This window comes from Delftia tsuruhatensis NBRC 16741 (genome assembly GCF_001571325.1).
Taxonomy (GTDB): domain Bacteria; phylum Pseudomonadota; class Gammaproteobacteria; order Burkholderiales; family Burkholderiaceae_C; genus Comamonas; species Comamonas tsuruhatensis.
Genome location: NZ_BCTO01000032.1, coordinates 109,629 through 198,778 on the forward strand (window position 1 = coordinate 109,629; position 89,150 = coordinate 198,778).

At 68.2% G+C, this 89,150-nt stretch carries 77 protein-coding genes, 1 tRNA gene and 2 pseudogenes; 31 read left to right on the forward strand and 49 right to left on the reverse strand.

Annotation, left to right across the window (positions count from 1 at the left end; genetic code table 11):
• The first annotated feature begins 153 nt into the window (after window positions 1-153).
• Window positions 154-660 carry a hypothetical protein gene (locus tag DTS01S_RS16585; protein WP_026061999.1) on the forward strand — a complete coding sequence of 169 codons (507 nt, stop codon included), beginning with the start codon at window positions 154-156 and terminating at the stop codon, window positions 658-660.
• Between the two features lie 128 nt (window positions 661-788).
• A complete protein-coding gene (locus DTS01S_RS16590; protein ID WP_016446222.1) occupies window positions 789-1,676 on the forward strand; it encodes a class I SAM-dependent methyltransferase in 888 nt (295 codons plus the stop codon).
• A 67-nt stretch (window positions 1,677-1,743) separates the two neighbouring features.
• Here the strand turns inward: DTS01S_RS16590 and DTS01S_RS16595 are convergent, their stop codons facing one another.
• The 8 genes from DTS01S_RS16595 to DTS01S_RS16630 form a co-directional block, all read right to left on the reverse strand.
• Window positions 1,744-2,391 (reverse strand): nitroreductase family protein, encoded by a 648-nt coding sequence (locus tag DTS01S_RS16595; protein ID WP_017403865.1) that lies wholly within the window; start codon window positions 2,389-2,391, stop codon window positions 1,744-1,746.
• Complete coding sequence (gene fur / locus DTS01S_RS16600) at window positions 2,388-2,891, reverse strand: ferric iron uptake transcriptional regulator (RefSeq protein WP_016446224.1); 504 nt, start codon at window positions 2,889-2,891, stop codon at window positions 2,388-2,390. Before fur ends, DTS01S_RS16595 begins: the two co-directional genes overlap by 4 nt.
• A complete protein-coding gene (locus tag DTS01S_RS16605) occupies window positions 2,888-3,508 on the reverse strand; it encodes a DUF2325 domain-containing protein (protein ID WP_016446225.1) in 621 nt (206 codons plus the stop codon). The genes fur and DTS01S_RS16605 overlap by 4 nt, the downstream gene beginning before the upstream one ends.
• 303 nt (window positions 3,509-3,811) lie before the next feature.
• The gene (locus tag DTS01S_RS16610; protein ID WP_026061998.1) at window positions 3,812-4,822 is read right to left on the reverse strand and encodes a c-type cytochrome; all 1,011 of its coding nucleotides are present in this window, start codon (window positions 4,820-4,822) and stop codon (window positions 3,812-3,814) included.
• A 17-nt stretch (window positions 4,823-4,839) separates the two neighbouring features.
• Window positions 4,840-5,577: a c-type cytochrome gene (locus DTS01S_RS16615; protein ID WP_016446227.1), complete on the reverse strand. Its 738-nt coding sequence runs from the start codon at window positions 5,575-5,577 to the stop codon at window positions 4,840-4,842.
• 190 nt (window positions 5,578-5,767) lie between these two features.
• Entirely contained in the window at window positions 5,768-7,291 is a 1,524-nt protein-coding gene (locus tag DTS01S_RS16620; protein ID WP_017403862.1) for an ATP-binding protein, read from the reverse strand.
• On the reverse strand, window positions 7,288-7,950 hold the full coding sequence (locus DTS01S_RS16625; protein ID WP_012206042.1) for a response regulator: 663 nt from the start codon (window positions 7,948-7,950) through the stop codon (window positions 7,288-7,290). The genes DTS01S_RS16620 and DTS01S_RS16625 overlap by 4 nt, the downstream gene beginning before the upstream one ends.
• Window positions 7,951-8,101: 151 nt before the next feature.
• Window positions 8,102-8,689, reverse strand: a complete 588-nt coding sequence (locus tag DTS01S_RS16630; protein WP_017403860.1) for a TetR/AcrR family transcriptional regulator — start codon at window positions 8,687-8,689, stop codon at window positions 8,102-8,104.
• Between the two features lie 144 nt (window positions 8,690-8,833).
• Here DTS01S_RS16630 and DTS01S_RS16635 point away from each other — a divergent pair, with 144 nt between their 5' ends.
• From DTS01S_RS16635 to DTS01S_RS16650, 4 genes are all read left to right on the forward strand, one after another.
• Complete coding sequence (locus DTS01S_RS16635) at window positions 8,834-10,033, forward strand: MFS transporter (protein ID WP_017403859.1); 1,200 nt, start codon at window positions 8,834-8,836, stop codon at window positions 10,031-10,033.
• An 85-nt stretch (window positions 10,034-10,118) separates the two neighbouring features.
• The gene (locus DTS01S_RS16640) at window positions 10,119-11,117 is read left to right on the forward strand and encodes a TlpA family protein disulfide reductase (protein ID WP_026061997.1); all 999 of its coding nucleotides are present in this window, start codon (window positions 10,119-10,121) and stop codon (window positions 11,115-11,117) included.
• Window positions 11,114-11,920 carry a thiol:disulfide interchange protein DsbG gene (dsbG, locus tag DTS01S_RS16645; RefSeq protein ID WP_016451605.1) on the forward strand — a complete coding sequence of 269 codons (807 nt, stop codon included), beginning with the start codon at window positions 11,114-11,116 and terminating at the stop codon, window positions 11,918-11,920. The genes DTS01S_RS16640 and dsbG overlap by 4 nt, the downstream gene beginning before the upstream one ends.
• Before the next feature lie 11 nt (window positions 11,921-11,931).
• Window positions 11,932-12,342 (forward strand): DsrE family protein, encoded by a 411-nt coding sequence (locus DTS01S_RS16650; RefSeq protein ID WP_017403856.1) that lies wholly within the window; start codon window positions 11,932-11,934, stop codon window positions 12,340-12,342.
• Here DTS01S_RS16650 and DTS01S_RS16655 read toward each other — a convergent pair.
• Entirely contained in the window at window positions 12,327-12,791 is a 465-nt protein-coding gene (locus tag DTS01S_RS16655) for a hypothetical protein (protein WP_012206046.1), read from the reverse strand. The two genes, DTS01S_RS16650 and DTS01S_RS16655, sit on opposite strands and share 16 nt — an antisense overlap.
• Before the next feature lie 367 nt (window positions 12,792-13,158).
• Here DTS01S_RS16655 and dsrO point away from each other — a divergent pair, with 367 nt between their 5' ends.
• From dsrO to DTS01S_RS16670, 3 genes are all read left to right on the forward strand, one after another.
• Window positions 13,159-14,004: a sulfate reduction electron transfer complex DsrMKJOP subunit DsrO gene (gene dsrO, locus DTS01S_RS16660; protein WP_017403855.1), complete on the forward strand. Its 846-nt coding sequence runs from the start codon at window positions 13,159-13,161 to the stop codon at window positions 14,002-14,004.
• A 16-nt stretch (window positions 14,005-14,020) separates the two neighbouring features.
• Window positions 14,021-15,064 carry an NrfD/PsrC family molybdoenzyme membrane anchor subunit gene (gene nrfD / locus DTS01S_RS16665; RefSeq protein WP_017403854.1) on the forward strand — a complete coding sequence of 348 codons (1,044 nt, stop codon included), beginning with the start codon at window positions 14,021-14,023 and terminating at the stop codon, window positions 15,062-15,064.
• A gap of 78 nt (window positions 15,065-15,142) precedes the next feature.
• Window positions 15,143-18,343 (forward strand): tetrathionate reductase subunit A, encoded by a 3,201-nt coding sequence (locus tag DTS01S_RS16670; protein ID WP_061288130.1) that lies wholly within the window; start codon window positions 15,143-15,145, stop codon window positions 18,341-18,343.
• Here the strand turns inward: DTS01S_RS16670 and DTS01S_RS16675 are convergent, their stop codons facing one another.
• The 8 genes from DTS01S_RS16675 to DTS01S_RS16710 form a co-directional block, all read right to left on the reverse strand.
• On the reverse strand, window positions 18,344-19,798 hold the full coding sequence (locus DTS01S_RS16675; protein WP_061288132.1) for an efflux transporter outer membrane subunit: 1,455 nt from the start codon (window positions 19,796-19,798) through the stop codon (window positions 18,344-18,346).
• Window positions 19,795-20,964, reverse strand: a complete 1,170-nt coding sequence (locus DTS01S_RS16680) for an HlyD family secretion protein (RefSeq protein ID WP_017403851.1) — start codon at window positions 20,962-20,964, stop codon at window positions 19,795-19,797. Before DTS01S_RS16680 ends, DTS01S_RS16675 begins: the two co-directional genes overlap by 4 nt.
• A 29-nt stretch (window positions 20,965-20,993) precedes the next feature.
• Window positions 20,994-22,769 carry an MFS transporter gene (locus DTS01S_RS16685; protein ID WP_012206052.1) on the reverse strand — a complete coding sequence of 592 codons (1,776 nt, stop codon included), beginning with the start codon at window positions 22,767-22,769 and terminating at the stop codon, window positions 20,994-20,996.
• 1 nt (window position 22,770) lies between these two features.
• Window positions 22,771-23,319 (reverse strand): TetR/AcrR family transcriptional regulator, encoded by a 549-nt coding sequence (locus tag DTS01S_RS16690; RefSeq protein WP_016446240.1) that lies wholly within the window; start codon window positions 23,317-23,319, stop codon window positions 22,771-22,773.
• 106 nt (window positions 23,320-23,425) lie between these two features.
• On the reverse strand, window positions 23,426-24,343 hold the full coding sequence (locus tag DTS01S_RS16695) for a pseudouridine synthase (RefSeq protein WP_017403848.1): 918 nt from the start codon (window positions 24,341-24,343) through the stop codon (window positions 23,426-23,428).
• A 12-nt stretch (window positions 24,344-24,355) separates the two neighbouring features.
• Window positions 24,356-24,772, reverse strand: a complete 417-nt coding sequence (locus DTS01S_RS16700) for a putative toxin-antitoxin system toxin component, PIN family (protein WP_017403847.1) — start codon at window positions 24,770-24,772, stop codon at window positions 24,356-24,358.
• The gene (locus DTS01S_RS16705; protein WP_016451595.1) at window positions 24,769-24,996 is read right to left on the reverse strand and encodes an AbrB/MazE/SpoVT family DNA-binding domain-containing protein; all 228 of its coding nucleotides are present in this window, start codon (window positions 24,994-24,996) and stop codon (window positions 24,769-24,771) included. The genes DTS01S_RS16700 and DTS01S_RS16705 overlap by 4 nt, the downstream gene beginning before the upstream one ends.
• A 64-nt stretch (window positions 24,997-25,060) precedes the next feature.
• Complete coding sequence (locus DTS01S_RS16710) at window positions 25,061-25,816, reverse strand: GntR family transcriptional regulator (protein WP_017403845.1); 756 nt, start codon at window positions 25,814-25,816, stop codon at window positions 25,061-25,063.
• 138 nt (window positions 25,817-25,954) lie between these two features.
• Here DTS01S_RS16710 and DTS01S_RS16715 point away from each other — a divergent pair, with 138 nt between their 5' ends.
• From DTS01S_RS16715 to tsaA, 8 genes are all read left to right on the forward strand, one after another.
• On the forward strand, window positions 25,955-26,749 hold the full coding sequence (locus DTS01S_RS16715; RefSeq protein WP_017403844.1) for an SDR family oxidoreductase: 795 nt from the start codon (window positions 25,955-25,957) through the stop codon (window positions 26,747-26,749).
• Between the two features lie 68 nt (window positions 26,750-26,817).
• Complete coding sequence (locus DTS01S_RS16720; RefSeq protein WP_061288134.1) at window positions 26,818-27,750, forward strand: BKACE family enzyme; 933 nt, start codon at window positions 26,818-26,820, stop codon at window positions 27,748-27,750.
• A gap of 46 nt (window positions 27,751-27,796) precedes the next feature.
• A complete protein-coding gene (locus DTS01S_RS16725) occupies window positions 27,797-28,675 on the forward strand; it encodes an SMP-30/gluconolactonase/LRE family protein (RefSeq protein ID WP_016446247.1) in 879 nt (292 codons plus the stop codon).
• A 121-nt stretch (window positions 28,676-28,796) separates the two neighbouring features.
• Window positions 28,797-30,116 (forward strand): MFS transporter, encoded by a 1,320-nt coding sequence (locus tag DTS01S_RS16730; RefSeq protein WP_016451591.1) that lies wholly within the window; start codon window positions 28,797-28,799, stop codon window positions 30,114-30,116.
• 37 nt (window positions 30,117-30,153) lie between these two features.
• On the forward strand, window positions 30,154-31,500 hold the full coding sequence (locus DTS01S_RS16735; RefSeq protein WP_061288136.1) for an MFS transporter: 1,347 nt from the start codon (window positions 30,154-30,156) through the stop codon (window positions 31,498-31,500).
• Between the two features lie 147 nt (window positions 31,501-31,647).
• The gene (locus tag DTS01S_RS16740; RefSeq protein ID WP_061288138.1) at window positions 31,648-33,906 is read left to right on the forward strand and encodes an AsmA family protein; all 2,259 of its coding nucleotides are present in this window, start codon (window positions 31,648-31,650) and stop codon (window positions 33,904-33,906) included.
• 339 nt (window positions 33,907-34,245) lie between these two features.
• Window positions 34,246-34,611 carry a winged helix-turn-helix domain-containing protein gene (locus tag DTS01S_RS16745; RefSeq protein ID WP_016446251.1) on the forward strand — a complete coding sequence of 122 codons (366 nt, stop codon included), beginning with the start codon at window positions 34,246-34,248 and terminating at the stop codon, window positions 34,609-34,611.
• Window positions 34,608-35,102 (forward strand): tRNA (N6-threonylcarbamoyladenosine(37)-N6)-methyltransferase TrmO, encoded by a 495-nt coding sequence (tsaA, locus tag DTS01S_RS16750; RefSeq protein WP_061288140.1) that lies wholly within the window; start codon window positions 34,608-34,610, stop codon window positions 35,100-35,102. The genes DTS01S_RS16745 and tsaA overlap by 4 nt, the downstream gene beginning before the upstream one ends.
• 35 nt (window positions 35,103-35,137) lie before the next feature.
• Here the strand turns inward: tsaA and dnaE are convergent, their stop codons facing one another.
• The 6 genes from dnaE to DTS01S_RS16780 all read right to left on the reverse strand — a co-directional run bounded on the left by dnaE (window position 35,138) and on the right by DTS01S_RS16780 (window position 43,816).
• Window positions 35,138-38,524, reverse strand: coding sequence for a DNA polymerase III subunit alpha (gene dnaE, locus DTS01S_RS16755; RefSeq protein WP_061288142.1), 3,387 nt, complete (start codon window positions 38,522-38,524; stop codon window positions 35,138-35,140).
• Window positions 38,517-40,025 (reverse strand): Y-family DNA polymerase, encoded by a 1,509-nt coding sequence (locus DTS01S_RS16760; RefSeq protein ID WP_061288144.1) that lies wholly within the window; start codon window positions 40,023-40,025, stop codon window positions 38,517-38,519. The genes dnaE and DTS01S_RS16760 overlap by 8 nt, the downstream gene beginning before the upstream one ends.
• 6 nt (window positions 40,026-40,031) lie before the next feature.
• Complete coding sequence (gene imuA / locus DTS01S_RS16765) at window positions 40,032-40,904, reverse strand: translesion DNA synthesis-associated protein ImuA (protein WP_061288146.1); 873 nt, start codon at window positions 40,902-40,904, stop codon at window positions 40,032-40,034.
• Between the two features lie 90 nt (window positions 40,905-40,994).
• Complete coding sequence (locus DTS01S_RS16770) at window positions 40,995-42,359, reverse strand: HD-GYP domain-containing protein (RefSeq protein WP_061288148.1); 1,365 nt, start codon at window positions 42,357-42,359, stop codon at window positions 40,995-40,997.
• A gap of 108 nt (window positions 42,360-42,467) precedes the next feature.
• Window positions 42,468-43,106, reverse strand: a complete 639-nt coding sequence (locus DTS01S_RS16775; RefSeq protein ID WP_012206068.1) for a 3-oxoacid CoA-transferase subunit B — start codon at window positions 43,104-43,106, stop codon at window positions 42,468-42,470.
• A gap of 2 nt (window positions 43,107-43,108) precedes the next feature.
• Window positions 43,109-43,816 (reverse strand): CoA transferase subunit A, encoded by a 708-nt coding sequence (locus tag DTS01S_RS16780; RefSeq protein ID WP_016446257.1) that lies wholly within the window; start codon window positions 43,814-43,816, stop codon window positions 43,109-43,111.
• 73 nt (window positions 43,817-43,889) lie between these two features.
• On the opposite strand from DTS01S_RS16780, the gene DTS01S_RS16785 reads away from it, so the two are divergent.
• A complete protein-coding gene (locus DTS01S_RS16785; RefSeq protein WP_016446258.1) occupies window positions 43,890-44,432 on the forward strand; it encodes a PAS and helix-turn-helix domain-containing protein in 543 nt (180 codons plus the stop codon).
• 264 nt (window positions 44,433-44,696) lie between these two features.
• The gene (locus tag DTS01S_RS16790) at window positions 44,697-46,148 is read left to right on the forward strand and encodes a catalase (RefSeq protein ID WP_016446259.1); all 1,452 of its coding nucleotides are present in this window, start codon (window positions 44,697-44,699) and stop codon (window positions 46,146-46,148) included.
• Window positions 46,149-46,214: 66 nt separating this feature from the next.
• On the opposite strand, the gene DTS01S_RS16795 is transcribed toward DTS01S_RS16790, so the two are convergent.
• Together DTS01S_RS16795 and DTS01S_RS16800 are read right to left on the reverse strand one after the other, a co-directional pair.
• Complete coding sequence (locus tag DTS01S_RS16795) at window positions 46,215-46,655, reverse strand: nuclear transport factor 2 family protein (protein WP_016446260.1); 441 nt, start codon at window positions 46,653-46,655, stop codon at window positions 46,215-46,217.
• A 47-nt stretch (window positions 46,656-46,702) separates the two neighbouring features.
• On the reverse strand, window positions 46,703-48,724 hold the full coding sequence (locus DTS01S_RS16800; RefSeq protein ID WP_061288150.1) for an NADPH-dependent 2,4-dienoyl-CoA reductase: 2,022 nt from the start codon (window positions 48,722-48,724) through the stop codon (window positions 46,703-46,705).
• A 160-nt stretch (window positions 48,725-48,884) separates the two neighbouring features.
• Here DTS01S_RS16800 and DTS01S_RS16805 point away from each other — a divergent pair, with 160 nt between their 5' ends.
• Window positions 48,885-49,424 (forward strand): PadR family transcriptional regulator, encoded by a 540-nt coding sequence (locus DTS01S_RS16805; RefSeq protein WP_016446262.1) that lies wholly within the window; start codon window positions 48,885-48,887, stop codon window positions 49,422-49,424.
• Window positions 49,425-49,481: 57 nt separating this feature from the next.
• On the opposite strand, the gene DTS01S_RS16810 is transcribed toward DTS01S_RS16805, so the two are convergent.
• From DTS01S_RS16810 to DTS01S_RS16850, 9 genes are all read right to left on the reverse strand, one after another.
• A complete protein-coding gene (locus DTS01S_RS16810) occupies window positions 49,482-50,405 on the reverse strand; it encodes an SMP-30/gluconolactonase/LRE family protein (RefSeq protein WP_061288153.1) in 924 nt (307 codons plus the stop codon).
• Between the two features lie 22 nt (window positions 50,406-50,427).
• Window positions 50,428-51,318 carry an amidohydrolase family protein gene (locus tag DTS01S_RS16815; protein WP_061288155.1) on the reverse strand — a complete coding sequence of 297 codons (891 nt, stop codon included), beginning with the start codon at window positions 51,316-51,318 and terminating at the stop codon, window positions 50,428-50,430.
• 4 nt (window positions 51,319-51,322) lie between these two features.
• Window positions 51,323-52,279, reverse strand: coding sequence for a tripartite tricarboxylate transporter substrate binding protein (locus tag DTS01S_RS16820; protein WP_061288157.1), 957 nt, complete (start codon window positions 52,277-52,279; stop codon window positions 51,323-51,325).
• A gap of 39 nt (window positions 52,280-52,318) precedes the next feature.
• Complete coding sequence (locus tag DTS01S_RS16825) at window positions 52,319-53,323, reverse strand: Bug family tripartite tricarboxylate transporter substrate binding protein (RefSeq protein ID WP_017403832.1); 1,005 nt, start codon at window positions 53,321-53,323, stop codon at window positions 52,319-52,321.
• 70 nt (window positions 53,324-53,393) lie between these two features.
• Window positions 53,394-54,326 carry an NAD(P)-dependent oxidoreductase gene (locus tag DTS01S_RS16830; protein WP_061288159.1) on the reverse strand — a complete coding sequence of 311 codons (933 nt, stop codon included), beginning with the start codon at window positions 54,324-54,326 and terminating at the stop codon, window positions 53,394-53,396.
• Window positions 54,323-55,009, reverse strand: a complete 687-nt coding sequence (locus DTS01S_RS16835; RefSeq protein WP_016446268.1) for an RraA family protein — start codon at window positions 55,007-55,009, stop codon at window positions 54,323-54,325. Before DTS01S_RS16835 ends, DTS01S_RS16830 begins: the two co-directional genes overlap by 4 nt.
• A 48-nt stretch (window positions 55,010-55,057) precedes the next feature.
• Window positions 55,058-56,056: a Bug family tripartite tricarboxylate transporter substrate binding protein gene (locus tag DTS01S_RS16840; protein ID WP_016446269.1), complete on the reverse strand. Its 999-nt coding sequence runs from the start codon at window positions 56,054-56,056 to the stop codon at window positions 55,058-55,060.
• Window positions 56,053-56,988 carry an amidohydrolase family protein gene (locus DTS01S_RS16845; protein ID WP_046987105.1) on the reverse strand — a complete coding sequence of 312 codons (936 nt, stop codon included), beginning with the start codon at window positions 56,986-56,988 and terminating at the stop codon, window positions 56,053-56,055. Before DTS01S_RS16845 ends, DTS01S_RS16840 begins: the two co-directional genes overlap by 4 nt.
• Before the next feature lie 77 nt (window positions 56,989-57,065).
• Window positions 57,066-58,067: a Bug family tripartite tricarboxylate transporter substrate binding protein gene (locus DTS01S_RS16850; RefSeq protein ID WP_061288161.1), complete on the reverse strand. Its 1,002-nt coding sequence runs from the start codon at window positions 58,065-58,067 to the stop codon at window positions 57,066-57,068.
• A 127-nt stretch (window positions 58,068-58,194) separates the two neighbouring features.
• On the opposite strand from DTS01S_RS16850, the gene DTS01S_RS16855 reads away from it, so the two are divergent.
• Complete coding sequence (locus tag DTS01S_RS16855) at window positions 58,195-58,983, forward strand: IclR family transcriptional regulator (protein WP_016451548.1); 789 nt, start codon at window positions 58,195-58,197, stop codon at window positions 58,981-58,983.
• Between the two features lie 40 nt (window positions 58,984-59,023).
• Here the strand turns inward: DTS01S_RS16855 and DTS01S_RS16860 are convergent, their stop codons facing one another.
• Entirely contained in the window at window positions 59,024-60,532 is a 1,509-nt protein-coding gene (locus DTS01S_RS16860; protein WP_061288163.1) for a YdgA family protein, read from the reverse strand.
• A 15-nt stretch (window positions 60,533-60,547) separates the two neighbouring features.
• On the opposite strand from DTS01S_RS16860, the gene DTS01S_RS30515 reads away from it, so the two are divergent.
• Window positions 60,548-60,889 carry a hypothetical protein gene (locus tag DTS01S_RS30515; RefSeq protein ID WP_139223836.1) on the forward strand — a complete coding sequence of 114 codons (342 nt, stop codon included), beginning with the start codon at window positions 60,548-60,550 and terminating at the stop codon, window positions 60,887-60,889.
• Window positions 60,890-60,920: 31 nt separating this feature from the next.
• On the opposite strand, the gene DTS01S_RS16865 is transcribed toward DTS01S_RS30515, so the two are convergent.
• Window positions 60,921-61,823: an alpha/beta fold hydrolase gene (locus DTS01S_RS16865; protein ID WP_016451547.1), complete on the reverse strand. Its 903-nt coding sequence runs from the start codon at window positions 61,821-61,823 to the stop codon at window positions 60,921-60,923.
• 133 nt (window positions 61,824-61,956) lie between these two features.
• On the opposite strand from DTS01S_RS16865, the gene DTS01S_RS16870 reads away from it, so the two are divergent.
• Both DTS01S_RS16870 and DTS01S_RS16875 read left to right on the forward strand, forming a co-directional pair.
• A complete protein-coding gene (locus tag DTS01S_RS16870; protein WP_061288165.1) occupies window positions 61,957-62,883 on the forward strand; it encodes a LysR family transcriptional regulator in 927 nt (308 codons plus the stop codon).
• Window positions 62,884-63,003: 120 nt separating this feature from the next.
• Entirely contained in the window at window positions 63,004-63,585 is a 582-nt protein-coding gene (locus tag DTS01S_RS16875) for a peroxidase-related enzyme (protein ID WP_013801997.1), read from the forward strand.
• Here DTS01S_RS16875 and DTS01S_RS16880 read toward each other — a convergent pair.
• Window positions 63,554-65,047, reverse strand: coding sequence for an aminotransferase-like domain-containing protein (locus tag DTS01S_RS16880; protein WP_061288168.1), 1,494 nt, complete (start codon window positions 65,045-65,047; stop codon window positions 63,554-63,556). The two genes, DTS01S_RS16875 and DTS01S_RS16880, sit on opposite strands and share 32 nt — an antisense overlap.
• A gap of 96 nt (window positions 65,048-65,143) precedes the next feature.
• Between DTS01S_RS16880 and DTS01S_RS16885 the strand changes: the two genes are divergently transcribed.
• Window positions 65,144-65,938 (forward strand): arylamine N-acetyltransferase family protein, encoded by a 795-nt coding sequence (locus tag DTS01S_RS16885; RefSeq protein WP_061288170.1) that lies wholly within the window; start codon window positions 65,144-65,146, stop codon window positions 65,936-65,938.
• Window positions 65,939-65,942: 4 nt separating this feature from the next.
• Here DTS01S_RS16885 and DTS01S_RS16890 read toward each other — a convergent pair whose 3' ends face one another.
• Complete coding sequence (locus DTS01S_RS16890) at window positions 65,943-66,947, reverse strand: LacI family DNA-binding transcriptional regulator (protein ID WP_061288172.1); 1,005 nt, start codon at window positions 66,945-66,947, stop codon at window positions 65,943-65,945.
• Window positions 66,948-67,176: 229 nt separating this feature from the next.
• Between DTS01S_RS16890 and DTS01S_RS16895 the strand changes: the two genes are divergently transcribed.
• The 3 genes and pseudogenes from DTS01S_RS16895 to DTS01S_RS31235 all read left to right on the forward strand — a co-directional run.
• A complete protein-coding gene (locus DTS01S_RS16895; RefSeq protein WP_061288174.1) occupies window positions 67,177-68,145 on the forward strand; it encodes a Bug family tripartite tricarboxylate transporter substrate binding protein in 969 nt (322 codons plus the stop codon).
• Between the two features lie 43 nt (window positions 68,146-68,188).
• A complete protein-coding gene (locus DTS01S_RS16900; RefSeq protein ID WP_061288176.1) occupies window positions 68,189-69,346 on the forward strand; it encodes an L-talarate/galactarate dehydratase in 1,158 nt (385 codons plus the stop codon).
• A 290-nt stretch (window positions 69,347-69,636) separates the two neighbouring features.
• Window positions 69,637-70,191, forward strand: a pseudogene (locus DTS01S_RS31235) (IS3 family transposase); the annotation flags it as partial.
• Between the two features lie 232 nt (window positions 70,192-70,423).
• Here DTS01S_RS31235 and DTS01S_RS30525 read toward each other — a convergent pair.
• Complete coding sequence (locus tag DTS01S_RS30525) at window positions 70,424-70,594, reverse strand: hypothetical protein (RefSeq protein ID WP_017403817.1); 171 nt, start codon at window positions 70,592-70,594, stop codon at window positions 70,424-70,426.
• A gap of 448 nt (window positions 70,595-71,042) precedes the next feature.
• Here DTS01S_RS30525 and DTS01S_RS16910 point away from each other — a divergent pair, with 448 nt between their 5' ends.
• Together DTS01S_RS16910 and DTS01S_RS16915 are read left to right on the forward strand one after the other, a co-directional pair.
• A complete protein-coding gene (locus tag DTS01S_RS16910; protein WP_017403816.1) occupies window positions 71,043-72,026 on the forward strand; it encodes a hypothetical protein in 984 nt (327 codons plus the stop codon).
• Between the two features lie 500 nt (window positions 72,027-72,526).
• Window positions 72,527-72,847, forward strand: a complete 321-nt coding sequence (locus tag DTS01S_RS16915) for a hypothetical protein (protein ID WP_017403815.1) — start codon at window positions 72,527-72,529, stop codon at window positions 72,845-72,847.
• Here DTS01S_RS16915 and DTS01S_RS16920 read toward each other — a convergent pair.
• Window positions 72,844-73,350, reverse strand: a complete 507-nt coding sequence (locus DTS01S_RS16920; protein ID WP_061288177.1) for a hypothetical protein — start codon at window positions 73,348-73,350, stop codon at window positions 72,844-72,846. The two genes, DTS01S_RS16915 and DTS01S_RS16920, sit on opposite strands and share 4 nt — an antisense overlap.
• A 111-nt stretch (window positions 73,351-73,461) precedes the next feature.
• On the opposite strand from DTS01S_RS16920, the gene DTS01S_RS29715 reads away from it, so the two are divergent.
• On the forward strand, window positions 73,462-74,061 hold the full coding sequence (locus DTS01S_RS29715; RefSeq protein ID WP_017407865.1) for a tyrosine-type recombinase/integrase: 600 nt from the start codon (window positions 73,462-73,464) through the stop codon (window positions 74,059-74,061).
• Window positions 74,062-74,133: 72 nt separating this feature from the next.
• Here the strand turns inward: DTS01S_RS29715 and DTS01S_RS30530 are convergent.
• From DTS01S_RS30530 to DTS01S_RS30920, 9 genes and pseudogenes are all read right to left on the reverse strand, one after another.
• A tRNA-Lys gene (locus DTS01S_RS30530) sits at window positions 74,134-74,213 on the reverse strand.
• Window positions 74,214-74,731: 518 nt separating this feature from the next.
• Complete coding sequence (locus DTS01S_RS31415) at window positions 74,732-75,658, reverse strand: BclA C-terminal domain-containing protein (RefSeq protein ID WP_074931758.1); 927 nt, start codon at window positions 75,656-75,658, stop codon at window positions 74,732-74,734.
• A gap of 27 nt (window positions 75,659-75,685) precedes the next feature.
• Window positions 75,686-76,375 carry an IPTL-CTERM sorting domain-containing protein gene (locus DTS01S_RS16930; protein WP_043790551.1) on the reverse strand — a complete coding sequence of 230 codons (690 nt, stop codon included), beginning with the start codon at window positions 76,373-76,375 and terminating at the stop codon, window positions 75,686-75,688.
• A gap of 116 nt (window positions 76,376-76,491) precedes the next feature.
• On the reverse strand, window positions 76,492-85,230 hold the full coding sequence (locus DTS01S_RS31250) for an LPD38 domain-containing protein (protein WP_254787956.1): 8,739 nt from the start codon (window positions 85,228-85,230) through the stop codon (window positions 76,492-76,494).
• A 60-nt stretch (window positions 85,231-85,290) separates the two neighbouring features.
• The gene (locus tag DTS01S_RS16940; protein ID WP_061288179.1) at window positions 85,291-86,835 is read right to left on the reverse strand and encodes a hypothetical protein; all 1,545 of its coding nucleotides are present in this window, start codon (window positions 86,833-86,835) and stop codon (window positions 85,291-85,293) included.
• On the reverse strand, window positions 86,835-87,863 hold the full coding sequence (locus tag DTS01S_RS16945) for a tail fiber domain-containing protein (protein WP_254787957.1): 1,029 nt from the start codon (window positions 87,861-87,863) through the stop codon (window positions 86,835-86,837). Before DTS01S_RS16945 ends, DTS01S_RS16940 begins: the two co-directional genes overlap by 1 nt.
• Before the next feature lie 49 nt (window positions 87,864-87,912).
• Window positions 87,913-88,368: a GNAT family N-acetyltransferase gene (locus DTS01S_RS16950; RefSeq protein ID WP_061288182.1), complete on the reverse strand. Its 456-nt coding sequence runs from the start codon at window positions 88,366-88,368 to the stop codon at window positions 87,913-87,915.
• Window positions 88,368-88,787 carry a tail fiber assembly protein gene (locus tag DTS01S_RS29725; protein WP_082774924.1) on the reverse strand — a complete coding sequence of 140 codons (420 nt, stop codon included), beginning with the start codon at window positions 88,785-88,787 and terminating at the stop codon, window positions 88,368-88,370. The genes DTS01S_RS16950 and DTS01S_RS29725 overlap by 1 nt, the downstream gene beginning before the upstream one ends.
• Window positions 88,784-89,150: pseudogene (locus DTS01S_RS30920) on the reverse strand (phage tail tip fiber protein); the annotation flags it as partial. The pseudogene DTS01S_RS30920 and the gene DTS01S_RS29725, both read right to left, overlap by 4 nt.

Sequence of the window (89,150 nt, forward strand, 5' to 3'; positions counted from 1 at the left end):
GGTCCGGGGATTTTATCCATGCGCCGCACCCGCGGGCAGGCACCGCGCCTGCCCACCGCTGCCTGCCACTGTCCACGGCTGTTCGCCGTTTCCTACAAGCGGCGCGCCGGCGCCGTGGAAACATGCGCCACGGCCCACTCTCCGCCCTTTGCCATGAAAGCACTCCATACCCTTTTCACCGTCGTGCACGCGCTCATTGCCCTGCTGTTTTCGCTGGCGGCCATCGCCCTGCTGTGGATTGCAGGCCTCAAGGGCTGGAACGCCATGGCGCATGGCGTGGATGGCGATTCGGGCCTGCGCATCGTCGAGGCGCTGGGCATTCTGGCCTCGGGCGTGGTCGCGCTGCAGATCGCCCAGACCATCACCGAAGAGGAGGTCATACGCGAGGCCCATATCAGCGGCCCTACGCGCGTGCGCCGGTTTCTCTCGCGCTTTCTGGTGGTGCTGGTCGTGGCCCTGGCCGTCGAAGCCCTGGTCGCTGCCTTCAAGACGCAGGAAGAGCCGGCCCACCTGCTCTATCCCGCCGCCCTGGTCAGCGCCGTGGGTGTCCTGCTGCTGGGCTGGGGTGCCTTCATCCACCTCAACCGCTCCGCCGAGGAGCTGGAGCCCGAGGCCATGGAACAGGCCAAGGGCGAGGACCACAAGGTGAACAAGGATTGATGGCAGGCAGCTTCCCTTCGGGTTGCCTGCATTCGTGCGAACAGGCCCTAATATGGGTATCAGCCCTTGAAGCAATTCATGGAAGGTGGATGCCGCCCGCCCGGGCCGGCAACGCACAGGAGCCCGCCATGCCCGAATCTCTTGCCCCGACGGCCGCGACGGCCTTGCCCGACGCGCAGCCCTCCTCGCCACGCCAGGAAAAACTGTCCGATGTCAGCGAGACCTTGCGCATTCCACTGGCCGCCCGCGCCCTGGGCGAGCGGCTGTTTCCCGGCATGGCCGTCAGCGACGCCCACGCCTTGGACACCCTGACCCAGCTGGGCGACGACGGCAGCCGGTGGCTGCAGGACCGGCAGAGCATCTACGGCGTGCTGGCGCGCACGCACTGCTTTCGCGCGCTGGCGCAGGACTTCTTGCAACGCCAGCCGCAGGGCCATGTGGTGAACCTGGGCTGCGGCCTCAGCGACTATTTCCAATGGCTGGACAACGGGCAGATGCACATGACGGATGCGGACCTGGGACCGGTGACCGCGCTGCGCAGGCAGCTGCTGCCCCGGCAATCGGAGCGCCAGGAGATCCGCGAATTCGACCTGGCCGATGCCGACTGGTGGCAGCGGCTGGGACTGCCGGCCGACAGGTCCGGGCCTGCGGTGTTCATGATGGCCGAGGGCGTTTCCATGTACCTGCAGCCAGAGCAGATGCAGGCGCTGTGGACCACGTTTGCGCAACGCAGCCCGCCGGGCTCGGAGCTGGTGTTCGACGCCATGTGCTGGCTGGCGGCCGGGCGCGCAAGCCAGCACCCTTCGGTCCGGCTCACCCAGGCCCAGTTCCATTGGGGCCTGCGCCGCGAGGCCGATCTGGCGCAAGCCCATCCCCGCCTGCAGCTGGTGGCCGCGCACCAGGTGATGGAAGGCTACGGCCCGCCCTACTCGCTGGTGGGGCCGGCATTCCGCTGGACCTTTGGCGTGCACTTCTATGCCATCTACCAGCTGAAGTCGGTCGAGACGGCGGCTTAGGCCGATTGCGCAGCCGCAACGAAAGATGCCCGGTCAAGCCGGGCATCTTTGCTTCAAGGAAGCAGGATCAGCCTGCGTCGGCCGCGCTGGAAGACAGGGCCAGGGCCAGGCCTTGCACCAGGTCTTGCCCGGGCTGCCATTCGCGCACAAAGCGGTTGCGCGGCGGCCGCAGGGCTTCGCGGCCGGCCGAGACGGGCGTGCCCACATACAGCAGGCCGACGAGCCGGTCATGGGGCTCGAATCCCAGGGCCTCGCGCACGCGCGCATCGTGGCTGTTGGCGCCGCTGGCCCAGAAGCCGCCAAAGCCCAGGATGTGCAGGGCATTGAGCATGTTCATGGCGGCAGCGCCACCAGCCAGCAGTTGCTCGCTCTCTGGCACCTTGTGCTCGGGCTGCAGGTGCACGCCCAGCGCAATGATCAGCGGGGCGGACAAGGCCTTGGCGCGGAATCGCTCGGCGTCGGCCTGCGGGTCGCGCGCCCTGGCGGCCTGCACGAACACCTCGCCCAGCGCATGGCGCGCATCGCCCTGCACCAGCACGAAGCGCCAGGGCCGCAGCTGCCCGTGGTCGGGGGCGCGCAGTGCAGCATCGATGACGGTGTCGATCACGTCTGCGCCCGGCGCCGGGTCCTGCAGCGGCCAGCGCGACTGGCGCGACATCAGCAGGTCCAGGGCGGCGCGCTGCTCGGGGGTCAGGGATCTGTCGTTGGTGCTCATTCGTTGTCCTGCAGCGCAGGCTGTCTTGCCTGCTCGGGCTGTGCCGGTGATTCGGGTGGCAGCTGCGAGCACGCGCCGCAATGGCCGTACAGGGCCAGGCGGTGGTCGGCCAGGCGGTAGCCGTGGGCCTGGGCCACCTGGTGCTGCAGTGCCTCGATGTGGTCGTTGCTGAATTCATCCACGCGTCCGCACTGCAGGCAGATCAGGTGGTCATGGTGCGGGCCCTCGTTGAGCTCGAAGACGGCCTTGCCGCTTTCAAAGGTCTGGCGCAGCAGCAGGCCCGCCGCCTCCAGCTGCGACAGCACGCGGTAGATGGTGGCCAGGCCCACTTCGGCACGCCGCTCGGCCAGCAGGCGGAACACGTCCTCGGCATGCAGGTGGCGCGATGCGCTCTGCCTGAAGATTTCCAGCACCTGCATGCGCGGCAGCGTGGCCTTCAGGCCCACGCTGCGCAGTTCGGGTTCGCCACCCGGGCTCAGGGGCATCTTGCTGCGTGTCATGCGGTCGTGTCTCCGTGGCTCAGCGTCATGGCGGGGTTGTCGCCGCCGTCGGCGCCCCGGTGTATGCGGACGATGCGCAGCGCATCGGGCTGCTCCACCAGCACGCAGGTCTTGCCCGTGCGCTGGCAATGGTCCTGCACGCGCCAGTACTCGCCGTGGCTCAGGCAGCCGGTCTGGCAGATCACCAGGTCGGCCTCGCGCAGGCTGGCCTCGAAGGCCTCGGCGTCCTGTTCGGGCTCCCGCGCATGCGCGCCCGCTGCAGGCACGGCGGGCTGCGCCAGGGGCGCGGCCGATTGGCGCTGCCAGCGTGCGCGCTCGCGCAACAGGTCCTGCACGCGCACCAGCAGCGACTCCACGCGCCGCGCCAGCGTGACGCGGCGCGAGAGGCCGGGAATGGCCTTCTCCAGCGCCTCGCGCTCCTCGCGCGCCCACAGCAGCTGGGTTTCCTTGGCCATCAAGGCCGCGCGCTGGCGGATCACCAGCCTTTGCAGCCTCTCTATTTCCTGGGCTTGAAGGCACAGCAGCTCGCTGCTGCGCAATTGGGCGTGGCCGTAGCCACGCAGCAGCACCTGGTGCTCGTGCGCCAGCTGCTGAATGTCGTCCAAGGTCTGGGTCATGGTTTCCTCGGCAAACCTGAGCATCGCGCGGCGGTCGCGCGAAGGCCTGTGCGCATGGCCGCGTGCGGCACGGGCCGGGCTTGCCGGCAAGGCGGTGTGCTGCGGTGCAAGCCGGATGCGTCGGCAAATCAGTGAGAATGATTCTTATTAAATCATGAAATGCCGGCCGTCAAACCGATGACCGTACGCCGTCTGGTGCAAAGGCCGCACCGGCGCAGATGCGCTTGCAGGGCGGCTGTCAGCGCCCTGTCCCTTGCAGCAACGCAGGCCTGCGCCCGGCCTGCCGTTGCCTGTCCGATCCGCTCAAAGACCCTTGAGTAGCCGCCCGTTGACCTCGGTGCCGTACAGCGAGTACGGGTTGTCGTGGAACTGCTTGCGCGTGTCGGCCACGTTGCCGGTGAAGCGCGGGTCCTGGGGGCGCTCCATGCTGTTGATGTAGGTGGCCACGTCCCAGGCCTCCTGGTCATCCAGCGTGGGGTTGCCGTAGGGCATGTTGCCCTTGATGAAGCTGGCGGCCTTGTCCACTTCGTGCGTGCCCGCGCCCCAGTTGTAGGACTGCTTGCCCCACAGCGGCGGGAACACGGTTACACCGCCTACTTCCTGGCCCTGGCCCTGAGGGCCGTGGCACAGGGCGCACTTGGCCTCGTACACCTTGGCGCCGCGCTCGAAGCTGGGCTCCTGCGCGGCCTTGCCCACCTTGGTGAAGCCCGCGCCGGGCAGCTTCTCGCCCGTGGGCGCCTTCTGCGCCATCCAGTAGGCATAGGCCTCCAGCGCCACGAGGATGTCGTGGCCGTCGTCGGGGGCCTTGCCGTTCATGCTGTACATGAAGCAGCCGCGCACGCGCTCGGCGAAGGTGTCCACGTGGTTGGTCTTCTTGCGGTAGGCCGGGTACAGCGGGTAGGCACCCCACATGGGTGCGGCGCCCTTGAGCCGGCCTGCGTCCAGGTGGCAGTTCACGCAGTTGAGGGTGTTGCCCGAAAAGCCCACGGCGTTGGCCGGCGTGCGCAGGAAGATGGCCTCGCCACGGCGGATCCACTCGCCCATGGGGGTGTCCGGAATGTCGCGGGCACCGGGCGGCGTGAAGGCTGCGCCGTCGGCAGCCCCCTGAACGGGCTGGGCATCGGGCTTTGCGGGGACAGCAGCGGGTGCGGCGGGTGCGGCGGCCACGTTGACCGGCACGTCGGGCCGGGCAGGACGGCTGACGTACATGCCATAGGCGAGTGTGCCCGCCAGACCGGCGAACAGGCAGGCAACGACGATGTATTCGGCGGTGTTGGAACTGCCGGGGGCGGGATTGCGTGGTGTGTCGGACATGATCGGCTCCCGGTCCATCAGGGTTTGGCCGGCGCGGAGGCCGTGGCTGCGGTGGCTGTGCCCGCGCCATGCAGGCGGGCGTAGTAGGACGCCACCGCCTGGATGTCTTCGGGCGTGAGCTTGCGGGCGATCTTGCCCATCAGGCCCAGGGGGCCGGCCTCGCGCTGGCCCTTGTTCCAGGCGGCGACCTGGCTTTGCATGTAGTCGGCCGTCAGGTGGCCGATGGCGGGGAAGTCCGCTCCCACGCCCACGCCGCCAGGGCCATGGCACTGGGCGCAGGCAGGAATGCCGTCGGCCCAGCGGCCACGCTCGACCAGCCAGGCGCCGTCATCGTCCTTGCCCTTGGGCAGCGGGCCGCGCACGGGCTGGATGGGCAGCGGCAGGCTGGCGTAGTAGGCCGAGACGTCGGCACGGTCCTGGGCCGACAGGGCCTTGGCCATGGGCGCCATCACGGGCGCCTGCCGGCTGCCGTCGGCCAGGTGCTGCAGCTGGCGCGCCAGATAGCCGGCGTGCTGGCCGGCCAGGGCCGGAAAGCCCGCCATGCCCTCGCCCTTGGCGCCGTGGCAGGTGGCACAGGCCGCCGCGCCCTGGGGCGTGCCCGCCTGGGCGATCTTCTGGCCAGCGGCAGCGTTGCCTTGCACTGCCGCCTGCGCAGCGGAGGTGTCTTGTGCCCAGGCGCCGCCCATCGGCATGCAGATGCCGACAGCAATGGCGATGCACGACCGGGACAGGGTCTGTTTGTTCATGCGGTTCATCGTGGGAAGAGGCTGTTGCCCTGCCATGCGTGGGCGCCGGCAGGTGCGCGGCAGCGGCGGACAGGGTCAGTTCTGGATACCTGCGGCTGCCCCCGCACGGCGCAATACCTGCGCGGCTGGCCAGCCAGGTCGGCACGATACGCAGCGCAGATTAAGTCGGCGTTAATGCGCCGGCGTCGGTGCGCTCTCGTCAGTGCGTCGGCACCAGTGCGCCGGCGCCCGCCGCCAACGGCAGATAAAGGCGTGCGACCAGCCCGCTCGCATCGCCTTCTTCGGGCCTCCACAGGCTGCGCGGCTGCAGCAGCAGGCAGCCGCCTGCGCATTCGGCGATGCGCTGCACGATGGGCAGTCCCAGGCCGCTGCCATGCTCCTGGGGACGCTTGCGCCAGAAGCGGCGCGTGGCCTCTTCGCATTCCTCGGCGCTGAGCCCCGGGCCATGGTCGGCCACAGTGAACTCCACATAGCCTGATCCCGGCTGCTGCGTCTTGCCCGGCATGGCGCCAATGGGCCGCACCGCCAGTTCCACGGGATGCTGCGGCGCATGGCGCAGGGCGTTTTCCAGCAGATTGCGCAGGGCCGAGACCAGCAGGGGCTCGGAGATGGCCAGAGGCCAGTCCTGCACGGGCTGGCCGTTGTCCAGCCATGTACGAAGCGCGGGCGCTGGGGTCTGGGCGCTCACGGCATTCACCGCCAATTGCCAGGCCTTGTCCAGCGCCTGCAGCGCATCGGCTGGCGCATCGCCGCAGGCCAGCGCATTGGCGGCACCCGGTTCATGCTGCTCCAGCCGCGCCAGCAGCAGCAACTGCTCCAGCGTGTGCTGCAGGTGCTCCACGCCCTCGCCCGCCTGGGCCAGCGAATCGCGGGCCATGGAGCCGGGCGGCGCGGCCAGAAGGCCAGCAGGCATGCCGGGCGCCGCCAGCGCCATCTGCGCCACCTGCACATGGGTCTTGATGGCGGTCAGCGGCGTGCGCAGCTCATGGGCGGCGTCGTCGCTCCAGCGGCGCTCGCGGTCGATGGCCGCGCGCACGCGGTGCAGCAACTGGTTGAGCGTGCCCACCAGCGGCGCCAGCTCGCGCGTCTGCAGGCCCTGGGCCACGGGCGAATCGTCGCCGGGCGGGCGGTGCGCCAGCTCGCGCCGCAGGGCCTCCAGCGGCCTGAGGCCCTGGGTCACGGCCCACCACATCAGCCCCATGCTGGCCAGCAGCGCCAGCACGAAGGGCAGGACGATGGTGTAGGCAAAGCCGTGGACCAGGCCCTCGCGCACATCGATGCGGTCGGCCGTGGCGATGCGCACGCCGTGGTCCTCCAGGACATAGGTGCGCCAGGGCTTGCCCCCCTTGATGATGGTCGAGAAGCCCAGCGGCATGCTCTGCGGGAACACGGGGCTGCCCTCGGTCTTGGCCAGCACCTGCGGCAGGGCCGATTCGGGCCGCACGGGCTGGACCTCGCCGCGCACCAGGCTGACCTCGCAGGCCACGCCGTCGCGCGCGATCACGTTGAGCATGGGGCTCCAGTCCTGCGGCAGCTCCCGGGCAGGCCGGAACTGGTGGACGATGCCTGCCACCATGCGCGCCGAGGCGATCAGCCGGTCATCCAGCACGGTGCGCAGCTCGTTGCGCATGTCCGAGAACATCCAGGCCGCCACCCCGCCCCACAGCGTGCACAGCGCCAGGCACAGACATGCCAGCAGGCGCACGCGCAGGCTGCGCATCATGGGTGCAGGCCCAGGCGGTAGCCCTCGCCGCGCACCGTCTCCACCAGTTCATGGCCCAGCTTGCGGCGCAGGTGGTGCACATGCACGTTGACGGCATTGCTCTCCACGTCCTGGCTGTAGCCGTAGAGGCTGTCGCGCAGTTGCTCGGTACTCAGGATGCGGCCCGGCGACTGCAGCAGCGCGCGCAGCAGCGACCACTCGCGGCGCGACAGCTCCACGGTGCGGCCCTGGCGCTGGATATGGCCGGCAGCGGGGTTGATGCGCACCTCGCCCAGCTCGATCCAGTCCACGCTGCGGCCGGCCGCGCGGCGCAGCAGCGCATGCAGGCGCGCCGCCAGTTCGTGCAGGTCAAAGGGCTTGACCAGGTAATCGTCGGCGCCGGTCTGCAGGCCTTCGATGCGCTGTGACACAGCATCGCGCGCCGTCAGCACCAGCACGGGCACCTGCAGGCCCTGGCCGCGCCAGCGCGCCAGCAGCGAGAGGCCATCCTCGTCGGGCAGGCCCAGGTCCAGCACGCATGCATCGAAATGCGAGGAACGGATGGCCGCATCCGCCTGCCCGGCCGAGGCCACGGTATCCACGCCAAAGCCCTGCAGCTGCAGGCCGGCCCGCACGCCGCTGGCCACCAGCGCGTTGTCTTCCACCAAGAGAACATGCATGTTGTTGTCCGCAGGGCCTGGCTCCAGGCCCCGCCGTCTGTATCCAAGTCGAGAACGAAAAGCGACTGAGCATCGCAGATTTGTAGCGAGGTGTGCGCCAGCTGGCCGAATCTCGCAGGCACGCGCACAAGAATGCGGCCAGGCGGCCCGCTCAGGGCCGGGCCAGCAGCCCGCCCAGCAGCAGGTCCAGCGCCGCCGCGCCGCGCTCCAGCCGCAGGTCGGCGTCCTCGCCCTCGGCAATCCAGAAAGCCGCTTCGGCCAGGCTGCCGTAGATCAGCGATGCCAGCGCCTGCGGATCGGCCCGGGCCACGATGCCCTGCGCCATGAGGTCCGCAATCAGTGCCTGCATGGACGCAATGCAGTGGCGCTGCGATTGCGGCAGCGCTCCGCCCAAAGCCGCGCGCGCATCGCGCAGCACGATGCGCTGGATTTCAGGCTCCAGCGCCATTTCCAGGTAGGCCTGGCAGCGACTGCGAAAGCCCTGCCAGGGATCCCGGGCATGGGCGGTGATGGCCTTCAGGCGTTCATCCACCTCGGCATCGATCTGCTCGACCACGGCCGCCAGCAGGCCCTGCTTGTCGCCGAAATGGTGGTACAGCGCGCCCCGCGTCAGGCCCACCTGCGCGGTGAGATCGTCCATGGAGGCATCGGCGTAGCCCTGCTCTCCAAAGGCCTTGCGGGCCGTGGCCAGCAGCGTGGCGCGGGTTTCTTCCATCTCGGCGCGGGTGCGGCGAACCATGGCCAATCTCCTTACATACGGCGTGCATGATTATTTACATACGCTTCGTATGTATATAGGATTCTATTCATACGCAGCGTATGTATTTTCTCTGTCCCGCGACGGCGGTGCAACACCCCCCACCTGTTTGAAGGGATCTGGACCATGAATTCGTCTTCCTCCACGCGGCCCGAACCCGCCGCGCGCCGCCCGTGGCTGGCCGTGTCCGCCGTGGGCCTGGCCACCTTTTCCGTGGTGACCACGGAAATGCTGCCGGTCGGCCTGCTCACATCCATTGCTGGCAGCCTGGGCACCTCCATGGGCAGGGCCGGCCTGATGCTCTCGCTGCCGGCGCTGCTGGCCGCGCTGTTCGCGCCGCTGGTGGTGATGGCGGCGGGCGGCATGGACCGGCGCCGCATCCTGTGCGGACTGCTGGCCCTGCTCGTGCTGGCCAACCTGGCCTCGGCGCTGGCGCCATCGCTGATCTGGCTGCTGGCCGCGCGCGTCCTGGTGGGCTTTTGCATGGGCGGCATCTGGGCAATCGCGGGCGGGCTGGCGGCACGGCTGGTACCCCAGGCGTCGATGGGCCTGGCAACCTCCATCATCTTTGGCGGCGTGGCGGCGGCCTCGGTGCTGGGCGTGCCGCTGGGCGCGCTGATCGGCGATTTCGCGGGATGGCGCTGGGCATTCGGTGGCATGGCAGGCTTCAGCGCACTGGTGCTGGCGCTGCACATGGCCGTTCTCCCCGCCCTTCCTGCCACAGGCTCGGCCAGCCTGCGCCAATTCAGTCATCAGCTGGCCAACCGCAGGCTGCAGGCCGGGCTGGCACTGACGCTGCTGCTGGTGGCCGGGCATTTCATGTCCTTCACCTTCGTACGCCCGCTGCTGCTGACGGTGTCGGGGTTCGATGCGCAATGGATGAGCGCGCTGCTGCTGGCTTACGGCATCGCGGGCATTGCGGGCAACTTCCTGGCGGGCATCATCGCGGCGCGCCGCACGGTGCCGAGTCTGGCGGCGATCGCCATGGGCCTGCTGCTGGCGCCTGTGCTGTTCCTGTCCGTGGGCGACTCGCCAACCGGTGGGGGCGCCGTGCTGCTGGTCTGGGGCCTGGCCTACGGCGGCGTATCGGTGGGCCTGATGACCTGGATGATGCAGGCTGCGCCACGCGCCGTGGAAATTGCCACGGCGCTGTACGTTGGCGTCTTCAACATCGGTATTGCGCTGGGCTCATGGGCAGGCGGCCAACTGGTCGATGGCTGGGGGCTGCACGCCACGCTCTGGCTGTCAGGCGGCGTGGCCGCTGCGGCCTTGCTGCTGTCTGCGGCCATGGGATTGGTTGGGCGAAATGGACCGGTCGCAGCCTGATGGCCATGAGGCCGTTAACCCCCCGTTAATTCCCCGCTGCCAGCATCCACGGCCTGTCAGCCTGCATGGCTGAAACTCCTTGCCCATGCATCTCCGGTCATCCCCTCTTCTTTCGTCCTTCCTGCCCTTGCTTGCCGGCCTGCTGCTGGCGCCTTCGCCTGTTCTTGCCGGAGCGGCAGAGCCTGGCGGGCCGTCAGCGCTATCGGCGCTGGGCGCCTGGCTGCACCTGCCTGCCAGCCTGGCGCTGGGGCCGCTGGTCCTGCCGACGGGCGTGGTGGTGGCCATGCTGGCCTGGCTGCTGGCGCAGTGGCTGGCGCGCAGGAATGAAAGGCGCACGGGCCAGGCCGTGGATGCGCTGCTTTGGCAAAGCACCCTGGCCGGCCTGCTGGCGGCGCGCCTGGCCTATGTCGCGCAGTGGTGGACAGAGTACGCGCCGGCCCCCTGGGATTGGAGCGGGATGCCGGCCTTCGCAGGCCGCATCATCGATATCCGCGACGGGGGATGGAACCTGTGGGCCGGCCTGCTGGCCGCGCTGCTGTACATGCTGTGGCGCAGCCGCCGCTCCCCGGTGCTGCGCCGCGCCACAGGGCTGGCGCTGGGCGCGGGGGCGGCCCTGCTGGTGCTGGGCAGCCTGCTGCAGGCGCTGCCGTCCGCAGATGCACCGGCCCTGCCGGCCTTCACCCTGGTCAACGGGCAGGCGCAGCCGGTCTCGCTGCAGCAGTTGCAGCAGGCCGATGGCAAGCCCATGGTGATCAACCTCTGGGCCACCTGGTGCCCGCCCTGCCGGCGCGAGATGCCGGTGCTGGCCCAGGCCCAGCAGCAGCGGCCCGATGTGCGCTTCATCTGGATCAACCAGGGCGAGCCAGCCGAGGCCGTGATGGGCTACCTGCGGCGCGAGCAGGCGACGGCCCCGCTGCCGCTGGCCCAGGTGCTGTTCGACCCGCAGCAGCAGGCCGGCCGGCACTGGCGCCAGCGGGGCCTGCCTTCCACCTATTTCTATGGCGCCGACGGCCGGCTGTGCGGCATGCGCATGGGCGAGCTGTCGCGCGCCAGCCTGGCCCAGCATCTGAAGGAATGTTCATGAGCGCTTCCCCCCTGTTCCCCCTGCCTGCACTGGCAGGAGCCCTGGCCCTGTCGGCAGCCTTGGCCCTGCCGGCTGCGGCGTCCGAGCTGCCATCGGAGGATTTCCTGGCCCAGCAGGGACTGACCCTGGTGGGACCGCTGCCGGCCGTGGGCGGACTCAAGGCCTGGGCCGCCTACCGCGACCGCCAGCCCGTGCCCATCTACCGCATGCCTGACGGCAAGCACTGGGTGCTGGGCACGGTGATCGATGCCCAGGGCCGCGACGTGAACGCCCAGGCCCTGCAGGCCGCCGTGCAAAAGCCCATGGGCGAGCAGCTGTGGAGCGATGTGCAGCGCGCCCAGTCCATCCCGGATGGCCGCGCCGACGCGCCGCGCACGGTCTATGTGTTCACCGACCCCAACTGCCCCTATTGCAACCAGCTGTGGAACGATGCCCGGCCCTGGGTGGAGAGTGGCCAGGTGCAGTTGCGCCACATTCTGGTGGGCATCCTCAAGCCCAGCAGCGAGGGCAAGGCCGCCGCCATGCTGACCGCGCGCCAGCCCGAGCAGGCCCTGGCCGAGCACGCACGCGCCTATGCCAAGGCCGGCCGCGCCAGCGCAGAGGGCGCGGGCGCCACTCCGCTGGCCCCGGTGCCGCAGGCCACGCGGCAGGTGCTGGCCAGCCATGCCTCGCTGATGTCCACCTGGGGGCTGCGTGCCACGCCGGCCCTGGTCTGGAAGGATGACAAGGGGCTGGTGCAGGTACGCACCGGCCTGCCGCCGGGCCTGCTGGAAGAGGTCATGGGGCCGCGTGGCAGGAAATGACGAGGACGACCATGAGCACAAGCCGTTCTCCCGCCGCTTCCACCGCTTCCACCGCCTCCAGCGACTGGAGCGACCTGTTCCCCGTCCGGCCGGATGCGCCGCCGCTGCGCATCGTGCTGCATGCGCCCACACCCGGCGCCCTGGCCCGTGCACGCAGCAATCTGGCCAACCTGCGCCAGGACCGGCCCGGTGCCGAAGTCCGCATCGTCATCAACGGCCCGGCCGTCGAGGCGCTGCTGGACGCAGCGCCGGGCACGCCGCAGCATCTGGATGCAAAGGCCCTGGCCCATGCGCTGGTCTGCCCGAACACGCTCAGGAAGCTGGGCCGCGAGGCGCCTGCCGGCATGCGCGTGCTGCCGCAGGGCGGCATCGAGTCACTGGCCCTGCTGCAGCAGTCGGCCTGGTGCTACGTGCGCTGCTGAGCGGCCTGCGCCAGCGAGGCCAGGCAGCGCGCCTGCCATTGGTATTCAGGCTCGAAGGACTCGCGGTCCGTGACGGCGCCGTGGCCGCCCTCGCCATAGACCATGGCATAGGCCGCATAGTCGGCCGCCTGCAGCGCCCGGCCCGCCAGGCCGTGGGCCGTGGCATAGGTGGCGGACACGGCGGCATGGCCGCAGCCGTCGAGGGAGCGTGATCCCTGGTGGTGGTTGGCCAGGCTGGCGGCCTCGCGGGCCAGGCGGTCCAGCTCCTGCCTGTCGATCTGGCCGTCCAGGTAGCGGCGAAGGCCTTGTGCGCAGCGGATGACGTCCGGGTCTTCCAGCAGGTGCGCGATGCGGTCCACGCAGGCCTGTGTGAATTGCAGCCTCAGGTGCTCGCCGGCTTCGGCGGCAAGGTCCAGTTCCGAAGCAAGGCTGTTCAGGGCATGGTTCATGGAGAACTCCTTGGCAGTGGCGACACAAGCAGCGTAGACCGGGGCCGCGCACGGAAACAAGAGGGTGATTTCCGATACGCGCCCTGCATTCCCGAGAAATGCAGTCACCCTGTTAACCCCGTCTTAATCCCTGCGCCACACGCTATGGACTGCCTTGGGCGCCTGTCCATGGCAGGCAGTCGGTGGCGCTTTGCAAGCACTTGGCAGGCACTCGGCAGGCACTTGGAAAGCCCATTGCTTGACTCACATCAAGCCGCCAAGGCCCTGAATTTCATATATTAAATTCAATATAAAAAGCATATTTTTAATGCTTTATTGAGTTTGAGCGACCACCCTCCCGTGGCCGCAGGACGATGAAAGACAGGCCATGCCAAAAACATCCCGCGCCGGCAGCGGCTGCAACGACTGCAGCTGCAAGCCTTCCTCCCAGGACATCCCCGCCCCTACCCTCTCCCATGCGCAGCCCGCCGCCGGCAAGCGCGGCTTCCTGCAGGACCTGCTGGCCGCTGCCATGGCGGCCGTGGCCCTGCCCGTGGCGGCGGCCGCGCCCGGCACCCCGGGTTTTCAACCGCCGCGCCGCCCCGGCGAGGCCGGCAAGCGCTACGGCATGCTGGTGGACCTGCGCCGCTGCATAGGCTGCCAGGCCTGCACGGTGAGCTGCTCCATGGAGAACCTGCCGCCGCTGGGCCAGTTCCGCACCACGGTGCTGCAGTACGAGGTGCAGCACGCGGGCAACGAGGACCTGCCGCCGGCCATGCTCAACCTGCCGCGCCTGTGCAACCACTGCGACAACCCGCCCTGCGTGCCGGTCTGCCCGGTGCAGGCCACCTTCCAGCGCAGCGACGGCATCGTGCTGGTGGACAACGAGCGCTGCGTGGGCTGCGGCTACTGCGTGCAGGCCTGCCCCTATGACGCGCGCTTCATCAACCACGAGACGCAGACCGCCGACAAGTGCACCTTCTGCGAGCACCGCCTGGAAGCCGGCCTGCTGCCGGCCTGCGTGGAAAGCTGCGTGGGCGGCGCCCGCGTGATCGGCGACCTCAACGACGAGGGCAGCGAGATCCGCCAGCGCATGCGCGAGCACGCCAAGGACCTCAAGGTGCTCAAGCCCGCCATGGGCACGGACCCGCATGTGTACTACCTGGGATTGCCCGACGCCTTCGTCGACGGCGTGGACGGGCAGGCCAGCGTGCGGCTGGTCACTTCCCACTGAACGCAAGGAGCACCCCATGCACATCGTCGAACTCCTGACCCCCGCCTACGAATCGGCCTGGCTGCCCTGGGCCGTGCAGTACTTCTTCCTGGCCGGCATTGCCACGGGCGCCGCCCTGCTGGCCGCCGCCTGCGCCTGGGCGCCGCGCGGCAGCGCCATGGCGCGCCTGCTGCCGGCCGCCGTGCTGGTGCTGGCCGTCAGCGCCATCGCCGCGCCCGTGTCGCTGCTGGCCGACCTGCACCAGCCTGCGCGCTTCTGGCATTTCTATGCGCACTTCACGCCGTGGTCGTGGATGTCGGTGGGCGCCCTGCTGCTGCCGGCCTTCGTGGGACTGGCGCTGGCCTTCGTGCTGGCCTGGTGGCTGGGCCGGCCGCAGTGGCTGCGCTGGCTGGCGCCGCTGCTGGCCGTGTCGGCGCTGACCATCACCGCCTATACCGGCGCTGAGCTGATGGCCGTGCGCTCGCGCCCGCTGTGGAACACGCTGTGGGTGCCGCTGAACCTGGCGCTCACGGGCTGGCTGGCCACGGTGGGCTGCATGCTGGTGACGGCGCGCTTTCTGCCCGCCCGCCACCGCCCCGATGCCGGCGCCCTGCAGGCGCTGCGCATGCTGGGCCTGGCGCTGGCGCTGTGCCTGCTGGCCATGGTGGTGGTCTGGGCCGTTGCCGGCTGGCTGGGCCAGGGCCGCTCCTTCCAGGCGGCGCTGCAGCTGTGGCAGCAGTTTCCGGTCTGGCGCCTGAGCATGCTGGGCTCGGCCGTGGCCGGTGCCGCCTTGCTGTGGGCCCTGGTGCGGGGTGGTCAGCGCATGGCCTGCCCGCGCTACACGCTGGCCCTGGGGCTGGGCCTGGCCGCCGCGGCCTGGGCCTTCCGCTGGGCGCTGTTCATGGGCGTGCAAGGCGTGCCCAAGTACGGCGCGGGCCTGTACATCTACCACATGCCGCTGGGCGGCGACGGCCTGCTGGGCATGCTGGGCGTGGCCGGCCTGTGCATTGCACTGGTGACGCTGGCCACCTGGGCGCTGGAGCTGTTTCCCGCGCGCTCGGCCGCGGCCCGCGCCGTCTGACACCGCCGCCCTGACGACCCCTCACCCATTCACGGAGCGCGGCCCGCCACCGGCCGGCCGCGCCACAGAAAGCCTTTCATGACCGACAAGAAGAAACTCCCCCAAGCCCCCGAAGATTCCCTGGATGCCGAGGCCGCCCGCCGCCGCCTGCTGCTGCGCGGCGGACTCACCGCCGGTGGGCTGGCCGCCTTTGCGGCCGGCTACGGCGAGACGCTGGCACGTGGCGCCAAGGGCCTGGTGACAGGCAGCTCGGGCACGCCCACGGCCAGCGCCACGCGCGGCAATTCGCTGACGCCCGAGTTCCGCATCGACCCGGCCACGGGCGCGCTCGCCACCCAGCCCGGCCAGGTGGTCAGCCCCTCCAGCTGCCTGGGCTGCTGGACGCAGTGCGGCGTGCGCGTGCGTGTCGATACCGCCAGCAACCGCATCCTGCGCGTGGCAGGCAACCCCTACCACCCGCTGGCCACCACGCGCCCGGCCGCCATGGAAGAACCCGTGCGCGAGGTCTACGCCAAACTGGGCAAGGAGCTGGGCCTGGAGGGCCGGGCCACGTCCTGCGCGCGCGGCTCGTCCATGCTGGAGCACCAGAGTGCACCGCACCGCGTGCTCACCCCGCTCAAGCGCGTGGGCCCGCGCGGCAGCGGCCGCTGGCAGAGCATTTCCTTCGAGCAGCTGGTGCAGGAAGTCTGCGAGGGCGGCGATCTGTTCGGCGAAGGCCAGGTCGAGGGCCTGCGCGCCATCTGGGACCTCAAGACGCCGCTGGACGCCGACAACCCCGAGTTCGGCCCGCGCTCCAACCAGTTGCTGGTGACCGACGCCTCCAACGAAGGCCGCGCCCAGCTGCTGCGCCGCTTTGCGGGGCCGTCCTTCGGCACCGTGAACGTCAGCAACCACGGCGCCTACTGCGGCCAGAGTTTTCGCGTGGGTGCAGCTGCCGCGCTCGGCGACCTGCCCGGCATGCCGCACGGCAAGCCCGACTGGAGCCATGCCAGCTTCGGCCTGTTCATCGGCGCGGCACCCGCGCAGTCCGGCAACCCCTTCCAGCGCCAGGGCCGCGAACTGGCCGAGGCCCGCTCGCGCGAGGACAACCGTTTCCGCTACGTGGTGGTCTCGCCCGTGCTGCCCACCTCGTCCAGCCTGGCTGCGGGCAGCGGCAACCGATGGCTGGCCGTCAAGCCGGCCAGCGACCTGGCCCTGGCCATGGCGCTGATCCGCGTCATCCTGGACGAGGCGCGCCATGACACGGGCTTTCTCGCCCAGCCCGGCCCGGCCGCCATGCAGGCGGCGGGCGAGGCGTCCTGGAGCAATGCCACGCACCTGCTGGTCAACGAGCCCGGCCACCCGCGCCATGGCAGCTTTCTGCGCGGCGCCGACCTGGGCTGGGCCCTGCCCGCGCCAGCCGAAGACGGCAAGCCGGCCCAGGATGTGTTCGTGGTGCAGCGTGCCGATGGCCGCCTGGCGCCGCACACCCAGGCCGAGCCTGCACAGCTGATGGTGCGCACCCGCGTGGCCGTGCCCGGCCTGAAGGCAGAAGGCGCGGACCAGGCCCCCGAGCTGTCGGTCTGCTCCTCGCTGGCCAAGCTGCATGAGCAGGCCAGCCTCAAGACACTGGACGAATACGCGGCGCTGTGCGGCGTGGCGCGCGGCGAGATCGAGGCGCTGGCGCGCGAGTTCACCAGCCATGGCAAGCGCGCCGTGGCCGATGCGCATGGCGGCACCATGAGCGGCGCGGGCTTCTACACCGCCTACGCCATCAGCATGCTCAACACCCTGGTGGGCAACCTCAACGTGCAGGGCGGCCTGGTGCTGGATGCCGGCCCGTTCGGCCCCTTCGGCCCGGGCCCGCGCTACGACTTCGCCAACTTCGACGGCAAGGTCAAGCCGCGCGGCCTGGCGCTGTCACGCCACCGCCAGCCCTACGAGAAAAGCGCGGAATTCCAGCGCAAGCGCGAGGGCCAGCCCGAGGGCGCGAAGGACTACCCCGCCGCCCAGGCCCCGTGGTACCCGGCCGTGGGCGGCCTGTCCAGCGAGATGCTGGCCAGCGCGCTGGCCGGCTACCCCTACCGCGCCAAGGCCTGGATCAACCACATGAGCAACCCCGTCTACGGCATTGCGGGCTTTCGCAATGCGCTGGTGGACGATCTCAAGGACCCGAAGAAGCTGCCGCTGATCGTCTCCATCGACCCCTTCATCAACGAGACCAGCGCGCTGGCCGATTTCATCGTGCCCGATACCGTGACCTACGAGAGCTGGGGCATCTCGGCGCCCTGGGCCGACGTGGTGGCCAAAAGCTCCACCGTGCGCTGGCCCGTGGTGCAGCCCGCCGTGGCGCGCACGGCCGGCGGCCAGCCCGTGAATGTGGAGAGCTTTCTCTTCGCCGTGGCAGAACGGCTGGGCCTGCCCGGCTTTGGCGAGGCCGCCATCAAGGACGCCCAGGGCCAGCCCCATGCGCTGCGCTCGGCCGAGGACTTCTTCATCCACGCCCTGGCCAACGTGGCCTGGGCAGGTGGCAAGCCCGTGCCGGCGGCCAGCGATGACGACATCGCCATCACCGGCGTGGACAGGCTGGTGCCCGCGCTGCGCCAGCGCCTGAAGGACGATGAATGGCGCCAGGTGGCCATGCTGCTGACGCGCGGCGGGCGCTTCGACCGCATCGAGGACGCCTGGAAGGACGGCCACACCCGCAAGGCCCACGCGCCTGCCCTGCAAGTGTGGAGCGAGGAGCTGGCCCGCATGCGCCACGCCATGACGGGCGAGCGCTACAGCGGCTGCCCCACCTGGTATCCGGCGCGGCTGGCCGACGGCAGCGCCATGCGCACGCATTTCGGCGAGCAGCAATGGCCGCTGCTGCTGACCTCGTACAAGTCCAACCTGATGAGTTCCATGTCGATTGCCGTCTCGCGGCTGCGCCAGGTGCATCCGCACAACCCGGTGTCCCTGCACCGCGATGACGCCGAGCGGCTGGGCATCGCCAACGGCGACACGGTGCGCATCCGCACGCCGGGCGGCGCGGTGACGGCCGTGGCCATGGTGCGCGACGGCGTGATGCCGGGGACCGTGGCCATCGAGCACGGCTACGGCCACCGCGAGCTGGGCGCGGGCCGCCACAGCATCGACGGCCAGCCCATGCCGGTGAACGCCGAGCATGCCAATGGCGTGAACCTCAACGACCTGGGCTTTGCCGATCCCACGCGGCCCGGCTGCAAAAACGTGTGGGTGGACTGGGTGTCGGGCGCCGCGGTGCGCCAGGGGCTGCCTGCGCGCATCGAGAAGGTCTGATCAGCGGGCGGGGCTGGCGACAGGTGCAGCGACGGGTGCGGCCACTGGTGTGGTGGCGGCCTGCCAGCCGCCGCCCAGCGCCTGGTACAGCGCAATGGCGTTTTCCAGCTGGCTCTGGCGCAGGCGTATGACTTCCTGCTGGGCCTGGTAGAGATTGCGCTGGGCGTCCAGCTCTTCCAGGTAGCTGGCGTAGCCGGCCTCGTAGCGGTCCTTGGCAAAGCCCAGGGAGCGCTGCAGCACCGCCTCGCGCTCGCTGGCGTGCTGCCACTGCGACTGCAAGCGCCGGGTGCCGACCAGGGCGTTTTCCACATCGGCCAGGGCCTTGATCACCACGCCCCGATAGGCATAGGCGGCCTGGTCGCGCTGGGCGGTCACGGCGTCGAACTGGCCCTGCAGCCGCCCGCCCGTGAACAGCGGCGCCAGCACGCTGCCGCCCAGGGCCCAGACCGTGGCCGGGTGGTATTGCAGGGCATTGACCAGCAGGCTGCCGGCGCTGGCCGTCAGCGAGACCTGGGGCAGGAAGGCGGTGCGCTGCACGGCCAGGCTTTCGTCGGCGGCCGCCAGCTGCAGCTGCGCCCGTGCAATGTCGGGGCGGCGCTGCAGCAACGCCGAAGGCAGGCCGGCGGCCGGCGCAGGCGGCGGTGCGCCCAGCGCAGCGGACTGGCCGTCGGTTGTTGCCATGAGCGCGGCGGCCTGCTCGTCACCCTCGCCGCCGGCCAGCAGCAGGAGCGCCGTGCGCTGGCGCGCCAGCGACAGCTCCAGCTGCTCCACGGCCTGCTGCACGCCCTGCAGCTCGGCCTGGGCCTGGGTGAGCTGCAGCTGCGAGGTGTAGCCGACGCGCGCCTGCTCGTCGGCCAGGCGCAGGGCCTGTTCGCGCGAGCGGGCCGTGGCCTGGGCCACTTGCAGCTGCGATTGCAGCGAGCGCAGGCCCACATAGGCCTGGGCCGTGGTGGCCGCCACGGCCAGGGCCACGGCGTCGCGGTCGGCCTCGCTGGCCTGCAGGCGCAGGGCGGCGGCCTTTTCCAGATGGGCGATGCGGCCCCACAGATCAGGCTCCCAGCTGGCCTGCAGGCCGGGCTGAACCGAGCGCGTGTGCGCCAAGCCCCGCGCGCCCAGGCTGCGGCCCGTGGAGGCGCCGGCCGTGGCCGAGAGCTGGGGCAGGCCCGCGGCGCCTGCCACATCCAGGTTGGCCCGCGCCTCATCCACGCGCGACAGGGCCAGCAGCACATCGTTGTTGCGGGACTGGGCCAGTTCCACCCAGCGCGTGAGCAGCGGATCGCCAAAGGCCTGCCACCACGATGCCTGGACGGCGGCGGCCGGCTCCTGCCCTGCCCCGCTCCACTGGACGGGCATGGTGGGCCGGGCCGCTTCAGGCGCGGTGCTCAGCGGCGGCACGCTGCAGCCGGCCAGCGCGGCAGCGCAGGCCATGGCCATGGCCAGTGCGCGGGCGGTCATGGGCGGACCTCCGGTTGGGGTGCGGGTTGGGGCTCAGGCTGCGCCGTATCCAGCCGCACCACCACCGACATGCCCGCGCGCAGCCGCGCGGCCAGCTCCTGGTCGGGATCGATTGCAATCTTGACCGGCAGGCGCTGCACGACCTTGGTGAAGTTGCCCGTGGCGTTGTCGGCCTTGAGCACGCTGAATTCCGAGCCCGTGGCAGGCGCGATCTCCAGCACGCGGCCCGTGAGGTGGGCGCCGCCCAGCGCATCCACGCTGAAGCGCACAGCCTGGCCTATGCGCACCCGGGCGGTCTGGGTTTCCTTGAAGTTGGCCACCACCCACAGCGTGTGCGGCACCACGTACATGAGCTGGGAGCCGGCCGTGACGTACTGGCCCCGGCGCACGCCGACTTCGCTGACCTGGCCATCGCCGGGCGCGTGCACCACGGTGTTGTCCAGGTTGATCTGGGCCTGGCGCAGCTGGGCCTCGGCCATCTGGACCTGGGCTTCGAGCGAGGCGCGGTTCACCGTCGTCGCCTTGATCTTCTGGGCGTTGATCTCGATGTCGGCCTGGGCCTTGGCCACGTTGGTGGCCGCCAGGCGCGCGGTGGCACGCACCTTGTCACGCTCGTTGAGCGAGACGGAGCCGCGCTCGGACAGCGCCTGCACGCGCTGCAGCTCGGCTGCGGCGCGGTCGGATTCGGCCTGCGCCGCCGCCAGGCCGGCGCGGCTGGCCCCCAGCGTGGCGCGGTTCTGGGCCTGGGTCTGGTCGGCATTGGCCAGCTGTGCGCGGGCATTGGCCAGTTGGGCCTGCGCCTGGGCCTGGGCGGCTTCGTAGGTGCGGGCGTCGATGCGCACCAGGGGCTGGCCGGCCTTGACGTTCTCGTAGTCCTGCACCAGCACCTCGGTCACATAGCCGCTGACCTGGGGCGCGAGCACGGTGACGGCGCCGCGCACATAGGCGTTGTCGGTGCTGACCACGGTGCCCGCGAAGGGGAACAGGTTCCAGGCACGCAGCACCAGCAGCACGCCGGCCAGTGCGACCACCAGCATCACCAGCACGCTGCGCAGCGAGGGCTTGATGAGCTTGGGCGATGGCGAAGGTGAAGGCGCCGCAGCGGGAGCCGGCGCAGGCGAGGCAGAGGCGGCCGTGCCGCCATTGGAATTTTCGGAGTCACTCATGTTGTTGTCTTTTCTCTGGGCGAACGGTTTCAGGCGCGGGCGACGGGTTGGGTGGGCGGCTGGCCCGGCGCGTCCTGCGGCGCGGCGGCATCGGTGCCGCGCATGGCCGAGGCATCGGCTGCGGCGGCGCGCATGCGCTCCACGAAGGCGCGCTGGCGTGCGCGGCCGGCCAGGGCCAGCATCCACAGCAGGTAGAGCACGGCCACGCCGGCCGTGAGGGCGAACACGTCGTTGTAGGCGCGCACATTGGCCTCGCGGCGTGCGGCCTGCGCCAGCTGGGCCGTGCCCTGGGCCGCACGCAGGGCCGGGTCGGCAATGACGCGGGCCAGGCTTTGCTGCTGCAGGCGCAGGCGGTCGGCCACGATGGGGTCGGTGGGATCGACGTCGGCCACGATGGCGGCCGAATACACCTGCTCGCGGTGCATCTGGTAGGTGCTCAGCAGGGCCGAGCCCATGAGCGCGCCCATGGCCTGCGTCATGGAGATGGTGACGATGGCCGTCAGCATGTAGTGCGCGCCGAACTTCAGGCCCTGCACCACGCCGATCAGCATCAGCGGCCCCATGAACAGGCCCGCGCCCACGGCCATGAGGAACTGGCTGCCGAAGAAGTCCTCGGGCCGGGCCAGGCTGGTGCGGCTGTGGTCCAGCCAGGCCGCCAGCGCGAACAGCACGATGGAGCCCACGATCTGCTTGCCCATGTTCTCCAGCCCGAAGGTCAGCGCCGACACGGCAATGCCCGCGATGGTGCCCAGCAGGATGACGATGAACAGCGGCTGCATCTGGTCCACCGTCATGCCCAGCATGCGCTGCATGCCGATCACGCCATAGGTCTGCTCGGTGGTCAGAAAGCGCAGCAGCAGCGCACCGATCACGAAGCGCACCGTGGGCGCCAGCACGAACCAGCGCGTCTGCAGCATGGGATTGCGGCGGTGGTGCTCGATGTACAGCGCCACGCTCAGCAGGACGATGGAGCCGATCAGCATCCAGGCCAGCCAGGGCGTGTCCAGCCACCAGTGGTTGTAGCCCTGCACCAGCACGGCGATCAGCAGGCCCACGCCGGGCACCATGAGGAAGAAGGTCAGGAAGTCCAGCCGCTCGAAGCTGCGGATGTGCACGCCCGGCGGCAGCTTGAGCACCACCACGCCCGCGAACGAGATCAGGGCCAGGCCGGCCTCGAACAGGTAGAGGTTGTGCCACTCGCTGTTGAACAGCAGGCCCGGCGACAGGATCCAGGCCAGCGGCGTGGCGATCTGCCCCAGCCCCACGCCGATCACCAGCATCTTGAGCACATGCTTGCGCGGCGCGGCCTGCAGCATGTAGAGCGTGCCCAGCGTGCTGCAGGTGGCGCCCGCCAGGCCGCTGGCCGCGCGCAGCATGAGCAGGCTGGTGTAGCTGCCCAGCACCAGGTGCAGCAGCGTCAGCAGCGCATACAGGCCCAGGCCGATCTCGGCGAACAGCCGCATGCCGAACTGCTGGCGGAACTTGTAGACCAGCAGGTTGGCCGTCATGTTGAGCATGACGTAGGCGCCGGTCAGCCAGGCGGCCTCGGAAGACGTCAGCCCCATCTGGCCCTGGATGGTGGGCAGGTTGGCCGTGAACAGTGCATTGCCCAGGCCGCCCGTCAGCGCCACCAGCACGGCGATCAGGCCATAGGCGGCGCGCACGGCCGGCTGGTGCAGCGGCATGGACGGCGAGCCCGGCAGGCTGGGCTTTTCATGCTCTTCCCAGTCCGGCGGGGGCTTGAGGTAGACGACGGGGGGCGACGGGGGCAGCACGGGCCCCGGTGGAGTGGGTGTGGTGGCCATGTCAGGCCTTCAGGCCTTGCCAGACGATCTGCAGCGCCTTGCGCGCCAGGGTGCGGCGCTGCTGCGGCGTCTCGCCGCGCAGCGAGGCGCCCAGCATGCCGAAGACCAGGGACAGCTCGGCCTGCGTCAGCGGCTGGCGGCAATGGCCACAGGCCACGGCCCGGTCCATGGCCGGCCGAAAGATCTGCCACATGGCAACGCGGGCCTGGGCGATGACCTCGTCGCCGCGCTCCACGGTGCGCCAGTAATCGGTGATGGGGGCAGAGACCGCAATGCGCTCGGCCAGGCGCGACAGCAGCTTGTAGAAGGCATCGTCGTCCTCGGCCATGGCTTCGGCCGCGCTGCGCATGCTGTCCAGCGAACGCTCCAGCAGCGCCAGCATCAGCGCACGCCGGTCAGGAAACTGCCGGTACAGCGTGGCGCGGCCGACCTCGGCGCGCTCGACGACCAGGTCCAGCGGCGCGGTCACGCCATGCTCGGAAAACACGGCATCGGCCGCGTCCAGCAACTGGGCGCGGCGGATATCGGCACTGGGTCTTTTGGAAGTCATGCGGACAATTATCGGACAAAGTTGTCCGTTAAATGTCCGCAGCCGGCCTATCCCATGGCGTGGCCATGGGCAAAAAAGCCAGCGGTTTCCGGCAGCGGCAAGGCCTCTACAGGTCGGTCAGCGGCAGCAGCTGGCGGCGGCTGTCAAAGCGCCGCGACTGGCCGTCCAGAGGATCGGTGAAGGACAGGCTGCGCGCCAGCAGCTGCAGCGGGCGCGAGTAATCGCCCTCGGGCATGTCATGCACTTCGGGATAGAAGCCGTCGCCCCACAGCGGCAGGCCCAGGGCGGCCATGTGCACGCGCAGCTGGTGGCGCTTGCCGCTTTCGGGCTCCAGCCGGTAGCGCGCCCAGGGGCCGCGCTGCTCCAGCACCTGCATGTGGGTGCGGGTGTTGGGCGTGCCGGCCACCTCGTGCATACGGAAGAAATGGCCGCTTTCCTCCATGCGGCTTTCATGCGTGCGCGGGAAAACCACGTCCTCGCGCCAGGGGGCCACGGCCTCGTAGGTTTTGTGTATGGCGCGGTCGCGGAACAGCGCCTGGTAGATGCCGCGCGTGGCGCGCTGCACCGAAAACACCACCAGCCCCGCCGTGTCGCGGTCGATGCGGTGGATGGGCGACAGCTCGGGCAGGTCGAACTCGCGCTTGAGCCGCACCAGCAGCGTCTGCTGCAGGTACTTGCCGGCCGGCACCACGGGCAGGAAATGCGGCTTGTCGGCCACCAGCAGATGCGCGTCGCGGTGGAGGACCTCGGCCTCGAAGGGAATGGGCGGCTCGGCCTGCAGCTCGCGGTAGTAGTAGTAGCGCAGGCCCGGCGCAAAGGCCGTGCCTGCATCGGCGGCGCGGCCATGCTCGTCCACCACCTCGCGCAGCGCCAGGCGCCGCAGCCAGTCTTCGCGCGCCACGGCAGGCAGGCGCTCGGCCAGAAAATCGATCAGCAGCCCGCCGCCCTGGCTGGGCAGCACCACGCAGCTGGGGCTGACGCCGTCGCGTATGGGAAGAACCTTGGGGTCGTGGGCGTTGTGCATGGATTCCTGCCCTCAGCGCTTGTGCAGCGCTGCCCACTCATCGGGCGTCACGATCAGGCCGGGAAAGCTGTCACGCAGCGCCAGAAGGTCGCCGTCGCCGGTGATGAGCGCCTGGGCCCGGCCCACATGCGCCAGCACCAGGAACACCTGGTCCTTGTCGTCCCGGCACAACGGCAATGCAGGCCAGGGCTGCGGCAGTGTGACGACATCGGCCCAGGGCAGGAAATCCTCCAGCAAGGCCTGTTGCTCGGCCGTTGACAGCTTGAACTTCGGATAGGCGAGCACACGCAGCAGTTCGCTGGCCGTTTCCCTGCAGACCAGGGGCTGCAACTGCTGTTGCTGCCAGGCCCGGCGTATCCACGCAAAACGGCCGGACGTGAACAGCAATGCCGAGAGCACGACGTTGGTGTCCAGGACGACACGCATCATTTGCGCGCCCAGGAGGTAGCCTCCTGCACATCCTCTTCGGTGATGCCCATCTGCTGCAGCTTGTCGCGGACGGCCTGTGCGCGCTGGACACGCTGCACGTGCACGGGCGTGAGCACGATGCGGCCGTTTTCCACGGCCACCTCGAAATACTCGGTGGCCTCCACCTCGGACACCACGGCCTTGGGCAGGGTGATCTGGTTCTTCGACGTCAATTTGGCAAGCATGGCCGGCTCCTGCAAATCAGAGAAAACATGGAAATCTTACTTCCTTACTTCATTCCTCTGCGGCTCACCGGCTTTCTTCGCCTGGCGAGGCGGGGCCGCTCAGTCCACTCACGCCGTTCAACCCGCTGTCCGCCGTCACCAGCACGCCCGCCGAAACAATGTAGTCGGCCGCGCTTTCGATGTCGCCGCGCAGCGCCTCCTTGGCGGCGGGCGCATCGCCGCGCCGCAGGGCCTCGACCAGGCGCGCATGGTGGCCGACCGCCACCTGTTCGCTCACGCGGCGCGAGCCCGAGCGCATGTCGTGGTTGAGGATGGGGCCTATGCGCAGCCACAGCGCCTCGATCATCTGCAGCAGCATGGGCATGCCGGCCGCGCTGTAGACGGCGAAGTGGAAATCCTTGTTGAAGGCGATGAGCCGCGCGCCGTCCGGCGAGGCGCTGGCCATCTCGGCCGCAAAGCGGTCCTGCAGGGCGGCGATGCGTTCCAGCCCGGCGGCCGGCAGTTGCCGGGCCGCCTGCTCCGTGGCCAGGCCTTCGAGGTTGACGCGGATGCGCGTGATCTCGCGGAAGGCGCTTTCCGTCATCAAGGGCACGCGCAGCGCGCGGTTGGGCGTGAGTTCCAGCGCCTGCTCGGCCACCAGCCGGTGCACGGCCTCGCGCACGGGCATGACGCTGACGCCCAGCGCGCTGGCCGTGGTGCGCAGCGAGATCTGCTCGCCCGGAATCATCTGGCCCGTGATCAGCAATTCCCTGAGCTGTGCATAGACATCGCTGCTGAGGGTCTGCCGTTTGAGTGGGGTGACTAGTTCGTTGATGGCCATGGCGGCGATGGTAGCGCGGCGCCGCCGCTGTCATGCCTCATAGGGTATTTACCATATTTGATCTGTGATCACAGATACAAAATCCAAACCCAACCCGAATCCCTTTCACCTTTGTTTGAGTTCCCAAGGAGTCCCCGCATGTGGAAAAACGATCTTCTGGCCGGCCAGCGCGTCCTGGTGACGGCGGGCGCCGCCGGAATCGGCCTGGAAATCAGCCGCGCCTTTGCCGAGGCCGGCGCGCGCGTCATGGTCTGTGACGTGGCCCAGGCCAGCCTGGATGCGCTGGCTGCCGCCCTGCCCGGCGCCAGCGGCCGTCTGGCCGATGTGTCGGATGCCTTGCAGGTGCAGGGCCTGTTCAAGGCCGTGGACAACGAGTTGGGCGGCCTGGACATCCTCGTCAACAACGCCGGGGTGGCCGGCCCCACGGGCGCGGTGGAGACGCTGGAGCTGGCCGACTGGCAGCGCACGCTGGATGTGAACATCACCGGCGCCTTCCTGTGCACGCGGCTGGCCGTGCCCCGGCTTCGGCAATCGGCACGCGAGGGCCGGCAGGCGGCCATCGTCAACCTGTCTTCGGCGGCAGGCCACCTGGGCATGCCGGGCCGCTCGGCCTATTCGGCGTCCAAGTGGGCGGTGATCGGCCTGACCAAGTCGCTGGCGCTGGAGCTGGGCGCCGACGGCATCCGGGTGAACGCCATCCTGCCGGGCGCCGTGGACGGCCCGCGCATCCGCGATGTGATTGCCGCCAAGGCGCAGGCGCGCGGCCTGCCGCTGGAAGACGTCACGCGCAGCTACACGCACCAGGCCGCGCTGGGCCGCATGGCCACGGCGCGCGACATTGCCAACATGGCCGTGTTTGCCGCCAGCCCGCTGGCCGGCCATGTCACGGGCCAGGAGCTGGCCGTCGATGGCCTGACCCAGGCGCTGAGCTGAGCGCCCTCTCCTCGTCCTCCCCCCACCTCTACTCCTCTCGCCTTTTTCACCGTTCGCAAGGACCTTCCATGGCCACCCGCACCAAAGCCATCATCACCTGCGCGCCCACGGGCGCCATCCACACGCCCAGCATGTCGCCCCACCTGCCCGTGACGGCCGAGCAGATTGCCCGCGCCGCCATCGATGCCGCCGAGGCCGGCGCCGCCATCGTGCACCTGCATGCCCGCGATCCGCGCGACGGGCGCCCTTCGCAGGACCCTGAGCTGTTCCGCCCCTTTCTCAAGGCGATCCGTGCCGAGAGCGATGCCATCGTCAACATCACCACGGGCGGCAGCCCGCACATGACGGTGCCAGAGCGCATGCGGCCCGTGACCGAGTTCCAGCCCGAGCTGGCCTCGCTGAACATGGGCTCGATGAACTTCGGCCTGTTCCCCATGCTGGAGCGCTTCCCGAACCTGGAGCACGGCTGGGAGCGCGAGCACCTGGAAAACAGCCGCAACCTGGTCTTCAAGAACACCTTTGCCGATATCGAAGGCATCCTGCGGCTGGGCCAGGCCCAGGGCACGCGCTTCGAGTTCGAGTGCTACGACATCAGCCACCTGCACAACCTGGCGCATTTCGTGGACCGGGGTCTGGTGCAGGGGCCCGTGTTCGTGCAGTCGGTGTTCGGCATCCTGGGCGGCATCGGCGGCCACCCGGAGGACCTGATGCACATGCGGCGCACGGCCGACCGCCTGCTGGGCAGCAACTACCAGTGGTCCATCCTGGGCGCCGGGCGCAACCAGCTGCCGCTGGCCACCATGGGCGCGGCCATGGGCTCGCATGTGCGCGTGGGGCTGGAAGACTCTCTGTGGATAGGCCCGGGCCAGTTGGCCACCTCCAGCGCCGAGCAGGTGCGCCGCATCCGCACCGTGCTCGAGGCCCTGAATGTCGACGTCGCCACGCCTGACGAGGCGCGCCGGATGCTGGGCCTCAAGGGTGCGGCCAACGTGGCCTTCTGAACCGCCTTCCCGGGCCAGCCCCCATGCCACCGAACAGGAGACTCCCATGCAGATCGATATCGTCGCCGACCTCAAGACCACGCTGGGCGAAGGCCCGCTGTGGGACGTCGGGCAGCAGCGCCTGTACTGGATAGACAGCTTCGACGGCCGCATCTTCCGCTGCACGGCCGACGGGCGGGAACTGCGCGCCTGGGAAGTCGGCCAGAAGATTGGCTCCATGGCACTGCGCCGCGACGGCCGCTCGGCCCTGGTGGCGCTGCACGGCGGCGTGCACACGCTGGACCTGGAAAGCGGCGAGCTGGAGCTGGTCGTCGCCCCCGAGTCCCACCTTCCCGGCAACCGGCTCAACGACGGCAAGGTGGACCGGCAGGGCCGCTTCGTCTTCGGCTCCATGGACACCCTGGAGGAGCAGCCTTCGGCGCGGCTGTACCGGCTGGACACGGACCTGAGCCTGCATGTGCTGGACGAGGGCATCATCTGCTCGAACGGCCCGTGCTGGAGCCCGGACGGCACGACGCTCTATTTCTCGGACACGTGGAGCGGCGAGATCCGCGCCTACGACTACGACACGGCCACGGGCCATGCCAGCGGCCGCCGGACCTTTGCCCCGGTCGACACCAGCGGTGGCGGCGCGGCCGACGGGGCCACGGTCGATGCCGAAGGCTGCCTGTGGCAGGCCCTGGTGTACGCGGGCCAGCTGGTGCGCTACACGCCGGACGGCCGGGTGGACCGGGTGATAGAGATGCCGGTGCGCAAGGTGACCAGCGTGATGTTCGGCGGGCCCGGGCTCGACACGCTGTACGTCACCTCCATGGGCAAGCCGCCGTTGCCGCGTTTCCCGGGCGACGGCCAGTCCCGCGGCGCGCTGTTTGCCGTCAAGGGGCTGGGCGTGCGTGGCCTGCCCGAGCAGCGCTTCGGCGCCTGAGCACGGAGCCGGGCATGCAGGCCCGGAGCCTTCGCACCGCAACGCCGCCCGCCCCGCGAAGCGGCGCCTTCATCCACACAACAATGAAACGGCACCCACCGCTGGTGCCCGGGAGACCGCCATGGCCCAGGCCCCGCGCGCTTCGCTGCGCCAGATCCACCGTTATTCATGGGTATCCCTGCTGGTCTGCTGGCTGATCTGGGTACTGAATGCCTACGACCGCGAGATCGTGCTGCGGCTGGGGCCGACCATCTCCCGGCACTTCGGCCTGTCGGCCGACGAATGGGGCACGGTGGCCACCATCGTGATGCTGGCCCTGGCCGTGCTGGACATTCCCGGCGCGATCTGGAGCGACCGCTACGGCGCGGGCTGGAAGCGCGCACGCTTTCAGGTGCCCCTGGTGCTGGGCTATACGGCGCTGTCGTTCGCCTCGGGCTTCAAGGCGCTGAGCGGCAGCCTGGCGGGCTTCGTGGCGCTGCGCGTCGGCGTCAACCTGGGCGCCGGCTGGGGCGAGCCCGTGGGCGTGAGCAATACCGCCGAGTGGTGGCCGGTGGAGCGGCGCGGCTTCGCGCTGGGCGCCCACCACACGGGCTATCCGGTGGGCGCCATGCTCAGCGGCCTGGTCGCCGGCTTTGTGCTGTACGCCTTCGGCGAGGAGAACTGGCGCTATGTGTTCTTTGTCGCGCTGGTCGTCGCCATCCCGCTGATGTGGTTCTGGGCGCGCTACTCCACGCCGCAGAAGATGGAACTGCTGTATGCCGACATCGCCGCCCGGGGCATGACCCCGCCGCAGGCCAGCGTGGCGGCGCAGGTGGAAAAAGGCCAGGCCTGGCGCACCCTGCGCAGCACGCTGGCCAACCGCAGCATCGCCCTGACGGCTGGAAACACCCTGCTCACGCAGGTGGTCTACATGGGCATCAACGTGGTGCTGCCCGCCTACCTCTACAACATCATGGGCCTGTCGCTGGCCGAATCGGCAGGCATGAGCGTGGTGTTCACGCTCACCGGCATCCTGGGCCAGCTGGTCTGGCCGGCCCTGTCGGACGTGATCGGGCGCCGCGTCACCCTGGTGATCTGCGGCCTGTGGATGGCCGCCAGCGTGGGCGCCTTCTACTTCGCCGACACCATGGCCCTGGTCGTGGTGATGCAGCTGCTGTTCGGCCTGGTCGCCAATGCGGTCTGGCCCATCTATTACGCGGTGGCCTCGGACTGCGCCCAGCCTGCGGCCACCTCCACGGCCAACGGAATCATCACCACCGCCATGTTCGTGGGCGGCGGCATCGCGCCCGTGCTGATGGGCAGCCTGATCTCCCTGGGCGGCGGCTGGACCAGCCCCGGCGGCTATGCCCTGTGCTTCCTGGTCATGGCCGGCTGCGCGCTGGGCGGCGTGGCCCTGCAGCTGGGCACGCGCGGCAACGCCGCCTCCACCGCCACCGCCTGACTCCGCTTTCATCCACCCATCTTTCCAAGGATTTGCCATGGTCCATCACCCATCGCCCTCCACTGTTCACGCGCCGCCCGCAAGGCCGCAGCCTGCCGCCGGCGACAGGCAGTCGCTGCTCAACGCCCGCATCTTCCGCAGGCTGATGCCGCTGCTGGTGCTGTCCTATGTGATCAGCTTCATAGACCGCACCAATATCGCGCTGGCCAAGTCGCACATCGAGGTGGACCTGGGCATCTCGGCGGCCGCCTACGGCCTGGGCGCGGGGCTGTTCTTCCTGAGCTACGCCCTGCTGGAAGTGCCCAGCAACCTCATCATGCACAGGGTGGGCGCGCGCTTTTGGATCACCCGCATCATGGTGACCTGGGGCCTGCTGTCGGCCGGCATGGCCTTCATCACCGGAGAGACCTCGTTCTACGTGATGCGCGTGCTGCTGGGCGCGGCCGAGGCGGGGCTGTTCCCCGGCGTGATGCTCTACCTGACCTACTGGTTCGGCCGCGAGGAACGGGCCCGCGCCATCGGCTACTTCCTGCTGGGCGTGTGCATTGCCAACATCCTCAGCGGCCCCGTGGGCGGCGCGCTGCTGCAGATGGACGGTTTCCTGGGCTGGCACGGCTGGCAATGGATGTTCGTGATCGAGGGCCTGCCCGCCGTGGCCCTGGCCTGGGTGGTCTGGAAGAAGCTGCCCGACGGCCCGGCCAGCGCGCCCTGGCTGACGGCCGCCGAATCGCGCGAGGTACTGCAACGCCTGCAGGCCGAGCAGGACCAGCAGGCCAGCGCCGGCCAGGTGGGCCACTCGCTCCGGGACTGCCTGCGCGACCGCCAGATCTGGCTGGCCATCCTTGTCTACTTCTGCCACCAGATCAGCATCTACACGGTGATCTTCTTCCTGCCCGGCATCATCGGCACCTACGGCCAGCTCTCGCCGCTGCAGATCGGCACGCTCAACTCCGTGCCCTGGATCGCAGCGGCCATCGGTGCGGCCTGGCTGCCGCGCTTTGCCACCCACCCGCAGCGCTGCCGGCGCATGCTGCTGGCGGGCCTGGGCACCATGGCTGCAGGCCTGCTGCTGGCGGCGCTGGCGGGCAAGGCCTCGCCCGCGCTGGGGCTGCTGGGCTTCAGCCTCACAGCGCTGATGTTCTTCGTGGTGCAGTCCGTCGTCTTCCTGTTCCCGGCTTCGCGGCTGGCGGGTGCGGGGCTGGCGGGCGGCATTGCCCTGGTCAATACCTGCGGACTGGTGGGCGGCTTCATCGGCCCCACCGTGATGGGGATGATCGAACAGGCCACGGGCAGCACGCGCAACGGCCTGTTCATCATGGCGGGCCTGCTGGTGGTGGCCGCCCTGGCATCGACCCGCCTGCGGCAGGGCCAGGAGACACGGTGATGACAGCGCTTTTGCCACGGCAGGCCGCGCTGTAGGCCAATCTCCTGTATGCGGGCCTGCCGGCTGCCCGCCAGCGCGTCCCGGACCTTGGCAAGCGGTTTTGCGGCGCTAGGATGGACCGAACTCCATTTAGCGGCCCCCTGCGCCATGACCGACACAGCGACCGACAGCTCCCCCACGCCGGCATCCAAGCCCACACCCCGCCCGCCGCGCCGCCGCTGGCTGCGCATCCTCGTGTGGATGGTCTCGGCCCTGGTGCTGCTGCTGGCGCTGGTCGTGGTCCTGATTGCCACCTATGACTGGAACCGCGCCAGGCCCTGGATCAATGAGCGGGTCAGTGAAAGCACCGGCCGGCATTTCGCGATTGAAGGCGACCTGCGGGTGCAATGGAACTGGCCCCAGCCGCTGGACCAGGGCTGGCGTCACTGGATTCCTGGCGTCACCGTCCAGGCCGAGCAGCTGACGCTGGGCCAGCCCGAAGGCTGGCAGGTGGAGCAGGAGCCGGCCAAGGGCAGTGGCGAGCTGCCTGCCCTGCCTGCGCCGCCCGACCAGTTGAACAAGGGCCGCCTGCCCGAGGAGAAAGCCAAGGAACAGCCCACGGTAAAGGCGAAGGACAAGGACAAGGACTCGCAGGCCAGCCCTTCCGCGCCCAGTATCGACAGCGACAGCATCGTCCTGGCCGACGAAAAAATGGCCCCTCCCCCGCGCGACGCCGCCACCATGGCCACGGCAGCCCGCGCCACGGCCAGCCTGCGGCTGTGGCCGCTGCTGGGCCGGCACGTGCTGCTGGACCATCTGCAGCTCGAAGGGCCTGACCTGGTCTTTGCACGGCGCAAGGACGGCAGCAACAACTGGACTTTCAAGCGCCCCGAGTCCACCGGTCCGCGCTGGCGCTTCCAAGTGACGCAATTGAGCCTGCGCGGCGGCCTGGTGGGCTGGAGCGATGGCGTGCGCCAGATGGCGGTGCGCGCACGCCTGGACAGCCTTGTACGGCCGCCCAGTCCAGACTTTCCGTATGGCATGCGCGTCGGCCTGACCGGCCGCATCGCCAAGGCCACGGTCGAGGCCCAGGGCCTCATCGGCCCCGTGCTGGACCTGCAAAGCGAGCAGGCACGCTTTCCGGTCAAGCTGTGGGCCCATGCGGGCAGCCTGCGCGCACGGGCCGAGGGCATTCTCGACAATCCCAGGGCACTCAAGGGCATGGACCTGCAGGTGCACCTGCGCGGCTCCAGCATGGCCGACCTGTTCCCACTGACCGGCCTGCTGCTGCCACGTACACCGCCTTTCGACACCAACGGCCATCTGGTCGGCAGCCTGCAGCCCGGCCGCGCCGAGTGGGACTACGAAAACTTCGAGGGCCGCGTGGGCCAGAGCGATCTGCGCGGCTCGCTGCATTACGCATCCGGCAAGCCCCGGCCCAAGCTCAGCGGCGAGCTGGCATCGCGCAAGCTGCGCCTGGCCGACCTGGGGCCGGTGGTAGGAGCACCGTCCACCAGGCAGGACCAGAAAAGCCGGCAGGCGGCCAGCGGCAAGACCCTGCCCACGCAGCGCTTCGACACGAGCAAGTGGAATGCCATGGATATGGATGTGCACTTCCAGAGTGACCGCATCGAGCGTCCCCAGGCCCTGCCCATCGAGAACTTCAGCGTACATGCCGTCATGGACAACGGTGTGCTGCGCCTGGCGCCGCTGCGCTTCGGCATGGCCAAGGGCAAGCTGGACCTGCAGGCCATGGTGGACAGCGGCGCCAAGCCGCCCAAGGCCAACCTCCAGGGCAAGGTCCAGGGGCTGCAGCTGTCGGCCCTGTTCCCCGAGATCGAATTGATGAAGAAAAGCCTGGGCAGCATGGATGGCGCCATCGCCCTGGAGGGCCGAGGCCAGTCCATGGCCGAATGGCTGGGCACCAGCTCCGGCGACATGCGCCTGTATGTGCGCGACGGGCGCTTCAGCAAGCAACTGCTGGACCTGGCCGCGCTCAACCTGGGCAGCGTGGTGGTGACCAAGCTGTTCGGTGCCGACAAGGAAGTCCAGCTCAACTGCGCCGTGGCCGACCTGTCCGTGCAGAACGGCCTGGCACGCACGCGCAACGTCAAGTTGGCGACGCCGGAGGCGATCGTGGAGGCCACAGGCCAGATCAGCCTGGCGCAGGAGACCATGGATCTGCACATCAAGCCCGAATCGCTGAAGTGGAAGTTCTTCTCGCTGCGCACGCCCCTGTATGTGCGCGGCAGCTTCGCCAACCCCAAGGTGGGCGTGGAGCCCGGCCCGCTGCTGCTGCGTGCGGGCGCGGCCGTGGCCGCCGCCGTGGTGGCGCCCGCCGCCCTGGCCCTGGTGCCGCTGACGGTGCCGGCTGCCGAGGAAGATGCGCAATGCCAGCGCCTGCTGGCAGACGCCGGCAAGAAGTAGGAAGGCCTGCCCGGCCTTCACCTGCAGCGCGCCCTGGGAACGCCACGAACGGCCGTCCCCAGGCGCTGGCCAGCAAGACCATGATCACCGCGCGCCTATGTGAGCCGGGGCTTGGGCCAGCGTGCAGTCTGGCAAGAGTGGCAACGCCGACCGTGCGAGCCATCAGTACCATGAGGGCCACAGCCGTTGCGAACGGCGGCGGCGCACAGTGCATATGACCCGCCCCGCTGTAGCAGGCCATGCATTGCGTATTTCCCCTTAGCCCCATCGCGGCGCAGACCGTTGATTTCGCTTAACCTTCGCCGTTAACCCGCTTTTGCCGTGCCCAGCCCTTCTCCCATGTCCTCCAAAGTCCAGTTCCGCCTGCGCGTATACAACGACAGCACCATTGCCATCGGACCCGGCAAGGTGCAGTTGCTCGAATCCATCGCCGAGGCGGGCTCCATCTCGGCCGCAGCCCGTTCGCTGGGCATGTCGTACCGGCGCGCCTGGGTGCTCGTGGACGAGATGAACCGCGCGCTGCAGACGCCGGCCGTCAACACCAGCGCAGGCGGCGCCCATGGCGGCGGCGCCTCGCTCACGGCCACGGGCGAGGCCATCGTCAGGCATTACCGCTCCATAGAAACCACGTCGCGCATGGCGGCTGCGGCCGATATCGCAGCGCTGACGCGCCTGCTCAATCCCCAGGGCACCGCCAGCGCATGAGCGATGCCGCCGCGCAAGCCATAGGCTGCCGCCCCATCGGCCATGTGCGCAGCCGCTTCACCGATCCGGTGGGCATGCCCATACAGACGGCAGGCGCGGCCGACGAGGCAGGCCGCGTGGAGCTGCTGCCCGAGTTCGAGGCCGGGCTGCGCGACATCGAAGGCTTTGACTACCTGATCCTCATCACCCACCTGCACCAGGCCGTGGAAAGGCTGGAAGTCGTGCCCTTCATGGACGACCGCAGCCACGGCGTGTTCGCCACGCGCGCCCCGGCGCGGCCCAACCGGCTGGGCCTGTCCATCGTGCGTCTGGTGCGGCGCGAAGGACTGCTGCTGCATTTCCTGGGCAACGACATGCTCGACGGCACGCCCGTGCTCGACATCAAGCCCTACGTGCCCAGGCTGGACGTGCGCCAGACCGAGCGCATAGGCTGGTTCGGCAAGCGTATCGACCAGATGCCGGACATCCGCGCCGACGCCCGCATGGCCTGAGCCTGCTTCGGCAGCCGCAGCAACGGCAACAGCCCTCAGTGGAAATTGCGGCTCGCCACGCCGGCGCCGCCCAGGCGGCCCAGCCAGCGGCTCATGTCGCGGGCGCGGTGCACGATGAGATGGCGCACGGCGGGCACCTCCTGGCTGGCCTGCTCTGCAGGCACTGACTCGCCGCAGTCCTTGCCGCCGCCCCAGTCCGAGCTGCTTTGCCAGATGCCCTCCACCGCCAGCAGCCGCGCGCCCAGCAAGGGCTCGCCCCAGCGCGTGACGGTATCGGGCCAGACCACCAGGTTGACCGTGCCCGTCTCGTCCTCCAGCGTGATGAAGACCGTGCCCTTGGCCGTGGGCGGGCGCTGGCGCACGGTGACGATGCCGCAGGCCCGCACGCGCATGCCCGCCAGCGTGTCGCGCAGCTCCAGCGCCGTGCGCAGCCCGTGGCGGCGCAGGCGGTCACGCAGCAGGGCCAGCGGATGGCGGCGCAGGCTCAGGCCCGTGGCCGCGTAGTCGAACAGGATTTCCTCGCCCTCGGGCGCGGCGGCCAGTTGCACGGGCGCCTCGTGCACGGGCACGCCCGCGAACAGCGGGGGCTGCACCTGCAGGGCCGCGGCATCCCACATCTGCTGGCGGCGGTGGCCTGACAGGCCCTGCAGCGCATCGGCCGCCGCCAGGGCCTGCAGCTCGGCGCGCTGCAGCCGGGCGCGCAGGGCCAGGTCCTCGGTGCTCCTGAACGGCGCCTGCGCGCGGACCTGGGCCACGCGCTCGCCGGAAGTCTTTGGCAGCTGCGCCACCATGCACAGACCCAGGCGCACGGCCGGCTGCGGCAGCTCGACGCCAGCAATGCGCTCGTGCGGTGCCTCCAGCGTGCAGTCCCAGTCGCTGTGGCGCACATCGACGGGCAGCACGCGCACGCCGTGGCGGCGCGCATCCTGGATCAGTTGCGAGGGGGTGTAGAAGCCCATGGGCTGGGCATTGAGCAAGGCCATGAGGAAACAGGCCGGCTCATGGCGCTTGAGCCAGGCGCTGGCATAGGCCAGCATGGCAAAGCTGTAGGCATGGCTTTCTGGGAAGCCGTATTCGCCGAAGCCCTGGATCTGGCGGACGATGGCGTGGGCGAATTCCGGGCTATAGCCCTTGGCCAGCATGCCCTCGATCAGCTTGCGCTCGAAATGGTGTATGCCGCCCTTGCGCCGCCAGGCGGCCATGGAGCGGCGCAGTTCGTCGGCCTCCCCCGCCGAGAAATTCGCCGCGATCATGGCGATTTGCATGACCTGCTCCTGGAAAATGGGCACGCCCAGCGTGCGCTCCAGCGCCTGCTTGAGTTCGGGCTTCTCCAACACCAGTTCCCCTTCCTGGTCCCTGCGCTCGCGCGCCTGCAGATAGGGATGGACCATGCCGCCCTGTATGGGGCCGGGCCGCACGATGGCGACCTCGACCACCAGGTCGTAGAACACGCGCGGCCGCAGCCGGGGCAGCATGCTCATCTGCGCCCGGCTCTCGATCTGGAAGGTACCCACGGTGTCGGCGCGGCAGATCATGTCGTAGGTGGCCGGGTCGTCCTTGGGAATGTCGGCCAGCTCCCAGCGCGGGCCGCGCAGCGCGGCGCGCGCGTGCAGGCTGCCGCGCAGCACGGTGAGCATGCCCAGGGCCAGCACATCGACCTTGAGCAGCTTCATGGTGTCCAGATCGTCCTTGTCCCACTGGATGACCGAGCGGCCCTCCATGGCGGCCGGCTCCACGGGCACCAGCCGCGTCAGCGGCCCGTCGGTCAGCACAAATCCGCCCACATGCTGGCTCAGGTGGCGCGGGCTGTCGCGCAGCTGCAGGGCCAGCTCCAGCCACAGCCGCGCACGCTGGGGCGACAGTTGCGGGCAGTCGTCGCCCAGCCGCTCGCGCAGCCGGGCCAGGCGCAGCAGCTTGGAGCGCACCCAGCCCAGGGCGGGGTCATCGGGTTCGGGCTCCGGCTCGGCCGCCTGGTCCTCGGCATCGCTGAACCAGTGGTGCTGCCGGGCCATGGCGTCGATCAGCACCGCATCCACGCCCAGGGCCTTGCCCGCATCGCGCAGCGCACCGCGCGTGCGCCAGCAGCTGACCACGGCCGTCAGCGCCGCACGGCCGCGGCCGTATTTTTCGTAGATGTACTGGATGACGGTCTCGCGCCGCGCGTGCTCGAAGTCCACGTCGATATCTGGGGGCTCGCTGCGCTCGCGGCTGATGAAGCGCGCCATCAGCAGCGTGGTCTTGTTCGGGTCCACGGCCGTGATGCCCAGGCAATAGCAGACGGCCGAGTTCGCGGCCGAACCGCGCCCCTGGCACAGGATGCCTTCGCTGCGCGCATAGCGCACGATGTCGTGCACGGTGAGAAAGTACATCTCGTAGCGGCATTCGGCGATCAGCTCCAGCTCATCCTTCAATTGCTTGGCGACCGATTCGGGAATGCCTTGCGGATAGCGCCCCGCCGCTCCCTGCCAGGTATGCCAGGCCAGGGTCTGGCGCGCGTCCATGCCGGGAAGCACGCTTTCCTGCGGATAGTGGTAGCTGATCTCACTGAGCTTGAAATCGCAGCGCGCGGCAATCTGCAAGGTTGCATCCAGCATGGCGCGCGGATAGATGCCGCCCAGCCGCAAGCGTGAGCGCAGATGGCGCTCGGCATTGGGATGCAGCTCGAAGCCGCATTCGGCCACCGTGCAGCCCAGGCGCAGCGCCGTCACCAGGTCCTGCAGCGGCTTGCGCGAGCGCGCATGCATGTGCACGTCGCCGCATGCCACGCAGGACAGGCCCAGCAACCCTGCCACGTCCTGCAGGCTTTGCAGCCACAGGCTGTCGTCGGGCGCCAGCAGCAGCTCCACGCCCAGCCAGCAGCCCGGCCCCAGCTGCGCCACGGCGGCCTGCACGGCCTGGGCGATGGCGGGCACATCGCCGGCTGGAAGCAGCGCACGCTGTGGCAGGACGATGCATTCGCAGCCTTCACGCAGCAGATGCCAGGGGCTGTCGGCATCGACCAGGTACCGGCCCTTGTCGGCACGGGCGCGCGCCGCGCTGATGAACTCGCAGAGGTTGCCCCAGCCGTTCAGATCGCGCGCCAGCGCCACCACGCGCAGCGGGCCCCAGGCAAATTCGCTGCCATGGATCAGGGCCATCTCGCAGTCGCGCGCGGCCTCGAAGGCCCGCACGGCGCCGGCCACCGAGCATTCGTCGGTCAGGGCCAGCGCCTGGTAGCCCAGGGCCTTGGCGCGCTGCACCAGTTGGGCCGGCGAAGAGGCGCCGCGCAGAAAGCTGAAGTTCGACAGGCAGTGCAGCTCCGCATAGCCGGGCAGGCCCGGGCCCGATGCCATGCCGGACACCGGCCCGGTGGCCTGGGGCGGGGGCTGCAGTCGCTGCAGCTGCGGGGGCGGCGGCTCCAGCAGGATGTCCTGTTCAGCCATAGATGCCTTGCGCAAACCAGGCGGCGGGCGACAGCAGGGCCGGCATGCCTGGCAGCCGCTCCGATGCAGGCGTGCGCTCGCGGTAGATCCAGACATGGCCGACAGCCGCGTTGCTGGCCACGAAATAGTCACGCACGGCCAGCGCAGCATCGGCCTGCGGCTCTCCCCACCAGCCGGCCTCCAGCCGATAGGGGCCGGCCAGCAATTGCAGCGGCCCCTGCCAGCAAGGGCGGCTGCCCTGCAGGAGCAGGGGCTGGGGCGGATCAAGCAGCCAGGGCGGCAGCAGGCCCTGCCAGGGGTTGGCCGCCTTGCGCGCGTGCGCGGGCCGCCGCGGTGCCTGCGGGGTCTGCAGGGCCTCGCAGGCCGGGGTCCAGCGCTGCATGGCCTCGGGCCGGTGGTCCGATTGCAGCTGCGCCACCCGCACGCCCTGCGCGCCACGGCGGGCCGAGACGCGCTCCACCCATTCATGCCAGGCCATGCCGCTGGCCGCGCCTGCCCCATCTGCCGCGCCTGCCGCCTCGCCCAGCGGCGCCGGACCGGGCGCGGCCGGTGGCAGGCAACTGCCGGCATCGGCCGCGAAAGGCGCGGTGTCCAGCGCCACCAGCTCCAGCATGTCCGCAGGCGCGCGCCAGGGCGTGCGGGCCAGGCGTTCGCGCAGCAGGCGCTCCATGTGCTCCAGCGCCTGGGCGGGCCGGGCCGTGCGGATGTCCAGCGCTTCCCAGGCCGGCAGTTGCGTGCCGTCCACGCGCCGCAGATCGTGGTGCCAGCGCAGTTGCAGGCCCAGCACGCCCTGGTGGCGGGCCTGCAGCCAGGCCTGCAGCGCACGCAGCAGGGGCCGGGCGGCCTGCAGCAGGGCCTGGGCGTCGCTGGCCGGATAGCCCAGGTCGGCACGCAATGCAAAGTGCTCGGGCAGCTCCAGCCAGTCCAGCGCATGGGGGCTGCTGCCATAGGCCTGGTCCAGCGCCAGCAGGGCCGGCAGCCCGATGCGCCGCGCCAGGCCCGCGCGCGGCAGGGCGCGCAGCTCGCCCCAGCGGCGGCAGCCCATGCGCTCCAGGGCCGGCGCATGCGGCTCCAGTGCGGGCAGTGTCCAGATCGGCAGGGCATCGGCAGGCGGCCAGGGCTGGCGCAGGCCGTCGCCCTGCATGCGCCAGCGCAGACGCGCCAGCGCCTGCCAGGCCGTGGCGGCCCGGGCCCAGACCGGCATCTGCGGGCTGCCTGCCTGCCCTGTGTCAGGCTGCTGTTCACGCAGAGCGCGCAGCAGGCCCAGCAGCATGGACTGGCGGCCGCCCCACAGGCGCTCCACGCTGCCCACCTCCATCAGCGCCACGGCCTGCCCTGCGCCCTGCCAGACGGCCACGCGCGGCGTCCAGCGCAGGGCCCACCAGGCCTGCTGCGCGCAGGCACTGCCTTTGCCATCACTGTCGCCGTTGCCCTGACCATCGCCCTGCGCGGCATGCAGCGGCCAGGCAATCCAGTGCAGTGCTTGATTCGGCTGTGCCATGGCATCTCATCCCAGGGTGTGCGCTGCCGCCTGCAAGGCGGGCGCCTCGGCGGGCAGCAGTTGCCCGTGTCCATGAAGCCAGCGCTGCGCCTCGCCCGCCTGCCGGGTGCGCCGCAGGGCCTGGGCCTGCAGCACGTCCTGCCAGGCCCAGTGGTGCAGCGGCAGTTTCAAGGGATGCTCCAGCGCAGGCCCCCGGCGCTTGAGCAACTGCACGCGCAGGCAGGCTGGCGTGCCGCCTTCGCCCGGCTCCCCCAACTCTGTCTCCACGCGCAGCCGCAGCGGCGCGGGCGAGGCCACCGTCTGCAGGGCGGCCGAGGCCTCGCGCCACAGCCACAGAATGCGCCCCTGCGCAGCGGCCGCCCATTGCAGCCGGCGCAGCGTGGCCATGGGCAGACCGGCCGGCAGCCAGGCCAGCACGGCCAGCACGTCGCGGCAGCGCAGTGCCTGCTCACAGACCCAGGCCAGCCCTGCCCCATCGCCTGCCGGGTGGGCGCCGGGGTGGGTATCGGCCTCCACGCAGCACAGCCGGTGCGCCGCCACGCCCGCCGCTTCCAGTCCCGGAGCAAAAGGCCTGCAAGGCGGCGCCACCAACACCACCTGGCCCGCGCTGCGCTGCATCAGGGCCGCCAGACCCGGCAACAGCAGCGGCCATTCGGCATGGCCATGGGCGGGCTGCAGCAGCTCGACCATCGCGCCCAGCGGCCAGCCCCCGCCCGGCAATTGCGCATCCAGCAGCGCATGGCCCGAAGGCTGGACGCGCTGCTGCAGCGCCTGCTGCCAGCCATCGCCACGCCACACGCCCTGCAACTGAGGCAGCACACGCGCCGCGCCCGCCATGGGGGCGGGCTGCGCAGCTTGGGAGGCGTGGGGCGTGGTCATGGGGAAAATCTCAAATACTGTATGAATATACAGCAATCTTGATTTCCGAGAGATCCACGGATGTAAAAAAGCCGGGCAAGCCCGGCTGTCTCAGTGCGCTGGCGCTCTCGCTGCGCCACCCGCTGGGGGTGTGGCGTCGATCTGCATGCAGGCTTCGCACCATTGCGCGACCGCCGTGTCCACGGCGTGGGTGCGGGCGTTGATGGCGGGCCAGCGGCGCAGGCAGGCGTTGACGATGGCCTGCAGCTGCCACAGGGCCTCGCGGCTGAGCAGGGCCAGCTCGCTCATGCCCTGCACGTCGTCCTTGAGGTAGGCCAGCAGGTCGGTCTGCTGGTTCGGGTGCAGGCCGGCCTCGGCCAGCTGCTTTTGCAGGCTGCCGATGCTGGAGTCGATGTAGACGGCCGCCTGGTGGTCGGGCATGGCCTGCCAGCGCTCGGGAAAGGCCTGGCTGAACGTGTCCCACATCTGGAAGGCGGCAGACAGCGCTGCCACGCTGTGCGTGACCTCGGCCTGCAGCGGCGGCAGCGGCGTGCCCGGCGAGATCTCGTCGTACAGCAGCGGCAGCAGGATGCCGACCAGATCGGCCGGATAGCGGCGGTGGTTCATGCGCAGCATCAGCGACAGGCGCTGGCCGGGCAGGTCCTGGAATTTGTCGAAGAAGGCCGAGACCACCTCGGCCAGCAACAGGATACGGCCCATTTTGGAGATGGCTTCGCCATGCACGCCGCGCGGATAGCCCGTGCCGTCCATGCGCTCGTGGTGCTCGAGCACGGCCATTTCCACGTCCTGCGAATACGCGCCCGCGCCCCGCATGATGAGCATGCCCGTGACCGAGTGCGCCACCAGGTGCTTGCGCTCGGCGCCCGTGAGCCGGTAGTTGGGGTCGGTCCAGGCCGGGTCCATGTAGAGCATGCCCACATCGTGCAGCAGGGCCGCCGTGGCCAGCGGACCGCATTCACGCTCGCTCCATTCGCTTTGCAGCGCCAGGTAGACGGCCACCAGCATCATCTGCAGGCTGTGGGCGAACAGCTCGGGCCGCTGCTCGCGCATGACCGTGAGCTTGAAGGCGATCTGCGGCGGCAGCACCATCAGGCGCAGCGGCGCCAGCAGCCGGTCCGTGCCGCCCAGCGACTGCACCAGGCGGCGCATCAGGTCCACGGTTTCGCATTGCACCATGGCCTGGGCCTCGATGGCCAGCACGTCCACGCGGTTGTCCACGCCCAGGTGCTTGTCGATGGGGTCGCGCAGCTTGTGCTTGACCAGGCGCTCGTACATGTTGCTGTCGATGCGCGCGCCCTTGTCCACGAGCTTGACGCCCTTGTCGTTGAAGATGGGCTCGCCGGTCACCACGTTGCAATGCTCGGCCATGTCGGTGACGGCGCGCAGGAAATGCACGCCCTCGTCCTTCCATCCCTGCGCTGTCGGTGGATTGCGCACGGCCGCGACATCCGTCATAGAGGCTCCCATTGGCTCGAAATCTGAAATATAAGCAAAAGAGCCCGCGCAAGGCGGGCTCTCGTTGCGCAGGCCTGCACCAGGCAGGCACTGCACAGCACGGCAACATCAGCGAATCAGCGTCACGCCGGTCTTGGACTGGATGTCCTCGAAGCTCACTTCGGGGGCCAGTTCCACGAGCTTCAGGCCCTGCGGCGTCACGTCCATCACTCCCAGGTCGGTGATGATACGGTCCACCACGCCCACGCCGGTCAAAGGCAGAGTGCAGGCGGGAAGAATTTTGAGGTCGGTCGTGCCGTCCTTCTTCTTTGCCACATGCTCCATGAGCACGATGACGCGCTTGACGCCCGCCACCAGGTCCATGGCGCCGCCCATGCCCTTGACCATCTTGCCGGGGATCATCCAGTTGGCCAGGTCGCCCTTCTCGGACACCTGCATGGCGCCCAGGATGGACAGGTTGATCTTGCCGCCGCGGATCATGGCGAACGACTGGTCGCTGCCGAAGATGGACGAGCCGGCAATCGTCGTCACGGTCTGCTTGCCGGCGTTGATCAGGTCGGCGTCCACGGCATCCTCGGTCGGGAAGGGGCCGATGCCCAGCATGCCGTTCTCGGACTGCAGCCACACTTCCTTGTCACCCGTGTGGTTGGCCACCAGGGTGGGAATGCCGATGCCCAGGTTGACGTAGAAGCCGTCTTCGAGTTCTTGGGCCGCGCGGGCGGCCATCTGGTCTTGGGTCCACGGCATGGTCAGGCTCCTTGTTTTTCTGTGATGGTGCGCTTTTCGATGCGCTTTTCGGGGTTCGGGTTGTGCACGATGCGGTGCACGTAGATGCCGGGCAGGTGGATGTCGTCCGGTGCGATCTCGCCGACCTCGACCACCTCCTCCACTTCCACGATGCAGACCTTGCCGGCCGTGGCGGCGGCAGGGTTGAAGTTGCGCGCCGTCAGGCGGAACTGCAGGTTGCCGCTCTTGTCGGCACGGTGGGCCTTGACCAGGGAGACATCGGGCACGAGCGAGCGCTCCATCACATAGGTCTCGCCGTCGAACTCGCGCAGCTCCTTGCCCTCGGCCACCATGGTGCCCACGCCGGTCTTGGTGAAGAAGGCGGGAATGCCGGCGCCGCCTGCGCGCAGCTTCTCGGCCAGCGTGCCCTGGGGCGTGAATTCCAGCTCCAGCTCGCCGGCCAGGTACTGGCGCTCGAACTCCTTGTTCTCGCCCACATACGACGAGATCATCTTCTTGATCTGGCGCGTCTCCAGCAGCTTGCCCAGGCCAAAGCCGTCCACGCCCGCGTTGTTGGAAATCACCGTCAGGCCCTTGACGCCGCTGTCACGCAGCGCGTCGATCAGGGCCTCGGGAATGCCGCACAGACCGAAGCCTCCCACAGCCAGCAATTGCCCGTCGGCCACGACGCCCTGGAGCGCCTGCTCCGCAGAGGGGTAGAGCTTTTTCACACATGTCTCCTTCAGATTGGATGCGCTACGATACTACGTACTTGCATAGGTAGTTTTTCGTAAAGATTTGCCCATGGATATAGATTACAGGCTGGCGTTCGAGGCCGCCCCCGTCGGTCTCGTGATCTCGCGCAACCGCACCATGATCGACTGCAATCGCCAGGTCTGCGAGATGTTCGAGGCCTCGCGCGAGGTGCTGATCGGCCAGACCTTCCAGATCCTCTACCCCAGCGCCGACGAGTACGAGCGGCTGGGCGCGCGCATCGCGCCCATTCTCAACGCCCGGGGTTTCTACTCGGACAACCGCATCATGAAGCGCGCCAACGGCGAAACGTTCTGGTGCCATGTCACGGGCCGCACGCTGGACCGCAGCGACCCGCATGCCTCGGGCATCTGGAGCTTCGAGGACCTCAGCGCCCAGCGCCCCGTCAAGGCCGAACTCACGGGGCGCGAGCGCGAGGTGGCCGCCCGCCTGCTGGAAGGCCTGACCTCCAAGGAAATCGGCCGCGCCCTGGCCATCAGCCACCGCACGGTGGAGATCTACCGCGCACGGCTGATGCGCAAGTACGGCGCCTCCACGGCCGCCGATCTGGTCCACAAGCTGGTCTCTGGCTGACAGGGCGACGGCCTACACGGGCCGTATCCGCCCGCGCAACACAATGCCTTGGCAAAAAGCATGCCCGGCACGACGCAGGCGGGGTGCGGTGAAATTTTTTGGCTATGGCGCAGTTGAGATTTGCCAATCGCCAAAGCCTTGCCGCATCCATAGAACGAAACAACAATAAAAGCAATTCGATAGCACTCAGCTATTGATTTTCCAAGCGCCGCGCTGCCTGCGTGCAAGCCGGCGCCGCTACCACCCCTCGATCAAGGAGAGACCATGACCCACAAGCTCACCACCGCCGCAGGTGCCCCGGTTGCCAACAACCAGGACTCGCTCACGGCCGGCCCGCGTGGCCCGATGCTGCTGCAGGACCTGTGGCATCTGGAAAAAATGGCCCACTTCAACCGCGAAGTGATTCCCGAGCGCCGCATGCACGCCAAGGGCTCGGGCGCCTTCGGCACCTTCACCGTGACGGGTGACATCACGCGCTATACCCGCGCCAAGGTGTTCTCCGACATCGGCAAGCAGACCGAAGTGTTCGCGCGCTTTTCCACCGTGGCCGGCGAGCGCGGCGCGGCCGACGCCGAGCGCGACATCCGCGGCTTCGCCGTCAAGCTCTATACCGAGGAAGGCAACTGGGACCTGGTGGGCAACAACACGCCGGTGTTCTTCTTCCGCGACCCGCTCAAGTTCCCGGACCTGAACAAGGCCGTCAAGCGCGATCCCTACACCAACCTGCGCTCGCCCGAGAACAACTGGGACTTCTGGACCGGCCTGCCCGAGGCGCTGCACCAGATCACCATCGTCATGAGCGACCGGGGCATTCCGCGCGGCTACCGCCACATGCACGGCTTCGGCTCGCATACCTACAGCTTCATCAACGCCAGCAACGAGCGCCACTGGGTCAAGTTCCACTGGGTCTGCCAGCAGGGCATCGAGAACTTCACCGATTCCGAGGCGGCCTCCGTCGTCGCCTCCGACCGTGAAAGCAGCCAGCGCGACCTGCTCGAGGCCATCGACCGCGGCGAGTTCCCGCGCTGGAAGCTGTGCGTGCAGATCATGCCCGAGCATGAAGCCGAGACCTACCGCTTCCACCCCTTCGACCTGACCAAGGTCTGGAGCAAGAAGGACTACCCGCTGATCGAAGTGGGCGTGATGGAGCTCAACCGCAACCCGCGCAACTACCACGCCGATGTGGAGCAGGCCTCGTTCACGCCGGCCAACCTGGTGCCGGGCATCGGCCCCTCGCCCGACCGCATGCTGCAGTCGCGCCTGTTCTCGTATGGCGATGCCGCGCGCTACCGCCTGGGCGTGAACCACCACCAGATCCCCGTGAACGCGCCGCGCTGCCCCTACCACGCCTACCACCGCGATGGCGCCATGCGCGTGGACGGCAACTACGGCGGCACCATCGCCTACGAGCCCAACACCAAGGGCGAGTGGCAGGAGCAGCCGGCCTTCGCCGAGCCGCCGCTGGCCCTCAACGGCGCGGCCGACCGCTGGAACTACCGCGAGGACGACGCCGACTACTTCACCCAGCCCGGCGACCTGTTCCGCCTGCTCACGCCCGATGCGCAGCAGCGCCTGTTCGAGAACACGGCGCGCAACATCGCCGGTGTGTCCGAGCACATCGTGCAAAAGCACATAGCGCACTGCACCCAGGCCGACCCGGCCTACGGCAAGGGCGTGGCCGATGCCATCGCCCGCCAGAAGGCCGGAACGCTCTGACCGGCTGACGCCCACGGCAAAACGCCCCCGAAACTTCGGGGGCGTTTTTCATGGCGCGCCCTGCCCTCAGGCCACGGCCTTGAAGGCGGGAAGCTTGTCGCCCAGCCGCTTGCCCATCTCCGTGCCCAGGGCCTGCAGGCCGCTCATGGGGCGCACCATGACCTCGAATTCCCGGATCAGCCCCTGCTCGTCGAAGCGGATGAAGTCGATTCCCTTGAGGTTCTTGCCGCCCACGCTGGCGCTGAACTCCAGCACCACGTCCAGGCCGTCATCGCTGGCCATCTGGCGGTGGTAGGTGAAGTTCTCGAAGACCTGGACCACGGTGGACAGCGCCAGCATCAGCGCGGCTGCCGAGGCATAGGGCGTGTTCGCCATGGGCGAGCGGAACACTGCATCGGGATGGACGATGGTGTGCAGCTCGCCCAGGTCGCTGGCGGCAACCATGCGATGCCACAGCTCCAGGGAGCGGGCGACTGCGGGATGGGCGTTCTTCGGGGGCTGGGACATGCTTGTCTCCTGGTGGTTGAGGTGGAAAACGGAATCGGGCGGCGCCCTCAAAGACTGGCCGCCAGCGTGGTGCCTTGCAGGATGGCGCGCTTGGCGTCGAGTTCGGCCGCCACGTCGGCGCCGCCGATCAGGTGCACGCTGCAGCCCGCCGCGCTCAGGGCCGCATGCAGCTCGCGCTGCGGCTCCTGGCCCGCGCAGAGCACGACGTTGTCCACCTCCAGCAGTTGCGGCTGGCCGTCCACGGTGATGTGCAGGCCGGCGTCGTCGATGCGCTCATAGGCCACGCCCGAGCCCATGGCCACGCTGCGTGCCTTCAGCGAGGTACGGTGTATCCAGCCCGTGGTCTTGCCCAGCTGGTCGCCCACCTTGGTGGACTTGCGCTGCAGCAGGTGCACGCGGCGCGGCGAGGGCTGGGCCTGCGGCTGCGCCAGGCCGCCGGCCTGGGCGTAGTCCGTGTCTATGCCCCACTCCGCATAGAACTTGCGGGGCGCCACGGCGCCGCTGTCGCCGGCATGGGTCAGGTACTCGGCCACATCGAAGCCGATGCCGCCCGCGCCGATGATGGCCACGCGCTCGCCCACGGGCCTGTCGCCCTGCAGCACGTCCAGATAGCCGAGCACCTTGGGATGGTCCACGCCGTCGATGGCGGGAAGGCGCGGCCGTATGCCCGTGGCCAGGACGATCTCGTCATAGCCGCCCTCGATGAGCTGGGCAGCCTCCACGCGGTGGCCCAGTCGCAGCGCCACGCCGCCCAGCTCCAGCTGGCGGCGGAAGTAGCGCAGCGTCTCGTGGAACTCCTCCTTGCCGGGCACCTTCTTGGCAATGTTGAACTGCCCGCCGATCTCGCTGGCCGCATCGAACAAGGTCACCGCATGGCCGCGCTGCGCGGCGGTGACGGCAAAGCTCAGGCCCGCCGGGCCGGCGCCCACCACGGCGATGCGCTTGGCGGCGGGCGCGGGCGCAATCACCAGCTCGGTCTCATGGCAGGCGCGCGGGTTGACCAGGCAGGAGGTGATCTTGCCGCCAAAGGTATGGTCCAGGCAGGCCTGGTTGCAGGCAATGCAGGTGTTGATCTCGTCGGCACGGCCCTGGCGTGCCTTGCGCACGAAGTCGCCATCGGCCAGCAGCGGCCGGGCCATGGAGACCATGTCGGCATAGCCCTCGGCCAGCAGGCGCTCGGCCACTTCGGGCGTGTTGATGCGGTTGGAGGTGATCAGCGGGATGCCCACCTGCCCCATCACGCGCTGCGTGACCCAGGCATAGGCGGCGCGCGGCACCTTGGTGGCGATGGTGGGGATGCGCGCCTCGTGCCAGCCTATGCCCGTGTTCAGCAGCGTGGCGCCCGCGGCCTCGATGGCCTGGGCCAGCGCGATCACTTCCTCCAGCGTGGAGCCGCCCTCCACCAAATCCAGCATGGACAGGCGGTAGATGATGATGAAGTCCCGCCCCACGCGCTGGCGCGTGCGCCGCACGATCTCCACCGCAAAGCGCATGCGGCCCGCGTAGCTGCCGCCCCATTCGTCATCGCGGTGGTTGGTGCGTGCAGCGATGAACTCGTTGATCAGGTAGCCCTCCGAGCCCATGATCTCCACGCCGTCGTAGCCCGCATGCCGGGCCAGGGCTGCGCAGCGCACGAAGTCCTCGATGGTCTGCTCCACCTCGTCGCCCGTCAGCGCATGCGGCACGAAGGGGTTGATGGGCGCCTGCAGTGCGCTGGGCGCCACCAGCCCGGGCTGGTAGGCGTAGCGGCCGAAGTGCAGGATCTGCATGGCGATCTTGCCGCCCTCGGCATGGACGGCCTGCGTGACGATGCGGTGCTGGTCCGCCTCGTGTTCGTTGACCATCATGGCGCCGCCCTTCATGGGCCGGCCCCGCTCATTGGGGGCGATGCCGCCCGTGACGATCAAGCCCACCTCGCCACGTGCCCGTTCCGCATAGAAGGCGGCCATGCGCTCGAAACCGTTGGGCGCCTCCTCCAGGCCCACGTGCATGGAGCCCATGAGCACGCGGTTTCTGAGCGTGGTGAAGCCCAGGTCCAGTTCGGCATTCAGGTGGGGGTAGTGGGTCATGCCTGTCTCGCTTTTTTATGCAACTGATTGCATGAATGTAGTCAGCCTCCTTTATTTATGCAACTGGTTGCGCAAAAAATTGCAGAAATGACTGCAGCGCTTGGCCGCACCTCCATGCAGGCCCGTAAGATGGCGCCCAGCGCCAGTCCCTTTGTTGCCGATGTCCCTGCCACACGCCCTTCTCACCGCCTTGGTCGAGCACCCCTGCTCGGGCTCGGAACTTGCCGAGCGCTTCGACCGCTCCATCGGCTACTTCTGGAACGCCACGCACCAGCAGATCTACCGCGAACTCGCCCGGCTGGAAGAGGCGCAATGGATAGAGGCCCTGCCCGCCGAATCCGGCCGGGGCCGCAAGCGCCAGTACCGCATCCTTCCCACGGGCCGCAAGGAGCTCAAGCGCTGGGTGGCCGAGCAGGAAGACCCCAAGCCGCTGCGCGAGGAATGGATGGTCCGCCTGCGTGCCGAGGCGGTGGTGGGGCCCTGCGGACTGCAGGACGAAGTGCAGCGGCTGCTGGCACTGCACCAGGCGCAGCTGGACGTCTACCAGCGCCTGGAGCAGCGCGATTTCCTGGACAAGCCGCCCACGCGCGAGCGGCGGCTGCAGCACCTGGTGCTCAAGGCCGGCATACAGCAGGAGCAGCTGTGGATAGGCCTGCTGCAGGAAGCCCGGGAGATCCTGGACATGCCGGCCAGGCCCTGAGCAACGGTTGCGACGACTGAGACGACTGAGACGGCTGAGACGGTCGCGACGGCCGCCTCAGCCCTTGTTCAAGCCGTGCAGCGCCAGCCCCGGCGCCTCCAGCCGGGCACGCAGAATGCGCCCGTGCGTGGAGTCCGTCACATGCAGCGTGCGGCGGTCCGCGCCGCCAAAGGCCAGGTTGGTGAGCGAGCTTCCCGGCACGCCACGCAGCACCTGCACGGGCTCGGCCCGATGGTTGAGCACCCACACCAGGCCCAGGCCCGGGTTGGCCACCAGCAGCCGGCCCTGGTCATCCACGGCCAGCCCGTCGGGACCGCTGGGGCCGTAGGAGGTGAAGAACTGCCCCACCTTGGCCACGCTGCCATCGGGCAGCAGGGGCACGCGCCAGACGCAGTTGCCGCGCGTCACGGCCAGGTAGAGCACGCGGCCGTCGGGCGACAGCGCCACGCCGTTGGGGCTGGGCACGTTGGCCAGCAGCAGGTCCAGCCGGCCGTCCGGACGCAGGCGGTACAGGCGGCCGCTGGGATCGTGCAGGCCGCTCTGGCCCTGGTCGGTGAAGTAGAGGTTGCCTTCGGCATCGAAGACCAGGTCGTTCACGCCCTTGAAACGCTCGCTGTTGCGCCGCTGCAGATAGGGGCTGACGCGCCCCGTGGCCACCTCCAGGCACATCAGGCCGTTCTTGTAGTCGGTGATCAGCAGCGTGCGCTCGTCAAGGAACTTCATGCCGTTGGGCTCGCCGTCGTACTCGGCCACCAGGGTCCAGGCGCCTTGCGGATCGATGCGGAAGACGCGGCCCCAGGGAATGTCGGCCACGTACAGGTTGCCGGCGCCGTCGAACACCGGCCCCTCGAGGAAGGAGTCGGTCACGGCGCCGCTGCGGTTGGCATCGGCCCAGTCGCTGCGCTCGGGGCGGCGCAGTGCGTCGGGCATGGTGGTGAACGATTCGAGTTCGCAGACCTGGGGGGCTTGCAGCAGGAACATGGTGCTTGTCTTTCTCGGGATTTCAGGGGATGGCGCTGAAACCGTACAGGCGCGCTGGATTGTCGACAAGGATGCGGTCCATGGCCTCGTCCGTGCCCGCCCAGGCCTGCAGCAGATCGACCAGATCGGCATCGTCGACGGAGCCCGGCGCCTCGGTGGTGTGCGGCCAGTCGCTGCCCCAGACCAGGCGCTCGGGTGCGGCGCGCACCAGGTCGCGGCCCAGCGGCAGCGTGTCGGCATAGGAGGGGCCGCCCACCGATGAACGCATATAGGCGCCGGAGAGCTTGACCCAGGTGTTGCCGCCATCGAGCAGCCGGCGCAGCGCGGCATGGGCCGCGCCCTCCATGCCTTCAGCCGGGTCCATGCGGCCCAGGTGGTCCACGACCAGGGGCACGGGCAGCGCGCCCAGCACGGGCTCCAGCGCCACCAGCTGTTCGGGCTGCACGAAGACCTGCACATGCCAGCCCAGCCGTGCGACCCGGTGCGCCAGCGTGACCAGCATGTGGGCCGTGGTCTCGCCCCAGGACTGCGGCGAGACAAAGTTCACGCGCAGCCCGCAGACACGGTGCGTGGCCAGCCGGTCCAGCTCGGCATCGGCCACATCGTGGGCGACCACGGCCACGCCGCGCGCATCATCGCCCAGGCGCTCCAGCGCATCCAGCGTGCAGGCGTTGTCCGTGCCATAGGTCGAGGGCGTGACCACCACGGCGCGCGAGGTGCCCAGGCGCCGCTGCAGTTGACGGTACATGGCCACGTCGGCCTGCGGAGGCGTGCGCGGCCAGTGCGGCGACGGCGCAAAGCGCGCATCGAAGATGTGCATGTGGCTGTCGCAAGCCAGGGGCGGCAGCGTGCGCGCAGGCCTGCTCGTGCCGGCCGAGTGCGGCACGGCCATGGCGATGTCGGTCATGCCCATGCGCTCAGTCCAGCACGATGGCGCCCTTGCGCACCACCTCGCCCCACTTGGCGTCTTCCTTCTGGAGGAAGGCGGCGAACTCGGCCGGCGTCGATGCCATGGGCTGGGCGCCCAGGTCGCTCAGGCGCTGGCGCACCTCGGCTTCCTGCAGCACCTCGGACAGCGCCTGGTGCAGGCGCGCGGCCACGGGCTCGGGCGTGCCCGTGGGCAGGAAGATGCCGTTCCACTCATAGGCCTCGTAGCCGGGAATCACGGTCTCGGACACGGTGGGCACATCGGGCAGGCGCGCCGAGCGCTGGGGCGCCGCCACGGCCAGGGCGCGCAGCTTGCCGCCCGTGACCAGCGGATAGGTGGCCGCCATGGTGCCGAACATGAAGTCCACCTGCCCGCCCATCACATCGGCAATGGCCGGCCCGCCGCTCTTGTAGGGCACATGGACCATGTCCAGCTCCAGCCGCTGGCGGAACAGCTCGGCCGCCAGGCGCTGCACCGTGCCGCTGCCGCCCGAGGCGAAGTTGATCTTGCCCGGCTGCGCCTTGGCCCTGGCCGCCAGGTCGGCCACGCTGCGCACGTGCGAGTCGGCCTTGACCACGACCACATTGGGCATGAGCAGCACCAGCGACAGCGGCTGCAGCGCGCTGCGCGCATAGGGCAGCTTGGCAAACAGATGCGGGTTGATGGAAAACGGCGTGGCGTCGTAGAGCACCGTGTACCCGTCGGCGCGCGCCTTGGCCACCTGGCTGGCGCCAATGGTGCCGCTGGCGCCGGGCCGGTTGTCCACGATGATGCTGGTGCCCAGCCGCGCGCCCATGCGCGTGGCCAGCAGGCGCGCGGCCGCGTCGGCGCCGCCGCCGGGCGCATAGGGCACGACCAGGGTGATGGGACGCTCGGGAAAGGCGGCCTGGGCCACGGCGGCGGCCAGGGCGCAGGCCGCGATCAGGGTTCTGGCAAGGAATTTCATGGCTTGTCTCCACATTTTTTAGAGGGGGCGGCGGCCGAATCAATCCGCCTTCAGGTTCAGTTCGCGGGCGATCTGCGCATAGGAGGCCGCTTCGCTGGCCACGCGCTGCGCGAAGGCGCTGCCGCAGCTGGACTCGGCATCCATGCCCAGGCCGTGCAGCTTTTCCGCGGCCGATGCACTCTTGGCGAACTCCACGGCCACGCGCTCCAGCGCCTGGGCCGCGCCGTCGGGAATGCCGGCCGGCGCGAGCACGCCGTACCAGACATCGGCCGAGTAGTCGCCGCCGCCCGCTTCGGCAAAGGTGGGCACCTGGGGCAGCAGGGACGCGCGTCTGGGCGAAGCCACGGCCAGCGCCGTGAGCTTGCCGCTGCGCACCTGGGGCAGCACCGAGCCCAGCGTGGCGAAGGAGCTGTCGAGCTGGCCGCCCATGAGATCCGTGACCACGGGCGCCGCGCCCTTGTAGGGCACGTGGTTGAGCTTAAGGCTCTTGGCCCGCGCAAACATCTCGGTGGCGAAATGGCCCGAACTGCCCATGCCCGCCGTGCCGGCCGTGACGCTGCCGGGCCGGCTGCGTGCCTGGTCCATGTACTCCTGCAGGTTGCGCGCCGGCATGCCCGGCCCCACGACCAGCACCGTGGGGCTGCTGGCCACCGTGCACAGCGGCCGGAACGAGCGCACCACGTCGAACTTCACGCGGCCCTGGTACAGCGCCGGGATCATGCTGTGGTTGGTGGCGCCGAACAGCAGCGTATAGCCATCGGCCGGCGCGCCAGCCACGGCCTGCGCGGCCAGTATGGTGTTGGCCCCGGGCTTGTTGTCCACCACGAAGGGCTGGCCCAGCGCCTTGCCCGCATGGTCGGCAAAGGCGCGCGCCACCACGTCGGTGGGGCCGCCCGCCGCAAAGCCCACGACCAGCCGCACGGGCTTGGCCGGATAGTCCTTCTGCGCCAGCGCGGGCTGGGCGCCCAGCACGGCCAGCCCCACGGCGGCCAGCAGGCCGCCGCGCAAGGCCAGGCGGCGGACCTCTTGGAAATTCCTCGACATCGCTTGTCTCCTCAAATCACATGCATGCACATGCATGGGCCAAGGGCGCACACGGCGCCCCTGCCCTGGCTCAGGCGCCGGCCACCGCAGGCACGCGGGCCAGCACCTCCAGCACATTGCGGGCCGCGCCCACGCCCATGTTCACGTAGGCATCGCCGGTCACGCCGCCGATATGGGGGCTGAGCACGAAGTTCCTTTCGCCCTGGAACGGGTGGCCGGCCACCATGGGCTCCACCGCAAAGCTGTCCAGCCCTGCGGCCGCCACCTGGCCCGAGCGCACGGCGGCCAGGAGCGCGGCCTCGTCGATCAGGCCGCCGCGTGCGGTGTTGACCACGATCACGCCGCGCTTGCAGGCCGCCAGCGTGGAGGCGCCGAGCATGCCCCGGTTTTCCTCGGTCAGCGGGCAGTGCAGCGAAATCGCGTCGGACTCGCGCCAGATGGTTTCCAGGTCCACGGGCTGCACGTAGGCGGGCAGGTTCTTTGCGAAGGGATCGAAGCCGATCACGCGCATGCCCAGCGCATCGGCCATGCGCGCAAAGCGCAGGCCGATGGCGCCCAGCCCCACCAGGCCCACGGTGCGCCCGCCCAGCTCCAGGCTCTTGTGCGTGGCCTTGTCCCAGTGGCCTGCGTGCATGCGGGCGTCCAGCGCCACCACCGACTTGGCGCAGGCCAGCAGCAGCGCGAGTGCCTGCTCGGCCACGGCCGCCGCATTGGCGCCCGCGGCGGCCACCACGGCAATGCCGCGTTCGGCGGCGGCCGCCTTGTCGATGGTGTCCGTGCCGCTGCCGTGCTTGGAGATCACGCGCAGCGAGGGCGCCGCGTCCATCACGGCCGCGCCCACCTTGCCGTAGCGCACGATGATGGCCACGGGATCATGGGCGCGGCACAGCGCGACCAGGTCCTCTTCGGTGGGCGTCTTGCCCGCATAGACGATGTCGTGCCGGGCCAGCAGGTCCAGGGCCTGTGGCGCCAGATCGGCGCCGGTGACGATGACGGTGCTCACAGCGATTCCCCTTCCTTGAGCACGCCGGCCGCGCGCAGGGCCGCGGGCAGCCACTTCGATGCCGTGTCGCCGCGCGCAATGGCCTCGATGCGGGCGGCCTCGTCGGCCACCTTCTTCACGGCCAGCTCCAGCATGGCGGGTGCCTTGGCGCGCTCGATGACGACCACGCCATCGGCATCGCCCACCACCAGGTCGCCCGGGTGAACCGTCGTGCCACCAGCGGAGATGGCGTGGTTGATGCGGCCCGGCACGAACTTGGTCGGGCCCGCGGGATTGAAGCCTGCGCTGAACACGGGGAAGTCCAGCTCCAGCAGCTCCAGGCGGTCGCGGATGGCGCCGTCCACGATAACGCCGGCCAGGCCCAGCTTCTTGCAGGCGCTGAGCATCAGCGTGCCCATCAGCGCGGCGGTCTGGTCGCCCTTGCCGTCGATGACCAGCACGTCGCCGGGCCGGGCCAGCGCGATGGCGGCGTGGATCATGAGGTTGTCGCCGGGACGCACCTCGACGGTGAAGGCCGGGCCGGCCACTTTCATGCCCTGGTGCACGGGCGCCACGCGCGAATGCATGGTGCCGCGGCGGCCCGCCACGTCGGCCAGGATGGCGGCCTGAAAGCCGGCTGCGCGCTGCACGACTTGGGCGTCCACGCGCTCTATGTCACGGATGATTTCTGGGAGTTGGCTCATGATGGTCCAGTGAGATGAGGTGAAGGAAAACAGAAAGATGTGCGCGCGTCAGTCGGCCTTGATGCCGGCCTCGCGGATGAGTTGGGCCCACTTGGCGGAGTCGGATTTCTGCAGCTCGCCCAATTGCCGTGGCGTGCCGCCGACCAGGGTCACGCCCAGCCGCTCGGCCAGTGCCACGACGGCCGGGTCCCTGAGCGCCTGGCCGATCTCCTGGTTCAGCCGCTGCACGATGGCGGCCGGCGTCCTGGCCGGCGCAAAGACGGCCTGCCACTGCTCGACCACGAAGTCGCCGATGCCGGCCTCGGCCATGGTGGGCACATCAGGCAGGGCCTTCAGGCGCGCCGCCGAGGTCACGGCCAGCGCGCGCAGCTTGCCGCCCTGCACATGGGGCAGCGCGGCGGCCACGGGGGCGAACATGAACTGCACCTGCCCCGCCAGCGTGTCCTGCAGCGCGGGCGTGTCGCCCTTGTAGGGCGCATGGATGAAGCGCACGCCGCCCTTTCTTTGCAGCAGCTCGCCCTGCATCTGCAAGATGGTTCCGCTGCCGCCCGAGGCAAAGGCCAGCTGGCCTGGCTGCGCCTTGGCGGCGGCCAGCAGATCGGCCACCGACTGGAAAGGCTGGGCCGCGCCCACCACCAGCAAATGGGGGATGGTGCCGATGGTGATGACGGGCTCGAAGCCCGCAATCGGGTCATAGGGCAGCTTGCCCATGAGGTGGGGCGCGATCGCCTGAGGGCCGATGGAGGTGCCCAGCAGCGTGTGGCCGTCCGGCGCCGCCTTGGCCACGTAGGCCGCGCCGATGGTGCCCGTGGCGCCCGCGCGGTTGTCCACGATCACGGTGCTGCCCAGGGCCTTGCCCAGGTGCAGTGCCACCTGGCGGCCCAGCACATCGGTGCTGCCGCCGGGCGGATAGGGCACGACCCAGGTGATGAGCTTGCCTGCCGGCCATGCGGGCTGCGCGTGGACGGCGGCGCTGCACAGCGGCCCCAGCAGGGCGGCGCCCCCTGCGGCCAGCAGGGTGCGGCGCGTGGGATGGAAGGTGTTCATGGTTTGTCTCCTGCTTGTGTGCAATGCAATGGCGGCGCTGCGGTCTCGAAGCCGTACAGCGCCCGGGGGTTGTCCACCAGCACGCGCCGCAGCGTGGCGGCACCGCCGGCATGGGCGGTCCAGTCGGCCAGGCGGTCGATCTGGCGGGCGTCATCGGGCAGGGGCTGCATGCCTGCCGAGGCGCTGACATGCGGCCAGTCGCTGCCCCAGAGCACACGCTCGGGCGCGCAGCGCAGATAGCTGGCGGCCAGGGCGTCCAGCGCCGGGTCTTCGACCGACTGCAGCGCGCTGACGATGTAGCCGCCGGACAACTTGACCCAGGCCCTGCCGCCCTCCAGCAGCTCCAGCAGCAGCGCATGGCCCGCATGGCGCCCCGCCTGCTCGGGGGCGATGCGGCCGAAGTGGTCGAACACCAGCGGCACCGGCAATTGCCGCAGCACGCCGGCCAGCGACGCCAGCAGGTCCGGCGCCATCAGCAGTTGCAGATGCCAGCCCAGCGGCGCAATGCGGCGGGCCAGCGGCACCAGCAGCTCGGCCGTGCCCGTCACGCCCAGCGACAGGTTCAGCCGCACGCCGCGCACGCCCAGGCCGTGCAGGCGCTGCAGCTGGTCATCGCTTTCGCTGCCATCGATCACGGCCACGCCCCGCGCCTGCGGGCCGAGGGCGGCCAGCCCGTCCAACATGCAGCGGTTGTCGCTGCCGTAGGTGGACGGCGTGACCAGCACGCAGCGCGAGGTGCCCAGGCGCCGCTGCAGCGCGCGGTAGTCGCCGGCCGAGGCGTCGGGCGGCAGCAGCCGCGCGCCCGGGGTTGCCGGGTAGCGGCCGTCATAGACATGCACATGGCAGTCGCAGGCATCCGGGGGCAGCACGGCACGGGGCCGGGCGCTGCCCTGCGAGAAACGGACGGGCACGGCAAGGCTGTCGCAGTCCATGGCGAGATCTCGATGGAGGAAAGGAAGGGAGGTGGGAGCGAGAAGGAAGCGAAAGGGCTGGCGCCCCTGCCCCGGGCTCAGTCCAGGCTGGCGCCCGAGTCCTTGACGATGCGTGCCCAGCGCGGCACCTCGGCGCGCAGCAGCGCGGCGAACTTCTCGGACGAGCCGCCCAGCACCTCGCCGCCTTCGGAGCGCAGCTTCTCGGCCACCTCGGGCACCAGCAGCGCATCGTTGATGGCCTTGTTCAGCTGCTGCACGATGGCCTGCGGCGTGCCAGCCGGCGCCAGCACCCCGAACCAGGTGACGGCCTCGAAGTCCTGGTAGCCGGACTCGGCCAGCGTGGGCGTCTGCGGCAGCTGGGCGGAGCGCTTGAGCGAGGTGACCATCACCGCGCGCAGCTTGCCGTTGCGCACCTGGCCCAGCAGCGTGGGCACGGCGGACATGTAGAAATCGATCTGCCCGCCCACCAGGTCGGTCATGGCCTGTGCTGCGCCCTTGTAGGGCACATGGCGCAGCTTGATGCCGGCCGCGTTCTCGGCCAGTTCGCCGGCCAGGTGCGCCACCGTGCCGTTGCCCGGGTAGCCCAGCGTGAGGCCGTCGGGCTTGGCCTTGGCGGCCTTGACCAGGTCGGCAAAGGTCTTGTAGGGCGAGTTGGCCGGCGCGGCCATGACGATGGGCGCGGAAGCCACCAGCGCCACGGGCACCAGATCCTTCAGCGGGTCATAGGGCAGCTTGGCGTACAGCGAGGGGTTGATGGCCAGGTTGCTGGTCTGGCCCATGACCAGGGTATGGCCGTCCGGCGCGGCCTTGGCCACGGCGTCCACGCCCAGGTTGCCGCCGGCGCCGGGCCGGTTGTCCACCACCACGGTCCACTTGTTGTGGTCCGCCAGCCGCTGGGCCACGGTGCGCGCGATCATGTCCGTGCCGCCACCGGGCGGAAACGGCACGACCAGGCGGATGGGCTTGCGGGGATAGGCGTCCTGGGCCTGGGCAGCACCCATGGGCACGATGGCGGCAACGCCGACCAGGACGGCAAGAAGGCGTGCGTTGAGGCAACGCGAAAGCGAGGAAATCGGCATGGCGGTTTGTCTCCGTTTGTTGTGTCCAACGCCCGCATGGCTGCGGTGCGTGGGACGAACTTTATGAAAACGTTTCAACCCATACAATGCCGTTTCATACAGCGCAACCAATTGCATGCCTTGCACCATGAACAAGCCCCCCAGCACCCCTTCCCCGGCGCAGCCCCCCGATGACAAGGCCAGCGCGGCCAAGGACGGCGGCGTCATCGCCGTCACGCGTGCCTTGCAGCTGCTTGGCGCCTTCGCCCTCGGGGAGTCGCACCTGTCCCTGGCGGAACTGAGCCGGCGCTGCGCGCTGCACAAGACCACGGTGCTGCGGCTGGCGCGCACGCTGGCGCAGTCGGGCTTCATGGTGCAAAGGGACGATGGGGACTGGCGCCTGGGCCCGGCCGCTGGCTGGCTGGGTGCGCGCTACCAGGCGGGCTTCGATGTGCAGAACGTGCTGGAGCCCGCGCTGCGCGCGCTCACGCAGGCCAGCGGCGAGAGCGCGGCCTTCTATGTGCGCGAAGGCAATGTGCGCACCTGCCTCGTGCGCGTGGAAGGGCCGCAGGCCCTGCGCCACCATGCGCGCATGGGCGAGGGGCTGCCGCTGGACCAGGGCTCGCCGGGGCGCGTGATCCTGGCGTTTTCAGGCGAGCCAGGGCCGGTGTACGAGCAGATCCGCCAGCGCGGCTACCACTGGTCCATCGGCGAGCGCGAACAGGGCGTGGCCACGGTGTCGGCGCCGGTGTTCGGCATGCACTGGCGGCTGATGGGGTCGGTGTGCATCTCCGGGCCGGCATCGCGCCTGCCCGAGGCCCGGCTGGAAGCCATGGCGCAGACGGTGGTGGCGGCGGCCAACCAGCTGTCCTATGCGCTGGCGGGCAGCGCCAGCACACAGGCCCCCGTGGTGCGCGCCAGCCAGTGGCATCCCTGAGAACCCCTTCCGGGGCGACGCCCCGAAGGTGGATGGCCGCTTACTGCAGCGCGCCCATGGGCAGGGCGATGGGCTTGCCGTTGAGCGTGACCTGGCCGGCCTGCATCTTGAGCGCGCTGACCAGCTTGTCGCCTTCCAGGCGGGCATAGCCCGTGGCCTGGGCCATGCCCAGCATGCCTTCCACATCCTCGGCCGAGACATCGGGCTTGCCCGATGCCTTGATCAGCGGCTCCAGCCAGGCCTTGGGCAGGCTGGCATTGGCCTGCAGTGCCGAGGTCTTGAGCAGCGCCGGCATCCAGCCGGCCTGGGCGACCTGCTCCTGCGTGGGCGCGCTTTGCACTTCGGCGCCGTACTCCAGGTGGCCGGTCTGGCCCTGGTAGGTGGCCTGCAGCTTCATGGAGTAGGCCGGCAGGGCCGCCACCAGGCGCGGGGCGTTCTGCATCAGCACGCCCATGCCCTGCTCTTCCAGCGACTCCAGTGCCTTGGCCAGGCCCTCCTTGCGGTAGCCCTCGACCATGACGCGCTGGAAGCCGCGCAGCGCCTCGATGTCCAGGCGCTGGATCTTTTCCTCGTAGCCCACGGACTCGAAATCGATGGGGCCGATACGGCCGGTGCCCTTGACCTGGGTGGTCATGCCCAGCGTGGTCTTGTCGGACTCGATGACCGAGCTGCCGTCCACGTTCTTGAGGTCCAGCAGCGTCTTGGCCTCGCCGCCTTCGGCGGGCGTGCTGCTCATGCCGAAGCGGGCGATGCGCACGCTGGCCTTGCCGGGGCCCAGGCCCCACAGGCCGTCGATGACCTTGTTCTCGAAGCTGCTTTCCAGGCCCGTGAGCACGATGCTGGTGCGCTCCACCGGCGCTGCGGCCGGCTGGGCGGCGATGGCCTCGTCGTTGTCGGATTCCTCCTCCTCGCCCTCATCCTCCTGCGCCTCCATGGACTTGTCGCGGCTGGGCAGGCCCAGCAGGGCCACCTCGGGCCAGCGCCAGGTGCCCTTGACGCTGCCACCGCCCAGGGCCGTGTCCAGCACCATTTCCTGCCAGCGCATGGTGACTTCGTTGTCGCCCATCTCGCCTGCAGGCAGCAGCAGGCGCACATCCTGGCCGCCCGTGAAGTGGTGCACGCTGGTCAGCGTGGGAGCGACAGCCTTGGCCAGGGTCTGGCGGCTCTTTTCGTCCAGGCCGTCGAGCGCAAAGCGCGTCTCCGACACCGCTGCCGCCAGGCGGCCACCGGCCAGCGGGCCGTGGCGCACCGTGGTGTCCACCACCAGGCGCACGGGCTTGGAGGCGGCTTCTGCGCCGGCGTCTGCAGCGGCGGGCGCATCGGCCTCGCCAGCCGCAGGCCACTGCAGCACCAGCTTGGCCTGGGACGACAGGAATCCCTTGTGGTATTCGTCGGTCACGACGGCCTTCTCGCCCAGCACCTTGCGCAATTCGGCCACGGCATCCTTGTAGCCGGACTCGGCCCTTTGGCCCGTATACCAGGTGGTTCCTCCATAGGCCACGACGGCCAATGCCACGGCAGCAGCCACTGCGGTTTTCTTGTTGCTCATTGTGAATATCCCGTGATGAATAAGACCCTCCCCCTCGGGCGGGCCGCGCGACTGTATCAGTTCGGCGTTTCACCATGCATCGGCAATGGGCCGCGCATTGGCCCGCCTGCACCTTGTGCGGTGGTCCCCTATGGGCGCAAGGCGTTGCCCAGCCCTTGCCAGGCCTTGTCTCCAGCGGCTTTCAAGGATTGGGACCTGGGCATTGCATGCGGGCAGCAGGCGTGCGGTTTTTTCAATTGCTTACCTTTTCCGGACACGATTGGCATACCAATTGAATCCATGGAGAACGCTATGTCTCCGCAGATATGGTGCGAATGCACCTTTGCCCTCTTTGCCCTTTTTTGCCGGCTTGCCTGAATGCAGTCCCGAAAGCCAGCAATGACCGCACTCACCCGGCCTGCAACAGAAATGGCAGGGCCGCGTCCAGCAGTGCGTCGGGCGCCTCCTCGGCAATGTAGTGCCCGCAGGCCAGCGGCCGGCCGCGCACATCGTCGGCCACGAGCTGCCACTCGCGCAGCGGATCGAAGCAGCGGTGCACCACGCCCTCCTCGCCCCAGAGCACCAGCAGCGGCATGGACAGCCTGCGCCCCAGCCGGCGGTCCTCGCGGTCATGGTCCAGGTCGATGCCGGCCGAGGCGCGGTAGTCCTCGCACATGCCGTGCGCGCTGCCCGGCAGCGCCAGGCAGCGCTGGTACTCGGCCAGCGCCCGGGGATCGAAGGGCGCCAGGCCGGCGCTGCGCCGGCCCATGATCTCGCGCACATAGGCGGCGGGGTCGGCCTCGATCAGGCGCTCGGGCAGCGGCGCGGGCTGGATCAGGAAGAACCAGTGCCAGTAGGCGCGCGCAAAGGCCTCGCCGGTCTGCTCGTACATGGCCAGCGTGGGCGCAATGTCCAGCAGCACCAGACGCTGCACGCTGGCGGGATAGTCCATGGCCAGCCGGTGCGCCACGCGCGCGCCCCGGTCATGCGCCAGCACGCTGAAATGCTCATGGCCCAGCCGCGCCATCAGCCGCAGCAGGTCGCGGGCCATGGTGCGCTTGCTGTAGTTCACATGCTCGGGATCGCCGGCGGGGCGCGAGGAGTCGCCATAGCCGCGCAGGTCGGCCAGCACCACGGTGAACTGCTGCGCCAGCCGGGGCGCGACGCGGTGCCAGATGGCGCTGGTCTGCGGGTGGCCGTGCACCAGCAGCAGGGCCGGCCCCTGGCCGCCCACCCAGGCGTTGATCTCCACCCCGTCATCGACCGTGATGCGCTGCTGGCGCAGGCCCGGCATCCATGGATCTGTGTGCATCCCGGAGATTCCTTCTACGTTGTTCATGACTGTCAGCCTGCCATGCTAATCAGTAAACCAGGCTGCATAAATAGCAAAATATTGCATTGATCCATCAGTTCAATTTACGAATCAACCATCCACCGCATCCACCATGGACGGCTTTTCCGACCTGCGTTTCTTCTCGCTGCTGATCCGCGAAGGCAGCCTGGCCGCTGCGGCCCAGCAGATGGGCGTGACGCCGCCCGCCGTAAGCCGCCGCCTGTCCTTGCTGGAGCGGCGCCTGGGCGTGCGCCTGCTGCAGCGCACGACACGGCGCATCCACCTGACGCCCGAGGGCGAGGCCTACCTGCTGGACGGCGCGCGCATCCTGGCCGACCTGGAGGCGCTGGAGCGCAGCATCTCGGGCACGCGCGCCACGGCGCGCGGCCCGCTGTCCATTGCCTGCACACTGGGCTTTGGCCGCCAGCGGCTGGCGCCCGCGCTGTCGGCCTTTGCGCGCGCCTATCCCGAGGTGCAAGTGCAGCTGCACCTGACGGACAGGCCCGTCAACCTGGTCGAGCAGGGCTTTGACGCCGTGGTGCGCTTTGGCGCCCTGCCCGACTCCGGCCTCACCGCCCGCCTGCTGCTGCCCAACCGCCGCGTGCTGTGCGCCGCGCCCTCCTACCTCAACGCCCATGGCGAGCCACGCCAGCCTGCGGACCTGCAGGCCCACCGCTGCATCGTGATCCGCGAGAGCGACGAAACCTATGGCAGCTGGCGCCTGAGCCGTCGCACGCGCCAGGGCCTGAGCGAGCACAACATCAAGGTCAACGGCGTGATGAGCACCAACGATGGCGCTGCAGCCCTGACCTGGGCACTGGACGGCCACGGCATCCTGCAGCGCTCGCTGTGGGACGTGGCCGCGCCGCTGGCCGCAGGCGCCCTGCGCGAGGTCCTGCCCCAATGGCAGTTGCCTGCGGCCGACATCTACCTGGTGCACACCACGCGCAGCGAGATGTCGGCCAGGATCCGCGCGCTCACCGGCTTTCTGGGCGACTGGTTTGCACAACGGCCTGAGCCGGACATGACGCCCGCCTGAGCCCGGGCGCAATCTGCAACCTCGGCGGCAGACAGGCTGTCATGCGCGTTCACCCCGCGCAGCGCAGGCCATGCGAACATGGCCCGCAACGACAACCACCACCCCCAGGAGACAAGACACATGGCCACCGCCCGCTACCCCCAGCCCGAACTGTCCAGCCTGCCCGAGGACATCCGCACCCGCATCCTTGAAGTGCAGGAAAAGGCCGGTTTCATCCCCAACGTCTTCCTGGCCTTTGCGCGCCGCCCTGCCGAGTGGCGTGCCTTCTTCGCCTACCACGATGCCCTCATGCTCAAGGAAGAAGGCAGCCTGACCAAGGGCGAGCGCGAGATGATCGTCACCACCACCAGCGCGGCCAACCAGTGCCTGTACTGCGTGGTGGCCCACGGCGCCATCCTGCGCATCTACGAAAAGCAGCCCTACGTGGCCGACCAGGTGGCGGTCAACTACCGCAAAGCCGACATCAGCGCCCGCCAGCGCGCCATGCTGGACTTCGCCATGAAGGTCTGCGAACGCAGCCATGAAATCTGCGAGGCCGACTTCGAGGCGCTGTACCCGCATGGCTTCGACGACGAGGACATCTGGGACATCGCCGCCATCACCGCCTTCTTCGGCCTGTCCAACCGCATGGCCAGCTTTGCCGGCATGCAGCCCAATCCCGAGTTCTTCCTCATGGGGCGCGTGCCGCGCGAGAAGAAGTAGGCTGACCGACCTGTGCCCCCTGGCGCGCCGCAGCACCCTCGACCAAACCCCGGCATATCTCCCCCACCTGCCCCACGGCCCCCAGCAGGCGCGGCGTGGGCTCGTTGGCGCAGTTCAGGCGCAGGTGGTTGGGCAGGTCCGAGCGCGATGAAAACAGCGGGCCGGGGCTGACGCCAATGCCCAGCTCCAGCGCGCGGCGGTGCACCTCCAGTGCATTGACCTGGCGCGGCAACTCCACCCACAGCAGAAAGCCCGCGCGCGGGGCCGAGACGCGGGTGCCGGGCGGAAAGCTGGCCTCGACCCTGGCCGTGACGGCCTGCACCCCGGCCTGCACGCGGGACTTGAGACGGCGCAGGTGCCGGTCGTAGTCGCCGCTGGCCAGCACCTCGCTCACGGCGGCCTCCAGCAGCGGCGCACCGGCCCAGTCGCCCGCCAGGCGCACCTGCAGCACCTGGGCATGGAAGCGGCCCGCCGCAATCCAGCCCACGCGCCAGCCCGGCGCCAGGGTCTTGGACACGGAGCCGCAATACAGCACGTTGCCGCTGCCGTCGAAGGCCTTGCAGGCCGGCGGGCGCTGGCCGTCGCCTGCAAGGTCGCCATAGACATCGTCTTCGATCAAGGGAATGCCTGCCCGCTCCAGCAGCGCCACCAGGGCCTGCTCGCGCTCCACCGGCATGCTGGCGCCCAGCGGGTTCTGCACGGTGGGCGATGCCAGCACGGCAGCCGGCCGGTGGCGGGCAATGGCCTCGGCCAGCGGCTCCAGCAGCAGGCCTTCGCGGGGATCGGTGGCAATCTCCAGCGCCTTCAGGCCCAGGTCCTCCAGCAGCAGCAGGCTGCCGAAATAGGCGGGCCGCTCCACGGCCACGACATCGCCGGGCTTGCACACGGCGCGCAGCGCCAGCCGCACGGCCTGGGTGGCGCCTGCCGTCAGGACCAGGTCGTCGGGGCCGAAGCGCGCACCCCATTGCGCGGCCCGGGCCGCGATCTGGCCGCGCAGGTCGGCGCGGCCCGGCGGCATGCTGTAGGTCTGCCCGTGCGCATCCAGGCGGCGCCCGGCGGTCTGCAGCGCGCGCTGCAGCCGGGCCGTGGGCAGCCAGGCCGGATCGGGCAATGCCGCACCCAGCGGGATCAGGCGCGTGTCGGGACTGCTGAACAGCGAGCGCGCCAGGGCCGACAGGGTCACGGGCACGGGGCGCGACGACGGACGGGACGCCTGCAGCGCCGCGCCGCCGGTTGCCTGCCGCACAAAGTAGCCCGAGCGCGGGCGCGCGACGATCAGGCCCTCGGCCTCCAGGCAGCGCAGCGCCTCCAGCGCGGTGGGCAGGCTGACCTGTTCGCGCTCGGCCAGGCTGCGGGCGGAGATCAGCCTGTCGCCGGGGCGCAGTGCGCCACAGGCCAGCGTCTGGCGCAGGGCCTGGGCAATGCGGCGGTACCGGGGCAAGGGTTCGTTGGTGGCGGGCATGTCAATCTGTACAGGTCAGTTTTCTTGGATTCTGCTTATACAGGCATTGGCTGCCCGGATTTATCGTTGCAGCCATCAAGCAACCCGAGGAAACCCATGCAAGCCAGCAATTTCGATCTCCAGGCCTACTTCCGCCGCATCGGCTTCAGTGCCGGGGACTCCGCCCAGGCAGATGCCGCCACCCTGCATGCGCTGATGCGCCAGCAGCTGTTTTCCGTGCCTTTCGAGAACCTGGACGTGCAGGCCGGCAAGATCGTCTCTCTGGTGTCCGAAGACATTGCGGGCAAGATCCTCGGCGGCGCCCGGGGCGGCTACTGCTACGAGGTGAACGGCCTGTTCGCCATGGCGCTGCAGACCCTGGGCATTGCCTACCGCTTTGTGGCGGCGCGGCCCATGTTCTATCCGGCACGCCGGCCCCGCACCCACATGGCCCTGGTGGCCGAGGTCGAGGGACGGCGCTGGCTGTGCGACCTGGGCTTTGGCAGCTACGGCATACGCGCCCCCATGGCCCTGGACGAGCTGGACACCGAGGTCCGCCAGGACGGCGACACCTTCCGCCTGAGCCTGGACGACCAGGGCGAATACCTGCTGCAGGCCCGCGTGGACGGTGAATGGGCCAACCAGTACGCCTTCAACCTGTCGCCCCAGGAATGGGTGGATTTCGCCCCCGCCAACTACCTGAACTCCACGCACCCGGACGCCATCTTCGTGCAAAAGCGGGTGGTGGTGCTGCACCAGCCGGCCGGCCGCATGATCCTGGTGGGCGACGCGCTCAAGACCATCACGGCCAGCGGCACCGAGACCAGGCAGCTGGCGCCTGATGAGATCCAGCACGTGCTGGGCAGCCTGTTCGGGCTGGCGACCGAGCGCCAGGCGGCTGCCCTGTGCTGAGCCTCTAAGCCAGGCGGGTCGAATCCCGCACGATCAGCTCGAACCCCAGGTCGAACGCCGAGCGCCCGGCGCTGCGGCCCTGGCAGCGTGCCAGCACGAGTTCGGCGGCCAGGCGGCCTATGCCCGGCCCGTCCACATGCACGGTGGTCAGCGACGGCAGCAGATGGGCCGCGAAATCGGCATTGCCGAAGCCCGAGACGGCCAGATCCACGGGCACGCGCAGGCCGCGCGCCTGGGCTTCCACCAAAATGCCGTGGGCCAGCATGTCCGAGCTGCAGACCACGGCCTGCAGATCAGGCTGCTGCGCCAGCAACTGGCCCAGCGCCTGCCGGCCCAGCTCCAGGCTGCCGGGCGCGGACACGGTGACCGTGGGCACCTCGCGGCCCCAGGCTGCAAGAAAGCCCTCGCGCCGCTGCTGGGCCCGGTGGTCGCTGCCCGTGGCCATGCCCACGCGCTGCAGGCCGCGCGAAAGGAAATAGCCGGCCAGCGCGCTGCCCACCTTCAGGTGGGAAAAGCCCACCACCATGTCCAGCGGCCGGTCGCTGAAGTCCCAGGTTTCCACCACGGGAATGCCGGTCCTGCGCAGCCGCTCGCGCGCCTTGCCGGACTGCACCAGGCCCATCATCACAATGCCGTCGGGCTGGCGCCCGATCATGGCGTTGAGCACCTCCTCCTCGCGCTGCTCGTCGTAGAAGGTCTGGCCCAGCAGCAGCTGATAGCCCTCCTGCGCCAGCGTGGCCGTCAATGACTGCACCGTGGGCAGGAATTGCGACACCGAAAGCGCAGGCACCACGCCCGCCACCATGCGGCTGCGCCTGGACTTGAGCCCGCCGGCCAGCAGGTTGGGGATGTAGCCCGTGGCCTCCACGGCCTGGCGCACGCGCTCGCGCGTCTTCTCCGAAACGATGGAAGGATTGCCCAGTGCGCGCGAGGCCGTGATCAGCGAGACGCCGGCCGCCTCGGCCACGTCGTGCAGCGTGGCGGGCCTGGGTGGTGTGGGTGTGTTCATGGGCAAGCGCGATCGCGGGCTGGTATCGGGGACGGGCCTGAAGATAGCAGACCGCCCTCCACGCACGGGCGCCAAGCCTGCCCTGCATCGCAGAAATCGTGATTGACAGCCAAAATGACAACGATATCATTTTGCTGAAAGCGCAAATCCTTGCATCTACAAAATGGCATCGGCGCTTTTTCATTTCCCCGGAAATGACAACGATGTCATCCACAAATCAGGAGACAAGATGAATCACATTCTTCGTGCCATGGCGCTGGCCCTGGCCGCGCTCGCTGCCTTTTCTGCGTCGGCCCAGGCCTGGCCCGACAGGCCCGTCACCCTGGTCGTGCCCTTCCCCGCCGGCGGCTCCACCGACCAGGTCGCGCGCGCCGTGGCGCCCAGGCTGGGCGAAAAGCTCAGGCAGTCCTTCGTGGTGGAAAACAAGGCCGGCGCCACGGGCACCATCGGCGCAGCCTTCGTGCAGCGCGCGGCGGCGGACGGGCAGACCTTTCTCGTCACCTCGCTGGGCCCGCTGGTCATCGTGCCCCACCTGATCAAGCACCTGCCCTACGACGCGCTCAAGGACTTCGACCTGATCACCGTGGCCGTGCAGTCGCCCAACGTGCTGGTCGTGCCTGCCGCCTCGCCGCACAACAGCGTGGCCGACGTGGTCGCCCACCTCAAGGCCCATCCGGGCAAGATGAGCTTTGCCTCGGCCGGCCACGGCTCCAGCGACCACCTGACGGCCGAACTGTTCTGGCAGCAGACGGGCACCCAGGGCGTGCACATCCCCTACAAGGGCGGCGCGCCCGCCCATGCCGACCTGATCGGCGGCCAGGTCGATGCCTCGTTCCAGAACATCAATGCCGTGATCCAGCACATCCGGGCCGGCAAGATGCGCGCCCTGGCCGTGACCAGCCCGCGCCGCTCGCCCGTGCTGCCGGACCTGCCCACGCTGGCCGAGGCCGGGGTGAAGAACGTGGAGGTCGCCTCCTGGCAGGCCATCGTCGCGCCCAAGGGCCTGCCGCCTGCGCTGCGCGACAAGGCGCATGCGGCCTTTGTCGAGGCGCTCAACGATCCCCGGGTGCGCGAGCAGTTCGTCTCCATCGGCTACGAGATGGTGGCCGGCACGCCCCAGCAGTTCGCCGAGTTCCAGCGCCAGGAATACGCGCGCTGGAAGTCGGTCATCGAGGCCGGAAAGATCAGCATCGACTGATGCCTGCCCCTGTCCTTTTCCCAACCACCGCACTCCCGCAGCCATGACCTCTTCCGCGCTCTCCGAAACCACCAGCCAGGACCGCATCCAGTGGATACGCCTGTCGTCCTGCGACCTCCCCCTGGCCCGGCCCATCAGCGATGCCAAGGTGCTCACGGGCCGCCAAAAGCCCATGACCGAGGTAGCCATGCTGTTCGCCGAGATCCAGACCCGCGACGGCCACCGGGGCCTGGGCCTGAGCTACGCCAAGCGCGCAGGCGGCCCCGGCCAGTTCGCCCATGCCAGCGAGATCGCGCCCTCCCTGCTGGGCGAAGACCCCAGCGACATTGCGCGGCTGTGGACGCGCATGTGCTGGGCCGGCGCCTCCGTGGGCCGCAGCGGGCTGGCCGTGCAGGCCATCGCGGCCTTCGACGTGGCGCTGTACGACATCAAGGCGCGCCGCGCGGGCCTGTCGCTGTCCAAGCTGCTGGGCTCGCAGCGCGAATCCGTGCGCTGCTACAACACCTCGGGAGGCTTTTTGCACACGCCGCTCGATGAACTCAAGCGCAACGCCAGCGCCTCGCTGGAGCGCGGCATTGGCGGCATCAAGCTCAAGGTGGGCCAGCCCGACTGCGCGCTGGACATACGGCGTGTGGAGGCCATGCGCGCCCACCTGGGCGATGCCGCGCCCATCATGGTCGATGCCAACCAGCAATGGGACCGCCCCACGGCCCAGCGCATGTGCCGTGTCTTCGAGGAATTCAACCTGGTCTGGATCGAGGAGCCGCTGGACGCCTACGACCACGAAGGCCATGCCGCGCTGGCCGCGCGCTTCGACACGCCGATTGCCACCGGCGAGATGCTGACCAGCGCCGCCGAGCACGGCGATCTCATACGCCACCGCAGCGCCGACTTCCTCATGCCCGACGCGCCGCGCGTGGGCGGCATCACGCCCTTCCTGCAGATCGCCGCCCAGGCCGAACTGGCCCACCTGAGCCTGGCGCCCCACTTCGCCATGGAACTGCACGTGCACCTGGCCGCCACCTGCGCCAACGAGCCCTGGGTGGAACACTTCGACTGGCTGGAGCCGCTGTTCAACGAACGCCTGGAAATCGCCAATGGCCGCATGCTCGTGCCCACGCGCCCCGGCCTGGGACTGAGCCTGAGCGAGCAGGCACGGCGCTGGACGCGCGAAAGCGTGGAGTTCGGGGAGCGTAGGTGAAGGCGTCCGTGCAATGTCTATTGCGGCCCGCTTCTATGCGGCCGGTTTGCCCGCGTCGGTAGGCCGGCCGCTCTTTGCCCCGCCCATAAATACCATTCTCTCGGAAAATTCCTATCCAAACACTTCTCCAAAACAGGAATAGACCTAGAGCGTGTTATGCACTTTGACCTGCCCGCGAAAGCCGGTAAAGGGGCCTGAAACGAGGCGCAGCACGCACCGCGGCTTGGAGTTGGAGTTGGAGTCGACCCGGTTGCGTGGACACAGCATTCTTTGTGTTCAAGGAGCCGCAAATGTCCAAAGTCAGGCCGCAGTATCCGGCGCAGTTCAGGCAGCAGATGGTTGAGTTGGTACGTGCCGGACGCACGCCTGCCGAACTCTCACGCGAATTCAACGTCACCGCGCAGTCCATCACCAACTAGGTCGGTAAAACCGCCATTGATAGCGGCATGCCCGGCAAGGAAGACTTGACCTGCGTCGAGCGCGAGGAGTTGGTAGGGCTGCGCCGTCAACTGCGTCAAGTTCAGCAGGAGCGCGACATCCTGGCCAAGGCTACGGCCTGGTTTGCCGGTCGCAGCGATGCGACTTCGACGAAGTCTTCGGACTCGTGATGGCAAACCAGGCCGAACTTCCCCGGGCGCACCATGTAACGTGTTCTAGGCGTATACGCCAGCGGCTTCTACGCTTGCCGAGAGCAAAGTCCTTCTCAGCGCAGTATCACCAACGCGGTAATGACCGAACGAATACGCCAGATTCACAAGGACCGATACGATTCCTACGGCATGCCGCGCGTGAGGGCCGAGCTCGTCGAGCAAGGCGTCTCCATCAGCCGACAGCGTGTTGCGAAGACCGGTTGAATACGCCCAAATACACCAGTCAGGCCCGCATGGCCGTCTTCACTTGGATTGAAGGTTGGTACAACCCCAGGCGCCGTCACAGCGGTCTGGGCTACCTCTGACCTCTGAACTTTAAAAGGAACCAGCAGGCACGATTCAATGCCTGCAAGAACGGCCCATCGTACGCTGACGAAGCACCCCAGATGGTTTGAGAATCAAACCAGAAACCGTCCATCGGACCGGGTCAACTCCCACTCCACTCCGGTGCAAACAAGTCGCCAGCCTTGAGATCTTGCTGCTTGACCAGTTGTCGAACTGCGGCGATCGCATCGAGCCTCCTGGCACCATAGTACTCGGCGATCTGCGCATCTAATGCGTCCCGGTCCCGCAGCAGGGACTTGTATTTGCTAGTCATGTGTTCGGGCCTGCGGTCAGAAATGTGCAGCGTTCCAGACGTCAATGGCAGAGGTAAATTCTTTCACCCTTCTGAGATACGTGTCTCATTCTGTAGAGGAGAAACCAGCATGCCTAACCTGGGGCTATCTCAGAAGGCCCGCAGGGCCACGATGATGAAACCCAAATAGGCTGGCTAGGGCCCCCGGCGGCAGTGACTGTGTGCATGCCAGAAATCCGGCCAGGAACCGCACCTCGTAGCCTCGGGGCGCTCGATCTCAGCCAACGCCGCGTCCGTATTCGCGAACAAACAGTCAATTTCAGCCAGACCCAGAGTCAATAGCCATGCAATCCCTGCGTCTAGTATTTACTAGCCGCCGTGCAAATGCGCCGCAAGGAATGACTTTCCAGCATGTCTGCGGTCGGCCAGGGATTCTCCTGCATCTTACCCATCATTTCCAGAGAGCTTTATGTCTCAATTGCCACAAGCCACCCCTTGCGCTACGCAGGTCATTAATGTGTACGCGGATGACTCCAACGGAGAGACGCTCTATAAAACATGGCCTGCCAGGAAATACGAAGGGAAATGGCTTCAAGTCACGCTGCTGGACCAGGCCAAGCGAGACGCCGGCTACGTGCCAAATTGCAGAATCAATGCCAGCATCGATGTCTATCGCAGCACGACGCTGAACAAGTGCTTCGTCCTCGTGAACATGGACGGCAGCCACGCTGCCGCATCGAAGAACGGCAAGATGTTCACCGATAGCTATGTGAGCACCCTCTCGCTGCATGAGGACACCAGGGTGAAGGGGCTGTTCCTTCGCGAGGTTCAGGTAGAAATCGATGTGGAAGGTATTTCGCACAGCGAGTATGCAAAGGCGCTTCAGGGCCAGCCGGCAAAGGGGGTCCGGTTCGACATCTGTAAGGACATCCCGGGGTCTACGCTTGAGGACGGCACCGTCAGCAGCTCCATTGCCTACAACATCAATCCGGGCGTGGGTGCTTCGGGGCCGTCGCTCAGTGGCGGCGTCAGCATCACTAGCAGCTTCTCCAAGAACATCAAGGATATTTCCATCAACAATCTCAGCGATGGAAAATTCGTGAGGCATGTCTATCGGTTGACCAAGACGGACTCAGCAGTTTTCAACAAGGATGACGATCTTGTGGACAAGGGCCCCGATGCCATGGCAAGAGGTTTTCCGATCCGCGACTTCTCATCGGTAGCCTCTGCCAACTGGGACATCCTGTCGCAGGCGCTTTTCGTATGCGATACAAGTGATATCTACCAGGTCGGCGTTGGATTGAGGATAACAAGCAAGTCCGGCCTGGTCATTTCACACACCAATCTGTTTGATGCCGATTGCAAGGTCCATGACTTCGACTTCGGTGTATACCAGGGCGTCAGTGTGCGCCTTTCCCAGGACACGGAACTCGATGCGGCAGTGCGAAAGTGAAAGAAGACGTCAGGGGAACTCCGGAAATCGTTTACCCAGGACGACATCCAGCCGAGGTGATCAGACATCTATTTTTCGAGGTGACCGCGGCCAAAGGCGCGCAGATTGAAGCTGCGAAAAACCCGATGACTCAAGGCACAAGGCAAGAGACCTGAGCTCCGCTCAAGAGCGTACTGCGGAGGTGCTCGAATACCTGCAGCGCAAGCACTCCCTGCAGTGAGCCTGCGCCGAAGCGACATCGCGCGACCGGTCGCGTCTGCTATCAGCGCACCACCCGGGGCCAAGCATTCCGCATCAACGCTGCATCAGCAGCGTGGCCATCAGCCGCTCGCGTGATGTCCGCAACGCACTCTGCCATACGTGCACCTGGGTCCGCTAGATTCCCGAGCCAGGACGTCATCTTCCTTGGCTTCGGACCGGTCTGTGGAATCCGCTCGCAAGCGCCGTTTTGACGCACGAGCACAATGCATAAGCATTCAAACTCAGGAACAGCGCACGTCATGACGGATCCAGTAAAGCAATTCGACAGCAGGCAAAGCACCACCAGCGAAGGCGACTACTTGGCCTGGCGTTTGAAGCACCCAACCGGGTTTGTTGTGAACATCGACAAGAGGCACAACATGAAGCAGTACCCGATGGTGCATCAGGTCAAAGACAGACAACTCTCTGCAGAAAAGAACAAGAACTTTACGACTGGCGCCTACTACAAGCTGTGCGCCAGCGAACTGAGAGATCTCGAGCAATACTGCCAAGCTGAATTCAAGCGACCACTTACCTACTGCCGCCGATGCAAGCCGGCCGGAGACGGCCTAGAGGCTTAGAACTGGCGGGTGGTACTGGCATCCTGACGGCTCGGGATCACGGGCCAAGCGGCACCGAGGGCCTGGACATCAGCTGCGTGCCCTGCAGCCTTTGCTGCCATGTCCCCATACGCTGCGCGGCAGTCTTCAAATACGACTCCGAGGGCAGTGGCGTACTCAATGGCGGCAGCGGGTGGCGCGCTGGCAAGTCGGCGGGCGGCATCTGTGGATTGCTCGCGCAGGCCGTCAGAGACAACCCGCAACCGGTCAAGATCACGGCGCAGCAGCGCCTCGCGGTCACGGGCGGCATTGAGCGCTCCTTGGTATTTGGTGGTCATGGCCTGCTCGGCAATGCGCGCGCGGGCGTCAGCCGCGCGCTGGGCCGTGCTGGTGGCCAGCTGCTGGGTGGAGGTTTCCAGCCGGGCCTCGGCCAGCTCGGCGCCCAGGCGCGCGCCCTGGAACTGCCAGTCCAGCGCGGCGGACACGGCTGCGGCTGCCACATGGGTGTAAAGCGCGGGGATCACGACAGCCCCCTCTCGCAGAGGTGCCGCTCGGCCGCGCACTGGTGGACCAGGCCCGGCAGTTGCTTGCCTCCGGCATAGGTCCAGCGGCTCAACTCGACGCAGGTGCCAAGCATGATCGACGCCAACCCATGCACGCAGGTCAAGAAGAACAGCGAGCGGGCCCGGACGGAGGCGCCGGAGCCGGCCGAGTTGCAAGCCTTCCTGGACTGGCTGGAGGCCAGCAGTCCTGCGCACAAGACCCTGGCCCTGATGGCCGAGTTTGCCACCCTGGCTGACTCGCACCGCGTGGAGTTCCTGGCCCTTCAGGTGCCGCAGATCGACATGCAGGCCGGCGAGATCCGGCTGATGCGCGCCAAGCAGCACGGCGGCACCAAGCGGGCGGAGAACATCGCCATGGGTCCGGCCATGCTGGACCTGGCCAAGAGGCTGCTGCAGCTGCCACGCCCTGAGACATCGCTGCATGTCTTCATCAACCAGCACGGCAGCCCGCTCACGGAATCGGGCTTCACCACGGGCTGGCAGCGGGCCATGGTCGAGGCCCTGGAGACGAAGGTGATCAGCCGGCGGTTCACCTTCCACGACCTGCGGGCGTACTACACGACCCAGCACAAGGCACGGTATGGCGCCCTGCCCGAACTTCACGCCAGCTCGGCCACCACGGCCCGGGTCTACGACCGCTCGAAGGTCTCGAAACGGCAGTCACTGGTCTGACCTCTATTCCCAAATTGGGAATAAAACAAAAGCCGCGCTACCTTTACGATAGCGCGGCTTCCGCGTGTTTGTTGGTGGGTCCTGCGAGATTCGAACTCGCGACCAACGGATTAAAAGTCCGATCCGCCGAAATAGGAATAATAGAAAAGCCCTTTTTTATCAACAACTTGCAGCGATGGCCACGCTTCTGGTTTTTTCAAAGTTATGCCTTTTTCACAATATTTCAGCCTACTTTGGGCAGGTTTTGGTCATAGCAATGAGCTGTATGGCTAGTCAGCTGTTTGCTCTGGGCTCGGCCAGTAATCCCGCCGTTGCCTCGTAGCAACGATGTGTGGAGGCTTCCAGCTCCGCGCTGATCAGCCTAAGCACCTTCCGTGCTGTAAGGAGCATCGTGGGCCTATGTAGGTGGCTACATCTTTCCTACGTCTTCCCCTCCGCAGGACAACATCCCAGCCTTCGGATCAACTTACACAACACCCTTCCAAAGGGTTAATCATGTGTAGGCCCGAACCCCAGCCACATCGACTTCACCCCTCCATCTTCCCTCAGACACACGCAGACCATTTGAAGACCTCGAGACTCTCCTTTATCAAAAATACGATTCTTTAGGCTACAGTCACGTAACAAAAAAAGCGAGCCTGACGCTCGCTTTTATGATAATTCAAATACACTAATCGCTTAACTTTTCCACGATTAGAGCAGCGCCGCTACCTGACTGCAAAGTCACCGCCCCAAGCATTCCAAAGAATTGAACATTCAGTATATCGCCGGCACTCAAAGTGATAATTGATTCACCATCGAATCTTGAGACGCTGGTCGCTGTATTCTCTGTAAGCGCATCAACTGCTGCACCATTCAACAGAACCCTTGCCGAAACAAGCATATTGTTAGTAATTTTAATAGAATATTTAACTCTATACCTACCGCTCGAAGCAACCGTAAATATCGTATTTGAACCATTGACCACAAAACCAGAAAGATTCTGCGAGTTAGGTAATGGAATATCGGTCCCACCGAGAACCACAGCTATTACAGAACCGCTAGTGTTGTGAGCAGCCATTGAGGTGGCAGTAGTTCCTCCAGCCCCTGCTGGTCCGGTGGGGCCCGTTGGGCCAGGCAAGCCAATATCACCCTGCGCCCCCGTGGGACCTTGAAGGCCCGTGGCACCAATGGGGCCTTGAGCGCCTGTCTGGCCCGCTGGACCTTGAAGGCCAATCGGACCTGTGGGTCCCGCCGGGCCTGCCTGGCCAGTGGCGCCAGTCGCGCCTGCCGGTCCTGTGGCCCCGGTCGCTCCGGTGGCTCCTGTCGGGCCCGGGTTCCCCACAATCGCGCCTGCCGCGCACTTACCCAGTCGTCCCGACGCGTCGTCATAGCAGGCCACGCTGCCAGCCTCCGTTGTATTGGACAGGTTGGGCAGATATACATCGCCTGTTTCCATCACCCGGAGCCGCTCTGCATTGCCTGCATTGTTCTTGATGACGAATCCACCATTGGCCGGTGGTGTGATGGTGATGTCGGCACCGCCAGGAGCCGCCATTGCAGCGCCGCTCAAGGCGATGGCCGCAGCGAAAGAGACAGAGCGCAGCGTGAATTTCATGGTTTTCATGGTCTGGAAGTGGTGTAATCAACGTTGTGCAGTGCGGCGCTGACGCCAGAGCGTCAGTCCCATCAGCAGAGAAAGAAGTACCAACCCGTATTCGCTCAATGTGGGAATGGCCGCTGCCGATGGGCCGGGACCTGCACCGATCTGCACAGTGGGCGGAACCGTCGCATTGGTGCGTACCACCGTCGCACCGGGACCCAGGTTGATGACCGCAGTGCCGCTGGCAGCCTGCAGCACCACAGGCTGACCCGGCACTCCCTCGACGGTCAGCGTCCCGAGCACGGTGATATTTGCCCCGACAGGCAGCACAAAGGTGCGGCCCGTGCTGCTCTTGATGGTCAGGTTCTGCACGACCAGGGTGCCGCTGAGCTGGCTGGTGTTGCCCGGATCGCAGCCATCGCGCAGCTCGATCGTGTTGTTGCCGGCATTCAGTGATCCGTTGATCTGCAGGTCCCCGCCCACCGACAGCGTTCCGCCACTGTTCGTGATGGCAGCGGTATTGGAGAACGTAGCCGACGAATCGACGGTCAGCGCGCCGCCCAGATCCAAGGTTCCCTGCATGTCCAGAGAAGAGCAGGACAGGTCCACCGCCCCGCCGGGCGGGACAACCAGAGAGCTGCCCGGCGGGTAGGACCACTGGGCAGCGGCATTGGAGGAGAGTAGGAAAGCAAAGCCGACCCCTGCCAGCCATCGCGAAAGAGAAAACGTCATCAAGCAAGCTCCGCTGGGCATCAGGACCGCAGGGCACGGTCACAGTTATGCGTTAAAAGTGTCAAGCATTGTCAACTGAAACAATATGCAAAACATTGAACTCTTTAATCAAGAAGTCATTCGCGTTTGCCTTCCCACGATTGAGATACTTTCGCTGACCCTAGCGTTCGGTGTACTTCGTGATTCAGCAGACGCATGGACAGCTCAATCTCCTGATTGATAGCCCTGACCTGATCGCGCTTGTCCGCAGCCTCGCTCGCCTGTACGCTGCGGCGGAACTTGCGGAGATCCGAAATCTTCTTGTCCAGTGCCTTGGCTGCGTCATGGGCCCTGGCCAGAGGAACGTCAGCCAGCACCGCATCTGCATCCTCGCCGCGCTGAACGCGGGCCTTGAACTCGTTCTCGCTGACATTGATTCGCTTGAGGTTCTCGTAATAGGCGTTGCTCTGGCCGTTGGCGCCGCGCGTGTTCCCATAGAGCCGGCCTGCCAGAACAACCTGGTGCGGCGCCAGTTCCTCGCCAGTGAAAGCGGACGTGGCCATGGCCACGGCCTTGTTCAACTCGCGGCCCACGCCGCCAGTGATCTGTTCCACCAAGTACTCGATGGCCTCTGGCGTCGGGCTGGCAGCGCCGGGCCGCCATTCGTTGCCGCCCGTCACGGCATTGGCAAAGGTGGCCATCCAGCGGTAAGGCTCCGCAGTCGAATCCTTCACCCGGCTCGCGCCCGGCGTCGGGTCGTTTGAATTCCGGTCCTCTCGGTAGATCTCCCGTCCTGTCCAGTCCTTGTTGCGAGCCAGGGCCAGCGCGGGATCAAACCAGGTGGGCGACGCCATCTGCCCCAGATCAGCAGACCCGCCCAGCGGGTTGTAGGCATCGAGGGCCAGCACGGCCATGTCCAGGACGTGCCCCATTCGGCTCTTGGTCGGGTCGTCATGCACAGCCATCTCCACAATGGTGCGGCCGATGTTGGGGAACACATGGAACCCCAGCGGCAGCGGGATTGCTACATAGTCCTGCCTGCCCAGCGGGATGATGATCGCCCGCTCCTTCACAAACTCGGGGATCTTCTTCCATTCGTCGTCGGCACCATCGCCGCCGCCCATCATCAAGTACCCCGCCATGGCCGACGCCATGCCCAGGGCCACGCCACCCATCATGATCTTGCGCCCGGCAGGCCCCGCCAGCGTCTCCAGCATGCGCTTGTTGCCCTGGATTGCCGCGTTGAGGAACGCAAAGTGCGCCCCCACCACCGAGGTGTTGCGGCCCTTGCGGTTGAAGTTCACCGTGATGTTCTTGGCGATGCTGGCAGCTTCTTGGCGGCTGATGCCCTGGTCCAGCGCGGCCTTGTAGACACCGAGGCGCGTGGTCGCCTCCAGCGTTTCGTTGAAGTCGGACAGCCAGCCCAGCAGGGCCCGGCCGCCGGCGGCAGCTGACGTGCTCTGGCCAGCTTGGTCCAGCGCCTTTTGCAGTGCCTTGGCGCGGTCTTTGGGATCGGCATACAGGTCGCGGTAGCCTGTCGTGCCGCCATCGAGCTGCAGTTGCTCCCACAGCTGCGCCCATTGGCCAGTGGGTGCGCCCTCTTCCTTGCGCTCGCGGCGCAGTTCCTTGTAGATGGCGCGCGTGTTCCGGCGGATGTTGCGAAACACCTCGGCCTGCTTGCCGGCCAGTGGCGTAGTGGACAACTGCAGCATGGCGCCCTGTAGATCGCGCGCCAGGTTCATGACACCGAACACAGGGTTGTACTGGGTATTCACAGATGCGAACCAGCGCGTGATCCAGGCTGCAATCCGAGTGAAGCGGTCCAGTTCCATGGCGTCCAGGTTCTTCATGGCCACGGCCAACCGCACGGCCTTCTCGTTGCGCTCGTTGAAGACGATGTACCGATCCTTGCCGCCAATGCGCACCGTCACCACGTTGTCGCGCGCCTTGGCGCCCTGATCCACCATGGTCTTGACCAGGCCCGTATCCGGGTCCAGCGCCTTCTTCTTGGGCAGTTCCAGACTCCAAAGCTCTTTGTCAGGGTTCTGCGCTGCCAGCAGGTACATGCGCTTGACCACGTTGTTCTTTTCGCCGCGCGTCAGCGCCGCCTCGCGCTGCATGACGATGTGGCTCAGGATGTTGGTCACGCGCTCGTTCGAGCCCGTGCGCCTCTTCGATGCATCTCCCTTGGTGCTGAAACCCTGGCCGATGGGATGGGCCTTACTGTCCGGGTGGGCTTCGTCGCGGTGCAGAGGCACATAGTGCTGGTAGGTCTTGCGCCAGGCCGACAGCGTGTCCTGGTCCATGAGCCCGTAGCTCTCCAGAGTCTTCAGGGTGCCCTCGTTCATCCTGTCCACGCGCGCGGCTAACTCGTCCAGTACCCGGCGCTGCTCCGGGCTGTAGCCGGCCATCACCGCCGCCGCCTCGGCGTCGCTCATGCCTGACAGGGACAGGCGTTCCTCCTCGGTGCCATCGAAGGCCTCGGCGCTGTTCCAGCGGTCTTGGTCAATGAGGGCCTGGCCCAGCGCCTTCTGCACCGGGCCGGTGGCCATGCCCCGGGCCTGGGCGCGCTGCAGCTGGCGGCGTAGATCTTCCACCGTCTTGCCAGCGGCATCGCGCTGGGCCTGCAACTGCTGGGAGCCGGGGTTGCGCTCGGCCATGACGCGGTTGGCCTCGGGCGCGTGCCTGGCGTGCAGAAAGCGCTCCAGCTCCTCGATGGCCACCTTGGCCTCATTCATGCGCTTGAGCAGTGGTCGCACCTCATCGCGCAAGAAGTTGCCGGCGCGCTTGGCCACGCGCTTGTGGTACAGCTCCTCGCCCCGGTAGGCGTCGTTCGTCTCGGTGACGGTACCGTTCAGGGCCTTGATGTGTTCCTGGATGCGCTTGAGATCGATGAACTTGTCCTGCCAGGAATACAGGAAGTCATCCACCGAGCGGTAGCCGGTGAGGTCCGCCACCTTGTCCTGCAGACGGCCCAGCCTGCCCTTGGAGGGTTCCGGCGTGGCCGCGCCGGCAGCGGGGCCGCGGCTGTAGAAAACGCGCAGCTTGGGGCTGGGGTCGCCTAGAACTTGTGCGTGCCGCTCAGCAAACCTTCCCAGTACAGCGCCTCGTCCCCGTCGATTGCCTTCACCCGAGCTGCCCTCTCCGCGTAGAAGGGCACGCCAGACAGCCGCTCGCGCAACTGTTCGCCAGCCAGCTTCCGCTTCTGCCGGTCCGCTTCCAGCCACTGCACGTCTTGCTCGGATGGATTGTCCAACCAAGCCAGCCAGTTGCTGTCTTGATAGTTGCTTCCCGGAATTGGAAAGTCGGAACGATCCACTGTCTGCGTCATATTCAATCTGGTTGGAGGTTGGGAACGCATTATCCGTGGCAGCCACGCTCGCCGCAATCATGCGCTCCACATTGCCGACGTCATCCCCGTAGATCCAGCGCAGGCCCGGCACTCCGTGACCACCGCGCACCTGGTCAGGGTGTGGCGCCAGGTGGCGCGTGGTGCCGAACTTCAAGGCGCTGGACAGCATCTGCTCCAGCCGGCGACGCAGCGCGGTCTTGCTCAGCCCGTGAGGATCGCCGATGAAGATGCTGTCCGTGTTGTGCGCGAAGGTGGCGGCGATGCTGTACGCCATGGCACCCGAGTCCCCCTGGGACAGCTTGGACACATCCAGCCACACGTCCGTGGTAGGAGGCACATCCTCCGGGTTCTCGCCTGGCCGGCCGGCCACGGCCTCCATGCCCTCCGCCGTGTAGAGCATGTCGTAGACCTGCTCTCCGTAGGGATTGGGCTGGCGCACCGACAGCGTGGCCTTCTTGCCATCCGGCATCTTCAACGTGTATTCCTGCCGACCGGCAATGCTCACCGGCCTGCTCACCTCGATGTCCGGAGCGTGCTCCTTGGCGATGGCCTTCAGATCCGTTTGCTTCGACTTTGGCAAGGTGAACAAGTCGTCCAGCTGGGACAGCTCCTGCAGCGCCCGCCGGCCAGCGCCGCTGTCCAGGCTGTACTTGGGCCGTGCCGACACCGCCGATGCAACGGCCGCCGCACCACGCTCCACCCAGCGGCGCGCAGGCAGGATGAAGTCGCGGATGATCTCCGCGTCCGTCATGGCCAGGTCGCGCAGCGCGGGCACATGGGTGCGCAGCCAGGCGCGGATGGCGGCGACGGCGCGGCGGACAAAGCCGAGCTGCGGCTGTGTCTCGGCCATCTCGGCCAGCACCTCCTCGGCCGCGTAGCGCCGGCCCACCAGGTCGTCCAGCTCGCCATACTCCTGCAGTTTGGCGCGCACCTCGCGGGGGCGGGCCACGATGAGCTGGTCCAGCACCGCATCCAGCTTCTCGCCGAAGGCGCCGCGCAGGCCGTGGTGGCCCAGCGCCTCGTGGTACAGCACGCGAGCCGCTTCCTCCGGCGTGGCCAGCTGGCTCGCAACCAGGTAGACCTCGCCATCGAAGTAGAAGCCCTTGGGCACGCCCTCCGCGCCCTCGGCCGCCTGCAGTCGCTCCGTGTCGCGCGCCTCCTGGGGCACGCGCGGATCCTGCAGGTCGAACACCACGTTGATGCGCGGCGCATTGGCCCAGGCCTGGCGCACTTCGTCCACGACCTTCTGCACGCGCGCCATGGGCGCCTGGGGCGCACGGCGCGCGCCCGCCGGCACCGAGCCACCAGCGATGCGCAGCAGTTCCTGGGCCAGGTCGGCCGTCATGGTGGGCGCCACGGAACTCTCCGCGCGCTTGAACGGCACGCCCGCCGGCTGCTGAGCCCCTTCCTCAAAGCGGGACAGCTCGCTGCGCGTGACGGACAGATCATCCTCGGGATACCAATAGATGTTCACCTTGTGGGCCTGGCTGCCGGTTTTTCCTCCGCCCACATGCGCAAACCCGCGATAGCCCATGTCCTCCAAGTTGTAGCGAATGCCGTCGAACCGCTCCTGCAGCTCGTCCGCACTCACGCCTTCGTAGCGAGACTCGGCGCGCGCCTCGTCGAACAGCTGGGCCAGCGTGGTGATGCGCTCGCCCGTCTCCGTGTTCTCATCGCGGGCCAGGCCGTCCAGAACGCGCTTGGCCATGGACTGCACTTCTGGCTCCATCGGAGCATCCATGTCATACAGGCGGACAGGAGAGTGCTCGGCAATCTCATACAGCGTGGGCTCGCCGCCCTGCCCTTTGCGGGTGTAGCCGGCGGCGATGTCGGCGGCGTCTGTGGTGTAGAAGCCCTGGCCGTAGATGTTGAGGACGTTGCCGCGGTAGACGCCATCGTTGGTAGGGCCGCCTTCGGGCAGCGGGCGGCTGGTGCCATGCAGGCGAACGCCTGTGCCGCGCGTGTCACGCAGCTTGGGCCGCAGGCTCGCTACAGGTGCTACAGGTGCTGCAGGTGCTGCAGGTGCTGCAGGTGCTGCAGGTGCTGCAGCAGTGTCTGGCCGCGCTGGCCCGGCGGCGGCCGGTTTGTCGAATACTCCCTGCTGGCCGCTCAGGGCATCCTTCGCGTCTTGGCCCAACTGGAAGTTTTCAGCGCTGGCGGCCTGGCGCTCGCCTACTTCCTTGCGCTCGCGCTCGGCCCGCGCCTGGGCTTCGGCCTGGGCATCCTCCCGTGCACGGCGCTGCTCGGCCTCTTGCTGCTGGGCCTGCTGGGCCTGGATTTCTTCGGGGGTGTAGCTGGAAAGCTCCAGCGCGGGCGCTACGGCGCCGCTGTCGGTGTCGGCTTCTTGCCCTGGGCGTTCTGCGCGATCTCCAGCAGCTGCTTGCCCTGCTCCGTCTGGCTCTTGTCGCCGTGCTTCTGGCCCTGCTGCATCAGCACGCTCCCCAGCAGCATCGCTGCCAGGGGGTTCTCGGCTGCCTTGCGGGGCTGTGGCTTGCTGGGAGTCGGTGCTTGTGTCATTGGTCTGTTGTCGCTGTGGGACGGGTTGGCCGCTCAGTGCGGCAAGGATCGCGGCAGGGCCAACCTGCTCGCCGAACATATCACCGCTGGCCGATGTCGCCAAGGCTGCGCCCATGTATGCGCGCAGCGACTCCACCAGGCGGTCGCGGCCCACGGGCCGGGTCAGGTAGTGGCCGCTGTACAGCAGGCGCAGCATGCCCACCGTCAGGGCATCGGGCACGTCGCCCGTCAGCATGTCCACCTGCTGCACGGCATCGTGCAGGGCCGCGCGCTCGCGCCGGGCCTTCTGCACAAGGCGGATGGCCTGCAGCAGGTTCTCGGTCACGTCCACCTCGGCGTTGATGGCGCCGCGCTCGGCCGCAAGGCGCAGGTTGGCCCACTCTCCAGCTACGGTTTTGAGGGATTCGCCGATGGCGCGGATGTCGTTGTCGGTGGAGCCGAACAGCGATTCAACAAGGTCACCATCGCCGTAGGCCTTGTGCACCAGAGCCGCCTGCAGGCGGGTGACGCCGGCCGGTGAGAGCGCGCCGCTCGCATCCATCATGCCGGCCACGTCCTGGCCCTGCTCCTGCAGCTTGCCGATGAACGCGCGGGCAAAGTCCCGGTTTGCCGCACTGTCCAGGGCGCCGCTGTCGAACACATCCAGCACGCCGCCGTCCACCAGGGCGGCGTCCGTGGCGGCCTGCTCCGTGGCGGACAGGCCCAGGGCCTGGCTCTGGCTCTTGGCGCCCATGTTGATCTGGTTGTCCTTCTCGGAATACAGGCGCACCAGCACAGGGGCTTGCATGTTCCCAATGGAGACAGGATCGATGCCGTGCATGTCGCTGTCGGCGGCCAGCTCCTGCCGGTAGGCGTCGGCAGTGCCGCGCTCGTAGGCAGCGCGCAGGCCTGCCACGCGGCCGTTGTTCAAGGCCTTGACCGTGCCCGGGTGCGCTGCGTCGAACAGCGGATTGACGGCGCCGTCCGCGAAGTTGGACGGCTGCACATCGGCCGCCTCCATCACGCCGTAGCGGAACGGCACGCGCTGGCCATCGCTCATCACGGCCACGTCGGCCCGGCCCAGCGCCTGCACGGCGTCGGCCTGGTCGCCCACGGCGAACACCATGGGCGCGCCAGATTCGGGGCTGCGCGAGACGCCCAGCCGCAGGTAGTCGGGGTTCTGGGCCATGCCCTGCATCTGCACCACGCTGGCCGGCCGGCTGCGGTCGCGGTTCTGGATCTCCTGCACGGGCGTGCCGGCGGCGCCCGTGCCCTCGGGGTTGGCGCCGGCGCGGCGTGTCTTCACTGCGGCCCATTCGTGCTGCAGCTGGTCCCAGATGGGCGTGCCCCGGCGCAGGGTGGCCACCTTCTCCCCGCGCTCGTGCACGAACTGGGGCCAGGTCTTGGACCGCACTGCACCAGGATCAAACGCCGGGGCTTGTTCGGCCGCAGCACCTTCGGCGGCCACGGCCTGGGGCTCATCGCCCAGGGCTTCCAGCTCGGCCTCGCGCGCAGCATCCTGATCCAGGCGCTGGGCCAGTGCTGCACGCTCCTCCTGCTGCACCGGGTTCAGGCCCGTGGTGCTGTCGATCACCTCCAGCTCAGCCAGGCGCGTGGCAGCCGTGGTGCTGTCCATGGATTCGGGCGTGCCATCGGGCTGCTGCACACGCTGCTGCTCGGCGTGCTGCTCCGTCTGTGCCGGTGCCGGTGCCGGGGCAGGCGCAGCTGCAGCGCCGTCGCGCTGGCCAGCATCTGCGGTCGTGGCCACGTCCGTGACCGTGTTGCCTTCGGCATCCTTGTAGGTCACGTCGATGACCGTGTTGCGCCCGCCAGCATCCGCCTGGCCGCCCCTACGATCCTTCACGCCGGCCACCACGCCCCGGGCAGCACCTGGTGCAGATCCGCCCAGCGCGCCAAGCACGAAGTTGGCGGCCGAGTCCTCGCCGATTTCCTTGCCGCTGGCCACACTCTTGGTGCCCAGGTCCGAGGCTACGCCTTCCGCCAGCTCCTGCGTGCCTTCCTCCAGCGCCGAGATACCCGCGCCGGCCGCCGTCTTGCCCAGCACCGAGCGGCCGGCCACGCGGGCCAGCAGCGGGTCGAGCCCGCCGGTCACCAGCTTGCCGGTGAAGCGGTCGCCGAACGTGGCCACAGCGCCCTGCAGCAACGCCGAGGCGTCCTCGGCCTTGGCGCTGGTGATGCGCCGCGCCTCGTCGGGCGCCGCGCCGGCATCGATCATGCGGCGGTACAGCGGGCTGGTGTCCAGCAGCTGCTCGTGCGACTGCTTGGCGATGAACTCCCGCGCGTTCTGCACGCCCTCGCCCGCCGCCATGGCCCCACCCACCGCGCCGGCTGCGCCCGGGCTGCGCGTGGCCAGCGCCGTGGCCACCACCGGGAACATCGAACCGAACACGTCGGCGCCCTGCATCAGGAAGCCGCGCACGGATGGGTCTTTGCCGAAGTGGATCTCGCCCTTGAGCAGGTTGCCCGTGATCTGGGAGTTGGCCACGGCGTCCTGCGTGACCTGGCTGGTCGTGTCGTTGATGGCCTTCTGCGCATCCCGGCCGGCTCGGGCCAGCGTCTCGGCGCCCGGCAGGCGCACGCCCACGGCCGCACGCTCGGCCTGCAGCTCGCGCCGGTCGCGCTGCTGCTGCGTCATGGGGCCGTTGATGGCCTCGTCGGTGTCGAGCCCCGGCATGAACACGCCGCCGGGCATGACCGTGGCAGGGTCGCCGCCGGCGCCGCTGCGCACCGAGGCGCGCAGGCCCGACTGCGCAGCCTCTGGCGCAGAGGCCACGCCGGAGAGTGCCGCGCCGCCCGCGCGCTTGAACACGTCGGTGATGGCGTCTGCCACGTAGCCGCCAATGCCCTGCGGCTTTGATTTGGGCACGTCGATGGAAATGCCGCCCAGCTCGAACAGGTCAACGTCGCCGGCCGGGGCCTGGGCCGCCTTCTTGGGCGCCGGATCGATGCCGGCAATCTCGAACAAGTCAACGCCGCCATCGGCAGCGCTTCGGGGGGTCTGGGGCATGCATTACCTCGCGGATTGAACTCCGTCGAGGCTGTCAGGCTTGGTACGCCCCTGGCCCGCCTACTTGATGAGGCCCTTCGCGCGCAACATGTTCTGAACCTGTTCCTCCGACATGCTGTGCTTTTTGGCCGTCGCGGCAATCGCTTCCGGCGTCATGGCAGCCTGCACAGCCGAGGCCCGCCCAGCTTTCTCGCTCCGGGTACGCTTCACTTCGGACGCATTGAACTTCACCAGTCCTTCGTCCACGTCCCGGATGTTGGGGTTGTCGGCCATGAACTCCCGAAACCGGCGCTCTTCGTCCTGGTTGCGCTTCACAGTTTCCTTTTGGGTCAAAGGGTCCACTTCCGTAGTGCCGAACGCCTTCTGCACCTTCACCGGGTCGTAGTCGTACTTCGCCTTGGGGTTGTCGGCCCCTGGGGGCCGCATGATGCCGGCGCGCACCGCCCGGATCTGGGTGTCCGACATGCTGGGGTTTGACTCCCGCGCCATGGCCTCGCGGACCTCTCGCAGTTCGCGCTTCTCGTTCAGCCGTTCCCGGCGGTCCTCCATTGCAATGCTGTGCGCGGCTGCAGCGCGGGCATCTGCATTGCCGCCCCGCCGGTCTGCGTTGTCGGAGCGGCGGTCCTGATTCAGCTGCAGCTGCCGCTGGAAATTGTCGTGGTTCAGCTGGTAGATAGCCGCCGGGTTCACGGTTGAGCGCAGCATGGCGTCGGCCTGCTCGGCTGTGGTGCGGACGGGCTCCATGGCCTTGCCATCCACGCCCACCATGTTCATGACGATGCCGCCGTCCTTGCCGCGCTCGATGCCTGTGACCTTGGACGCCCCGCCCAGGCCGAACCGGTTCAAGTACTCCATGGCCGGGGCATAGTTGCCCGAAGCAAAGGCCGCGACGGCCGGGCCCAGGGCCTGCTTGCGCTCCTCGGTTTCGAGCTGGGCCTTGGAGTAGCTGGTGGCCAGGGCCTTCTGCGCGGCCTCGTTGGCCTCTTTCGCATAGCCGGCCTGGCTCAGCATGAAGGCCCGCTTTTCCTGGTTGCCGAGGAAGTCCGAGAAGGTGGGCTTGCGGCGCTGTCCGTCCGCTCCCATCAGGCCCGTCTCGAATTCTTCGCCCAACTGCTTATCCAATGCCTCGATTCCGTCCTCGCGTGCCCACGCCTTTTCCGAGCGCGCCTGCTCCTTCGCCTTGAATGCCCGGTCTTCGACCTGGCCGCGTATCCGCATGCCGGCCTCGGGGTCATGCTTGGCGATGGCGTCTGCCACGGACATGGAGCGCATCCGGTCAATCTCGCCCTTGTTGGCATCGACCCCGCCCGTGAGCTGCTTGCCCATGAAGTTCGTGGTCAGCCCCTGCATAGCCATCGTCTTGGCGTCACCGGCCTCGTTGCTGGCGACATAGGCATTCTTGGCCTGGTCGAAGTCGATCTTGTAGCCCTGCGCGGCCAGCCCCTCCAGTTCCTTGCCCTGCTCCTCTGTGTACGCCTGGGACTCCGTGGGCTTTGCGTTTACAGCATTGCCCACCTCGATGTCCCGGCCTACCTGCTTTGTCAGGCTGTAGGCCGCGTTGAAGTTGTTGAAAAAGTCCGAGAGAGAAGAACGTCCGCCGCGCATCACACGACCTCCTTGAATTCCATACCCAATGCCGCGTAGTCCACGCGCATGAAGCCCGACTTGTCCACCATCACTGCCTCGGGGAATCGCTGCTGCACCTCATCGGCCATGACGCCGATATAGCGCCTGCCGGGTTCGGCCTTGTAGGCGAACTCATAGAGGCTCAACCCCGTGGACTCATCCACCCCAACCGGCCTCACCTCCTCTTTCAGGCGTGGATCCGAAGCCTTCCACAATTGCGCCAGGCCAACGGCTGTGCCGCCCAGGCCGCCCAGCAGGCCTCCCGTCGAATCGTTGGACCGCATATTGGCCTGGTGGTTTGCCTGGGCACCCCACATGCTGGTGGCGTTCGACCCCATCTGCCCGGCAGCACCGGCTGCCTGGCCGTAGCCGGAATTCAGGCCAGCCAGCCCGGTGTTTGCCGCCATTTGGGCCGCCGTGCCAAAGCCCGCACCCTGTCCTGTGGTCTGCATGCCCATGGCCGGGTAGCCCGCCAATGCGGTTTGCGCGCGGTCGGTGAGCGCCCTGCCCTCGGCACGCGCCGCCGTGCGGGCTGAGTTCTTGCCGGTGGCCATGGCCAGGGCCTCGCCAGCTGCGAGCGCGTTGGAGGCGGCGCCATATTTGCCGTCCGCAGGGTTGATGCCCATGCGCGCCATTTCCGCGTTTTGGGTGCGCTTGGAGCTTTCGTAGGCCTGGGAGACATCGGCGGCCGCCTGGCCGGCCAGCTCCTCGCGCTTGGCCTCGGTGTCGAAGGTGCGCGCATCCTCGACCATCTTGTCCTGCAGGCCCGTCAACTGGTCACGGCGCCCCAGCGCATATTCGCGGTCCTGCTGCGACTGTTCCCAGGCCTGCCGCTGGGTGTCCAGCGCGAACTGCGTCTGCTCTTTCTGCAGCGGCGCTATCTCATCCGACTGGCTCAGGATCTTCTGAATGGCAGCGTCCTGAATTCCCATGGACTTGACCTGTGCCTCGACCAGGCGCGGGTCGGGCGCGGGCGCGCTGCTGCCCTTTCCACCCTCCAGTGTCATGCGGCCGCCAGGTCGTGGGCAGAACGCCCGTTCGGGCAGAAGATCAAATTCAGTCGTGTGCCAGCGCATGCCTGCACTCCTTTTTCCACATCACAAAAATAAGCACGTCGCCGCCGTCCGGCGCCGCGCCGTGTAGCCGGGCCTCCTCACGAAACCCCAGGTGCTGGTTGAAGCGCCGCGCCAGGGCGTTGCTCTCGTTCACGTAGCCGCTGACGCGCTCCACGCCGCACACCAGAAACGGATAGGCAAAGCAGGCGCGCAGATAGTCGCGCACGAGCCAGCGCGCGCCGGGCTCGGCCGCGACGTGCATCCAGAGGTTGCGGCCGTTGAAGCCTTCGTAGAGCACTCCAGCCACCAGCTGGCCACCACGGCGCAGGCCAATGGCGCGCATGTCCTGGGATCGGGCCAAGCCCGGCACCAGGCCCTGCATGAAGGGCAGCACCGCGTCGAGTTCATATTCGAGGGAATGGGGCATGCCGAGCACGGTGGCAGGCTTGGCACGCATCAGGCGGGTGCCGTGGGCCACACGATGGCCAGCGGGTCGGGCTGGTCGGTGATGTCACGCAGGGCCTGCCGGTAGGTCATCCACGGTGCAGGCACGGGCTCACCTGTCTCCTGGGCGCGCAGCGTCACCCAATCGCATGCGGCAAGGCGTGCATCGCGTTGGCCACGTACAGCGCTCCATGCCAGGCCATCGTCCAGTTTCCACGCACGCTCCTGGGGATCGAAGCGGTGGAACTGGGAAGGCCTGGGTGGTTTTTCGACAAGTCCCCCGCTCCAGTAATAAGCGCCGGGATCGCCCAGCGGTCCAGGGATGCGACGGTATGAGGCATCCGCGCCGGGCATCTCACCCAATGATTTGAAAGGCGCATTGCCGCAACGCAGTATGTTGCCCGCGCTATCGATCTGAATGAAATGGATCATCGACGGCCCCCTGTTCCGACCAGGTTGGCACTGAATACCTGCAATGTGCTTCCCTCAAGGTTCTGTATCTGGAGCGAATAAACGGTGACGCCGGGTGGCGGTCCTGCGTCAAATCCTGAAATCAGTGCGGATTGCTGGAAGCCTGCCGCAGCCGAAGTGCCGGCGAAGCGCAAGGCATTGCCGCCGCGCGAAATCGTCAGCCCGATGGCTCCCGCGCCGCCATTCGGCATGAAATGGGCCATGCCGATCAGCACCACGCCCGAGGCACCACTGGCGGGGTTGTCGATCCAGATGTTGCAGATGGTTCTTGTCTCCCCTGGGGCCAGCGTGAAGGGGCTGGTCACAAGATCGCTGGTCATAGAC

Bases quoted from the DNA above. Each gene is read 5' to 3' on its own strand.
- DTS01S_RS29715 (WP_017407865.1), top strand. From the start codon at position 73,462: ATGATCGACGCCAACCCATGCACGCAGGTCAAGAAGAACAGCGAGCGG.
- DTS01S_RS16805 (WP_016446262.1), top strand. From the start codon at position 48,885: ATGTCCCTGCCACACGCCCTTCTCACCGCCTTGGTCGAGCACCCCTGC.
- DTS01S_RS16795 (WP_016446260.1), bottom strand. From the start codon at position 46,655: ATGTCCCAGCCCCCGAAGAACGCCCATCCCGCAGTCGCCCGCTCCCTG.
- DTS01S_RS16870 (WP_061288165.1), top strand. From the start codon at position 61,957: ATGGACGGCTTTTCCGACCTGCGTTTCTTCTCGCTGCTGATCCGCGAA.
- DTS01S_RS16680 (WP_017403851.1), bottom strand. From the start codon at position 20,964: ATGAGTGACTCCGAAAATTCCAATGGCGGCACGGCCGCCTCTGCCTCG.
- dsbG (WP_016451605.1), top strand. From the start codon at position 11,114: ATGAGCGCTTCCCCCCTGTTCCCCCTGCCTGCACTGGCAGGAGCCCTG.
- DTS01S_RS16700 (WP_017403847.1), bottom strand. From the start codon at position 24,772: ATGATGCGTGTCGTCCTGGACACCAACGTCGTGCTCTCGGCATTGCTG.
- DTS01S_RS30515 (WP_139223836.1), top strand. From the start codon at position 60,548: ATGAATAAGACCCTCCCCCTCGGGCGGGCCGCGCGACTGTATCAGTTC.
- DTS01S_RS16790 (WP_016446259.1), top strand. From the start codon at position 44,697: ATGACCCACAAGCTCACCACCGCCGCAGGTGCCCCGGTTGCCAACAAC.
- dsrO (WP_017403855.1), top strand. From the start codon at position 13,159: ATGCCAAAAACATCCCGCGCCGGCAGCGGCTGCAACGACTGCAGCTGC.
- DTS01S_RS16635 (WP_017403859.1), top strand. From the start codon at position 8,834: ATGAATTCGTCTTCCTCCACGCGGCCCGAACCCGCCGCGCGCCGCCCG.
- DTS01S_RS16875 (WP_013801997.1), top strand. From the start codon at position 63,004: ATGGCCACCGCCCGCTACCCCCAGCCCGAACTGTCCAGCCTGCCCGAG.
- DTS01S_RS16940 (WP_061288179.1), bottom strand. From the start codon at position 86,835: ATGCGCGGCGGACGTTCTTCTCTCTCGGACTTTTTCAACAACTTCAAC.
- DTS01S_RS16810 (WP_061288153.1), bottom strand. From the start codon at position 50,405: ATGTTCCTGCTGCAAGCCCCCCAGGTCTGCGAACTCGAATCGTTCACC.
- DTS01S_RS16670 (WP_061288130.1), top strand. From the start codon at position 15,143: ATGACCGACAAGAAGAAACTCCCCCAAGCCCCCGAAGATTCCCTGGAT.
- DTS01S_RS16895 (WP_061288174.1), top strand. From the start codon at position 67,177: ATGAATCACATTCTTCGTGCCATGGCGCTGGCCCTGGCCGCGCTCGCT.
- DTS01S_RS16860 (WP_061288163.1), bottom strand. From the start codon at position 60,532: ATGAGCAACAAGAAAACCGCAGTGGCTGCTGCCGTGGCATTGGCCGTC.
- dnaE (WP_061288142.1), bottom strand. From the start codon at position 38,524: ATGGCTGAACAGGACATCCTGCTGGAGCCGCCGCCCCCGCAGCTGCAG.
- DTS01S_RS16730 (WP_016451591.1), top strand. From the start codon at position 28,797: ATGGCCCAGGCCCCGCGCGCTTCGCTGCGCCAGATCCACCGTTATTCA.
- DTS01S_RS16825 (WP_017403832.1), bottom strand. From the start codon at position 53,323: ATGTCGAGGAATTTCCAAGAGGTCCGCCGCCTGGCCTTGCGCGGCGGC.
- DTS01S_RS16710 (WP_017403845.1), bottom strand. From the start codon at position 25,816: ATGGCCATCAACGAACTAGTCACCCCACTCAAACGGCAGACCCTCAGC.
- DTS01S_RS16745 (WP_016446251.1), top strand. From the start codon at position 34,246: ATGTCCTCCAAAGTCCAGTTCCGCCTGCGCGTATACAACGACAGCACC.
- DTS01S_RS16605 (WP_016446225.1), bottom strand. From the start codon at position 3,508: ATGACCCAGACCTTGGACGACATTCAGCAGCTGGCGCACGAGCACCAG.
- DTS01S_RS16620 (WP_017403862.1), bottom strand. From the start codon at position 7,291: ATGATGCGCAGCCTGCGCGTGCGCCTGCTGGCATGTCTGTGCCTGGCG.
- DTS01S_RS30525 (WP_017403817.1), bottom strand. From the start codon at position 70,594: ATGACTAGCAAATACAAGTCCCTGCTGCGGGACCGGGACGCATTAGAT.
- DTS01S_RS16865 (WP_016451547.1), bottom strand. From the start codon at position 61,823: ATGCACACAGATCCATGGATGCCGGGCCTGCGCCAGCAGCGCATCACG.
- DTS01S_RS16880 (WP_061288168.1), bottom strand. From the start codon at position 65,047: ATGCCCGCCACCAACGAACCCTTGCCCCGGTACCGCCGCATTGCCCAG.
- imuA (WP_061288146.1), bottom strand. From the start codon at position 40,904: ATGACCACGCCCCACGCCTCCCAAGCTGCGCAGCCCGCCCCCATGGCG.
- DTS01S_RS16685 (WP_012206052.1), bottom strand. From the start codon at position 22,769: ATGGCCACCACACCCACTCCACCGGGGCCCGTGCTGCCCCCGTCGCCC.
- DTS01S_RS16855 (WP_016451548.1), top strand. From the start codon at position 58,195: ATGAACAAGCCCCCCAGCACCCCTTCCCCGGCGCAGCCCCCCGATGAC.
- DTS01S_RS16695 (WP_017403848.1), bottom strand. From the start codon at position 24,343: ATGCACAACGCCCACGACCCCAAGGTTCTTCCCATACGCGACGGCGTC.
- DTS01S_RS16770 (WP_061288148.1), bottom strand. From the start codon at position 42,359: ATGACGGATGTCGCGGCCGTGCGCAATCCACCGACAGCGCAGGGATGG.
- DTS01S_RS16775 (WP_012206068.1), bottom strand. From the start codon at position 43,106: ATGCCGTGGACCCAAGACCAGATGGCCGCCCGCGCGGCCCAAGAACTC.
- DTS01S_RS16705 (WP_016451595.1), bottom strand. From the start codon at position 24,996: ATGCTTGCCAAATTGACGTCGAAGAACCAGATCACCCTGCCCAAGGCC.
- DTS01S_RS16655 (WP_012206046.1), bottom strand. From the start codon at position 12,791: ATGAACCATGCCCTGAACAGCCTTGCTTCGGAACTGGACCTTGCCGCC.
- DTS01S_RS16690 (WP_016446240.1), bottom strand. From the start codon at position 23,319: ATGACTTCCAAAAGACCCAGTGCCGATATCCGCCGCGCCCAGTTGCTG.
- DTS01S_RS16630 (WP_017403860.1), bottom strand. From the start codon at position 8,689: ATGGTTCGCCGCACCCGCGCCGAGATGGAAGAAACCCGCGCCACGCTG.
- DTS01S_RS16720 (WP_061288134.1), top strand. From the start codon at position 26,818: ATGGCCACCCGCACCAAAGCCATCATCACCTGCGCGCCCACGGGCGCC.
- DTS01S_RS16835 (WP_016446268.1), bottom strand. From the start codon at position 55,009: ATGAGCCAACTCCCAGAAATCATCCGTGACATAGAGCGCGTGGACGCC.
- DTS01S_RS16815 (WP_061288155.1), bottom strand. From the start codon at position 51,318: ATGGGCATGACCGACATCGCCATGGCCGTGCCGCACTCGGCCGGCACG.
- DTS01S_RS31415 (WP_074931758.1), bottom strand. From the start codon at position 75,658: ATGAAATTCACGCTGCGCTCTGTCTCTTTCGCTGCGGCCATCGCCTTG.
- DTS01S_RS16850 (WP_061288161.1), bottom strand. From the start codon at position 58,067: ATGCCGATTTCCTCGCTTTCGCGTTGCCTCAACGCACGCCTTCTTGCC.
- DTS01S_RS16595 (WP_017403865.1), bottom strand. From the start codon at position 2,391: ATGAGCACCAACGACAGATCCCTGACCCCCGAGCAGCGCGCCGCCCTG.
- DTS01S_RS16900 (WP_061288176.1), top strand. From the start codon at position 68,189: ATGACCTCTTCCGCGCTCTCCGAAACCACCAGCCAGGACCGCATCCAG.
- DTS01S_RS16885 (WP_061288170.1), top strand. From the start codon at position 65,144: ATGCAAGCCAGCAATTTCGATCTCCAGGCCTACTTCCGCCGCATCGGC.
- DTS01S_RS16820 (WP_061288157.1), bottom strand. From the start codon at position 52,279: ATGAAATTCCTTGCCAGAACCCTGATCGCGGCCTGCGCCCTGGCCGCC.
- DTS01S_RS16675 (WP_061288132.1), bottom strand. From the start codon at position 19,798: ATGACCGCCCGCGCACTGGCCATGGCCATGGCCTGCGCTGCCGCGCTG.
- DTS01S_RS16845 (WP_046987105.1), bottom strand. From the start codon at position 56,988: ATGGACTGCGACAGCCTTGCCGTGCCCGTCCGTTTCTCGCAGGGCAGC.
- DTS01S_RS16785 (WP_016446258.1), top strand. From the start codon at position 43,890: ATGGATATAGATTACAGGCTGGCGTTCGAGGCCGCCCCCGTCGGTCTC.
- nrfD (WP_017403854.1), top strand. From the start codon at position 14,021: ATGCACATCGTCGAACTCCTGACCCCCGCCTACGAATCGGCCTGGCTG.
- DTS01S_RS16585 (WP_026061999.1), top strand. From the start codon at position 154: ATGAAAGCACTCCATACCCTTTTCACCGTCGTGCACGCGCTCATTGCC.
- DTS01S_RS16950 (WP_061288182.1), bottom strand. From the start codon at position 88,368: ATGCGTGCCAAGCCTGCCACCGTGCTCGGCATGCCCCATTCCCTCGAA.
- DTS01S_RS16760 (WP_061288144.1), bottom strand. From the start codon at position 40,025: ATGGCACAGCCGAATCAAGCACTGCACTGGATTGCCTGGCCGCTGCAT.
- DTS01S_RS16590 (WP_016446222.1), top strand. From the start codon at position 789: ATGCCCGAATCTCTTGCCCCGACGGCCGCGACGGCCTTGCCCGACGCG.
- DTS01S_RS16930 (WP_043790551.1), bottom strand. From the start codon at position 76,375: ATGACGTTTTCTCTTTCGCGATGGCTGGCAGGGGTCGGCTTTGCTTTC.
- tsaA (WP_061288140.1), top strand. From the start codon at position 34,608: ATGAGCGATGCCGCCGCGCAAGCCATAGGCTGCCGCCCCATCGGCCAT.
- DTS01S_RS16650 (WP_017403856.1), top strand. From the start codon at position 11,932: ATGAGCACAAGCCGTTCTCCCGCCGCTTCCACCGCTTCCACCGCCTCC.
- DTS01S_RS16910 (WP_017403816.1), top strand. From the start codon at position 71,043: ATGTCTCAATTGCCACAAGCCACCCCTTGCGCTACGCAGGTCATTAAT.
- DTS01S_RS16725 (WP_016446247.1), top strand. From the start codon at position 27,797: ATGCAGATCGATATCGTCGCCGACCTCAAGACCACGCTGGGCGAAGGC.
- DTS01S_RS16715 (WP_017403844.1), top strand. From the start codon at position 25,955: ATGTGGAAAAACGATCTTCTGGCCGGCCAGCGCGTCCTGGTGACGGCG.
- DTS01S_RS16740 (WP_061288138.1), top strand. From the start codon at position 31,648: ATGACCGACACAGCGACCGACAGCTCCCCCACGCCGGCATCCAAGCCC.
- DTS01S_RS16625 (WP_012206042.1), bottom strand. From the start codon at position 7,950: ATGCATGTTCTCTTGGTGGAAGACAACGCGCTGGTGGCCAGCGGCGTG.
- DTS01S_RS31250 (WP_254787956.1), bottom strand. From the start codon at position 85,230: ATGCCCCAGACCCCCCGAAGCGCTGCCGATGGCGGCGTTGACTTGTTC.
- DTS01S_RS16615 (WP_016446227.1), bottom strand. From the start codon at position 5,577: ATGAACCGCATGAACAAACAGACCCTGTCCCGGTCGTGCATCGCCATT.
- DTS01S_RS16915 (WP_017403815.1), top strand. From the start codon at position 72,527: ATGACGGATCCAGTAAAGCAATTCGACAGCAGGCAAAGCACCACCAGC.
- DTS01S_RS16610 (WP_026061998.1), bottom strand. From the start codon at position 4,822: ATGTCCGACACACCACGCAATCCCGCCCCCGGCAGTTCCAACACCGCC.
- DTS01S_RS16840 (WP_016446269.1), bottom strand. From the start codon at position 56,056: ATGAACACCTTCCATCCCACGCGCCGCACCCTGCTGGCCGCAGGGGGC.
- DTS01S_RS16735 (WP_061288136.1), top strand. From the start codon at position 30,154: ATGGTCCATCACCCATCGCCCTCCACTGTTCACGCGCCGCCCGCAAGG.
- DTS01S_RS16890 (WP_061288172.1), bottom strand. From the start codon at position 66,947: ATGAACACACCCACACCACCCAGGCCCGCCACGCTGCACGACGTGGCC.
- DTS01S_RS29725 (WP_082774924.1), bottom strand. From the start codon at position 88,787: ATGATCCATTTCATTCAGATCGATAGCGCGGGCAACATACTGCGTTGC.
- DTS01S_RS16945 (WP_254787957.1), bottom strand. From the start codon at position 87,863: ATGACACTGGAGGGTGGAAAGGGCAGCAGCGCGCCCGCGCCCGACCCG.
- DTS01S_RS16640 (WP_026061997.1), top strand. From the start codon at position 10,119: ATGCATCTCCGGTCATCCCCTCTTCTTTCGTCCTTCCTGCCCTTGCTT.
- fur (WP_016446224.1), bottom strand. From the start codon at position 2,891: ATGACACGCAGCAAGATGCCCCTGAGCCCGGGTGGCGAACCCGAACTG.
- DTS01S_RS16800 (WP_061288150.1), bottom strand. From the start codon at position 48,724: ATGACCCACTACCCCCACCTGAATGCCGAACTGGACCTGGGCTTCACC.